The sequence below is a fragment of the Marinobacter sp. genome, from assembly GCF_041984545.1.
Classification (GTDB): Bacteria; Pseudomonadota; Gammaproteobacteria; order Pseudomonadales; family Oleiphilaceae; genus Marinobacter.
On the sequence record NZ_JBHIXV010000008.1, the window covers coordinates 1 to 113,864 of the forward strand.

Annotated in this window: 101 protein-coding genes (1 of these 101 running past the window's edge); 56 read left to right on the forward strand and 45 right to left on the reverse strand. The window is 60.3% G+C overall.

Going from position 1 to position 113,864, the window contains the following annotated elements; translation table 11 throughout:
• The first annotated feature begins 181 nt into the window (after window positions 1-181).
• Together ACFC20_RS05455 and ACFC20_RS05460 are read left to right on the forward strand one after the other, a co-directional pair.
• Entirely contained in the window at window positions 182-877 is a 696-nt protein-coding gene (locus ACFC20_RS05455) for a DUF2059 domain-containing protein (RefSeq protein ID WP_375192115.1), read from the forward strand.
• A gap of 106 nt (window positions 878-983) precedes the next feature.
• Complete coding sequence (locus ACFC20_RS05460; RefSeq protein WP_375192116.1) at window positions 984-2,177, forward strand: M24 family metallopeptidase; 1,194 nt, start codon at window positions 984-986, stop codon at window positions 2,175-2,177.
• Here the strand turns inward: ACFC20_RS05460 and ACFC20_RS05465 are convergent.
• Both ACFC20_RS05465 and ACFC20_RS05470 read right to left on the reverse strand, forming a co-directional pair.
• Complete coding sequence (locus ACFC20_RS05465; RefSeq protein WP_375192117.1) at window positions 2,137-3,120, reverse strand: succinyl-CoA synthetase subunit beta; 984 nt, start codon at window positions 3,118-3,120, stop codon at window positions 2,137-2,139. The genes ACFC20_RS05460 and ACFC20_RS05465 overlap by 41 nt on opposite strands.
• Window positions 3,120-3,398, reverse strand: a complete 279-nt coding sequence (locus tag ACFC20_RS05470; protein WP_008939100.1) for a peptidylprolyl isomerase — start codon at window positions 3,396-3,398, stop codon at window positions 3,120-3,122. The genes ACFC20_RS05465 and ACFC20_RS05470 overlap by 1 nt, the downstream gene beginning before the upstream one ends.
• A gap of 203 nt (window positions 3,399-3,601) precedes the next feature.
• On the opposite strand from ACFC20_RS05470, the gene ACFC20_RS05475 reads away from it, so the two are divergent.
• The 4 genes from ACFC20_RS05475 (at window position 3,602) to ACFC20_RS05490 (ending at window position 7,668) form a co-directional block, all read left to right on the forward strand.
• A complete protein-coding gene (locus ACFC20_RS05475; protein WP_375192118.1) occupies window positions 3,602-5,188 on the forward strand; it encodes an ABC-F family ATPase in 1,587 nt (528 codons plus the stop codon).
• Window positions 5,189-5,454: 266 nt separating this feature from the next.
• Window positions 5,455-6,015, forward strand: coding sequence for a DUF1415 domain-containing protein (locus ACFC20_RS05480; RefSeq protein WP_375183160.1), 561 nt, complete (start codon window positions 5,455-5,457; stop codon window positions 6,013-6,015).
• Window positions 6,016-6,019: 4 nt separating this feature from the next.
• The gene (locus ACFC20_RS05485; RefSeq protein WP_375183159.1) at window positions 6,020-6,751 is read left to right on the forward strand and encodes a spermidine synthase; all 732 of its coding nucleotides are present in this window, start codon (window positions 6,020-6,022) and stop codon (window positions 6,749-6,751) included.
• Window positions 6,752-6,765: 14 nt separating this feature from the next.
• Complete coding sequence (locus ACFC20_RS05490) at window positions 6,766-7,668, forward strand: NAD-dependent protein deacetylase (RefSeq protein WP_375183158.1); 903 nt, start codon at window positions 6,766-6,768, stop codon at window positions 7,666-7,668.
• A 111-nt stretch (window positions 7,669-7,779) separates the two neighbouring features.
• On the opposite strand, the gene ACFC20_RS05495 is transcribed toward ACFC20_RS05490, so the two are convergent.
• Together ACFC20_RS05495 and ACFC20_RS05500 are read right to left on the reverse strand one after the other, a co-directional pair.
• Window positions 7,780-9,192, reverse strand: a complete 1,413-nt coding sequence (locus tag ACFC20_RS05495) for a sodium-dependent transporter (RefSeq protein ID WP_375183157.1) — start codon at window positions 9,190-9,192, stop codon at window positions 7,780-7,782.
• A 91-nt stretch (window positions 9,193-9,283) separates the two neighbouring features.
• On the reverse strand, window positions 9,284-10,381 hold the full coding sequence (locus ACFC20_RS05500; RefSeq protein ID WP_375183156.1) for a Glu/Leu/Phe/Val dehydrogenase: 1,098 nt from the start codon (window positions 10,379-10,381) through the stop codon (window positions 9,284-9,286).
• A gap of 327 nt (window positions 10,382-10,708) precedes the next feature.
• On the opposite strand from ACFC20_RS05500, the gene ACFC20_RS05505 reads away from it, so the two are divergent.
• From ACFC20_RS05505 to ACFC20_RS05515, 3 genes are all read left to right on the forward strand, one after another.
• Window positions 10,709-11,251: a hypothetical protein gene (locus tag ACFC20_RS05505; RefSeq protein WP_375183155.1), complete on the forward strand. Its 543-nt coding sequence runs from the start codon at window positions 10,709-10,711 to the stop codon at window positions 11,249-11,251.
• Between the two features lie 68 nt (window positions 11,252-11,319).
• Window positions 11,320-12,045, forward strand: coding sequence for an AzlC family ABC transporter permease (locus ACFC20_RS05510; RefSeq protein ID WP_375183154.1), 726 nt, complete (start codon window positions 11,320-11,322; stop codon window positions 12,043-12,045).
• On the forward strand, window positions 12,035-12,358 hold the full coding sequence (locus ACFC20_RS05515; RefSeq protein WP_375183153.1) for an AzlD family protein: 324 nt from the start codon (window positions 12,035-12,037) through the stop codon (window positions 12,356-12,358). Before ACFC20_RS05510 ends, ACFC20_RS05515 begins: the two co-directional genes overlap by 11 nt.
• A 134-nt stretch (window positions 12,359-12,492) precedes the next feature.
• On the opposite strand, the gene ACFC20_RS05520 is transcribed toward ACFC20_RS05515, so the two are convergent.
• On the reverse strand, window positions 12,493-13,272 hold the full coding sequence (locus ACFC20_RS05520; protein WP_375192119.1) for a DUF3750 domain-containing protein: 780 nt from the start codon (window positions 13,270-13,272) through the stop codon (window positions 12,493-12,495).
• Between the two features lie 192 nt (window positions 13,273-13,464).
• Between ACFC20_RS05520 and ACFC20_RS05525 the strand changes: the two genes are divergently transcribed.
• The 3 genes from ACFC20_RS05525 to ACFC20_RS05535 all read left to right on the forward strand — a co-directional run bounded on the left by ACFC20_RS05525 (window position 13,465) and on the right by ACFC20_RS05535 (window position 15,669).
• Window positions 13,465-13,680 carry a dodecin gene (locus ACFC20_RS05525; RefSeq protein ID WP_091987039.1) on the forward strand — a complete coding sequence of 72 codons (216 nt, stop codon included), beginning with the start codon at window positions 13,465-13,467 and terminating at the stop codon, window positions 13,678-13,680.
• A gap of 67 nt (window positions 13,681-13,747) precedes the next feature.
• Window positions 13,748-14,311 (forward strand): isochorismatase family protein, encoded by a 564-nt coding sequence (locus ACFC20_RS05530; RefSeq protein WP_375192120.1) that lies wholly within the window; start codon window positions 13,748-13,750, stop codon window positions 14,309-14,311.
• 20 nt (window positions 14,312-14,331) lie between these two features.
• The gene (locus tag ACFC20_RS05535; RefSeq protein WP_375192121.1) at window positions 14,332-15,669 is read left to right on the forward strand and encodes a nicotinate phosphoribosyltransferase; all 1,338 of its coding nucleotides are present in this window, start codon (window positions 14,332-14,334) and stop codon (window positions 15,667-15,669) included.
• Between the two features lie 27 nt (window positions 15,670-15,696).
• Here ACFC20_RS05535 and ACFC20_RS05540 read toward each other — a convergent pair whose 3' ends face one another.
• On the reverse strand, window positions 15,697-16,362 hold the full coding sequence (locus tag ACFC20_RS05540) for a hypothetical protein (RefSeq protein WP_375192122.1): 666 nt from the start codon (window positions 16,360-16,362) through the stop codon (window positions 15,697-15,699).
• 48 nt (window positions 16,363-16,410) lie between these two features.
• Complete coding sequence (locus ACFC20_RS05545; RefSeq protein WP_375192123.1) at window positions 16,411-17,574, reverse strand: GNAT family N-acetyltransferase; 1,164 nt, start codon at window positions 17,572-17,574, stop codon at window positions 16,411-16,413.
• Between the two features lie 230 nt (window positions 17,575-17,804).
• On the opposite strand from ACFC20_RS05545, the gene ACFC20_RS05550 reads away from it, so the two are divergent.
• Together ACFC20_RS05550 and ACFC20_RS05555 are read left to right on the forward strand one after the other, a co-directional pair.
• Window positions 17,805-18,491 (forward strand): response regulator transcription factor, encoded by a 687-nt coding sequence (locus ACFC20_RS05550; protein ID WP_091987025.1) that lies wholly within the window; start codon window positions 17,805-17,807, stop codon window positions 18,489-18,491.
• Complete coding sequence (locus tag ACFC20_RS05555; RefSeq protein WP_375192124.1) at window positions 18,488-19,810, forward strand: sensor histidine kinase; 1,323 nt, start codon at window positions 18,488-18,490, stop codon at window positions 19,808-19,810. The genes ACFC20_RS05550 and ACFC20_RS05555 overlap by 4 nt, the downstream gene beginning before the upstream one ends.
• On the opposite strand, the gene ACFC20_RS05560 is transcribed toward ACFC20_RS05555, so the two are convergent.
• Window positions 19,766-19,966, reverse strand: coding sequence for a hypothetical protein (locus ACFC20_RS05560; RefSeq protein ID WP_375192125.1), 201 nt, complete (start codon window positions 19,964-19,966; stop codon window positions 19,766-19,768). The two genes, ACFC20_RS05555 and ACFC20_RS05560, sit on opposite strands and share 45 nt — an antisense overlap.
• 12 nt (window positions 19,967-19,978) lie before the next feature.
• Here ACFC20_RS05560 and ACFC20_RS05565 point away from each other — a divergent pair, with 12 nt between their 5' ends.
• From ACFC20_RS05565 to ACFC20_RS05580, 4 genes are all read left to right on the forward strand, one after another.
• Complete coding sequence (locus tag ACFC20_RS05565) at window positions 19,979-20,584, forward strand: YigZ family protein (protein WP_375192126.1); 606 nt, start codon at window positions 19,979-19,981, stop codon at window positions 20,582-20,584.
• 78 nt (window positions 20,585-20,662) lie between these two features.
• The gene (locus ACFC20_RS05570; protein ID WP_375192127.1) at window positions 20,663-21,193 is read left to right on the forward strand and encodes a DUF4136 domain-containing protein; all 531 of its coding nucleotides are present in this window, start codon (window positions 20,663-20,665) and stop codon (window positions 21,191-21,193) included.
• 34 nt (window positions 21,194-21,227) lie between these two features.
• On the forward strand, window positions 21,228-21,584 hold the full coding sequence (locus ACFC20_RS05575) for a translation initiation factor Sui1 (protein ID WP_375192128.1): 357 nt from the start codon (window positions 21,228-21,230) through the stop codon (window positions 21,582-21,584).
• Between the two features lie 86 nt (window positions 21,585-21,670).
• On the forward strand, window positions 21,671-22,924 hold the full coding sequence (locus ACFC20_RS05580; protein ID WP_375192129.1) for a D-amino acid dehydrogenase: 1,254 nt from the start codon (window positions 21,671-21,673) through the stop codon (window positions 22,922-22,924).
• Between the two features lie 59 nt (window positions 22,925-22,983).
• On the opposite strand, the gene ACFC20_RS05585 is transcribed toward ACFC20_RS05580, so the two are convergent.
• The 8 genes from ACFC20_RS05585 to ACFC20_RS05620 all read right to left on the reverse strand — a co-directional run bounded on the left by ACFC20_RS05585 (window position 22,984) and on the right by ACFC20_RS05620 (window position 31,002).
• Window positions 22,984-24,627: a fatty acid--CoA ligase gene (locus tag ACFC20_RS05585; protein ID WP_375192130.1), complete on the reverse strand. Its 1,644-nt coding sequence runs from the start codon at window positions 24,625-24,627 to the stop codon at window positions 22,984-22,986.
• A gap of 187 nt (window positions 24,628-24,814) precedes the next feature.
• Window positions 24,815-25,096, reverse strand: a complete 282-nt coding sequence (locus tag ACFC20_RS05590; protein ID WP_064228261.1) for a pyrimidine/purine nucleoside phosphorylase — start codon at window positions 25,094-25,096, stop codon at window positions 24,815-24,817.
• Between the two features lie 96 nt (window positions 25,097-25,192).
• A complete protein-coding gene (locus tag ACFC20_RS05595) occupies window positions 25,193-25,525 on the reverse strand; it encodes a Na+/H+ antiporter subunit G (protein ID WP_375192131.1) in 333 nt (110 codons plus the stop codon).
• Between the two features lie 39 nt (window positions 25,526-25,564).
• Window positions 25,565-25,834, reverse strand: coding sequence for a K+/H+ antiporter subunit F (locus tag ACFC20_RS05600; protein WP_375192132.1), 270 nt, complete (start codon window positions 25,832-25,834; stop codon window positions 25,565-25,567).
• Window positions 25,831-26,319, reverse strand: a complete 489-nt coding sequence (locus ACFC20_RS05605; RefSeq protein WP_375192133.1) for a Na+/H+ antiporter subunit E — start codon at window positions 26,317-26,319, stop codon at window positions 25,831-25,833. Before ACFC20_RS05605 ends, ACFC20_RS05600 begins: the two co-directional genes overlap by 4 nt.
• Window positions 26,319-27,836 carry a monovalent cation/H+ antiporter subunit D gene (locus ACFC20_RS05610; RefSeq protein ID WP_375192134.1) on the reverse strand — a complete coding sequence of 506 codons (1,518 nt, stop codon included), beginning with the start codon at window positions 27,834-27,836 and terminating at the stop codon, window positions 26,319-26,321. Before ACFC20_RS05610 ends, ACFC20_RS05605 begins: the two co-directional genes overlap by 1 nt.
• Window positions 27,833-28,201, reverse strand: a complete 369-nt coding sequence (locus ACFC20_RS05615; protein WP_375192135.1) for a Na+/H+ antiporter subunit C — start codon at window positions 28,199-28,201, stop codon at window positions 27,833-27,835. Before ACFC20_RS05615 ends, ACFC20_RS05610 begins: the two co-directional genes overlap by 4 nt.
• On the reverse strand, window positions 28,201-31,002 hold the full coding sequence (locus ACFC20_RS05620; RefSeq protein ID WP_375192136.1) for a monovalent cation/H+ antiporter subunit A: 2,802 nt from the start codon (window positions 31,000-31,002) through the stop codon (window positions 28,201-28,203). The genes ACFC20_RS05615 and ACFC20_RS05620 overlap by 1 nt, the downstream gene beginning before the upstream one ends.
• 351 nt (window positions 31,003-31,353) lie before the next feature.
• Here ACFC20_RS05620 and ACFC20_RS05625 point away from each other — a divergent pair, with 351 nt between their 5' ends.
• Entirely contained in the window at window positions 31,354-33,423 is a 2,070-nt protein-coding gene (locus tag ACFC20_RS05625; RefSeq protein ID WP_375192137.1) for an FAD-dependent oxidoreductase, read from the forward strand.
• The gene (locus ACFC20_RS05630) at window positions 33,420-34,448 is read left to right on the forward strand and encodes a CNNM domain-containing protein (RefSeq protein WP_375192138.1); all 1,029 of its coding nucleotides are present in this window, start codon (window positions 33,420-33,422) and stop codon (window positions 34,446-34,448) included. Before ACFC20_RS05625 ends, ACFC20_RS05630 begins: the two co-directional genes overlap by 4 nt.
• Window positions 34,449-34,721: 273 nt before the next feature.
• Here the strand turns inward: ACFC20_RS05630 and ACFC20_RS05635 are convergent, their stop codons facing one another.
• Window positions 34,722-35,717 (reverse strand): GlxA family transcriptional regulator, encoded by a 996-nt coding sequence (locus ACFC20_RS05635; protein ID WP_375192139.1) that lies wholly within the window; start codon window positions 35,715-35,717, stop codon window positions 34,722-34,724.
• 257 nt (window positions 35,718-35,974) lie between these two features.
• Between ACFC20_RS05635 and ACFC20_RS05640 the strand changes: the two genes are divergently transcribed.
• Both ACFC20_RS05640 and ACFC20_RS05645 read left to right on the forward strand, forming a co-directional pair.
• Complete coding sequence (locus ACFC20_RS05640; RefSeq protein ID WP_375192140.1) at window positions 35,975-37,777, forward strand: acyl-CoA dehydrogenase; 1,803 nt, start codon at window positions 35,975-35,977, stop codon at window positions 37,775-37,777.
• Between the two features lie 403 nt (window positions 37,778-38,180).
• A complete protein-coding gene (locus ACFC20_RS05645; RefSeq protein ID WP_375192141.1) occupies window positions 38,181-38,960 on the forward strand; it encodes a crotonase/enoyl-CoA hydratase family protein in 780 nt (259 codons plus the stop codon).
• 241 nt (window positions 38,961-39,201) lie between these two features.
• Here the strand turns inward: ACFC20_RS05645 and ACFC20_RS05650 are convergent, their stop codons facing one another.
• Entirely contained in the window at window positions 39,202-40,473 is a 1,272-nt protein-coding gene (locus ACFC20_RS05650; protein WP_375192142.1) for an alkane 1-monooxygenase, read from the reverse strand.
• A 198-nt stretch (window positions 40,474-40,671) separates the two neighbouring features.
• On the opposite strand from ACFC20_RS05650, the gene ACFC20_RS05655 reads away from it, so the two are divergent.
• The 7 genes from ACFC20_RS05655 to ACFC20_RS05685 all read left to right on the forward strand — a co-directional run bounded on the left by ACFC20_RS05655 (window position 40,672) and on the right by ACFC20_RS05685 (window position 48,774).
• Entirely contained in the window at window positions 40,672-40,923 is a 252-nt protein-coding gene (locus ACFC20_RS05655) for a hypothetical protein (protein WP_091986970.1), read from the forward strand.
• 109 nt (window positions 40,924-41,032) lie between these two features.
• The gene (locus tag ACFC20_RS05660; protein ID WP_375192143.1) at window positions 41,033-41,329 is read left to right on the forward strand and encodes a hypothetical protein; all 297 of its coding nucleotides are present in this window, start codon (window positions 41,033-41,035) and stop codon (window positions 41,327-41,329) included.
• A 167-nt stretch (window positions 41,330-41,496) separates the two neighbouring features.
• Window positions 41,497-43,509, forward strand: coding sequence for a PhoX family phosphatase (locus ACFC20_RS05665; RefSeq protein ID WP_375192144.1), 2,013 nt, complete (start codon window positions 41,497-41,499; stop codon window positions 43,507-43,509).
• A 220-nt stretch (window positions 43,510-43,729) separates the two neighbouring features.
• Window positions 43,730-45,370 carry a methyl-accepting chemotaxis protein gene (locus ACFC20_RS05670; protein WP_375192145.1) on the forward strand — a complete coding sequence of 547 codons (1,641 nt, stop codon included), beginning with the start codon at window positions 43,730-43,732 and terminating at the stop codon, window positions 45,368-45,370.
• A 68-nt stretch (window positions 45,371-45,438) separates the two neighbouring features.
• Window positions 45,439-45,804, forward strand: coding sequence for a DUF4870 family protein (locus tag ACFC20_RS05675; RefSeq protein WP_375192146.1), 366 nt, complete (start codon window positions 45,439-45,441; stop codon window positions 45,802-45,804).
• Between the two features lie 448 nt (window positions 45,805-46,252).
• On the forward strand, window positions 46,253-47,290 hold the full coding sequence (locus tag ACFC20_RS05680) for an OmpA family protein (RefSeq protein ID WP_375192147.1): 1,038 nt from the start codon (window positions 46,253-46,255) through the stop codon (window positions 47,288-47,290).
• A 5-nt stretch (window positions 47,291-47,295) separates the two neighbouring features.
• Window positions 47,296-48,774: a thrombospondin type 3 repeat-containing protein gene (locus ACFC20_RS05685; RefSeq protein WP_375192148.1), complete on the forward strand. Its 1,479-nt coding sequence runs from the start codon at window positions 47,296-47,298 to the stop codon at window positions 48,772-48,774.
• A 73-nt stretch (window positions 48,775-48,847) separates the two neighbouring features.
• Here ACFC20_RS05685 and ACFC20_RS05690 read toward each other — a convergent pair whose 3' ends face one another.
• From ACFC20_RS05690 to ACFC20_RS05700, 3 genes are all read right to left on the reverse strand, one after another.
• The gene (locus ACFC20_RS05690) at window positions 48,848-48,985 is read right to left on the reverse strand and encodes a hypothetical protein (protein ID WP_375192149.1); all 138 of its coding nucleotides are present in this window, start codon (window positions 48,983-48,985) and stop codon (window positions 48,848-48,850) included.
• The gene (locus ACFC20_RS05695; protein WP_139229627.1) at window positions 48,982-49,275 is read right to left on the reverse strand and encodes a DUF6316 family protein; all 294 of its coding nucleotides are present in this window, start codon (window positions 49,273-49,275) and stop codon (window positions 48,982-48,984) included. Before ACFC20_RS05695 ends, ACFC20_RS05690 begins: the two co-directional genes overlap by 4 nt.
• A 170-nt stretch (window positions 49,276-49,445) precedes the next feature.
• On the reverse strand, window positions 49,446-50,768 hold the full coding sequence (locus ACFC20_RS05700; RefSeq protein WP_375192150.1) for an MFS transporter: 1,323 nt from the start codon (window positions 50,766-50,768) through the stop codon (window positions 49,446-49,448).
• Window positions 50,769-50,961: 193 nt separating this feature from the next.
• Here ACFC20_RS05700 and ACFC20_RS05705 point away from each other — a divergent pair, with 193 nt between their 5' ends.
• Genes ACFC20_RS05705 through ACFC20_RS05715 form a run of 3 tightly spaced genes read left to right on the forward strand, consistent with a single transcriptional unit; the run spans window position 50,962 to window position 52,987 of the window.
• Complete coding sequence (locus tag ACFC20_RS05705; RefSeq protein WP_375192151.1) at window positions 50,962-51,801, forward strand: 23S rRNA (adenine(2030)-N(6))-methyltransferase RlmJ; 840 nt, start codon at window positions 50,962-50,964, stop codon at window positions 51,799-51,801.
• A gap of 9 nt (window positions 51,802-51,810) precedes the next feature.
• Window positions 51,811-52,719, forward strand: coding sequence for a DMT family transporter (locus ACFC20_RS05710; protein ID WP_091986943.1), 909 nt, complete (start codon window positions 51,811-51,813; stop codon window positions 52,717-52,719).
• 13 nt (window positions 52,720-52,732) lie between these two features.
• On the forward strand, window positions 52,733-52,987 hold the full coding sequence (locus tag ACFC20_RS05715) for a GIY-YIG nuclease family protein (RefSeq protein WP_375192152.1): 255 nt from the start codon (window positions 52,733-52,735) through the stop codon (window positions 52,985-52,987).
• On the opposite strand, the gene ACFC20_RS05720 is transcribed toward ACFC20_RS05715, so the two are convergent.
• On the reverse strand, window positions 52,965-53,858 hold the full coding sequence (locus tag ACFC20_RS05720) for an alpha/beta hydrolase (protein WP_375192153.1): 894 nt from the start codon (window positions 53,856-53,858) through the stop codon (window positions 52,965-52,967). The two genes, ACFC20_RS05715 and ACFC20_RS05720, sit on opposite strands and share 23 nt — an antisense overlap.
• A 77-nt stretch (window positions 53,859-53,935) precedes the next feature.
• Here ACFC20_RS05720 and ACFC20_RS05725 point away from each other — a divergent pair, with 77 nt between their 5' ends.
• Window positions 53,936-54,991 (forward strand): alpha/beta hydrolase, encoded by a 1,056-nt coding sequence (locus tag ACFC20_RS05725; protein ID WP_375192154.1) that lies wholly within the window; start codon window positions 53,936-53,938, stop codon window positions 54,989-54,991.
• Window positions 54,988-55,644: an OmpA family protein gene (locus tag ACFC20_RS05730; RefSeq protein ID WP_375192155.1), complete on the forward strand. Its 657-nt coding sequence runs from the start codon at window positions 54,988-54,990 to the stop codon at window positions 55,642-55,644. Before ACFC20_RS05725 ends, ACFC20_RS05730 begins: the two co-directional genes overlap by 4 nt.
• A 69-nt stretch (window positions 55,645-55,713) precedes the next feature.
• Here ACFC20_RS05730 and serA read toward each other — a convergent pair whose 3' ends face one another.
• Window positions 55,714-56,943 (reverse strand): phosphoglycerate dehydrogenase, encoded by a 1,230-nt coding sequence (gene serA, locus ACFC20_RS05735; protein WP_091986930.1) that lies wholly within the window; start codon window positions 56,941-56,943, stop codon window positions 55,714-55,716.
• A 190-nt stretch (window positions 56,944-57,133) separates the two neighbouring features.
• Here serA and ACFC20_RS05740 point away from each other — a divergent pair, with 190 nt between their 5' ends.
• Together ACFC20_RS05740 and ACFC20_RS05745 are read left to right on the forward strand one after the other, a co-directional pair.
• Window positions 57,134-58,537: an FAD-binding oxidoreductase gene (locus ACFC20_RS05740; RefSeq protein WP_375192156.1), complete on the forward strand. Its 1,404-nt coding sequence runs from the start codon at window positions 57,134-57,136 to the stop codon at window positions 58,535-58,537.
• Complete coding sequence (locus ACFC20_RS05745; protein WP_375192157.1) at window positions 58,537-59,214, forward strand: NAD-dependent deacetylase; 678 nt, start codon at window positions 58,537-58,539, stop codon at window positions 59,212-59,214. The genes ACFC20_RS05740 and ACFC20_RS05745 overlap by 1 nt, the downstream gene beginning before the upstream one ends.
• A gap of 1 nt (window position 59,215) precedes the next feature.
• Here ACFC20_RS05745 and ACFC20_RS05750 read toward each other — a convergent pair whose 3' ends face one another.
• From ACFC20_RS05750 to ACFC20_RS05770, 5 genes are all read right to left on the reverse strand, one after another.
• Window positions 59,216-60,529, reverse strand: coding sequence for an ABC1 kinase family protein (locus ACFC20_RS05750; protein WP_375183523.1), 1,314 nt, complete (start codon window positions 60,527-60,529; stop codon window positions 59,216-59,218).
• Window positions 60,530-60,577: 48 nt separating this feature from the next.
• Window positions 60,578-61,240, reverse strand: a complete 663-nt coding sequence (locus ACFC20_RS05755; RefSeq protein WP_375183524.1) for a fumarylacetoacetate hydrolase family protein — start codon at window positions 61,238-61,240, stop codon at window positions 60,578-60,580.
• A gap of 24 nt (window positions 61,241-61,264) precedes the next feature.
• Window positions 61,265-61,807 (reverse strand): adenine phosphoribosyltransferase, encoded by a 543-nt coding sequence (locus tag ACFC20_RS05760; protein WP_091986916.1) that lies wholly within the window; start codon window positions 61,805-61,807, stop codon window positions 61,265-61,267.
• Between the two features lie 30 nt (window positions 61,808-61,837).
• The gene (locus ACFC20_RS05765; RefSeq protein ID WP_375192158.1) at window positions 61,838-63,136 is read right to left on the reverse strand and encodes an NCS2 family permease; all 1,299 of its coding nucleotides are present in this window, start codon (window positions 63,134-63,136) and stop codon (window positions 61,838-61,840) included.
• Window positions 63,137-63,286: 150 nt separating this feature from the next.
• A complete protein-coding gene (locus ACFC20_RS05770; RefSeq protein WP_375192159.1) occupies window positions 63,287-63,904 on the reverse strand; it encodes a trimeric intracellular cation channel family protein in 618 nt (205 codons plus the stop codon).
• 201 nt (window positions 63,905-64,105) lie between these two features.
• On the opposite strand from ACFC20_RS05770, the gene ACFC20_RS05775 reads away from it, so the two are divergent.
• Both ACFC20_RS05775 and ACFC20_RS05780 read left to right on the forward strand, forming a co-directional pair.
• Entirely contained in the window at window positions 64,106-64,672 is a 567-nt protein-coding gene (locus ACFC20_RS05775) for a BLUF domain-containing protein (RefSeq protein WP_375192160.1), read from the forward strand.
• A gap of 145 nt (window positions 64,673-64,817) precedes the next feature.
• On the forward strand, window positions 64,818-65,798 hold the full coding sequence (locus ACFC20_RS05780) for an NADPH:quinone oxidoreductase family protein (RefSeq protein WP_375192161.1): 981 nt from the start codon (window positions 64,818-64,820) through the stop codon (window positions 65,796-65,798).
• A 517-nt stretch (window positions 65,799-66,315) separates the two neighbouring features.
• Here the strand turns inward: ACFC20_RS05780 and ACFC20_RS05785 are convergent.
• The 8 genes from ACFC20_RS05785 to ACFC20_RS05820 all read right to left on the reverse strand — a co-directional run bounded on the left by ACFC20_RS05785 (window position 66,316) and on the right by ACFC20_RS05820 (window position 78,409).
• Window positions 66,316-68,142 (reverse strand): long-chain-acyl-CoA synthetase, encoded by a 1,827-nt coding sequence (locus ACFC20_RS05785; RefSeq protein ID WP_375192162.1) that lies wholly within the window; start codon window positions 68,140-68,142, stop codon window positions 66,316-66,318.
• Between the two features lie 60 nt (window positions 68,143-68,202).
• Window positions 68,203-69,030 carry an SDR family oxidoreductase gene (locus tag ACFC20_RS05790; protein WP_375192163.1) on the reverse strand — a complete coding sequence of 276 codons (828 nt, stop codon included), beginning with the start codon at window positions 69,028-69,030 and terminating at the stop codon, window positions 68,203-68,205.
• Entirely contained in the window at window positions 69,027-71,009 is a 1,983-nt protein-coding gene (locus tag ACFC20_RS05795) for an acetyl/propionyl/methylcrotonyl-CoA carboxylase subunit alpha (RefSeq protein ID WP_375192164.1), read from the reverse strand. Before ACFC20_RS05795 ends, ACFC20_RS05790 begins: the two co-directional genes overlap by 4 nt.
• Before the next feature lie 155 nt (window positions 71,010-71,164).
• A complete protein-coding gene (locus tag ACFC20_RS05800; RefSeq protein ID WP_375192165.1) occupies window positions 71,165-71,986 on the reverse strand; it encodes an enoyl-CoA hydratase/isomerase family protein in 822 nt (273 codons plus the stop codon).
• A 228-nt stretch (window positions 71,987-72,214) separates the two neighbouring features.
• The gene (gene atuD / locus ACFC20_RS05805; protein WP_375192166.1) at window positions 72,215-73,375 is read right to left on the reverse strand and encodes a citronellyl-CoA dehydrogenase; all 1,161 of its coding nucleotides are present in this window, start codon (window positions 73,373-73,375) and stop codon (window positions 72,215-72,217) included.
• A 592-nt stretch (window positions 73,376-73,967) separates the two neighbouring features.
• Window positions 73,968-75,584: an acyl-CoA carboxylase subunit beta gene (locus ACFC20_RS05810; RefSeq protein ID WP_375192167.1), complete on the reverse strand. Its 1,617-nt coding sequence runs from the start codon at window positions 75,582-75,584 to the stop codon at window positions 73,968-73,970.
• 10 nt (window positions 75,585-75,594) lie between these two features.
• Window positions 75,595-76,461, reverse strand: a complete 867-nt coding sequence (locus ACFC20_RS05815; protein WP_375192168.1) for an SDR family oxidoreductase — start codon at window positions 76,459-76,461, stop codon at window positions 75,595-75,597.
• A 154-nt stretch (window positions 76,462-76,615) separates the two neighbouring features.
• Complete coding sequence (locus ACFC20_RS05820) at window positions 76,616-78,409, reverse strand: acyclic terpene utilization AtuA family protein (protein ID WP_375192169.1); 1,794 nt, start codon at window positions 78,407-78,409, stop codon at window positions 76,616-76,618.
• A gap of 122 nt (window positions 78,410-78,531) precedes the next feature.
• Between ACFC20_RS05820 and ACFC20_RS05825 the strand changes: the two genes are divergently transcribed.
• The 8 genes from ACFC20_RS05825 to ACFC20_RS05860 all read left to right on the forward strand — a co-directional run bounded on the left by ACFC20_RS05825 (window position 78,532) and on the right by ACFC20_RS05860 (window position 90,746).
• On the forward strand, window positions 78,532-79,143 hold the full coding sequence (locus tag ACFC20_RS05825; protein WP_375192170.1) for a TetR/AcrR family transcriptional regulator: 612 nt from the start codon (window positions 78,532-78,534) through the stop codon (window positions 79,141-79,143).
• A gap of 203 nt (window positions 79,144-79,346) precedes the next feature.
• Window positions 79,347-80,396: a hypothetical protein gene (locus ACFC20_RS05830; RefSeq protein ID WP_375192171.1), complete on the forward strand. Its 1,050-nt coding sequence runs from the start codon at window positions 79,347-79,349 to the stop codon at window positions 80,394-80,396.
• Between the two features lie 59 nt (window positions 80,397-80,455).
• Entirely contained in the window at window positions 80,456-81,481 is a 1,026-nt protein-coding gene (locus ACFC20_RS05835; RefSeq protein ID WP_375192172.1) for a putative solute-binding protein, read from the forward strand.
• Window positions 81,482-81,496: 15 nt separating this feature from the next.
• On the forward strand, window positions 81,497-83,548 hold the full coding sequence (locus ACFC20_RS05840; protein ID WP_375192173.1) for a TRAP transporter large permease subunit: 2,052 nt from the start codon (window positions 81,497-81,499) through the stop codon (window positions 83,546-83,548).
• A gap of 293 nt (window positions 83,549-83,841) precedes the next feature.
• Window positions 83,842-86,376, forward strand: a complete 2,535-nt coding sequence (locus ACFC20_RS05845) for a S8 family peptidase (protein WP_375192174.1) — start codon at window positions 83,842-83,844, stop codon at window positions 86,374-86,376.
• On the forward strand, window positions 86,373-86,864 hold the full coding sequence (locus ACFC20_RS05850; protein WP_375192175.1) for a protease complex subunit PrcB family protein: 492 nt from the start codon (window positions 86,373-86,375) through the stop codon (window positions 86,862-86,864). The genes ACFC20_RS05845 and ACFC20_RS05850 overlap by 4 nt, the downstream gene beginning before the upstream one ends.
• A gap of 99 nt (window positions 86,865-86,963) precedes the next feature.
• Window positions 86,964-88,859 carry a DNA topoisomerase IV subunit B gene (parE, locus tag ACFC20_RS05855; RefSeq protein WP_375192176.1) on the forward strand — a complete coding sequence of 632 codons (1,896 nt, stop codon included), beginning with the start codon at window positions 86,964-86,966 and terminating at the stop codon, window positions 88,857-88,859.
• A gap of 108 nt (window positions 88,860-88,967) precedes the next feature.
• Window positions 88,968-90,746, forward strand: coding sequence for an SLC13 family permease (locus tag ACFC20_RS05860; RefSeq protein ID WP_375192177.1), 1,779 nt, complete (start codon window positions 88,968-88,970; stop codon window positions 90,744-90,746).
• Here ACFC20_RS05860 and ACFC20_RS05865 read toward each other — a convergent pair.
• Window positions 90,741-92,027 carry an EAL domain-containing protein gene (locus tag ACFC20_RS05865; protein WP_375192178.1) on the reverse strand — a complete coding sequence of 429 codons (1,287 nt, stop codon included), beginning with the start codon at window positions 92,025-92,027 and terminating at the stop codon, window positions 90,741-90,743. The two genes, ACFC20_RS05860 and ACFC20_RS05865, sit on opposite strands and share 6 nt — an antisense overlap.
• A 555-nt stretch (window positions 92,028-92,582) precedes the next feature.
• Between ACFC20_RS05865 and ACFC20_RS05870 the strand changes: the two genes are divergently transcribed.
• Together ACFC20_RS05870 and ACFC20_RS05875 are read left to right on the forward strand one after the other, a co-directional pair.
• Window positions 92,583-93,128, forward strand: coding sequence for a cytochrome b (locus ACFC20_RS05870; protein ID WP_375192179.1), 546 nt, complete (start codon window positions 92,583-92,585; stop codon window positions 93,126-93,128).
• A 64-nt stretch (window positions 93,129-93,192) separates the two neighbouring features.
• Window positions 93,193-93,774 (forward strand): YceI family protein, encoded by a 582-nt coding sequence (locus ACFC20_RS05875; RefSeq protein ID WP_091986854.1) that lies wholly within the window; start codon window positions 93,193-93,195, stop codon window positions 93,772-93,774.
• 34 nt (window positions 93,775-93,808) lie between these two features.
• Here ACFC20_RS05875 and ACFC20_RS05880 read toward each other — a convergent pair whose 3' ends face one another.
• Together ACFC20_RS05880 and ACFC20_RS05885 are read right to left on the reverse strand one after the other, a co-directional pair.
• A complete protein-coding gene (locus ACFC20_RS05880) occupies window positions 93,809-95,446 on the reverse strand; it encodes a methyl-accepting chemotaxis protein (protein WP_375192180.1) in 1,638 nt (545 codons plus the stop codon).
• Between the two features lie 125 nt (window positions 95,447-95,571).
• Complete coding sequence (locus tag ACFC20_RS05885) at window positions 95,572-95,814, reverse strand: hypothetical protein (RefSeq protein WP_375192181.1); 243 nt, start codon at window positions 95,812-95,814, stop codon at window positions 95,572-95,574.
• Between the two features lie 266 nt (window positions 95,815-96,080).
• Here ACFC20_RS05885 and parC point away from each other — a divergent pair, with 266 nt between their 5' ends.
• Both parC and serB read left to right on the forward strand, forming a co-directional pair.
• Window positions 96,081-98,390 carry a DNA topoisomerase IV subunit A gene (gene parC / locus ACFC20_RS05890; protein ID WP_375183434.1) on the forward strand — a complete coding sequence of 770 codons (2,310 nt, stop codon included), beginning with the start codon at window positions 96,081-96,083 and terminating at the stop codon, window positions 98,388-98,390.
• Window positions 98,383-99,615, forward strand: a complete 1,233-nt coding sequence (serB, locus tag ACFC20_RS05895; protein ID WP_375183435.1) for a phosphoserine phosphatase SerB — start codon at window positions 98,383-98,385, stop codon at window positions 99,613-99,615. The genes parC and serB overlap by 8 nt, the downstream gene beginning before the upstream one ends.
• 11 nt (window positions 99,616-99,626) lie before the next feature.
• Here serB and ACFC20_RS05900 read toward each other — a convergent pair whose 3' ends face one another.
• The 3 genes from ACFC20_RS05900 to epmB form a co-directional block, all read right to left on the reverse strand.
• On the reverse strand, window positions 99,627-101,711 hold the full coding sequence (locus ACFC20_RS05900) for an EAL domain-containing protein (protein ID WP_375192182.1): 2,085 nt from the start codon (window positions 101,709-101,711) through the stop codon (window positions 99,627-99,629).
• A gap of 107 nt (window positions 101,712-101,818) precedes the next feature.
• Complete coding sequence (locus ACFC20_RS05905; RefSeq protein WP_375192183.1) at window positions 101,819-103,624, reverse strand: GTPase; 1,806 nt, start codon at window positions 103,622-103,624, stop codon at window positions 101,819-101,821.
• 219 nt (window positions 103,625-103,843) lie between these two features.
• Window positions 103,844-104,884, reverse strand: a complete 1,041-nt coding sequence (gene epmB, locus ACFC20_RS05910) for an EF-P beta-lysylation protein EpmB (RefSeq protein ID WP_375192184.1) — start codon at window positions 104,882-104,884, stop codon at window positions 103,844-103,846.
• 45 nt (window positions 104,885-104,929) lie between these two features.
• Between epmB and efp the strand changes: the two genes are divergently transcribed.
• Window positions 104,930-105,505 (forward strand): elongation factor P, encoded by a 576-nt coding sequence (gene efp / locus ACFC20_RS05915; RefSeq protein WP_375192185.1) that lies wholly within the window; start codon window positions 104,930-104,932, stop codon window positions 105,503-105,505.
• A 7-nt stretch (window positions 105,506-105,512) separates the two neighbouring features.
• Complete coding sequence (epmA, locus tag ACFC20_RS05920; RefSeq protein ID WP_375192186.1) at window positions 105,513-106,484, forward strand: EF-P lysine aminoacylase EpmA; 972 nt, start codon at window positions 105,513-105,515, stop codon at window positions 106,482-106,484.
• A gap of 32 nt (window positions 106,485-106,516) precedes the next feature.
• Here epmA and asd read toward each other — a convergent pair whose 3' ends face one another.
• Window positions 106,517-107,371, reverse strand: coding sequence for an archaetidylserine decarboxylase (asd, locus tag ACFC20_RS05925; RefSeq protein WP_375192187.1), 855 nt, complete (start codon window positions 107,369-107,371; stop codon window positions 106,517-106,519).
• Between the two features lie 174 nt (window positions 107,372-107,545).
• On the opposite strand from asd, the gene motA reads away from it, so the two are divergent.
• Together motA and motB are read left to right on the forward strand one after the other, a co-directional pair.
• Window positions 107,546-108,397 (forward strand): flagellar motor stator protein MotA, encoded by an 852-nt coding sequence (gene motA / locus ACFC20_RS05930; RefSeq protein ID WP_375192188.1) that lies wholly within the window; start codon window positions 107,546-107,548, stop codon window positions 108,395-108,397.
• A gap of 31 nt (window positions 108,398-108,428) precedes the next feature.
• Window positions 108,429-109,388: a flagellar motor protein MotB gene (motB, locus tag ACFC20_RS05935; RefSeq protein WP_375192189.1), complete on the forward strand. Its 960-nt coding sequence runs from the start codon at window positions 108,429-108,431 to the stop codon at window positions 109,386-109,388.
• Between the two features lie 38 nt (window positions 109,389-109,426).
• On the opposite strand, the gene rsgA is transcribed toward motB, so the two are convergent.
• A complete protein-coding gene (gene rsgA / locus ACFC20_RS05940; RefSeq protein ID WP_375192190.1) occupies window positions 109,427-110,482 on the reverse strand; it encodes a small ribosomal subunit biogenesis GTPase RsgA in 1,056 nt (351 codons plus the stop codon).
• 284 nt (window positions 110,483-110,766) lie between these two features.
• Between rsgA and orn the strand changes: the two genes are divergently transcribed.
• On the forward strand, window positions 110,767-111,309 hold the full coding sequence (orn, locus tag ACFC20_RS05945) for an oligoribonuclease (protein WP_375192191.1): 543 nt from the start codon (window positions 110,767-110,769) through the stop codon (window positions 111,307-111,309).
• Here the strand turns inward: orn and queG are convergent.
• Entirely contained in the window at window positions 111,304-112,383 is a 1,080-nt protein-coding gene (gene queG / locus ACFC20_RS05950; protein ID WP_375192192.1) for a tRNA epoxyqueuosine(34) reductase QueG, read from the reverse strand. The two genes, orn and queG, sit on opposite strands and share 6 nt — an antisense overlap.
• 160 nt (window positions 112,384-112,543) lie before the next feature.
• Between queG and ACFC20_RS05955 the strand changes: the two genes are divergently transcribed.
• Window positions 112,544-113,864 carry the 5' portion of an NAD(P)H-hydrate dehydratase gene (locus ACFC20_RS05955; protein WP_375192193.1) on the forward strand. It continues 233 nt past the right edge of the window, so the window shows 1,321 of its 1,554 coding nt (coding positions 1-1,321); the start codon lies at window positions 112,544-112,546; its stop codon lies off the right edge, out of view.

Here is a 113,864-nt window from a genome sequence, read left to right on the forward strand (position 1 = left end):
GGCATTCTGATTGCGGGATTGGAGGGCTATTTGGAGTGTTTATGAAAGATCCGGGCTAGTTAAACCTCTTTTATTCGCCGCTCTGCTCACTGCAGGCGCAGGCACCGTTCACGCGGCACCGGACGCCCGCCAGGTACTGGCGGTTTCACCGATTGACGATATTGTCGCGCAGTACCCGGCCATGATGAGCCAGGGTATCCGCCAGGGACTGAAACAGAGCGGCCAGCTGCCACCGGTGGTGGCGGGCACTATCGGTACTCTCGTCAGTAACAGCTTCAGCGCCGCCGATATTGAGCAGCAGATTGTTGCCGACCTTGGTGAAAAGCTGACCCCGGCCCAGCTGCAGGCCGTACACGACTGGTACCAGACACCGGTGGCCCGTAAGATCTCGGCCGCAGAAATTGCCGCCTCGTCCCCTGAAGCCTGGCAGACCATCCAGGCTCGCGCCCCGGAGCTCAACGAGAGGTTCAAGGGCACCCGGAAAGCGGAGATGTTTGACCGCTTTGATCGCGCCGCCCGGGCAACCGAGAGCGCCGTGGACACCACTATTGCCGTGCAACTCGGGTTGGCCTCGGCGTTGGCCGCCTTCAGCAACGATTCGGCCAACCACGAGCAGCTTCGCCAGCGCATCGAAAGCCAGCGTAGTATGCTCAGCGGCGTGGTTGGGCAACAGGTTTACGACAGTTATCTGTACACCTACGAAAATATCGGCGCCCAGGAACTGGAGCTGTATCTGAAGTTTCTGGAAAGTCCTGCCGGTGCGGCGTTTTCACGGGTAGTGACGAACAGCATCCAGCAGGCCATCACCGAACCGGTCGTCAGTATTGGTCAGCAGATGTCCCGCTTGCTACGGCCGGAGACCTCAACCGGCCAGTGATGGCAGACAATTGGCGTTGCTGGAGGATTTGAACAAACCTCCAATCCGGTCCACGCTCTAGAGAGATCTTCACGGAACTCGCCAGAGCCCAGGCCGGGGGAACGCCATGGACTTCAACGCCTATCAGAACGCCTTGTCCTCGCAGCTTCGGGGATACGAATGCCCGTTCCCGGAGCAGGAGTTTGCCAACCGCCTGGCCCGGGTCCGCGACCGGATGGTGCGGGAGGATTTCGGGGCGCTGCTGCTGACCGACCCCTCCGATATCTTCTATCTTACCGGCTACAGTACCTTCGAGGTCTCCGTGCACGTAGCGCTGGTGGTGACCCATGAGGAGCTGCTCCTGCAGGTGCCGTCCATCGAGATGGGTCCGGCCATGGTGACCACCCGGGTGGCCCGGGTGGTCGGCTACCGTTGGGAGGGGATCGGCGAAGTCCTCGAGCCGCTGGTGCAGGCGCTCAACAACGGTATCGAAACGGTGGGTATTGATGCCTGGCACGGCTCACTGCGCCAGGGCGTTCTGGAAGGTCTCAGGGCGAGAATGCCTTCGACCCGGTTCCAGAACAATGGTGGCCTGCTGAAAAAGGTGCGGATGGTTAAATCCGATGCCGAACTCGACTTTCTCCGGGAGAGTGCCCGTATTACGGCCGAGGGACTGGCTGCAGCGGTGGCCGCCGTTCGCCCCGGCATGACGGACAACGCCATCGCTGCGGTGGGCGCCACCGCCCTGCTGGAAGCGGGTAGCGAATTCATGAGTATGCAGCCGATTGTCACCACCGGCAGGCGCAGCAGCGTGATTCATTGCAATCACCGGCGCACCGTCATCGAGGAGGGCGACCCGGTGTTCCTGGAGTTCGGCGCGGCCTGGCACCGGTACACCGCGCCCATGATGCAGACCGTGGTCGCCGGCGGCCGGCCGTCGGCGGAGATGCAACGGGTCCACGACGGCTGTCGTCGCATCGTGGATAGCCTGCTGGCTACCGTACGCCCGGGCGTCAGCTTCGATCACGCCGCCCAGGAAGCCGAGCGGGCTCTGGCGCCGCTAGCGGATTCGGTGTTCTTCTCCGGGGTATTCGGCTACACCGTGGGCGCGCAGTTTCCGCCATCCTGGGTGGAGGGCTCGGGGTTCATTGCCCGTGGGGGTAACGTCGAGTTCCGGCCCGGCATGGTGTTCCACCTGCCGATATGCCTCCGGATTCCCGGCCAGTGGGGGATTGGCTGCAGCGAAACCATTGTGGTGACCGAGCAGGGGGCCGAAACCCTTACCGAGAATCCGTGGCAGCTTGGCCAGGCGTCCGTATAAGCCGAAGGTCCAACAGGAAGACCGACCGCGGCGCTGGCAGTTGCACCGCAAACAGTCCCAGCCGGCGAATCCGGTCCATGTCCATGCGCCGCTGCCGCGGGGCACTGGCCACCTCTTGCAGGGTCAGTTCGAAAGTATTCAGTCCCGGCGCCAGCGTCAGTTGGGTGTTAAACCGGTCGCCGTAGGCGTTCGTTCCCCGATCATGGGCCACATCATTGATGCGCAGGGTCATTGTCAGTGATTCCGGGTCGGGGTTGAACAGGGTAATGGCCAGCCGGTCGTAGCCTCGCCAGTCCGATGGCAGGTTGTGGAGTGTGACTCCGGAGTAAAGCGCTGTGCCCAGGTCCAGTCGCAGACTGTAGGGGTGCTCGACGGTGTGTTGCCGGGAGAGCACGGGGTTGCCGCCCCAGAAGGGGGCGGGGTTGTCCCGGCCAAAATCATACAGTAGCGGCAGTTGTTGATGGACCTGCCATTGGCGGGCTGCAACCACGCCGGTGGCGCCCAGCTCGAGGCACAGCAACAGCGCGACAATGCCGGCCATCAGACGCTCACCCGGGGTAGCAGGCGCTTCCCGGTACAGCAGCGGTCGCCCGGCCAGGACCAGCCAGCTGCCAATCAGGTTGCGTAGCAGGTCGTGGCCGTCGAGGTCGCGACCATGGCTGGATTGGATCAGTTCAATGACCAACCCGAGCCCAAGCAACACTGCGGTGACCGAAACCCAGAGTCGCCAGCCCCTGAGCCAGCGCCATGGGCCGATGGCCAGAGTCAGCAGTGCGAAAAGAACAAGGTGGCCAAGATTCCAGGCCGATCTGAGGAGGGGCCCCGAAGCCCAGTCCGGGCCGCCGATAAACAGAAAGGGGGCAATCAGCAGAGAGGCGAACCCGGCCAGCAGCGACAGCCGCCGGCCGGGTTCCGGCGCGTGCGCCGGAGGGTCAGAGACCATCAGCTGCGGCTGGTGACTTCCAACAGATGGTAGCCGAACTGGGTCTTGATCGGGCCGATTACGGTGTTGAGCTCACTGTTGAACACGGCCTTGTCGAATTCGGGCACCATCTGTCCCGGGCCGAAGGAGCCCAGGTCGCCGCCGTTGCGGCCGGACGGGCAGGAGGAGTGCTGCTTTGCCACTTCCGCAAAATCCTGACCGCCTTCGATGGCCTTCTTGAGTTCTTCACATTTCGCTTCGCTGTCCACCAGAATGTGGCGTGCTGTTGCCTGAGCCATGTTGATTCTCCTTGGTTCGGCTGAATGGGCCTGTGTTCGGGTTAATGGGATGATCAGAACCGGAATGCTGCCCGCACAGCTCGCCGGAGGCAAGCGCTTTTTATCCGTGTTTCTGCGGCCTCACGGTGAGCCCGGCAAACCTGTACAATGCCGGCTTTCGTTTCGCCGGCGCCTCGCTGGCCCCACATCGACAGGTTTGCTTCTTGATCTCCACCGCCAACATCACCATGCAGTTCGGGGCCAAGCCCCTGTTTGAGAACGTCTCCGCCAAATTCGGCAACGGCAACCGCTACGGTTTGATCGGGGCTAACGGCTGCGGCAAGTCCACACTGATGAAAATCCTCGGTGGCGATCTTGAGCCCTCGGCCGGCCAGGTCATGCTCGAGCCCAACACCCGCCTGGGTAAACTGCGCCAGGATCAGTTCGCCTACGAGGACTGCTCGGTGATTGATACCGTGATCATGGGCCATGAAGAGCTGTGGAATGTCAAGAAAGAACGGGACCGCATCTACTCCCTGCCGGAGATGAGCGAGGAAGACGGCATGGCCGTGGCCGACCTGGAAGTGCAGTTCGCCGAGATGGACGGTTACACCGCTGAATCCCGGGCCGGCGAGTTGCTGCTGGGCCTGGATATCCCGCTAGAGCAGCACAACGGTCCCATGAGTGCCCTGGCGCCGGGCTGGAAACTGCGGGTGCTGCTCGCCCAGGCCCTGTTCTCCGATCCGGACGTGCTGCTGTTGGACGAGCCCACCAACCACCTGGACATCAACACCATCCGCTGGCTGGAAAACATCCTGGTGGCCCGCAACAGCACCATGATTATCATCTCCCACGACCGTCATTTCCTGAACAGCGTGTGTACCCACATGGCGGACCTGGATTACGGCGAGCTGCGCCTGTTTCCGGGTAATTACGACGAATACATGACAGCTGCGACCCAGGCCCGTGAACGCATGCTGGCGGACAACGCCAAGAAGAAGGCACAGATTGCCGAGTTGCAGCAGTTCGTCAGCCGCTTCTCGGCCAACGCCTCCAAGGCCAAGCAGGCTACTTCCCGGGCCCGCCAGATCGACAAGATCCAGCTGGAGGAGGTGAAACCCTCTAGCCGGGTGAGTCCGTTCATCCGGTTCGAGCAGGGCAAGAAGCTGCACCGCCAGGCCGTGACCGTGAAAGATCTCTACAAGGGCTTCGGCGAGGAGTGTGTGCTGTCGAAGCTGAACTTCCAGATCGAAGCCGGCGAGCGTGTCGCCATCATTGGCCCCAACGGCATCGGCAAGACCACACTGCTGCAATGCCTTGCCGGCGCCTATGCGCCGGACAGCGGCGAGGTGAAATGGACCGACAGCGCGGAAGTGGGCTATTTCGCGCAGGACCACACCGCGGACTTCGCCGACGACGAAACCCTGACCGACTGGATGGCCCAGTGGACCAAGGGTGGCGAGCAGCTGGTGCGCGGCACCCTGGGGCGGATGCTGTTCTCGGGCGACGACATCGGAAAGTCCGTGCGGGTGATCTCGGGTGGTGAGCAGGGCCGGATGCTGTTCGGCAAGCTGATCCTGCAGAAGCCCAATGTGATGCTGCTGGATGAGCCGACCAACCACCTGGACATGGAATCCATTGAGGCGCTGAACCTGGCGCTGGAGAACTATCCGGGGACACTGATTTTCGTGAGCCACGATCGGGAGTTTGTTTCTTCGCTGGCGACGCGGATCATTGAGCTTGGTGCTGATGGGGTTACGGACTTCAGCGGTACTTATGATGATTACCTTCGGAGCCAGGGGTACGTCTGAGACCCAGGCTTGGGCGCCGGCGGTCATGTGGGACTGGCTTTCCAAAACACGCTCCTTGCGGCACATCCATGTGACGCTTGGGCTCCGCCCCTCTGCGCTAAATGCTCCTGCGTCGCGCAGAGGGTCCTGGGCAGGCCGTCCATGGCCTGCCCGTGAAGAGCTTTTCGCTCTTCACCCATGGCTCCGCACAGTTTTGGAAAGCCAGTCCCACACGCCCGCTCCAGCCTGAGAGTAAGCCACCAACAGAACAACGGGCACAGAAGAATATGGTCGAGACCGAGATTATTGCCGCTACCCGCAAATGGGTCGAAGACGTTGTTGTCGGCTACAACCTTTGCCCGTTTGCCAAGCGGGAGCTGATGCGGAACCGTGTGCGGTTTGTTGTGTCGGATGCGGAAACCGAGGACGGACTGCTGCAGGCGTTGCACTCGGAACTTCAGCGGCTGCAAGACGAACCGGAGATCGAGACCACCCTTTTGATTCATCCAGGTGTATTGCAGGCGTTCGGTCCCTACAATGAGTTCCTGGATGCTGCCGATGGCTTGTTGGCGTACCTGGAGATGGAAGGCGTTTACCAGATCGCCAGTTTTCATCCGGAGTACCGGTTTGAGGGTACCGATCCGGATGCGGCGGAGAATTACACCAATCGGTCACCGTTTCCCATGCTGCATCTGTTGAGGGAAGCCAGTCTGGAGGCGGCGATTGATCGTTACCCGGATGTGGATGGAATACCCCGAAGAAACATCGAGTTGATGGATGAATTGGGCGCGGAGAAGATGCGGAGTATTCTGCGTTCGTGTCTTGGCGAATCAGCGCCTGAGGTCTGAACAGATGGGATTGCTTTTCGAACAAATTGACAGTCAGCCTTCTGTGATCGGTGAGATCACGCTGCGCCGGCGCCGGATTCCGGCGATTGGGGACAGGGACATCTATGAGGTGAAACTGGGCGAGGAATTTCTCATGTCCAGCATGTTCGTGGATGCCGAAGTGGCCCTTGCCGACATCGGGCTGGCGGAAACCGAGGGCGAGGACCTGCGGGTAGTCGTGGGTGGTCTTGGCCTGGGTTACACCGCGGTGGCGGCCTTGCGGGAACCTCGCCTGGAGGAGCTGCTGGTGGTTGAATACCTTGAACCCGTTATTGGCTGGCACCAGGCGGAGCAGGTGCCCCTGGGCAAGGACCTGAACGCTGATCCGCGCAGCCGCTATGTGCATGGCAGCTTCTTCGACCTGGCCGTGGCTGATCCGGAGACCGGCGGCTTTGATCCGGAGAATCCCGGCAAGCAATTCGACGCCATTCTGCTGGACATCGACCACTCGCCCCGGGCCTTGCTGCACGATTCCAGTGCCAGCTTCTACACCGAGCCCAATCTCCGCCTGATGGCCCGGCAAATCAAGCCCCGGGGCGTGTTTGCGATGTGGTCCAACGAGGGCGAGGATGCGGAGTTCATGGCCGTGCTGCGGGCGGTGTTTACCGATGTCGCCTGCCATGTCGTATCCTTTTTCAATCCGTTCCAGAACAGGGAATCGTTCAACACCGTGTATGTGGCCCGCAAACCGGGCTGAAAACCGGAGTCTGTATGCCTGTCACCACACACCGTAGCCGACCCTTCAGTACAGATCAGCGCTTGCCGGAGACGGATACGCCGCCGGTGGTCCACGAGCCGGAGGTCGCTGGTGCCATGCTGGCGGAATTCATTCACCGACACCCGCGGCTGATGATTCTGACCGGTGCTGGCGTCAGCACCGACTCTGGCATTCCCGATTACCGGGATGGCGATGGCGCCTGGAAGCGCAAACAGCCGGTTCAGCACCGGGCGTTCATGGAGGATACGCAGACCCGCCAGCGCTACTGGGGCAGGAGCCTGATCGGCTGGCCGGTGATGCGCAATGCCACGCCCAACCCTTCGCATTTTCACATCGCTGACCTGGAGCTGCTGAATCACAGCAGCCTGGTGGTGACCCAGAACGTCGACCGGCTGCACCAGAAAGCCGGCACCCGGGCGGTGCTGGACCTGCATGGCCGTGCCGATGAGGTACTGTGCATGAGCTGCGGCTACCGATGCCCGCGTGACGAGGTTCATGATCGATGCGCAGACCTCAACCCTGGATTCCGGCATTACACCGCCACCACCGCGCCGGATGGCGACGCCGATCTGGACGTGGATTTCTCCGATTTTCGGGTGGCCGGTTGCCCGAAATGCCGGGGAATTCTCAAACCGGACGTGGTTTTCTTCGGTGATTTCGTGCCCAGACAACGCGTTAACGCGGCTCTGGATGCCCTGAAAGCCAGTGACGGGCTGCTGGTGATCGGCTCGTCACTGATGGTCTATTCCGGATTTCGCTTCTGCCGTTACGGCAAGGAGTGGGGCAAACCCATGGCCACCCTGAACCTCGGCCGCACACGGGCTGAGAAACTGGTGGACCTGAAACTCAACAGCCACATTGGCGAGACGCTTCAGGCCGCACTCGATCAGCTCTGAGGGTTCAGGCAAAACCCAGGGTCTTGCGCCACTTACGCAGCAGGAAATTGGTGTCAGTCTGCCCAGGAAGGGAGCCGATGAGGCGGCAGGGCCACCCCATCGGCAAACGGCTCAAACCAGGTTGTAAATGAACACCACGGCTACGGCGACCGGAGTGATGAACCGAAGGGTTACGAACCACAGGTTGAACATGCCGGGCGACAGCGAAAGTTCCTGTTCCATGGCCTCCCGCGACATGATCCAGCCGGCAAAGAGCGCGACCAGCAATCCACCCAGCGGCAACATGATGTTGGCGGTGAAGAAGTCCAGCAAGTCGAAAATGGTCTTGCCTTCGAGCATGGGGATAAAGCCCAGGGGCGCGAAATCGCTCCACAGGTTCAGAGACAGGATCGAGGCAATCCCCAGTGCCCAGCACACGAAGCCTGCGCCCAGTGTACTGACCGTGCGGTTCAGGCCCTGGCGCTCCTCGAGCCATTCCACGATCGGTTCCAGCAGGGAGATACCCGAGGTCCAGGCAGCAAAAATCAGCAACACGAAGAACAGGGTGCCGAACAGCGAGCCCATGGGCATCTGGCCGAAGGCCAGTGGCAGGGTCTGGAAGATCAGGCCGGGGCCTGCGCCGGGTTCAAGGCCATTGGCAAACACAATCGGAAAGATCGCCAGGCCGGCCAGCAGCGCCACGCCAGTGTCAATGATCGATACGGTGATGGATGTGCGGGCAATGGAAATCTTCTTGGGCAGATAGGAGCCGTAAGCCATCATGACCGCCATACCCAGACTCAGGGTGAAGAAGGCGTGGCCCAGGGCCACCAGAATGCCGGAGGTCGTGAGCTTGGAGAAGTCCGGCTGGAACAGGAACGCTGCGGCCTGTCCGAAATGGCCGGTGGTCATGGCATAGCCGACCACAATCAGTAGCAGCACAAACAGGGCCGGCATCAGGATGCTGACGGCCCGTTCAAGGCCTGACCGGACGCCGCGCATCACCACGACCATCACCAGGGCCATGAACAGGGTGTGCCAGGCGAGCAGAGTGGCCGGGTCGCCAAGCAGGCCGGAGAAAATGGCACCGACGGCGTCCGCGGACTGGCCCGCAAGCTGGCCGCTGGCGGTTGTGCCCACGTAGGAAATGGCCCAGCCACCGATCACGGAATAGAACGAGAGAATCAGGAAGCCCGCCAGAATGCCGAGGGCGCCCACCAGCTTCCAGGCCGGCTTCAGTCCGTCCCGCTCGGCAATCAGGCTCAGACTCTTGACCGGGCTGCGGCCGCCCCGGCGCCCGATCATGACCTCCGCCATCATGATGGGAATACCGATGACGGCAATACACAGCAGGTACACCAGAACGAAGGCGCCGCCGCCATTCTCACCGGTCACATACGGAAATTTCCAGATATTGCCAAGGCCGACGGCGGAGCCGGTGGCGGCAAGGATAAAAGCAAGACGTGACGACCAGAGCCCGCGCTTGGCATTGGCGCCTTCGAGGGCCCCGGAATAGCTCGCGGAATCTGAGGAAGTAACAGACATACAGATCTCCTGGAATACTTGTTGTTGTGTCAGGGGTTGGTGAGGGGGCAGAAGAGGGTGTCTGCCCCCGCAGTGGTGCGCCGGTCTGTAATCAGCCGGCGCGGGCCAGCGGATCGGGCGCCAGCCCGGCTCCGGCGGTGTGCTTCTGGAACCGTTCTTCGGCCAGTTCGTTGGCGATTTCCCCGGTCGGGCGCGCCAGGCGGTCGGAACGGTTGAAGATTTCGGTCAGGGTGTCGCCGATGGTATCCACGTGGGCGCGAACCGTCTCTGGAGTGGCTCCGGTGCGCTCGTAGAACACATCGATGATGCCACCGGCGTTGATGGCAAAGTCCGGCGCATAGAGAATGCCCCGATCCCGCAGCATGGCGTCATGCTCCGGGTGCTCCAGCAGGTTGTTGGCAGCGCCGGCGATGATGCCCGCCTGCAGTTGGGGAATACTGTTGTCGTTCAGGACCGCACCCATGGCACAGGGCGCCACCACGTCCACCGGCAGGAACAGGATGTCCTCGGCGCTGGCCGGTCGGGCGCCAAGCTGGTCCACGGCCCGGCGCATGTTGTCCTCGTGGATGTCATAAACCCACAGCTCTGCGCCGGCCTCGGCCAGGTGTTTTGCCAGCCGGAAACCGACGTTGCCAATGCCCTGGACGGCCACCTTCAGGCCTTTCAGATCATTGCGTCCCAGTTTGTGCTTCACGGCGGCCTTCAGGCCAATGAACGTGCCATAGGCGGTTGCCGGCGACGGATCGCCGTTGCTGGGGTTGCCATCAAAACCGGTGCGTGAGGCGATGCCTGCAACGTGCCGGGTGTGCCGGCCCATCACCTTGAGGTCAGGTACGCTGGTGCCTGAATCTTCGGCGGCGATGTACTGGCCGCCCAAGCGTTCCAGATGGCGCCCCATGGCTTCCATCATGGCCTCGGTCTTGTGCTTGCGCGGGTCGCCAACGATCACGGACTTGCCGCCGCCCAGGTCGAGGTTGGCGAGGGCCGATTTGTAGGTCATACCACGGGACAGGCGCAGCACGTCGCGCAGGGCTTCCTCATCGGAAGCGTAGGGAAACATCCGGCAGCCGCCGAGGGCAGGCCCCCGCGAGGTGTTATGAATGGCGACGATGGCCTTGAGCCCGGTTTCGGGATCGCAGAAAAAGGACAGATGTTCGTGGTTATCGAACTCGGGATGGCTGAAGAGCATGGTGAAATCCTCCCCCACTTGACCGGATCTCGGCATGAGCGGGTGTCTTGTTCTTGTCGACCGGCTTGTGGCCGGCGTTCCGATTTCAGGTGTCCGCTATTCCGATGGGGATCGCCCTTGGAATGATGCCCTTGTGGGACCGGACAGCGTCAAACTAGCTGCATTTAACGTTAACGTCAACATGCAAAAGCGAACGATTAGACATCAGTGTCATATCAGGTGCTGGCTTATCGTGAAACGTTTCCACCAATCATGGGGTTACCCTGGTTGAGTGATTTATAATCAAGGTGTGTCAGTGACACTCAGTTTCCTGAGAGGAGGCACATCATGAAACGCCTTTTCTATCTGGTAGACTCCATCGACAGTCTGGAGGACATCTCCAACGACCTGCACCAACGTGGAATCACCGATTGGCGGTTCCATATTGTCAGCAAGGACGAGGCCGGCCTTTACACGCATCGGCTGCACTCGGCCAGCGTACTCGACCGTACCGATCTGCCCCGCTTCGTTGAGCGCGGCATGATCATAGGCGCGCTCTTCGCTCTGTTCTTTGTGGCGCCGCTCGCGCTTTGGGGCGATCTGGGCTGGCCGGTGTCGGCATTTGTCGCGATCGGCGCCTTTGCCATTATCGCCGGCGGCTGGCTTGGTGGATTCGGCGGTATCAGTACCGTGAACTATCGCATCCGCAAGTTCCATGGCGATATCGAGGCGGGTCGCCACCTGGTGATGGTGGACGTGCCCAAAGCGGACATGGACGAGATGAAGGAGTTGATGGCCAGGAACCATCCGGAAGCCAGACTCCAGGGTGCGGGCAGCAGCTTCAACAACCCCTTCGCTGCTGGCGACGGACGCGTTCACGTCGTCCATTAGTCGCATGCCGGTGGTTTCTTCGGGAACTACCTATACGCGTACCGGGGAAACTGGCCTAGTTTCCCCGGATGTCTGTCGCTTCCTATCCTTATCAGCTTCAGCCGGCCCGGGTACGGGTAGAATTTTTCCGGCTGCTTCCCATCTCGTTGTTCGTGGTGGCGTTTGGTGCTGCGTTCGGATTGGCGGCGACCCAGAAGGGCCTCGAGCCTCTGCAGGCGATGCTGATGAGCGCCACGGTCTTTGCCGGCGCCTCCCAGTTTGCTGCCGTGGATATGTGGGGCGCCGAGGTAGCCCTGCTGCCGATGATGGCCGTCGTGTTTGCCATCAATTCCCGCCATCTGCTCATGGGCGCTTCGCTGTACCCGATGCTCCGGGAGGTCTCCCCGGGTAAACGCTACGGGCTGCTGCTATTGCTTACGGACGCCAACTGGGCGGTCTCGGCCCAGGAATACCAGAGCGGTCGTCGCAACCTGGAAGTGATTCTCGGAGGAGGCCTGGCCCTCTGGCTGGCGTGGATTCTGGGCACCGGCCTGGGCGTCTACTTTGGCGGCCTGCTACAGAACCCGAAAGCCCTGGGCCTGGATATGGTGTTGGGCTGCTTCCTGCTTGCCATGGCCCTTGGCGGCAAGAAATCTCCCAGGGTGCTGGTGGCCTGGTCCGTTGCCGCTCTGGCGTCGCTGGCGGCCTGGAAGTGGCTGCCGGCGAACACTCACGTGGTGGTGGGCGCCCTGGCCGGCGGTGTGATCGGATTCTTCTGGCTGGACAAACCGCCGGGGGGGCGCCATGACCATTGAAACCACGACCGGCGGCATTCTCCTGCTGATCGCCATCATGACGCTGGTTACGCTGGCCACCCGTTTCGGCGGCGTGTTCATCATGTCCTTCGTGAAGATCAATCCCCGGATCGAGAGCTTTATCAACACCATGGCCAGCTCGGTGCTCATCGCCATCATCGTGCCGCTGGCGTTCAGCGGCGATGCCGGCGCGGTGGCTGCTCTGGTGGTGACCGCGGTGATCATGCTGGCCCTGCGCAAACCCCTGCCGGCCATCGCCGCCGGCATAGCTGCTGCCGGGGCGGTTCGCTACCTGGGGGTTGCCAGTTTTTAGCGGTTAACTCCGAGGCAGGTCCGGGCGGGGGCAAGGCTCCCAAAAATGTGCGGAGCCATGGATGGCGGAGCCAAGCGTACACGGATGTATTCACAGCGTTTTTTGGGAGCCTTGCCCCTGCCCGGGCCGTCTGGTTACTGCGCAGCGGGCGTAGGCTCAGGCATTGGATTGGTGTTTCTCAGGGCGAGTTCGCCGATGCCAGGAAGCTTGACGCCAAGGGCCAGGGGATTGATACCGAACGAGAGCCCTAGAAGATTCACTTCAATGCCTTCCCGGAGGCCGGCGAGAAGGCCGAAATAGCCACCGAGCGAGACCTGGTAGCCGGTACCGCCGGGCACTTCCGCAACAATCTGGTCGCCCAGGTAATCCTTGCCAATGGCATGGTTCGGCAGGGCCACATCCAGACCCTCCACTTCCCGAATGACCCAGGCCACGAAGGTGTTGCTGTTGGGGCCGGGCCAGGCTTCGTATTCGGTCGGGTAGGGGTAGGATTCGACCGCCTGATAGATCTGCGGAATCAGTTTCTCGGCCTCTTCGCCCCGGATATCCGCGTACAGCTCCGGCCGGGCGCCATACCAGTGCCGGTCGGGCTCACCCGGGCGAGAATTCACCACGTAGTTCCGCCAGCCGGTGACTTCATGTACCCGGTAGTGGCTGGCACCCTTTTCCTTGGTGGCGATCCAGGTATGGACGGCAAAGTACCCTCGCCAGCTCCACGCCCGGGCCCCGTAGATCTGGATGATCGCTTCCTCGGCTTCCGAGGGCAGAGGCGCGATGCCGGCGCTTTCCCGGGTTGCGGTATGCCAGCTTTCTGCACCGTGGAGCGTGCCGCTGGCGGCGAGAAGCAGCGGCCCGGAAAGTAGCAGCAGGATGGCGCCCAGCATCCAGCCGGTGTATTTCAGCAGTGGCTTCATTAATCCTGTCCAAAAAAGGCAAACCCATGGGACCCGGTGAACACTGGGGAGTTCCCCCGGCCTGAATGAATCGATCTGAGATACGTGAGCCTGCCCCGTGCGGATGAGCGTGAGCCCCGGGGCCCTGGTTTGCTGCCTGCTGGCTTGTCTTCTAGGCTCAAGGGTACAGGCAACCGTTTTTTGGAGGCTTCTATGTCAGACCATCACGTCTACAAGAAAGTGGAAATTGTCGGCTCATCGAAAACCGGGATCGAAGACGCCATTGAAAACGCTCTGGCCGAATGTGGCAAGAGCGTGAAGAACATGGAGTGGTTTGAAGTCACCGAGACCCGGGGCCACATTGTGAACGGCAAGGTGGGCCACTACCAGGTAGTGCTCAAGATCGGTTTCCGTATTGCCGACAGCTAGTAACCAGACTGGACACCAGTAGGCCACAACCGATGTTCTGAACCGTGGAGCCCCAAGGAGGTGTGACATGGCTAAAGAACAGCACAGGATTGAACATTCCGCCCTGTTGCTGGTGGACATACAGAACGACTTCTGTGAAGGGGGCAGCCTGGCTGTTCCCGATGCCAGCGACATCCTGCCCCCGGTCAACAAGCTGATTTCCAAAGCGCAGGCGGCCGGGCAGACCATAATCGCCAGCCGGGACTGGCATACGGTGGATCACGCCAGTTTCGAGGCCCGTGGTGGGCCCTGGCCGCCCCACTGCATTCAGGACACCCCGGGCGCGAAGTTTCATCCGGAGCTTTTACTGCCCGACGACGCGATCCGGGTGAGCAAGGGCACCGGCTTTGATACCGACGCCTACTCTGCTTTTGATGGCACGCAACTCGGTAATTTCCTCAGCCGGCGCGGTATCCGGCACCTGACCATTGTGGGCCTGGCGCTGGATGTCTGTGTCCGCGCCACGGTGCTGGACGCCCTCGACAAGGGCTTCTCGGTCGAACTGTTCGAGGCAGGCACCCGGGCTGCAAAGCCCGAAGAGGCGCAGGATATTCTCGAAGAGCTCCAGCTGGCGGGCGCATCGGTTCACTGACTGGCCAAAGGAGGATTCAGGTGATTCGGCAGCAAGATCTTGCCCTGATGGTGGATCTTTACGAGTTGGCTATGGCCCAGGCCTATTGGTCGGAGGGCATGGCGGACGAGGCTGTTTTCAGTCTGTTTTTCCGGGAGCTGCCGGAGCATCGCAATTTCATACTCGCCTGCGGCCAGCAGCGGGTCGCGGAGGTAATCCGGGACCTGCGGTTCACCCGGGACCACATCGACAGGTTGCGGGAACTTGACCGGTTTGAACCAGAGTTTCTCGAGTGGCTCGCCGGTTTTCGTTTCAGCGGGACTATTCGGGCGGTCGATGAAGGCACGCCGCTCTTTCCCCAGGAGCCGTTTCTTGAGGTGAGGGCACCTGTGGCGGAAGCGCAGCTGCTCGAGAGCCTGGTGATGAACTACGTGCATCTGGAGTCGGTTCTGGCATCAAAGGCGGTGCGCGTGAGGTTTGCCGCCGGGGATTGCCCGGTGGTGGATTTCGGCATGCGCCGAATGCATGGTCTGGATTCGGCGCACCGGGGCGTGCGCGCCTACCGACTGGCCGGGTTGTCCGGAACCAGTAATGTCCTGGCGGGCCTGGACTTCGGAATGCCTGTCAGCGGCACCATGGCCCATAGTTTTGTCCAGTCCCACGACGAGGAGATGGCGGCCTTCCGGGTTTACGCGAAGCTATACCCCGGCACCACACTGCTCGTGGATACCTACGATTCCCGCCGGGCGGTGGGGCGAATTGTAGAGTGGCTCCAGCAGGAACCTGACGTGGACATCGCGGCCATCCGCCTGGACTCAGGAGATCTGGGCGAGGAAGCCGTGGATTGCCGGAAAATTCTCGACGACGCCGGATTCCACCGGATCAAGATTCTGGTGAGCGGCGGTCTCGACGAATACCGTATTGCCGCCCTGAGGGAAAAGGGCGCTCCCATTGATGGCTTTGGCGTTGGTACGGCTATTGGTGCCGCCAGCGACGTTCCCGCCCTGGAGCTGGCCTACAAACTCACCGAGTACGCGGGCAGGCCCAGAATGAAGAATTCCTCCGGCAAGACCTCCTGGCCCGGTGAGAAGCAGGTGTTCCGTCAATACGATGCCGATGGAACGGCAACCGGTGACATCATTGCCGGCGCCCATGAAATCTTTGACGGTGAACCGCTGCTCAAGCCGGTTCTGGAAGCGGGAGAACTGACCCCCGGTGCCATTGCGTCCCTGGATAACCAGGTGCAATCCGCTTCCCGGGCCATCAACGCCCTTGCGCCGGAGCTCCGTGGCCTTGAGCCGGCCAGGCCCCATCCGGTGTCGTTCAGTGATTACCTGCGTCGGTTGCAGGCCGACACCCTCAAAAAAGTGAGTCTCTGATCCGCCTGGCCACAGGCAGCGGCTGGCTCAGGACTGGCGGATGGCCCGTTGCCGGATGGCGGACACCAGTTGATTCATGTGATCCCGGGCTTCGCCCTCGTGCAATGTGTGGCATTTGTCCTGCAGGACGCGTCGGTCGTGGCTTGAAGAGGCGCTGTTGACGTCCTTGAGCAGGTCGAGGTACTGACAGGCGGCAAGATGGGCCTTGATCTCGGTATCGATCAACCGGGTTACCAGTTCGTCCACCGCCTCGTGACAAAAGGGACGATTGCGGTTGAGCAGATTCCTGGCCTCAAGGGCCGCATTGCGTGCCTCCAGTCTCAGCTCTCCGGCGGCTTCGCCAGACTCCACGGCCCGCAGGAACAGTCCCAATCGTTCGTGCAGGTGCCACACCTGGGGCCAGATCTTGCCGTAGGCATCCATTTCGGTGCGGTAGTGCGCCTGATGCAGCGGATTGGCTCCGCCGTTGCTGGCTGCCTCCGGGCCGTGGTTGAACTGGGCCACTCGCAGGTCGTCCACCTCCCGCCAGAGCGTGTCGGATCGTTCCCGCAGGGCATCCAGTCGTTGCTCATGGCGTCGGCGCGCGCCCGAGATCATCGCCAGGGTAATCAGTGCAATCACCAGGGCCGCTCCTGCCATCAGAAGCGGGAGCTGACCCGCTGCGAGCAGGCCGACCAGGGGCTCGGTTTCCATATTGTCGGACCCTCTTTCCGTTCCGGTTCCGGTCTTTCAGTATAGAAGCTACGGCGCTGGCTGCCGAAAAGGCAGGACCGATCGGGCGTCCTCGAAGTAGGCCCGCACATGGTCGGCTTCCTCCCGCGTGAAGTTCCCGATGGCGTCCCGGAAAGCGGGGTGAAGAATGCCGTGCCAGGAATGGGTAATAACCGGCTCGAATCCCCGCACCAGTTTGTGTTCGCCCTGGGCGCCGGCGTCTATGTGGTCCAGGCCTAGCGAGAGCGCCAGCTCGATGCCCTGGTAATAACAGGTTTCGAAGTGCAGGTGGTTGTATTCGTCCAGGCAGCCCCAGTAGCGGCCGTAAAGGGTGGTTTCGCCCGCGAGGAACAGGGCACCGGCGATCATCTCGCCGTCCCGAACCGCCATGATCAGGTGCAGGTGCTCTGGCAACTGCTCACGCAACTGTTCGAAAAACGACCTGTTCAGGTACGCCCGCTGCCCCCGCTTCAGGTAGGTGGCCTGGTAGAACACATGAAAGGCCGCCAGTACGTTATCCGGGATATCCCGGCCGGAGAACCGGGCGAAGGTGATGCCCTGTTCGGCCACCTGCCGGCGCTCCTTGCGGATGGACTTGCGTTTGCGGGAGGTGAGGGCGGCCAGGAAGTCGTCGAACTCGCGGTAGCCGTGGTTGTGCCAGTGGAACTGACAGCCGATCCGGTGCAGGGCGGGGTCGTATGCCAGTAACCGCTGGTCGGCGTCATTCGGGAACAGCAAGTGCCAGGAATGGGCTCCCAGCCGTTCGGTCAGGGTGCCCAGCAGGTCGTGCAGCTGTTCCGGCGTGAGCTGACCGCGCACCTCCGGCTCCAGCAACAGTCGGGGGCCGGTGGAGGGCGTGAAGGGTATGGCTATCAGCAGCTTCGGATAGTAATCCAGACCGTGGCGCTGGTAGGCATCGGCCCAGGCCCAGTCGAACACGTACTCGCCCATGGAGTGGCTTTTCAGGTAGGCGGGAGCCACTCCCACTATCCGTCCGGCCCTGCGGAACACCAGGTGGCTGGGCGCCCAGCCGGTGGCTGCCGTGGTACAGCCGGAGTCCTCGAGTGCCCGGAGAAACTCGTAGCGCAGGAAAGGGTTGCCCTGGCCCGACAGGCGTTGCCAGTCCTGAGGCGGTATGTCGTGGATGCTGCTGCAGGTTTCCAGGGTAAGGGCATGGTCTGTGTGTGCGGGCATGGCAGGGCAAGACTCCTTGATCGTCCTGATACCTTACGTAAAAACCGCGCTCTGATCATCCCGGCCGATAGCAAAGTTGGTTTGGGGGTTGTTGGCGGGGTGATGAACGGCAGTGTAAAGGTTCTGCAAATGAGTCGGGCTGCCGCGCCGGAGACCGCCGCCGGCGTGTTAGACTTCAGGCAGCGAGGCGTGGGGCCGGGTCTGGTGCCCCGCAGTGTGGGAGAGAGAGGATGCAGAGCAGGGTATTGCTGGTTGAGGATGACGCCGAGCTCCGGGAGCTGCTGGCCCGCTACCTCACCAACCAGGGGTTTACCGTCCGCGAAGCCGCCAACGGGCGAGACGGCCTGGCACTGGCTTTGGGCCAGGATTGCGACATTGTGGTTCTGGACATCATGCTGCCGGATATCAGTGGACTGGACGTGCTGCGTGATCTCCGGGCCCGGACACACCTGCCGGTGGTCCTGCTGACAGCGCGGGGTGACGAAACCGATCGGATTGTCGGCTTTGAAGTGGGGGCCGACGATTACATTCCCAAGCCCTGTAATCCCCGGGAGCTGGTGGCAAGACTCCAGGCGCTGTTGCGCCGGATTGCCTGGGACCAGAAGGCAGAAGTTGATGCCACCCGCACCTACGGCGACCTGCGCGTGGAACCGGCCCATCGACGCATCTACCAGAACAACGAGCCGATGGACCTGACCGCAACCGAGTATGAGGTGTTGCAGGTGCTGTTGGCGCACGCCGGAAGCGTGGTGCGCAAGACCGACCTTATGCAGTGGGCTCTTGGCCGGCGGCTGGAGGCCTATGATCGCACTCTGGATATGCACATCAGCAACCTGCGCCGCAAGCTCGGGAGCGACGAACCGCCCCGGATTGAAACGGTGCGCGGGCTCGGCTACAGCTATCGGGTGCCGGAATGAGAGGACGCGTTATTTTTCCCCTGTTCTGGCGCATCTTCCTGTCCATCTGGCTGGCCATGGCGGTAACGGTGGTCGCCAGCAATCTCGCCACCCGCATGCTGCTGGACCAGGAACGCCAGGCCATTGAGCGCCAGGCGGGTCTGCGCGGGCTGGCCGAGCAGGCCATTGCCATCCGGGAAGCGGGAGACCGCGGCGAGGCCTGGCGTTTCCTGAAGGCCGAGGGCGAGCGCCTGGAGCTGCATCTGGTTCTGATTGACCAGGACGAACATGATGGCAAGCTGCCCTCGTTCATTCGTGACCGCATGGAGTCTGGCTGGTATCCCCAGAAGCCGGCTGTCCTTGAGGTCGGGCAAGGGTACCGCCTGGTCGCCTGGCCACGGGTGCAGGGGCCGGGCTGGTTGAATCCACGATTCTTCCGGGCCATCGAGTTCGGGCTGGCCTTCGTCATGATTTCCCTGGCGTGCTGGTGGATTGCCCGCATGGTGTCGCGCCCTCTGCGGCACATGGAAACCACAGCCAGGGCGATTGCCCGCGGGGACAATAAACTCAGAGTCAGCGAAGACATCGCCCGGCGCCGGGACGAGGTCGGGCAACTGGCGGCGGCCTTCAACGCCATGACAGAGCAGCTCTGCAGTCTGCTGGAGCGGCAGAAACACCTGCTCAGGGACATCTCCCACGATCTCCGTACCCCCCTGGCGCGGCAGCGAGTGGCCATTGAACTGGCCAGTGACTCAGGCCCTGACGAGGAGTTGTTGGCCAGCATTCTGCGCCAGAACGAGCGTCTGGAAACCATGACCGGGCAAATCCTGACTCTGTACCGGGTAACCGAGGCCGGCGGCGATATCGAGCGGCAACCGCTGCGACCGGTCCAGGTGGTCAACCAGGTACTGCGGGATGCGGCGGACTATGCCGAGCAGCAGGGCGTGGATTGTCAGCTGGTGGTCTCGCCGGAATCGTCGGGCACCTCTGTGCTGGGCGATGAAGGGCTGCTGCGGCGGGCCATAGACAACATCCTGCAGAACGCGCTGGACCATACGCCACCGGGCAAGGTGGTCCATCTGGATGTGTCGGTGGCAGACGGCTGGCTGGCGCTGGCGTTCGATGACGAGGGTCCGGGCGTACCGCGGGAGCTGCTGGGCCATCTGTTTGAACCCTTCTATCGGGCCGACAAGTCTCGGGGCGGCAAGGGCTGGGGGCTTGGGCTGGCGATCGCCCGGGATATTGTGTCTGCCCATGACGGGCAGATTGAGGCGGAGGCCGGGCAGTGGGGTGGCCTAAGAGTGACGCTTCGGCTTCCGGTGTTCTTCGCAGGTGGTTGATGCGGGTGGCTGATCGCAGGGCTTTAATTCTACGGCGCCGGAAAAGTCGATGCCCTCCTGCAGCTCGTCCTCGTCAAAACGGATGCCGCAGGCCGCCTTGCGAAGCTTTGCCGGCTGTGCGGTTCCCGGTGCGTTGTATTCGTCTTCGGAGGCCATAGGTCGTTGTCCATGAAAAAAGATTACCCCGTGCCCGCAGGATACCTTGAGCGGGAAACGGAAGTGAAGAAAAGCCGTTTCATCGCCCGGGTCGTGCCCGTGGGTTCGCGGGACGAGGTGAAAGACTGGCTGGAGCAGGCGCACCGGGACCATCCCGATGCACGTCATATCTGCTGGGCCTATCAGATTGGCCGGCCTGGCTCCGCGGCCGAGGCAGCCATGAACGACGACGGCGAACCCAGCGGTACAGCCGGCAAACCCATCCTTGGGGTCATCCAGCATAAAGACATGGGGGATGTCCTGGTAATGGTGATCCGCTATTTCGGAGGCATCAAACTGGGTGCCGGCGGCTTGGTGAGAGCCTATGCCGGCGCTGCGGAGGCAGTACTGTCAGCCGTTGACCGGGTGGTTCAGACGCCCATGCTGGAGCTTGGGGTGACTCTGACGTTTGCCGATGAACAACCCCTGAGGCATTGGTGCGACATGCACGGAGCGACTGTGGAGTCGGTTGAGTATGGCGAGCCGGTGCACGCCAGGGTTCGGGTGCCGGAACACCTGCAGGACGCTTTCGCCGACTTCTGTCATGGGCAAAAGCTTGATTACAGTTTGGCAAGGTGACGGATCCCGGGGGCATCGCCCTGCGTTGTCAGGGCGTATAGTGGGAAAAAGCAACAGGCACGAACGAGGACAGACAACATGATGCGTTTTCTGATACTGACAATGTGCGCGATCGCGATGACCGGTTGTGCCAGCAACGTGGTGACCGATTACAACTCCTCTGTGGTGTTCGGGAATTATTCTTCCTGGGCTTTCGCGGATAACCAGAGTTCCTCTTCTTTCACGTCACTGGATGGCAGCCGGATACAACAGGCCATCGAACGGGAATTGAACCGTAAGGCCCTCCGCAAGGTGCCGGCTGCCGAAGCGGACCTGCTGGTAAACTGGCAGATCGTCACCGAAGAACGACTGGAGCAGACCGGGCTTGGCCTTGGTTTCGGTTTCGGCCGTGGTAATTTCGGTTGGGCCCTGTCGGCACCGCCACCCGTGCGTGAGGTTGAGGAAGGCAAGCTGGTGGTGGAGCTGGCAGACAGCGAAACCAAGAACGTGGTCTGGCGCGCGGCCAGTCGTCGTTACCTGAACGAGGATCAGTCCCCCGAGACCCGGCGGAAGTTGATCGATGAGGTGGTCGCCGAGATGTTCAGCAAGTATCCTCCCGGCCTGGACTGAACCACCAGGCAAACGGTGATTAGCGGGGGAGTACATGAAGAAACGATCGGAAGGCGGACTCGTCTTTTCAACGGAGCAGGGGCGCATGTGCCCCGGGTGCCGTCAGCCGGTGGCTGAATGCACCTGCGCCAATGAGTCCCGGCCCGCAGGTGACGGCATTGTGCGGGTTAGCCGGGAGACCAAGGGCCGCAAAGGCAAGGGTGTGACGCTGATAACCGGCATACCCCTTGATGACAAAGCCCTCAAGGCTTACGCCAAGACGCTCAAGGCCAAGTGTGGTACCGGCGGCACCGTAAAGGACGGCGTGGTCGAGATCCAGGGAGACCAGCGGGATCTTCTGGTGCCCTTGCTTGAGCAGAAAGGCTGGACGGTCAAACGCGCAGGTGGCTGATAGTCGGGGCGCAATTGCTCCTCCGCCCCGTTACAATAGCGCCTTCGAGTAGCAAATCTCACGTGTAATACTGACCGGAGGCAAGAATGCACATACTGGTTTTGGGTGCGGGTGTTGTCGGGATAACGACAGCCTGGTTTCTGCAGAAGCAGGGGCATCAGGTAACGGTGGTTGACCGACAGAACCAGTCCGGGCTGGAAACCAGTTATGCCAATGGCGGCCAGATCTCGGTATCCCATGCCGAGCCCTGGGCCAACCCTTCAGCCCCGCTGAAAGTCCTGAAATGGCTGGCCCGTGCCGATGCCCCGCTGTTGTTCCGGCCGAAGCTGGACCCTGCCCAGTGGCGATGGGCACTGTCGTTTCTCGGGGAGTGCACGTCTGCCCGGGCGGCACACAACATTCGGCAGATAGTGAACCTGGGCACCTACAGTCGCGGCAAGCTTCAGGCTCTCAGGAAGGATGCCGGTATAGAATACGAGCACCTGGAAAAGGGCATTCTTCACTTCTACACCAATCCTGCCGAGTTCGAAGCTGCCAGGGAGCCGACTCGGATAATGCAGTCGCTCGGCTGCGATCGCCAGATCATCGATGCCGACCGGGCCATTGAGCTGGAGCCTGCCCTGAAACCCATCCGGAATCGGATTGCCGGCGCCACCTACACCTCCGAGGATGAATCCGGTGATGCCCGGATGTTTACCCAGAACCTGGCCCGGTGCTGCGCAGAAGCAGGCGTGGAATTCCGGTATGGCACACAGATACTGGCTTTTGAACGAGCTGGCGAACGGGTGCTGGGAATACAGACCCTGACCGATGGCCGTTACGAGACGCTGCGGGCAGACGCCTATGTTTTAAGCCTGGGCAGCTATAGCGCTGCACTGGCTCGTCAGCTGGGTATCTTCCTGAACATCTACCCCGCCAAAGGCTACTCCATCACCGTGCCGGTGAAAAATGAAGAGGCGGCGTTCAACGTCAGTCTCACCGATGACGAATACAAACTGGTGTATTCACGGCTTGGCGACCGGATTCGAGTCGCGGGTACGGCCGAACTCAGTGGCTACAGCCGAAACCTGAACTTCACCCGTTGCCGGGCGATTGTCCGCCGTACTGCAGAGGTTATGCCCGAAGCAGGCTACTGGGACCAGGCGGAATTCTGGGCCGGATTGCGGCCAGCGACCCCTTCCAACGTTCCATATATCGGCAAAAGCCACTTCGCCAACCTGTACCTGAACACCGGGCACGGTACCCTGGGCTGGACACATTCGTGCGGCTCGGCGGCGGCACTGGCGGATATTATCGGCGGGCGCAAGCCGGACGTGGATTTTGCGTTTTCGGGGCTCTGAACGTGAAAAGGGGTGAATGATCGCTCATTCACCCCTGCGGATAGCTCGTCCAGGAATCCCTACTTGAGCTGATCCCGGATCAGCTTCTTGTTGATCTTGCCAACACTGGTCTTCGGAATATCCTCCACGAAATCAATCTGCTCGGGGATCGCCCATTTATTGATCTCGCCGCTTTCCACGAATTGCTTCAGGTGGTTCTGGATATCCTCGGCACTGGCTTGCTCACCTGGCTTAAGGGTGACCAGTGCGTGCGGCCGTTCGCCCCACTTTTCGTCGGGCACACCCACCACGGCAGCGCCGGCCACGGCCGGGTGCTGGCTGATCAGGTTTTCCAGGTCCAGTGACGACAGCCACTCACCGCCGGTCTTGATCACGTCCTTGATACGATCCTTGATGGTGATGGTGTTGTCCGGCTCCATGGAGGCAACGTCACCGGTATGAAGCCAGCCACCTTCCCAGAGCTGTTCGCCTTTTTCGGGCTCCTTGAAGTAACCCTGGGTCAGCCAGGGAGCGCGGGCCACGATTTCGCCTTTGGCCTCGCCATCATGGGGCACCGGGCTGCCTTCGGGGTCCACGATTTCCAGCTCAACCATGGGCGTTGCAATGCCGGTCTTTACCCGTTTGGCGGTCTGCTGCTCAAGAGGCAACTCCAGGTCTTCGGGCTTGAGGTGCGACGCGCAGAGCAGCGGACAGGTCTCAGACATGCCGTACGCGGTGTACATCTTGATGCCGAGCCTGGCCCCCGCATCGCACAGGCCTTTGGTCAGTGCGCTGCCGCCAATCAGCACATGCCAGTTGCTCAGGTCCGCGGTCTTGATGGATTCGGTGGCCATCATCATCTGCATAATGGTGGGCACGCAGTGGGAGAAGGTTACTTTATGCTCCTTGATAAGGTCGACCAGCAGCTCCGGCTCATAACGACCGGGGTACACCTGTTTGATGCCCATCATGGTGGCAGCATAGGGCACGCCCCAGGCATGCACGTGGAACATGGGCGTCACCGGCATGTAAACCGACGAGGAGCGCATGAGTGGCATCTCATCGAATGACGCCACTGTGCCTGTCATGGCCAAGGTGTGCAGCACCAGCTGGCGATGGCTGAAGAACACGCCCTTGGGGTTGCCGGTGGTGCCGGTGGTGTAGAAGGTGGTGGCCACGCTGTTTTCATCAAAATCCGGAAAGTCGAATTCTGTGGCCGCCGCGGCCAGCAGCGATTCGTACTCACCGGCGGTATCCAGGCTGGTGGACTTGGGGCTGCTCTCGTCGGTGAGCTGAATGTAGGTTTTCACCGTCTGGATGTCGTCCTTCACGGCCTCCAGAATCGGGAGGAAGTCGTCGTGGACCAGCACCACATCATCCTCGGCGTGATTCATGGTGTAAACAATCTGCTCCGGGGAAAGCCGGATATTGACCGTGTGCAGAATGGCGCCAATCATCGGAATGGCAAAGAAGCACTCCAGGTACCGGGGCGTATCCCAGTCCATCACGGCAACCGTATCACCCGGTTTCACTCCGGCATCTGTCAGCGCGTTTGCCAGGCGGTGAATGCGCTCAACCAGGTCGGTGTAGGTGTATTTGCTGCGGTTTGAGTAAACAATTTCCTGGTCAGGGTTGTACCTGGGGCCTGAGAGCAGGAGTTGCTTGATCAGCAGCGGGTATTCATAGGCGTTTTCAGCCGGGGGGAGAATGCGGGTTTGTGCCATTGCGTGTTTCCTCTTTCCCGTTTGTTGGTCTTGTCTTGAGAAACAGGGGTTAATCTGACACAGATACAGGGAAACAGGAACCGGTGAAGATTAAAAAAACGCAGAGCGAACGATGGCTTGGGGCAGTCTTCGGATTCGCTCTGCGGATGCGCCTTTCAGGGCTTCGGTATTGCTCGTCGGTGCGGAATTACTCGTAGGTGCAAAGGTAAGCGGTATCGATGTCGGTCTTCGCCTTGAAGCTGGCCTGACCCGCTACGTCAAAGCTCTCGCCCGCCCCATAGGTCATCCACTCTTCCATGCCCGGCAGCAGAACGGTCAGTGCGCCGCTGATTACCGTCATGGTTTCCTTCTTGCTGGTGCCGAATTCATACTCGCCCGGGCTGATGACACCAACGGTGGCCGGCAGGGTGGAGGTCTGGAAGGCAATCGACTTGGCTTTGCCGTCAAAATATTCGTTTACTTTCAGCATGGGCTGAGCTCCTTGAATGAGTTTGGGTGGCTACTATACGGCAAAATTCTTCAAGTCCAATGACAAAATTGCCGGTGCCACGCCGGGTGCCCGGATTCACTGCTCCCAGGGCTTGCCCTGGGTACCTTCCATGGTTTTTACCCCGATATGCATGGCCGCTTTGGCAAGAATGTTGGCACTGACCGGCGCTGTCATGAACAGAAACACGGTAATGAGGATTTCTGACACTTCCACCCCCTTGCCGCTGATGCTGAAGAAAATCATCGAACCGATCACGATGGCACCAGCGCCGAGAGTCGTAGCCTTGGTGGGCCCGTGAAGACGGGTAAAGAAATCCGGCAGCCGGGCCAGACCAATGGCTCCGACCAGGGTGAACGCCCCGCCCAAAAGCAGCATGGCCGAGATGATGGTTTCCGCGATCAGGCTCATGGTCAATGTCCTCCACGAGTTGGGTGGTTGAGACCGGTACTATTCAATGACACTACCCCGCTTCAGATATTTGGCCATGGCTACGGTGCCGACAAAACCCATGACTGCAATGAGCAATGCCGCCTCCAGGTACATGCGGGTTCCCAGGGTGATGCCAAGCAGGATGATCAGGGCGATGGCATTGATATAGAGCGTGTCCAGCGCCAGCACCCGATCGGGCGCATCCGGGCCTTTGATCAGCCGGTAAACGTTGAGCAGGGCCGCCAGAACGACCATCGCTATGGTGATGTAAAGGGTGATCGTGATCATTGAAACATCTCCATCAAGCGCTTCTCGTAGCGGTTGTGTATTGCATCAATAACCTCCTGGTCGCTGCCCGCATCCAGGGCATGAATCAGCAGGGTTTTACTGTCATCGCTGATATCCGCACTGACGGTGCCGGGGGTAAGCGAAATGGTGCTGGCGAGCATGGAAATGGCCAGGGGGTGCTGAAGCTGCAGCGGATAGCAGACAAACACCGGTCTCGGCTGGCGCGGGCTCAGGATCAGGCGCGCCACCGAGAAACTGGCAACGATGATGTCCTTGATTACCAGCACCAGGTAAGCCGGCATACGCCAGGCTTTGACGAAGGCCGGCCGTTCGGGCCAGAAACCCTGGGTCAGTTGGGGAATCAGCCAGGCCAGAATCAGCCCCATGACCACGCTGGCCCCGGAAACGCCATCACTGAGCAGCTGCCAGGTGGTGAACAGGAGCAGGCTCAGCCAGGGTTGTGGAAAACTCAGTCGATCAAGCATCAGTGATCCTCCTCGACCATGGGGATCTGCAGGATTTCGATGTAGGCAGCAGAGTTGTGCAGTTGTGCCGCCGTTGCGTCAGTGTAGCGGGTGATTGGCCCCGCCAGAACTACCATGGCAATCGCCAAGGCCGCCAGGGCACCTGCGGCGACTGAAACCCGGCCATTCAGCGGATCGGGAGTTTCCAGGTGGCCATCAATCGTGCGCCAGAAAACGATGCTGCCGGCGCGGCTGTAGGCGATGACCGTGAGGAAACTGCCAACCAGAAGCACGGACCAGAGCCAAGCCATTTCAGGTCCTGATTCAACAGCCTTGAGAATCAGTACCTTGCCAAAGAATCCGCTCAGTGGCGGCAGACCGGCGGCAGCGACGGCTCCTATCAGGAACAGAACGCTCAGAAAGGTCCGGTTCCGCATGGCTGGGGCAGTAACGATCCGATCGCGGGCGCTTCCGCGCTGATTGGCAATCAGCTCCGAAACGAGGAACAGCCCCCCCACGGTCCAGGTTGTGCTCAGAAGATAGAACAGCGCTGCGGACAGTCCTGCTTCAGAGCCGAGTGAAACCGGGGCAAGTAGGGTGCCCACGGAAATGATGACCTGCCAGGCCACCAGTGTTTTCAGGGTGCCCGAACCGAGAGCGCCAATCACGCCCATGGCCAGCGTGACCAGGGCCACCGGGAACAGCCAGTCCATGCCGAGATTGGCCAGGGCACCGGCGTCGCCGCCAAAGATCAGCAGGTAGACCCTCAGAATGGCGTAGATGCCGACTTTGGTCATGACGGCGAACAGCGCGGCGACTGGAGCAGTGGCGCTGGCGTAGGCCCGGGGCAACCAGAAACACAGCGGTAGTATCGCGGCCTTCAGGCCAAACACCACCAGCAACATCATGCCACCGGCTTTCACCAGGTTGAGGTCCGCGCCGGAAAGACGGCGAACCTCCAGTGCGAGATCGGCCATGTTCAGGGTTCCGGTCACGCTGTAGATCATGCCGACACTGATCAGGAACACGGCGGAACCCACCAGGTTCAGCACCACATAATGCAGCCCGGGAACGGTCCTTGCGGTTCCTCCCCCGTGCATCAGCAGGCCATAGGAGGCAATGAGCAGCACCTCGAAGGCAACAAACAGGTTAAACAGGTCCCCGGTAAGGAAGGCAATGTTCAGACCCATCAGCTGGAACAGGAAGAGCGCGTGGAACTGGCGGTTGTCCTCGTCGGCGCCTCCGATGGCATAAAGGTGGCAGAACAGTGCGAGTCCGGCCGTCAGGATCAGCATCAGGGCCGCCAGGCGGTCCAGAACCAGAACGATGCCGAAAGGTGGCTGCCAGTTACCAAATGCATAGATCCGGTAACTGCCATCATCTGCCAGGGCCAGCAGGACAATGGCTGACACCAGCATCAGCACGGTGGTTGCCAGTGCCAGTGTCCGGCGCAGGCTGATTGGCGCGTAACCAATGAGGGCCTGCAGAATACCGCCAAGCAGGGGAATCAGGATAGGAGCGGAAAGCCAGTGATTCATTTACTGTTTTCCTCCTCTTCTTCCTCGGGTGCCGGCGATCTGTAGGGTTTCCGTCCATCCACGTGATCGTCATCGTTATCCGCCAGGCTTCTCAGGGACAGCACCACGACGAATGCAGTCATGGCAAATCCGATGACAATGGCCGTCAGAACCAGTGCCTGGGGCAAGGGATCGGTGTAGTTTTCAGCCGTGCCGAGGATCGGCTGCTGCCCGGTAGCCAGCCGACCGCTGGAGAACAGGAACAGGTTCACCCCATAGGAAAGCAGGGTCAGGCCTACCACTACAGGAAAGGTTCTGCCCCGTAACAGGAGGTAAACCCCGGAAGCTGTCAGGGCGCCAATAGCCAGTGCGAAAACGAGCTCCATTACCCGCCCCCCTTTTTGCTTTTGATGGCGGAGTGAGGTGACAGCCGGCCTATGCTTACCAGGGCAAGCATGGTGGCGCCGATGACGGTGAGGTAAACACCCAGATCAAACATCATGGCCGAAGCCACCTCAAACTTGCCGACCACGGGCCAGGTAATGTAGCCGAAGGTGGAGGTTAGGAACGGGTAACCAAAGGCGAGGCTGCCGGCACCGGTGATGACCGCAAACAGCAGCCCCAGTCCGATGATGTTGTGATAGCGGAACGGTAACCGGTCCTGGGTCCAGATTATGCCACTGGCAATGTACTGGAGAATCAGTGCGACCGACGTGATCAGGCCGGCAATGAAGCCGCCACCCGGCAGATTGTGGCCCCGGAGGAAAATGAACACCGAAACCATCAGCGCCAAAGGCAGCATCGGACGGGCTATCTGGCGCAACATCAGCGGATGGGAATCCCGTGTCCAGGCATGGCCCTGACCATCGCCCGGTGGGGGTGTCAGGGCGGTGTGCTTGAGCATGGCGTAAATCCCCAGGGCCGCAATTGCCAGAACGGTGATCTCGCCGAGGGTATCAAAACCACGGAAGTCCACGAGTATTACGTTCACTACGTTGGTGCCGCCCGCGCCCGGTTTGCTGTTCTGCAGGAAGAAATCCGAAATGGAACTGAAGGGCTGGGTCAGCATGGCGAGAGTCGCGAATGTCATACCAGTACCAGCCAAACCCGCTATGACCATATCCCTGACACGTCGCTTCATCGGTGTTTCAAAGGGCGTCCAGGACGGCATGTAGTACAATGCGAGCATCAGCAGAACAATGGTTACCACTTCCACAGATAATTGGGTCATAGCGAGATCAGGGGCCGAGAAGCGGGCGAATGCCAGCGCCACAATCAGGCCGACCACACTCAGTAGCACCAGCGCGTAAAAGCGTTCCCGGTGCATTACGGCAGTGGCAAAGGCGCAGAGGATAAGAACCCCCGCCGTGATACCGGTGGGCCAGTCCACCGGACTGAGGCCGAGCTCGCCCACGAAAATTCCGAGGCTGATCAGAGGCATGGCAGTCACGGCGATCACAGTTACCAAAAGCAGCATGTTATAGCGCTGGAGTGAGCCGGTTTCCAGCAGTGCCGTGAACCGGTTGGCGGCATCCACCAACCGGGAAACGACTGTCTCGAACACGGCCTTCTCGTCGATTTCGCGAAAGCGGGCATGGAAGTCGAAAAAGCGCTGGCGCTGACTGTACATCAGCAACCCGCCGGCGAAAGCTATGAAGCTCATCATCAGCGGCAGGTTAATGCCGTGGAATGGCGTGAGATGATACTCAGGCACATCACCGCCAAAAGTGGCTGATGCCGCCATGTAGAGTAACGGGCCGACTGAAATGGCCGGAAATATGCCAATCATAATCAATGCAAACACGAGAATTTCGGCCGGGATTTTCATGTAACGGGGTGGCTCGTGCGGAGGATAGACGGGAAGATCAATAGGCTTGCCATTGAAGAAAACGTCGTGAATAAAGCGCGCGGAGTAAGCCACTGTGATGATTCCCGCCAGTGTTGCCACAACCGGAGGGAGCCAGGCCCAGAGCCCGGGCAGATTCAGCTCCAGCGATTCTGCAAAGAACATCTCCTTGCTCAGGAAACCGTTCAGCAGTGGAACGCCTGCCATGGATGAAGCGGCCACGATGGCGAGGGTGGCGGTATGTGGCATGTAGCGCCACAAGCCATTGATCCGGCGCATGTCCCGGGTGCCGGTTTCATGGTCGATGATACCTGCAGCCATGAACAGGGACGCCTTGAAAGTGGCGTGGTTAATCACGTGAAAAATGCCTGCAACAGCCGCAAGCTGGGTGCCCATGCCCAACAGCAGGGTGATAAGGCCCAGTTGGCTTACTGTTGAGTAGGCCAGCAGTCCTTTCAGATCGTGCTTGAACATGGCGCTGTAGGCGCCCAGAAGCATGGTGAACATGCCGGTAAAGCTGACCATGTAGAACCACTGTTCCGTGCCTGCCAGGGCGGGATAAAGCCGGGCCATAAGAAATATTCCGGCTTTCACCATTGTCGCTGAGTGCAGGTAAGCTGAAACGGGTGTTGGAGCCTGCATGGCATGGGGCAGCCAGAAATGGAACGGGAACTGCGCCGATTTGGTGAAAGCGCCCAGCAGAACAAGAGTCAGGACAACGGGATACATCGCATGTGCCTTGATCTGATCACCGGCTGCCAGGACATCATCCAGCTCAAAGCTGCCAACAATGTTACCGAGGATGAGCACGCCAGCCAGCAGGGCCAGGCCTCCGCCGCCGGTCACTGCCAGCGCCATACGGGCTCCACGCCGCGCATCCTGTTTGTGGGTCCAGAAGCTGATCAGCAGGAATGACGTCAGGCTGGTCAGTTCCCAGAAAATCATCATCAGCAGCAGGTTGCTGGACAGCACGATGCCGAGCATCGAGCCCTTGAAGCACAGCAGCAACGCATAGAATTTGCCGACGTTCTCATGGGCCTTCAGGTAATAGCGGGAGTACAGAATGATCAGCAGCCCGATGATCAGGATCAACAGGGCAAACAGCAGCGACAGCCCGTCCAGCCGGAAGCTGAACGACAGGCCCACGGCGGGCAGCCACTGGTAGGTATGCAACACCACGCCACCATCGGCGAGCGTCTGCCAATGTGGAAACAGGGCAGCAAGAGCAATGAGGGCGGGTACTGAAGATGCCACGGCAATCGCCGTTCGCCCTCCCTGGGCAAACAGTGGTGCAGCAATGGCACCCAGGAATGGCAGTAAAACAACCAGCGGTAGCGACATCGCAACCTCGTTATTGGTCTTTTTTACGTGAGTATTGAAGGCATGTGTGCCTGAGTCTAGTCTCCGGCCGGCTACTGTGCACTGGCTAACCGGTGCAGTACGGCGAGATCGACAGAGTGGATCAGCGGGAAGCGGGTGGGTCCGGGAAGTACGGAAGACGGCCCCGGTGCCGCGCGATGTCAGCGGTAACAGGAGGGCGTATTGTGCCTGTGCAGCCGAAGGACCTTGCGGTCATGGTTGCTCCGTCAGTCAAACTTGAAAACCGATGATACGCGCCCCGTCCCCAAGGTCAAGTCAACTTGCGATTGATCAAGTGTATACTCGAACCAAAATTCCCAAGGACGAATCCCCATGAGTCACAGCTATCCGACGCTTCTCAAACCACTGGACCTGGGCTTTACCGAGCTCAAAAACCGGATACTGATGGGGTCCATGCACACCGGCCTGGAGGACCGCTTCTGGAATATCCACAAGCTGGCCCGATATTTCGCCGAACGGGCTGAAGGCGGCGTGGGATTGATGGTGACCGGGGGGTTTTCGCCGAATCTGGTTGGCCAGCTGGCGCCCCTGTCCTCGACCATGAACAATCGGGCAACCGCGCTACTGCACCGCCATGTAACCGGAGCCGTCCACGAAGCTGGCGGCAAGATCTGCCTGCAGTTGCTGCACGCTGGGCGTTACGGGTACCAGCCGCTGATTGTCTCCGCCTCGGCCACCAAGGCACCGATCAGTCCGTTCAAAGCCCGCGCCCTTTCCGCGCGGGGTGTTGAAAGGCAGATCAATGATTTCGTCAACGCTGCCCGACTGGCCAAATTCGCAGGCTACGACGGCGTGGAAGTGATGGGCTCGGAAGGGTATTTCATCAATCAGTTCCTGTGTGAGCGGACCAACAAGCGCACCGACGAATGGGGCGGCTCCTACAGCAACCGCATGCGCCTGCCGGTTGCAATCGTCCGGCGGATTCGCGAAGCGGTGGGGCCTGAATTCATTCTGATCTACCGGCTCTCGATGCTGGACCTGGTAGAGGGGGGCCAGACCTGGGACCAGATCGTCACCCTGGGCAAGGCAATCGAGCAGGCCGGAGCCACCATCATTAACACCGGCATCGGCTGGCACGAAGCGAGGGTGCCCACTATCGTCACCTCGGTACCCAGGGGCAGCTTTGCAGACGTAACCGCCAAGTTTTACGGCGAGGTGGCCATTCCGGTCTGCACCACCAACCGTATCAACACGCCGGAGAAAGCCGAGGAGATCCTGGCAGGCGGCAAGGCCGACATGGTGTCCATGGCCCGGCCGTTATTGGCCGACAGCGAATTCGTGCGCAAGGCGCAGCAGGGCCGCAGTGACGAAATCAATACCTGCATTGCCTGCAACCAGGCCTGCCTGGACCACGTATTTCAGGCCAAACGGGCTTCGTGCCTGGTCAATCCCAGGGCCTGCCACGAAACCGAACTGGTGTTGACGGTTGCACCTGTGGTGAAACGGATTGCGGTGGTCGGCGCCGGGCCAGCCGGTCTGGCCGCGGCGACAACCGCCGCACGTCGAGGGCACCGGGTGACCCTTTACGAGGCAGACGATCAGATAGGCGGTCAGTTCAACTACGCCAAGCGCATTCCGGGCAAGGAAGAGTTCTACGAAACCCTGCGCTATTACCGCCGCCAGATAGAATTGCTGGACATCGACCTGCGGCTCGGCGTGCGGGTGGATGCCGGCGCACTGGCCGATGGCGTATTCGATGACGTGGTGATTGCCACCGGCGTGAAACCCCGAATCCCGTCAATCGACGGCATCGACCACCCCAAGGTGCTGGGTTATCTGGATGTGCTTCGCCATAACAAGGCCGTAGGCAACACCGTGGCGGTGATTGGCGCTGGCGGCATCGGCTTTGATGTGAGCGAGTTCCTGACCCATGACGCCGCCCATCATCCAGAAGGCAAGCAGACAGAAGGCGAGCAGGCCAGTATTGGCGATTGGCAGGCAGAGTGGGGTATTCATCCGCAGTTCGAAGGACCGGGCGGATTAGCCGAGCGCCGGCCCACACACTCTCCCCGCAAGCTGTATCTGCTGCAGCGCAAAACCGGTAAGGTTGGCGGTGGCCTTGGCAAAACCTCTGGCTGGGTTCATCGGGCCAGCCTCAAACACCGGGAGGTCGAGATGCTCCGCGGCTGCCGCTATGAGCGTATTGACGACCAGGGCCTGCACATTGCCATTCTCGACAAAGACGGCCAAATGATCGGAAACCGCGTACTGGATGTGGACAACGTCATTATCTGTGCCGGACAGGAACCCCTTCGGGAACTTTTTGACCAGTTATCGGCCTCTGGCGTCAAAGCGCACCTGATTGGTGGCGCAGACGTCGCCGAAGAACTGGACGCAAAGCGAGCCATTCGGCAAGGAACGGAAATCGCAGCCCAACTATGATTTTACTGATTGCCTTCGCGCTTCTCTCAATTGGATTCTCCTTTCTGTGTTCGATTCTCGAGGCGGCATTGCTGTCGGTTACCCCCAGCTACATCGCCTCGGTAAAGAAAGAGAAGCCCGAGCTTTTCGCCCGCCTGCGCAAGCTCAAGGACGACGTGGATGACCCTTTGTCGGCCATCCTTACCCTCAATACAGTGGCCCACACCGTTGGCGCCACCGGTGTCGGTGCCCAGGTCACTGTCGTGTTTGGTGAGGCCTGGCTGGGCTTCGCCTCGGCACTGATGACCCTGGCCATCCTCATCTTCTCGGAAATCATTCCCAAGACCATCGGTGCCAAATACTGGCGGGGCATCGCCCCCTACCTGCCCGCCATCCTCGGATTCATGATCAAAGCGCTGCTGCCGCTGATCTGGCTGTCGAAGCAGGTAACCCGTCGCATAGCCCCGGGTGATGATGACACCGATATCCGTGCCGAGATCAGCGCCTTGGCGGAAATCGGCCGCGACCAGCAGGCCCTCGATGACGACGAGCGCCGCATCATCCATAACGTGCTGAGATTTCATGAGATCAAGGTCAGCTCGGTGATGACACCGAGAACCGTGTGCAAATACCTGGAGCCGGGCATTACCGTGGAGCAGTTCCGGGAGCAGGTCCGGAAATCCCCGTTTTCGCGGTACCCGGTGATCGACGAAGAGGGGGAGGCCCTTGGCTATCTGCACCGGGCGGATCTGATCAGTCTGGAGCCAGACGTGAACCTGCTCGACCACATGCGCAAAATTATGCGTGTGAAAGGCAACACCAACATCGAATTACTGTTTTCCGACATGCTCCGGGAGCGGCAACACTTGGCCGTGGTCTATGACGAGCTTGGCACCTGGCTGGGAATAGTGACGCTGGAGGACATATTGGAGACACTTTTGGGCACTGAAATCATGGACGAAACCGATAACGTCTCCAATCTCCGGCGGTATGCGAAGCAGCGCTGGAGTCGCCGCCTCAAGAAATATGGCTCAGGTCAACGATAGCCGGTAGGGTTAGCGCACCGCTTTCAGTGCATTGGAAATGGCCTCTGCTTCGGCCTCAAGTACTTGACATCGAAGACTATTTCCCTGTCGGATTGCCTGCTCGATCTGCTTTCTTTTCATGTCATATAGCCGGCTAAGAATGTCTGCCTGGCTTTGTCTTATCGGTGCGTTCATGACGGACCTCCCCATGGTTACACCTGTCGGTATTCTTTACGTTTCCGGCCGCAATATGGCCTACACCCGACTTGATGCATAACCCGCGCCATCCCGCCATTACCTCCCAAAGCGGGCCCGGTACGCCCCAGGAGACAGGCCGGTGTGCCGGCGAAACAAACGGGTAAACGAACTCACATCCTCGTAACCCACCCGCCGGGTAATTTCATCAATAGGTAAACGGGAGCCCTCGAGTTGCTGACGGGCTATCTCAATTCGGAGAACCTGAAGGTAAGCGTTGGGCGTGTCCCCTGTAGCTGCCTTGAAGCGCCGGATCAGCGAACGTTCCGTGAGACCAGCCACGGTGGCCAGAACCTCCAGGTTGAGGGGGATGTCAAAATGGGCATCCAGCCAGTCCTGAAGCTTCAGAATGGCCGCATCGGAATGATATCGACGAGCCTGAAGCGCGCTGTAGGGCGCCTGACTGGTTCGGCCGACATCCAGCACAAACGCCTTGGCCAGCTCGCGCGCGACCTGCGCGCCAGCGTAGCGCTCAACCAGATGCACCCCCAGATCCCACCAGGCCATGCCCCCGCCAGCGCAGGCAATGTGCCCGTCTACCGTCACCAGCCGGTCCGGTTGCAGATCCACCTGGGGGAACCGCTGCCGAAACTGCTGACTGAAGCCCCAGTGTGTCGTGGCAACCCGCCCCTCGAGCAACCCTGCTTCGGCCAACATGAAGGCCCCGGTACAGTTACTGGCCACCCGCACCTGACCGGAACCGACAGCCCGGAACCGGCCCAGCCACTCAATCAGCTCGCCATTGCTCGCCAACACCGCCTCAATCGGGCCGCCAATGGTCGGAATGACCACCAGATCGTCCGGTTCCGCGCCGGTGGCCAACTCATTCCAGGCGCCATCCGCCTGAATAGTCAGCCCGTTGATACACCGGCACGGCACACCATCCCTGGTCAGCAGCCGGGTGGCAAATTGTGGCGATGGCGTCTCATTGTTGATCCGAGCCCAGGTCACCCCGGCCAGCCGGAAAAGATCAATGATGCCGGTAATGGCACTGGCCAAAGCGCCATCGAAACCTATTACAGCAACCGTTCGCATGCGTTCTCCAAAGCAGGCTGCCAGCGGGGTCTTCCCTCCCGGGACTGTCTGCAGCATGGATGCTGCAGCCAAGCGTACATGGATGTATTCACAGCGTGTCCCGGGAGGGAAGACCCCGCTGGTGGCCGTCTGGCAGGCACCGTCTTTCGTGCTGGTGCATGGACTGATGGCAATAATGGCCATAATTGTGTCATAAACGCCGGTTTCCTGGAAAAACCAGTTGTGAGAGGCTGTTGATAACAAACAGGAGACCCAGCATGACCGATACCCTGATCGACCGCCGCGACCTGGCGTTCCAGCTCTACGAAGTGCTCGATACCGAGACCCTCACCACCCGCGAACGCTTCAGCGAACACAACCGCGACACCTTCGATGCCGTCATCGAAACCGCCGACAAGATGGCCCGGGAAAAGTTTGCCACCCACAACAGCGCCGCTGACAAAGATGAGCCAAAGTTCGTCAACGGCCAGGTGGACATGCTGCCCCAGGTAAAGGAAGCCTTCGACGCCTACGCCCAGGCCGGCTTTATTGCCGGACGCTACGACTACGAGCTGGGCGGCATGCAACTGCCGGAATCCGTCATGGCCGCCTGCAACGGCTTTTTTACGGCCGCCAACCCCGGCACCGCGGGTTACCCGTTCCTGACCACCGCCGCTGCCAACCTGATCCGCGTCTTCGGCAACGACCAGCAGAAACGCACGTACCTGCCGAACATGCTCAGCGGCCGCTTCAGCGGCACCATGGCGCTCACAGAGCCCCACGCCGGCTCCAGCCTGGCCGAAATCCGCACCTCCGCCACCCCCACTGACGACGGTCACTACCTGATCAAAGGCGCCAAAATCTACATCTCCGGTGGCGAACAGAGCATCACCGACAACATCGTTCACATGGTACTGGCCAAGATCAAAGGCGCACCGGCCGGCGTGAAGGGCATCTCCCTGTTCATCGTGCCCAAGTTCCTGGTGGACGAAAACGGCAACCCCACCGAACGCAACGGCGTCAGCCTGGCCGGCCTGATCCACAAACTGGGCTACCGGGGCACCACCTCCACCGCCCTCAGCTTCGGCGACGACGCGCCCTGCCACGGCTACCTGGTGGGCGAGCCGCATCAGGGCCTGAAATACATGTTCCAGATGATGAACGAAGCCCGCCTGGGTGTGGGCTTCGGCGCCGCCGTGATCGGCTACCGCGGCTACATGCACAGCTTGGAATACGCCAAGGACCGCCTCCAGGGCCGCAAAGCCAGCGAAAAGAACCCGGAAAGCCCGCAGGTCCCGATCATTGAGCATGCCGACGTACGTCGCATGCTGCTGGCCCAGAAAGCCTACAGCGAGGGCGGCCTGGCCCTGTGCCTCTACGGCGCCCGACTGATGGACGACCAGCACACCCACCCGGACGAACAGAAGCGCCTGGAAGCCGGCAAGCTGCTGGACCTGCTCACCCCGGTGATCAAGGCCTGGCCGTCCGAATACGGCCCCAAGGCCAACGACCTGGCGATCCAGGTCTACGGCGGTGCCGGCTACACCCGCGAATACCCGGTTGAACAATGCTGGCGCGACAACCGCCTGAATCCCATCCACGAAGGCACCAACGGCATCCAGGCCCTGGACCTGCTCGGCCGCAAGATCTGGCAGGACCAGAGCCACGGCCTGCAACTGCTGATGCAGGAAATGCAGGTGGATCTGCAAGCGGCCACCGCCGACCGCTGCCAGCAATGGGCCCTGTCCCTGAGCGAGACCCTGCAGCAGGCGGTGAAAGTCACCCAGAGCCTGGGCAAATCACTGATGGAAGGCGACCCGGACCGCACCCTGGCCAACGCCTCCTGCTACCTGCATCTGTTTGGCCACATCATGGTGGCGTGGATGTGGCTGCGCCAGGCTAATGCGGCCGCCAAGGCCCTGGCTTCGGCCAATACCGACGACGAGCGCAACTTCTACCAGGGCAAGCTGCAGGCTGCCCAGTACTTCTTCCACTGGGAACTGCCCACCGTAGCCCAGGACCTGGTACTGCTGCGCAACCAGGACGACACCTGCCTGAATATGAAGGCAGAGTGGTTCTGACTCCGGGTTTCCCTTTGTCGTAGCCTGACAGCTTGGGGGAAGCACAATTGGCCGGGTGGCCTTTCAGGGACACGCTACAAGCACGTCCCTGTGCGCTCGGCTGTGGCCATCCATGGCCACAGACGGTCCCTGAAAGGCCACCCGTCCAATCGCGCCCGAACCTAGTGCTGCACTTACAGGCGGGATGATCCGGCAAGGCAGGAGAACGCATTTTCAGTTTTGGATATTTCACTGAATGCCCGGGCGTGGGCGACGGGGAGGTTGTTCCAGGACCGTTGAGGGCCAGGGATGGCCCGATCGAGCCTACAGGGACGTACTTGCGGCGTGTCCTGGAACAACCTCCCCGTTGACCATGCCTACGCCAGCACGAACAGGCTAGGGCCGAACCAAGAGGAAAGCACCAATGCCACTGGTCAAAGTAGAAAAAAAGGACCATATACTGCTGATCGGCCTGAACCGGCCGGAAAAAATGAACGCCATGAACCGCGAGATGTACCACCAGATCGCGGCGGCCTATTACCAGCTGGAGAACGATCCGGAACTGCGAGTTGGATTGATGTACGCCGAGGGCGACCACTTTACCAGCGGCCTGCAGCTGGACGACTGGGCTGGCGTATTCGCCAACGGCAAGGGCATCGAGCCGGGCGAGGGCGAGCTGGACCCGTTCCATATCACCGGCCCCGGCCTCAGCAAACCCGTGGTGTTCGCCGCCCAGGGCATCTGTTTCACCTGCGGCGTGGAAATGATGCTCAATACCGACGTTCGAGTGGCCGCCAAAGGTACCCGCTTCGCGCAGCTTGAAGTCAAACGCGGAATCTTCGCCTGCGGCGGCGCCACCATTCGTCTGCAGCGGGAAATCGGCTGGGGCAATGCCCAGCGCTACCTCCTGACCGGCGACGAATGGACCGCCGACCAGGCCTACCAGTGGGGCCTGATTCAGGAACTGGTGGAACCTGGCGAGCAGTTCAACGTGGCCATGGAAATTGCCCGGAAAATCGCGAAGGCCGCGCCTCTGGGCGTTCAGGGCAGCCTGAACTCCTCGAAAATTGCAGTCAGCGAAGGTCAGGAAGCCGCCAAACGACGCCTGTTCCCGGACCTGCAGCCGGTGATGGCCAGCGAGGATGTCAAAGAAGGAATCCAGTCGTTTCTGGAAAGAAGAGCCGCGGAGTTTAAGGGGAGGTGAACGACCTGCCAGCTTCTCGGAAAATCTTTCTGATTCTCTTTGGTGGCTAGGTGCAATACCGACTATTGCTGCATAACTTCGGGCAGCCGACCGGGATCGCCTTCCGGGAGTGTGAGCAGCAGGGATGCTGCGATCAAGCCCCCACGGATGGGTTCACGGCGTCTCCCGGAAGGCGATCCCGGTTGGCTGCTGGCCCCGAGCTCGAAGGCTGGGGCCAGAACTGGCAAGCGAGTGCTGGTCATCAGGCCGCCGCGGACTTCCCGGATTCGCGCCGAGCCTTCGCCTCGGCGGCCACCTCCGCCGCATAATCCGCATACTTGGCCATCAACTCCTCCCTGCGATCCGGATCCCAGTTGATCTTGCTCAGATCGCCCTCGTAGTGGTCAATCACCCGCTTGTCCATGGTCTCGTACCACCACTGCGGCAGATAGGCCGGCAACAGCATCGACGCGTAGCCGCCGGGCAGCTGCGGCGCCTTCTCGAAGTGGCGCAGAGCCTGGTAGCTGCGTTGTGGATGAGCGTGGTGGTCTGAATGCCGCTGCAGCTGATACAGGAACAGGTTGGTCACCACGTGATTGCTGTTCCAGCTGTGCTCCGGTTTTGTTCGCTCGTATTTGCCGTTCTCGTCCTTCTGGCGCAGCAGCCCGTAATGCTCGATGTAGTTCACGCTCTCCAGCAGACTGGCTCCGTACACCGCCTGGGCCGCCAGGAAGGGTACTGCCCGCGGGCCGCATACCAGAGTGGTGGCGCCGAAGAACCCGGCGCTCATGGCCCAGCCCTGCAACAGCTCATTGTCCAGGCTCCAGAAGCCCTTGCCCTTCCGGGCCAGCCGAGCTTTTTCGATCTTTATGGAGGATTTGATGCCGCCCAGCACCGTGCGCGGCAGGAACTTCCAGAAACTCTCGCCCATACGGCTGCTGGCCGGGTCCTCGGGGGTGGCGACGCGTTTGTGGTGGCCGAAGTTGTGCTCCACCACAAAATGGGTGTAGCCGGTGGGTGCCAGGGCTGCCATGGCCAGCAGCTTGTTCAGCTTGTTGGACTTGTGGCCCAGTTCGTGAGCGGTGTTGATGCCTACGCCATTGATCGCGCCCACTGTCAGGGTCAGGCCAATCTTGTCCTCCAGGGGCGTGCTCTTGCGGCTGGCCAGCCAGGCGCCCATGAACGTCATCACGTACTGGGTGGGGATGAAGGCTTTCACAATCCGGTCGTAGTATTTGTCCTGCTCCAACGTCTTTACCGCCGACTCGGGCGGGTTGCTTTTGTCCTCGCCTATGGCGCGGTCCAGGGCCGGAATGATGCCGTGCACAAGGGCAGGGCCGGTCCAGGCGAGGGCCTTCAGTTTTTTGGGGGCCAGCGCGTAACCGGTCAGGGCGGCTAGGCCGATACCGGGCAGGGCCGGGCCGAGCAGCCACATATACCGCTTGGGGTCTTTCCAGGCGGGTGATTCCGTTGTCTGTTCCGGGGTTGGCATCACCTTGTGCGATTCCAGATTGTCACGGGTTTTGGCGTTCATGGTTCTCTCCCATCAGGTAGGCGTTCTTGAAATTTATGTCGGACAATCTGGCAATGCAACAACCGGCGATAGCGAGTCGGCAGCTTGGCACAAAATGACAATGGTGGCCGAGGAGGGTGGTTTGCGGTTTGGTTTTTGGCGAAAACGGGTTTTCTGGACCAGACTCAAAACAAAACAAGAACCAGGGAAGAACCCGCAATGTCTCGAGTTTCCTCCGCTACAGCCTCATGTTCCGCCAGGGCCATGCTGGTCGAGTACCTGACCTCGGGACGGCTCGCCGAAGTGGTTTACCGCGATGGTGCCGGGCAGGTCTGCCAGGTGCACGACGTGATCCGTGACTTTTGCAGCCGTGCCGGCAAGGATTTTCTGTTGCTGGGGCGGGGGGTGATGTTGCCCTTCGACCACGTGATTACCATCGACGGCCAACTGCTGGCCGATGGCGTGCCTTAGTCTTAGGCAGCCGGCTAACCAAAGGGTAATCGCCCCGTAATTGCTTTCCTTTGTAGCCCGGCCGTACCCTGACCCGCGTTGTAAACACTGACCAACAGAGGGAAATGGTATGAACAGGCTCGCATTGAGTACGCTTTTGATGGTTCTGACGCTGGGGCTTGCCGCATGCAGCTCGGAGGACAACGAAGGTGTGGACGTTGAACAGGCGGCGGACAACGCTGGCGACATGATGGACGACGCGGCGGATTCCGCGGAAGAAACCATGGAGGAAGCAACCGGCCAGGATGAAAGCGCCATGGGCGAACTCCAGGAGGGTGCGAAAGAAGCCGGTGAGGCCATGGGCGAGGCGGCTGAAGAAACCGGCGATGCCATGGAAGAAGGCTACGAGGAAGCCACCCAGCAGTAAGGGCTGTCCGCCCCGCCCGGGCAGTTCGGGCGGGGCGACCCGGGCGCCGATCATTCTGTAAAGGAATGTTAACGGTTTTGTCTTTTTAACGTCTGCTATCTGTCACATTGCTCGCCGACACTGGCCTCTCAACAACACAGACCCGCTGTTTTGAGAGAGGCGAATCCATGGCCAAGCATCACCTTGATTCCAACTATCTGGACCCGAACTACGAGCCGGTAGTCAACCATTCCGGCAACCTTCCGTTCCGTGAAATTCTGGCAGCCCGCATGCAACGTCGCACCGTGATGAAGGGCAGCGTGGGTGCCGCCCTGGCAAGCGTCATGGGTCTTGGCCTGGCTGGCTGCGGCAGTGACAGCAACGGCGGAGGCACCACCACCGGCAACGTCTCCAGCACCCAGCTTGGCTTCAAGGCGGTGCCTACGTCCACCGCCAATGAAGTGGTGGTTCCCGAGGGTTACTCCGCGCAGGCCTTCCTGCCCTGGGGCACACCGATTACCGGCTCCTACCCGGCCTACAAGCCTGACGGCACTAACACCGGCGCCGAGCAGGAACAGCAGATGGGCATGCACCACGATGGCGTGCACTTTTTCCCGATTGACCTGAAGGCCGGCGGCAACAGCTCCAGCGAAGGCCTGCTGGTGATGAACCATGAGTACATCAATCAGGATGCTCTGCATGACACAGTCGCAGAAGCGGCCACCAACGGAGGCGTTCGCCCTGAGGATCAGGTTCGTAAAGAGATTGCCGCCCACGGTGTCTCGGTGGTGCACATCAAACGCGATACCGAAGGTACCTGGGACATCGTCTTCGGCAGCCCGTTCAACCGTCGCATCACCGGTAACACCGAAATGGACATTCGCGGTCCGGCCCGCGGGTACAGCAAGCTGGTGACCAAATACAGCCCGGACGCCACCGAAACCCGGGGCACCCTGAACAACTGCGCCATGGGCCCGACGCCCTGGGGCACCTACCTGGCGGCGGAAGAAAACTGGCACGGTTACTTCGCGAACAGCGATGCCAACCAGCCCCGGGAGCAGCTCCGCCACGGTGTGGGTAGTTCAAGCCGATACGATTGGGAACTGGCCGACAGCGGCGCCGATCAGTACATCCGCTTCAACGTAACACCGGGCACGGGTACGGCAACAGACGACTACCGCAATGAAGCCAACACATACGGCTACATGGTGGAAATCGACCCCTTCACACCGGAGAGCAAGCCCCAGAAGCGCACCGCCCTGGGCCGCTTTGGCCACGAGGGCGTGATCTTTGCACCGGTGACCGAGGGTGAGCCGGTAGTCTGCTACTCAGGCGATGATTCCCGCTTTGAATACATCTACAAGTTTGTGTCCTCCAAGCCCTACTACGCGGCCACCGCCGGCGGTTACCTGTTGGACGAAGGCACCCTGTACGTCGCTCGGTTCAACGACGACGGCACCGGCGACTGGCTGCCTCTGGACCTGAATGATGCCGACTTCAAGGCCAAGGTAGACGCCGCTGTTGGCACGACCGTCAGCGACATTGTATTCACTGGCTTTGAGAACCAGGCCGACGTTCTGGTAAACACCCGTCTGGCGGCCGACATTGCCGGCGCCACGCCCATGGATCGCCCCGAGTGGGGCGCCGTGGATCCCAACTCCGGCCAGGTCTATTTCACCCTGACCAACAACAGTCAGCGTACTGAGGCCCAGGTCAACGCCGCCAACCCGAACGCTGAGAACCGGACCGGCCACATCATTCGCTGGAGCGAAAACGGCGATGATTTCACGGCCACCGGCTTCGATTGGGACATCTTCGTGTTTGCCGGTGAGCAGGGCACGGAAACCGTGGTGGATGACGAGGTGATCGTGTCGCTGACCGACGACAACATCTTCAACAGCCCGGATGGCCTCTGGTTTGACTACAACGGCCGTCTCTGGATCCAGACCGACGGCTCCGATGCCGCGCCTTATCAGAACAACATGATGTTGGCGGCAAACCCCGAAACCCGCGAGATCAAGCGTTTCTTCGTTGGGCCCGTGGGCTGCGAGGTCACCGGTGTAACGTCCACCCCGGATGTGAAAACCATGTTCGTCAACATCCAGCACCCGGATGGTAACTGGCCGGACGCCAGCCAATCCCGTCCCCGCGATGCCACCGTGATCGTTACCCGCGACGACGGCGACGTTGTCGGCGCCTGATTCCGGGCAGTCCCGCGGCAACTGACAGACCGCAAACCTGGCGCTTCTGGTTACAGAGTGCGTCGGGTTTGCGGTTTTTTGTTTCAGGAATACCTTTCCCTGCCGATACCTGTGTTAAATACACTAAAGTATGAGTTATTAACTCACATCAATTCTTTAGTCTCCGCAATGGCCTTAAATAAAAGATGCTTATAAAAGCAATTATAAATAAGAGGTTACTATGGGGTTGTTGGATCGTAGGTCGATTCTTTGGGGGGTGGCGATTGCGATTGTCGTGGCGGTCGCCTGTACAGTGGGGGCGCCCATGGTAGGTCTGGAACCGGTATCGGTGTTGATCGGCCTGCTGGTGGGACTGGCCGTGGCAGCAGGATTCCTGATTGTCCGGGTTCTGGAACCGACGGAGCGGGGCCTTCAGGCCCTTAACGACGGCTCACTGGCGGAAAATCATCCGCTGCACGATCGGTGCGCCCAATTGCTGGCAGATGCCAGGGCCGGTCGGGCGCTGGTGGAAACCCTGGCCGGCAGCGCCGATCGGAACGCTATTTCCGCGGCCCAGGTGTCGTTTGCAGCGGATCAGCTCAAGCTGCGGCTGGATCGGCAGGTGGAGGAAACCGCCCAGATGGCCGATTACGCCGGCCAGATCACTGAAACGGTACGGGAGTCCTCGGAGCAGGCCGCCGATGCAGCCACCATGGCCCTGCAGAACAAACAGGTGAGTACCGAAGGTCACGATGCGCTGATGTCGGCCATCAGCAGTGTGCGCGCCGTGCACGAGCAGTCTGGTGAGAATCTGCGACTGATCCAGGAACTGAATGAAAAATCCAACCGGATTCAGGGTGTAACCACCACCATCCAGGGCATCGCCGAACAGACCAATCTGCTGGCGTTGAACGCCGCCATTGAGGCCGCTCGTGCCGGTGACCAGGGGCGGGGCTTTGCAGTGGTGGCGGACGAGGTTCGGCAACTGGCGGGGCGCACCGCCCAGGCCACCGGCGAGGTGGCCGAAACCCTCGAGGAAATCCGCTCCGATACCACGTTGATTGTTTCCCGGATCGAGGAACTGGCCCAGAGCATCGAGCAGGGACTGGCCTCGGTGGAGAGCGTGGGTGGTCGCCTAGAGCAGATCAGCGAGCAGTCTGACCGGGTGCAGCAACAGGTCGCCCGCATTGCCGAAATCGACCAGAACAACGAGCAGAGTCTGGCCCAGGTGTTTTCAGCCATCGAGACCGTGCGTGACCAGATTTCGGAAAGCGACACCAGCGTGTCGGCGCTGGCAGAGCAGGCGGCAACGCTGATGGAACTGGCGGAAAAAGCCAACGCCTCGTTTGCGCTGAACAGTGACGCCAGCTATCACCGGATTTTCTATGATCACGCCCGCACGGGCGCTGAACAGATCGGCCAGCTCTTTGAGCAGGCGATCCGGGACGGCAAGCTCTCCGAAAGTGCGCTGTTCGACAGGGAGCGCAAGCCGATTGCCAACACCCAGCCGCAGAAATACGCGAGCAGTTTCGATCAGTTTACCGATCAGTACCTGCCGGCGGTGCAGGAGCAGGTCAAGAATGCCCACGAGGCAATCGTGTTTGCCATTGCCTGCGCGCCCGACGGCTATGTTCCCACGCACAACCGGGATTTTGCCCACCCGCCCACCGGAAACCCGGAGGTGGATCTGGTGAAGAGCCGCAGCAAGCGCCTGTTCAACGACCGCACCGGTATTCGCTGTGGTACCCACAAGGAAACCATGTTGCTGCAGACCTACCGCAGAGACACCGGTGAGATCATGCACGATCTGTCAGTGCCCATCTTTGTGAACGGCAAGCACTGGGGCGGGTTCCGTCTGGGGTATCGTCCGGACAATCACTGACGCGCCCGTAACTCCGGTTCGCCAGGGCTATGGTAGACTTTCTGTGACCGTTACAGAGGAGCTATGCCTTGACTGAACCGGAGTACATTCCCGCCGATTCGGACCCGACGTCCCGCCGTGCAGACCCGGCCCGGAACCTGGCCGTTGTCGTCTACATCCTCCAGGCCCTGTCATTCTTCCTGGGCGGCGTGACCGGCCTGGTTGGGGTGATCATCAACTACGTCAAGCTCGACGACGTTCGCAACACCTGGGTCGAGCGGCATTTCCGCTGGCAAATCCGGACCTTCTGGATCGGTCTGTTGTGGACCGTCATCGGCATTGTAACCACGCCGCTGATTATTGGCTGGTTTATTCTGCTCGGCATCTCGATCTGGATTATCTACCGCATCGTCAAAGGGGCGCTGGCCCTGAATGATGGCAAGGCGCCTTCCTGATTTGGGGCCATCCCGTCCTGCGCTAACCTCTCTCGCCTCTCGGGTGCCCATGGCACCTCGGGGTGGTGTTAACGGTGCACAGTGAGGCTGAGTGGAACAGTTCAAGGTAGAAAGAGGCCGTCGGCCTTGTAAAACCCTGTCAAAAGTCATCTTGGTCTCTTATGACAGCTGCCCACGCCTGCTCTCCTGTCTTTTTTCTGTCGGTTTGTAACTCTCTGTAAACCCGAAAATTTTCCAAGGCGACCCTGAGGGTGGCCCGCTTCTCTGATCAATCTGACATTACTACCATGTAATTCAGGCCATCGTGCCCCTCCGGACTCTTCCCTGACTATCGCGAACACGTCCTGTCGAGACGTGGAAAAAGAATAGAAAGGGGCAAAAGGGAATGAACTACAAAACAAGATGGCCAAAGACCTTATTACTTTCCTGCCTGGTCGGAGGGTACGGTTTGACAGGCTTGGCGGGTAGCGCCGCAGCCGAGACCCGGCAGGCACGCAGCGACCTCTCGCTCATGGGCGTTTACATCGAGCCCGATAGCCAGCGCACCGACAAGTACGGCACGGCCTTCCGCGCCACCTACGGCAAGCGGCTGAGCGAGTCCTGGTGGCTGGAGCCGACATTGTTTTCCGGTGTGATCGAGGCAGGCCGCACCGGTCTGACCGACTACTACCAGCAGGGCGCCGGCGTCGACTTCAGTTATCGCTTACCCGGCGAGCGAACCTTCACACCCTTCGGCCTGATCGGGGCGGGTGTTTCCCGTAACGATGTGGCCAACCATTCTGACAGTGAATTCGGAGGCTACGGCAACCTGGGCCTTGGTGTGCTGACATCGGCCGTAACAGATTCCGGTCTGAGGCTGCGCGCGGAAGTGCGCTACGTGTACGACACCTTCGACGACGGTCTCTCAGACGTTCACCTCGCTGCCGGCATCACGCTGCCCATCGGCACCACTCGTCCGCAAGTAGTGGAAAAGATCCGGTACATCGAGAAACCGGTGGTGGTTGAAAAAGAGAAGCTGGTGGGAATGGCGGATTCCGATGCCGACGGCGTTGTCGATGGCGTCGACCAGTGTCCGAACACCCTGGAGGGGCTCCAGGTCAACGCCGTTGGCTGTGTCGAAACCGATCGGGAGCAAAGCGTGGTGCTGTCGGGAGTTTCCTTCGAATTCAATTCCGACCGTCTGACTGCCAATGCCAAGGACATTCTCGCCAAAACCGCGGATGCCCTGCGTGGCCAACCGGACCTTCGTGTTGAGCTCGCCGGCCACACCGACAGTGTCGGCTCTGCCACCTACAACCAGCAGCTTTCGCAGAAGCGCGCCGATGCCGTCCGGAACCACCTGATTGATTCCGGGATAGCACCAGAGCGGCTGGTTGCGAACGGGTATGGCGAGTCCAGGCCTGTCAGGAGCAACAGCTCGGAAGAGGGAAGGGAACGCAATCGTCGCGTTGAATTCAACGTGATCCAGGATTCAGAAGCGGAGTAATCGCCATGGAAACCAAAACAATGAAAACAATGATGTTAGTGGTCTTTATTGCATTGCTGGGTCTGGCCGGGTGTCGCTCTGACAGCGCCCTCGTCACAGAAGCCTTCGGGCCCGCAAACCCGTTGTTTGACCAGGACGGGGACGGTATCCCGGATAATGAGGATTCCTGCCCGACGGTCACCAATTCGGGTAACGACGCTGATGCCGATGGCATAGACGACGCCTGCGACAAGTCGGTTGGCGGCTCCTCCGATATCGATGGTGATGGGGTGCTGAACAGTACCGATAACTGTCCGACCATCGTCAACCCGACCCAGCGAAACAGGGATGCCGATCTGACCGGCGACGCCTGTGACACCGACGCCGACGGCGACGGAGTCGCTGACAAGGTGGCCAACAGTGATGGCTCGTTCTCGGTGAAGAGCGTTGCCAGCGGTGGCGACAACTGCCCGCTCGTGCCCAATGACGGCCAGGCCGATTTTGACGGTGATCAGGTGGGCAATGCCTGCGACACCGACACCGACGGCGATGGCGTTAATGACAAGACGGACAAAGGCGATGGCTCCTTTGAGTCGCTTGCGGCCTCGGACGGTGGCGATAATTGCCCGCTGTTTGCCAACCACGACCAGGCCGACGCCGATGGCAACGGCGTGGGCGATGCCTGCGAAACCGATTCAGACGGTGACGGACTGCCCGATGGCGCCGATAATTGCCCGACCATCGCCAACCCGGGTCAGGAAGATCTGGACAATGACGGCGAGGGCAACGCCTGTGATGCCGACACCGACGGCGACGGTATTGCCGATGACAATGCCCTGGGCCAGCCCCTGGATAACTGCCCGCTGGTGGAGAATCCGGACCAGGCGGATACCGATGGCGACGGCATTGGCGACGCCTGCGATCTGGTGAACGACAATGAATACGCCTGCGGTGTGGAGGGCCAGCCATTTACGCCCATGCTGGCCAGCGATACCGATATCAAGGCTGAAGCCTCGAAAGACCTGTCTGGTTGCCTCCTGGGGTTGGGTTTGATTTGCGACGTGCAGGATCCGGCGAATGTGGTTGACGGTGATCTCACAAACACCGCCACTCTGCAGAACACTGACCTGCTTGGATTATCGACCAGCCGGCTTAAAGTGGCCGCCACAACCGGCTTTGCCTACCCTGGCGCCAATGCTCTGGGCATTGCCTTCAATGAGAGTCCGCAGGTGTTGCAGGCAGATCTGCTCGGTGGCGACCTGATCGTGAGAACCAGCCTGAACGGTGTTGTCCAGGAGGAAAGTACCGGTGAAGGGCTGCTGGATCTGGATTTGCTGGGGGCGTCCGGCGTGCTGGGTGGTACCTCAACCAGCTTCCTGGTGTTTCAGACGGAGAAGCGCTTCGACTCGGTGGTTATCGAGTTTGCGCCCTCGCTCCTGTCGCTCCTCAACGAGGTAAACGTTCAGGCAGTGTGTGCCAGCAAGACAGACCTGGCGGTTGACTGACGCAAAACCGTCTGTCAGTTCAACCGCAAACGACACAGGGCCGCTTCTGCGGCCCTGTGTCGTTCAAGACGAATCAAAGGTAGCTTACATAGGTGAGCGCGGAGACGCCCAGAAGACAGAACAGGGAGGCGAGCATCAGCTTCATGCCGGGCGGCAGCAGTGCGACGTCTTCGGCATTACCCCTCTGACTGGTGGGCCGCAGGCCGTTCATGAGGCCACCGCCATCGACAGGCCCAGTTCTTTTGCTTCCAGGCAGTCGCAACAGTTGGATCGCTGGCAGGTCTCGGCATCGTGTATGTGCATCCGGGCAGTTGCCGGACCTGTTCGTGGGTTCAGCCCGCGATAGAGCCTGATGTGTCTCTGCAGGGCGTGGGCCGCCTCCTGCCTGGAGGCGAAAGGTCCCAGATCCATCTGTTCCCGGGTTTTGACGTACCATCCAAGTACCGTTCGTACCAGACGACCTTCCTGCTGTTTCGCGACTGCTCTGGTTTCTGCACGCATGGATCTGCCCTTGATAAAGAAACGACCGTTCAGTGGACACGTCCCTGTGAACTGCTGCAAAGCATCCTTACCGGTAGCAACGGAAAAGCTGGCTAAAAGGTTCCTTCTTTTTCGAAGAAAACCGTTTTTTGCAGGTGTTGCCTGTTTTACCGATAGTTCGGCGTATCAGATCAGTCGCCAGTCACCTCTTTAAGGCAGATGGCGCTGAACACTCCGGCAAGCCCCATGAGCCCCAGAACCAGTATGACAGCCACCTCGGAAACCAATGAGACAAGCGCGGTGAGGCCGCCGGTGGCCAGCAGGAGAAACCCGATCACCGTGTTGCTCACCGCCGTGTAGTCGGTGCGCTTGTTGCCGCCGGCCATGTCCACCAGATAGGTTTTTCGACCGAGTCGCACACCGGCATGGGCAACGCTGAGTACAAAGAAGGCGATCGGGTAGAACCACACGCTGCCAATGTCTGGGCCGGTGATCAGGGCGACTGTGGCCACCAGCAGGCACACCCCGCTGGACATGGCCGCACCGCGTATCATCACCCGTCGGGAAGAGGTGTCGGCCGCCCAGCCCCAGAAACTGGCGCTGAGCGAACTGGCAAGGCTGCTGGCCAACAGAAACACGCCGAGCATCCAGCCGATGTCCGTTTCCTGCTGGGCAAGTACCACAAAGTAGGGAGCGGCCAGCGCCGAGCACAGCAGCAACGCCCGGGTAACCACAAAGTTGCGGAACGGCACGTCATCCCGCAGCAGTGACAGGCTGCGAAACGCTTCGGTAATGGCATTGCCACCGCCGCCGGTCTCGCCGTTGTACTCCTCCACATTGGCGAACAGAATACCGGCGATTACCCACAGTGCGGCCGCCAGAAGCAGGAGCAGGGTGTAGAAGGCAACGCTCGGATCGCCCCGCTCCCAGAAGAGAAGGGCCGTGAGCACCACCGTGGCGCTGCCGCCGATGGTTGAGGCCAGGCCCGAAAGCCGGCCGCGCCGGGTCTTTGGAATGCACTTGCCCTGCACGTCTTTCATGGACACCGAACAGAAGCCCCGTGCCAGGGAAAACAGCACCAGCGAGGCGATAATGCCGTAGCCGGCCGGGTAGCCTTCCAGAAACCAGACGCTTGCAGCCATGCCCACAACGCTGATGGCCTGGCCGAAGCTGCCCAGTGTCCAGAACCACTTGCGCACGGCCTTCCGGCGTACCCATGCTGCAATCACCATCTGCGGCACCAGCGATCCGGATTCCCGGATCGGAACCAGCCAGGCCACCAGGGCTGGCGCTCCGATGGCGCTCATCAACCAGGCCAGCACGGTTTTCGGGCTGATCAGCAGATCGCCGAGCTTGGTCAGCACGTTGCTCGCGAGGATCAGGAAAAAATTGCGCGGCACCTCCCGGCAGGCCTCCTCCGGGATGTCCTTGCACACGCGAGCGTCCTCCTCGTTGGCGATGAGGCTGTATAAGCGGTTGATGGTTTCCTTTTTTGCTTCGTTTGCTGCCGGCAAGCCCTGATCCTCCAGTGAAAAATGCGCAAGAATACCAATACGAAAGGGTAACCTTAAATGCAGCTTACGTGGCGCCGTCCGGATTGGACCAGAGCAGCACGGTCGTCAGGTGCCGAGTGGCGGCGATCGAACGAGCCCCTTGCCCCGCGCAGGGTAGATCGGGCCTAATACCCGGGCAATCAGGGAGTACGCCATGCTGAGTTACCTTCACGGCTTCCATGCCGGAAACTTTGCCGATGTCCAGAAACACGGGGCCCTGAGTCTGGTCCTTTCGATGATGCAGTCAAAAGCCTCCGGGATTGCCTGCTTTGATACCCACGCTGGCAGTGCCCTGTACGACCTGCACAGTGAGCGGGCACGGAAGACTGCCGAGGCAGACTCGGGTATCCAGAGAGTGTGGCAGGCCCGTGCGAGCCTGAAATCACCGGACTGGCAGCCGTTGCTGGACATCCTGGCCCAGTGTAACCCGGGCCAGGCCGGGCTGGTGAACTACCCTGGCTCGCCGGCCTGGTTCCGGCAATGTCTGCGTCCCCAGGACGACCTGACCGCATTCGAGTTGCATCCTGCCGAAGGCGAGCATCTCGCCCGCTGGGCGGACTCCGGGCGTCTCAGGGTGATCCGGCAGGATGGGCTTGCGGGTCTGCTGCGGCACCTGCCACCACGACAGCCGCGCTTGCTGGTGCTGATCGATCCTTCCTATGAGGTCAAGACCGAGTACCAGGAAGTGGCAAGGACCCTGGAGAAAGCCTGGCAGAAGTGTCGCCATGGCGTGTACCTGATCTGGTACCCAATCCTGGCCAATGGTGCCCACGAGGCACTGACATCGGCTGTGAAGACCGGCGGAGTACGCAAGGTCCTGACCTCCGAGGTCCGGCTGCGCAAGCCGCCGGAGCGGGGCATGACAGGTTCGGGCCTGCTGGTTGTCAATCCGCCCTGGGGCTTTGACACGCGCTTCACTGCCATGCTCAATGAAGTGGCCGGCGATCCGGTGCTGAATCTTTCCCATCACATGGACTGGCTGGTACCGGAATAGGAGGCCGAAATGAAAAATCAGAAACAGGCCATGCTCTATGGCCTTGGTACGGTGTTGCTGTGGTCCACGGTTGCCACCGCCTTCAAGCTGGCCCTGAGGGACCTGGCTCCGGTGCAGATGCTGTTGATTGCTGTGGCGGCCTCCGTCCTGGTCATGGCCATTATCCTGATGCTTCAGGGGCGTTGGCATCTGGTGTTCTCCCTGAGCCGGCAGCAATATGTCCAATCCATCGGCATGGGCCTGATCAATCCCTGCCTCTACTATTTTTTCCTGTTTGGCGCCTTTGACCGTTTGCCGGCCCAGGAGGCGCAGCCGCTCAATTATACCTGGGCCCTGGTGCTGGCCTATCTCTCTGTGCCCTTTCTGGGGCAGCGGTTGCGGCGGCTTGATATCATTGCGGGGCTTGTTTGTTATGCCGGTGTGGTGGTGATTGCCACCCGGGGCGCGGTTACCTCGCTGAGCTTCGAGGACCCCATCGGGGTTTCCCTGGCACTGGGCAGCACGGTCATCTGGGCTTCCTACTGGATCATTGCCACCCGCGACACCCGGGACCCTGTGGTGGGGCTGTTCCTGAATTTCCTGTTTGGCCTGCCAGTGATTGCGGTGATCTGCTGGTGGACTGAAGGCCTGGACTTTGCACTCGGGACCTCTCTGGCGGCAGCGCTGTACGTGGGGGTGTTCGAGATGGGCATTGCCTTTGTACTCTGGTCCTACGCCATGAAAAAGGCGGAAAACACCTCCAAAGTCAGCAACCTGATTTTTATCTCGCCTTTCCTGTCGCTGGTGTTTATCTATTTCATTCTGGGCGAGCACATCCTCTATTCCACTTATATCGGGCTGGTGTTGATCATGGCCGGGTTGTGGCTGCAGCAGCGCAGGGTCAAGGCCCGGGAAGAGGCGTTGGTTGATGGCGGGTGAGTGGTTTGTTTACATGGTGCGGACCGCGCAGGGCGCGCTCTACACCGGTATCACCACCGATGTCGAACGGCGGTTCGATGAGCACCAGGCCGGCGCCCCCAAGGGCGCCCGCAGTCTGCGGGGCAAAGGCCCGTTGGAGCTGGTGTTCAGGGCACAAGCCGGCGACCGGAGCCGGGCGTCCCGGCTGGAGTGGCAGATCAAACAGTGGCCGAGGGCGCGCAAGGAGGCCCTGGCCAGGGGCGAATTCAGTCTGCCAGATGACGTCTGATGTGCTCGCCGGCGCGGGACATGGCCGAGGTGGCCCGATCCAGTTGACCACTGTGCACCTGAAACACGTGCCACAGGCTGTTATACACCTCCAGCCGCACGTCCCCATCGGCCTCGGCAGCCATACGGGCGAGTCGCTCGGCGTCGTTCAGCAGGATTTCCTCGCTTCCGGCCTGGATCAGCATCGGTGGCAGGTCTCCCAGGTCCCCGAAGATTGGCGACACCAGTGGATGGCTCAGAGGTGTGTCACCGGCATAGAGTCTGGCGGCCTTTGAGGTCCACGCCGCCTGCAGTACCGGTTCCCGCTCCGGTGCATAGAGATGCTCCTGGGTCAGGTCGACCCACGGCGAGAACACCGTCAGGGACGAGGGCAGCGGCTGCCCACGGTCACGCAGTCGCATGGCCAGGGCCAGAGCCAGGCCGCCACCGGCGGAATCCCCCGCCACGGCGATCTGCTCTGGCCCGAAACCCGCTTCAATCAATGCCAACCAGCAGGCCTCGGCATCGTCCAGTGCGGCGGGAAAAGGGTGCTCAGGCGCCAGTCGATAGTCCGGTGTCAGCACCGTGCAGCCACTGGTTTTGGCGAGATGGCCGGTAATGCCACGATGGGTTGCGGAGGAGCCGATAATGTAGCCGCCGCCGTGCAGGTAGAGTACGGCGCCCCGGTGGGCGGAACCAAAGGTTGTACGGGTGGCGGGTACCGTCGCCAGCGTGGTTTCCTCGAACCTGGCGCCACGGGGCGGGAACGAGCTGCGATAGGCCTGGCGGATGATTCTTCTCTGAACCGGCACCGGAATGGCCGGGTGGAGTATCGGCCGGACCAGGCGATTCATGGTCTGGCGCAGGGCCGTCTCCAGAAGCTGCTGCAACATCTGTGTCTTTACTCCGCTATGGGTTAGGATTGAAGGCCGAATTCAGGAACTCATTCATAACAGGCGTTTAACTCTACGTGTACTGGAAAACGGATACCATAGAAATACCGGATTGGGACAGACACTCACTCCTGGCACGGCTGGAGCCGTTCGATCCGGACCGTCCACGGGAGCTCAGCGCCGAAATGGTGGAATACTGCCGTTTCTATGGCCTCGACCTCTGGGTTGAGCACCCTGGTGTGAATTACCATCAGGGCTATGCCAAGGCTGGTGGCCATGAAGTGATGGTTCACTATTTCCGTCTTCCCGATTCGCAACCGGAACGGGGCACAGTGTTCATTCTCCACGGTTATTTTGACCACGTGGGGCTGTACAGTCAGCTGATTGATCGTTGCCTGGTGGCGGGCTTTGATGTGCTCGCCTACGACCAGCCGGGCCACGGGCTGTCCAGTGGTACGCCAGCGGCCATTGGCAGCTTCCTGGAGTACCAGGCGGTGTTGGCGGATGTCATGGCCACCGTCCGGGGGCGCATTCGGGAGCCCTGGTTTGCGGTGGGCCAGAGCACCGGAGGCGCCATACTGATTGATTACCTGCTGTCGAACCAGCACAGCCAACAGACCTCGGACTTCCATAAAGTGGTTCTGCTGGCGCCGCTGATCCGCCCCATGGGCTGGGTGAGCGCCAAGGTGCTGCACAGCATGATGCGGCCGTTTATTTCCCGGTGGCGCCGTGTGTTCGCCGATAACAGCGGTAACACGCGGTTTCTTCGGTTTCTGCGGGAGCACGATCCGCTGCAGGCAAGGGCGGTTCATGTCGACTGGGTAACCGCTCTGCGCAAGTGGGTGCCGCACATCGAGTCGGCGCGGCCGGTCGATTTTCCGGTAACCGTTGTGCAGGGTGAAAAGGACCTGACGGTCGACTGGCAGCACAATCTGAGAATTATCCGGAATAAATTTTCCTCGGTGGAGGAACTGAGAATCCCCGACGGGCGTCATCATCTTGTAAATGAAGCCCAGGATTTGCAGGCAACCGTATTCAATACCATTATTGATACATTCACGAACCCCGCAAGCGACGCTGGCACCCAGGTTCAACGTCGTCCGGGAAGCACTAGGCACGGGAGAAAGCTGTGAAAAAGACAATACTTGCGTTTGCACTGGCAACGGTCGGTCTCGGCGGCTGTATGACCTACGACCCCTACACCGGCGAGGAGAAAACCTCGAACGCTACCAAAGGCAGCATCATCGGCGCTATCGGCGGTGCAGCCATCGGCGCCGCCACCTCCAGCAAGAGTGACCGGGGCAAGGGCGCACTGATCGGCGCGGCCAGCGGTGCCGCCATTGGTGGCGGTATTGGCTACTACATGGACAAGCAGGAAGCAGAACTGCGGCGCAAGCTCGAGGGCACCGGGGTACGCGTGGTGCGCAATGGTGATCAGATTGAACTGGTCATGCCGGGCAACATCACCTTCGACCTGAATCAGTCGTCCATTCAGCCATCATTCATGGACACCCTGGAGTCTGTGGCGCTGGTTCTGAAGGAGTACGACAAGACCATCATCCAGATCGAGGGTCACACCGACAGCTCCGGCTCTGACAGCTATAACCAGCTGCTGAGCGAGCAGCGCGCGAACTCGGTCCGTGATTTTCTGTTGAATCAGGGTATCGAGCCCAAGCGCACCCGGGCCGTGGGCTACGGTGAGCGCTATCCCATCGCGTCCAACGATACCGCAGCCGGCCGAGAGCAGAACCGTCGGGTAGAGCTGACCCTGGTGCCGATGCAGTAAAGCGGCGCTGTCAGGCACAAAAAAACCGGAGCCATGCTCCGGTTTTTTTGTGCCTGGCGACAGGCGGTATCAGAACAGAACGCGACAGCGAATCGTGCCTTTCACCTGACGCAGCTTTTCCAGTGCCAGCTCACCGTAGGCCTTGTCGACGTCCACCACCACATAGCCAATGTCTTCCTTGGTCTGCAGGTACTGGCCGCATACGTTGATGCCGTTTTCCGAGAACACCTGGTTGATCTCGGACATAACGCCCGGCACGTTCTCGTGGATGTGCAGCAAGCGGTGCTGGTTCGGGTGCGAGGGCAGGGCCACTTCCGGGAAGTTCACGGACGAGACCGAGGTGCCGTTGTCGCTGTACATGGCCAGCTTTTCCGCCACTTCGCGACCGATGTTTTCCTGGGCCTCAATGGTAGAACCGCCCACGTGCGGGGTGAGAATCACGTTGTCGAACTCGCGCAGCGGAGAGACGAACTCCTCGTCGTTGGACTTGGGCTCAACCGGGAACACGTCGATGGCAGCGCCCAGCAGCTTGCCGCTGCGCAGGGAGTCGGCCAGGGCGTCGATGTCCACCACGGTGCCCCGTGAGGCGTTCATCAGGATGCTGCCTGGCTTCATCTGAGCGAACTGCTCGGCCTTGAACATGTACTTGGTAGCCGGTGTTTCCGGCACATGCAGGCTCACCACATCGGCGATGTTCAGCAGTTCCTGCAGCGTGCCCACCTGGGTGGCGTTTCCAATAGGCAGCTTGGACACCACGTCGTAGAAGTACACGTCCATGCCCAGTCCTTCGGCCAGTACGCTGAACTGGGTGCCGATGTTGCCGTAGCCGATGATGCCCAGTTTCTTGCCGCGGATCTCGTAGCTGTCCTTGGCGGACTTCAGCCACTCGCCCCGATGGGCCTTGGCGTTCTTCTCGGGTACGCCACGCAGCAGCAGGATGGCCTGAGCCAGTACCAGTTCCGCCACCGAGCGGGTGTTGGAGAAAGGCGCGTTAAAGACGGCAATGCCACGGCGGGTGGCGGCCTGCAGGTCAACCTGGTTGGTGCCGATGCAGAAACAGCCCACGGCCACCAGCTTGTTGGCGGCTTCAAATACTTTCTCGGTCAGCTGGGTGCGGGAGCGGATACCGACGAAGTGCGCATCGGCAATCTTCTCGATCAGGTCTTCCTCGGCCAGCGAATGAGTCAGATACTCGATATTGGTGTAGCCCGCAGCGTTCAGGGTATCAATGGCAGATTGATGCACGCCTTCCAGCAGCAGGATCCGGATTTTGCTCTTTTCAAGAGACGTATTTGACATGGGCTTGCTTCCGAACCTTTCGTCACGTGAAATGACCCGTGGCCAGTGATCGTCAGGGCTGGCTCACAGAACAGGGGCGGTATGATACCATAAACGCAGATTTTCACAGCGCGCCGGTTTGCCTGAATCAACTGTCTGTGATGGCGGTTGCATGTTGCCCCGGCCCAAACCTGACGAGACCCACACATCCATGAATTCCGAACAGATCATTGCTTCTCTCAAAGACCTGATGGCCGCCGGCGATGCTCCCGGCAAAGTGCTGACCGATCCGGCCGATCTGGACACTTACGGCAAGGACTGGACGAAAATTTACCCCCCCAAACCGCTGGCCATCGCCCTGCCCAAGACCACCGAGCAGGTTCAGGCGCTGGTGAAGTTTGCCAACGAGAATCAGGTGGCCCTGGTACCCTCCGGCGGCCGGACCGGTCTGAGCGCCGGCGCTGTGGCCGCCAACGGCGAGGTGGTGGTGGCGTTCGATAACATGAACCAGATCCTGGATTTCAGCGCCAGCGATCGTACGGTGCGCTGCCAGGCGGGCGTGGTGACCGAACAGCTGCAGAACTTCGCCGAAGACAACGGCCTGTATTACCCGGTGGATTTCGCGTCCGCCGGCTCCAGCCAGCTGGGCGGCAACCTGTCCACCAATGCCGGTGGTATCAAGGTCATCCGCTATGGCATGAGCCGGGACTGGGTCGCGGGCCTCAAAGTGGTTACCGGCAAGGGCGACATCCTCGAGCTGAACAAGGATCTGGAAAAGAACAACACCGGCTACGACCTGCGCCATCTGTTCATTGGCGCCGAAGGCACCCTGGGTTTTATCACCGAAGCCACCATGAAGCTCTCGCGAAAGCCGGATAACCTCACTGTACTGGTGCTGGGTCTGAATGACCTGACCAATACCATGGATGTGTTGCAGACTTTCCAGAAGAAGATCGATCTGACGGCCTACGAATTCTTCTCCCATCAGGCCATGGGGCACGTTCTGGCCCACGGCCAGGTACAGGCGCCGTTCGAAACCGAGGCGCCGTATTACGCGCTGCTGGAGTTCGAGGCGGTGTCTGACCAGGTGATGGACGATGCCATGGTTCTCTTCGAGCAGTGCGTGGAGAACGGCTGGGTGCTTGATGGCGTGATCAGCCAGAGCGAAACCCAGGCCCAGAACCTGTGGCAGCTGCGAGAGCGCATTTCCGAGTCAATTGCCCCGCGCACCCCATACAAGAACGACATTTCCGTGGTGGTCTCCAAAGTGCCCGGTTTCCTGCAGGAAATCGACCAGGTGGTTACCGAGCATTATCCGGATTTCGAAATCATCTGGTTCGGCCACATCGGCGATGGCAATCTGCACCTGAACATCCTCAAGCCGGAGGACATGGCCAAGGAGGATTTCTTCGAGAAGTGCCAGCAGGTGAACAAGTGGGTGTTCGAGATTGTTGAGCGCTACCAGGGCAGCGTATCGGCCGAGCACGGCGTGGGCATGACCAAGAAACCCTACCTGCAGTACACCCGCAGTGAAGCCGAGATCGCCTACCTGCGTGGCATCAAGCAGGTGTTTGATCCGAACGGCGTAATGAACCCCGGCAAGATCTTCGACTGATGCAGGACCACATCGTTGTACTGACCGGCGCTGGCATCAGCGCCGAAAGCGGCCTCTCCACCTTCCGGGACAACGGCGGCCTGTGGGAGCAGCACAGTGTGTACGATGTGGCCACCCCCGAAGCCTTTGCCCGTAACCAGGAATTGGTGCTGCGGTTCTACAACGACCGCCGACGGCAACTGGCCTCAGCAAAACCCAACGAAGCCCACCAACGGCTGGCGGAACTGGAAAAGCGCTACCGGGTGACCGTGATCACCCAGAACGTGGATGACCTCCACGAACGTGGCGGCTCCAGCAACGTCCTTCATCTCCACGGCGAATTGACCAAAGCGCGCAGTTCAGCGCACCCCGAACTGGTCTACGACATCGGCTACCGGGACATTCAGCCCGGCGACTGCTGCGACTGGGGCGCTCAGCTCCGGCCGCACATCGTCTGGTTCGGGGAGGAAGTGCCGCTACTGGAAAAGGCCGCGGAAGTGGTCCGCTCGGCCGACTATCTGCTGATTGTGGGCACCTCGCTGCAGGTCTATCCGGCAGCCGGGCTGGTTCATGAGGTAGACATGGACGTACCGATCACGGTGATCGATCCCGGCGAGCCGGCTTCCGTTTCCCGTGCGCGGGTCATCCGCAAGGGGGCCTGCGAGGGGGTCCGTGAGTGGGTGGCTCGCCTGACCTGACTCAGTTCGGGGAAGCCTCCAGATAGCGCTCCAGCTCACTCCGGAAGGCGGCCTGCACTCCCAGTCTCTTGAGCATCCAGTAATGACCGGCAATCATACGGTCGATAAAGATGCTTTCCACCGGCGGCTTGAAGTAGTCGAGATACTTGAACACGGTACTGGTTTTTTCCGCCACCCGCTTGTGGATGTCGGCCTCGGCGAAGTCGTAAGGCTCGTCATGCTCGAACGGCACCACCAGGATATCCCGCCACATGGCGTAGTAGGCTTCGTCCACCGCGGGCTGGCTGCCAACCCGAGCGCCCAGATCGATCAGATAACGGTCCAGGGCCTGGTAATCCTCATCCAGCGCGGCTATCAGGGCATTGCGATAGGCCTCGACAATTTCCGGCTTGAGTTTTTTGACGCACCCGAAATCGTACATGATGATCGAGCCATCGGGCCGGTAGGCGAAGTTGCCAGCATGGGGATCGCCGTGGATACACTGGAACCGGAACAGCTGATCGGCCATCAGTGTAAAGATGCGGTGGCCAATCAGGTTGATGGTGTTCTGGTCGTACTTCTCCCTGGTCACTTTGCTGACGTGGTCGCCCTCCACCAGCTTCATGGTCAGCACCCGGCGGGTGGAGTGCCCGGGTATCACTGAGGGAATCAGCACCCAGGGCTGGTGTTCGTGAAAGGTGCGGAACAGCTCGATGTTCCGGGCTTCGTTTTCGTAGTCGAGTTCTTCCTTCAGACGTTCGCGAATCTCGGCAAACAGGCGGTCCACTGACTCCTTGGGCATCTTCAGCAGGCCGCCAAGCTTCAGGGCCATTCTCAGTTGCTTGAGGTCCGAATCGCAGGATTCGTCGACGCCCGGATACTGGACCTTGACGATCACATCGGTGCCATCGTGCAGGCGGGCCCGGTGGACCTGGCCAATGGAGGCCGCCGCATAGGGCGCTTCCTGCAGGTATTCGAACAGTTCGCCCACCGGTTTGCCGAGCTCGGTCTCAATCTGCTCGACAATGACCTCGAAGGGCATCGGTGGCGCTTCTTTCTGAAGCTTTTCCAGGGCTTCGGAGAATTCCCGGGGCAGGAAATCCTGGGTCTGGGAGGCAATCTGGCCGACTTTCATCACGGCGCCTTTAAGCTCGCCCAGGGTGTCGGCAATCTGGCCCGCCATGCGGGTGTAGCTCTCGCTCTGGGCGCCTTCGTCGTTCTCCGAGCGGAACAATCGGCGCGCGCGCTGGCCGGCATACTGACCGGCCACGGAGGCGGTCATGCCTGCAAGTCTGAAAAAGCGACCACGACGGGAAATTACCGGTTTTTTTGCCATGGCAGATGTACGTCTCTGACCGGTTTTGGGTTTAGCCGGAACCTCAGGTTAAACCACGGTGGTTTCAACGAACAACTGATCTTCCAGCTCCAGCGACAGCGTCTGGCCGGACACCAGCGGGCCTACCCCCTTGGGCGTGCCTGTCAGCACCACGTCTCCCGGCAGAAGGCTGAACTGGCTGCTGATGTGGGCAATCAGCGGTACGATGGGATTCAGCATCTCGCGGGTGTCACCGGTTTGCTGGCGCTGGCGATCGATGTCCAGGGTAAAGTGGATGTTGTCGCCGGGGAATCGGTCTGCCGACACGAACGGTGACAGTGGGCAGGCGCCGTCGAATCCCTTGGCCCGCTCCCAGGGCTGGCCTTTTTCCTTGAGCCGGGATTGCAGATCCCGGAGTGTCAGATCCAGAGCCAGGCCATAGCCCAGGATGGCGGCTTCGGCCTCGCTGGCGGAGGCACGGGTCAGCGGGCGGCCAATCAGCACCGCCAGCTCTGTTTCAAAATGCACGTCGCCCTGGTCTCGCGGAAAGTCGAGAGGGCGGGTGATGTGTGCCGCAGCGGTTGACGGCTTGATGAACAGCAAGGGCTCGTCCGGTACCGGATTGTTCAGTTCCCGGGCGTGTTCCGCGTAATTACGGCCAATGCAGACAATCTTGCCCAGTGGCAGGTGAACGGGTGTACCGTCCTTCCAGTGGTGTTGGTAATCCGGCATGGCCACCCTCCGTCTCCTGGGGAGTCAGTCCCCTTCAAATGAACAGACAGTATAAACCTGAAGACCTTCGTCCAGAAGCTTGCGGGAGCCACCCAGGTCCGGCAGGTCGATCATTGCTGCCACCTCCACGATTTCGGCACCGATACGGCGGATCAGACGGCTGGCGGCGAGCATGGTGCCGCCTGTGGCAATCAGGTCATCTACCAGGACCACCTTGTCTCCGGGCTTGAATGCATCCTTGTGCAGCTCCACGGAGGCAGTGCCGTATTCCAGCTCGTAGTCTTCCACCAGCGTGTCGAAGGGCAGTTTGCCCTTTTTCCGAACCAGTACGAGGGAAGCGTTGAGCTCGTAGGCCAGCGCGGAGCCGATAATGAAGCCACGGGCGTCCACCGCGGCCACGGCATCAATCTTGTGGCCGTGGTAACGGTGCACGAAGGCGTCAATCAGCTTGCGGAAGGCAGTCTTGTCCTGCAGCACCGTGGTGATGTCGCGAAAGGCCACGCCGGGTTTGGGCCAGTCCGGCACGGTGCGGATGGCCTTTTTGATGCTCTCGGAGAAATAATCCATAGCAGATCCGATAAAGATTCCGGACGCGGATCAGGCCGCGTCCAGGAAAATGAATTTCAGTACAAACACAATGGCAATGATAACAACGCTGGGATTGAGATCAGACCAGCGACCGCTCAGCGCTTTCAGAGCAGCGTAAGTGATGAACCCGAGGGCAATGCCATTGGCGATGGAGAATGTGAGAGGCATCATCAGCGCAGTGACCACGGCCGGCGCGGCGTCGGTGACGTTGTCCCAGTCGATCAGCTTGAGGCCGCTGGCCATCAGCACAGCCACGTAGAGCAGTGCCGGTGCGGTAGCGTAGGCGGGAATGATACTGGCAATCGGCGAAAGCAGCAGGCACGCCAGGAACAGGGCGGCCACAACCACGGCGGTCAGGCCGGTACGGCCGCCGGCGGAAATGCCGGCGGTGGACTCGATGTAGCTGGTGGTGGTCGAAGTGCCCAGGGCAGCACCGGACATGGTGGCCACCGAATCGGACATCAGGGCCCGGCCCAGGCGCGGCAGCTTGCCGTCCTTGTCCAGAAGACCACCGCGCTGGGCGGCCCCAATCAGGGTGCCGGAGGTGTCGAACAGGTCAACGAACAGGAAAGCAAAGATTACGCTGATCATGCCCACGTTCAGGGCGCCGGCCAGGTCCAGCTGCAGGAATGTGGGTGCCAGGCTGGGCGGTGCGGAAACAAAGCCCTTGTATTCCACCATACCCAGCATCATGGCGATGCCGGTAACCGCGATGATGCCAATCATGACAGCCCCGGTGACCTGCCGGAAAGACAGGGCGCAGATCAGCAGGAAACCGCCGAAAAACAGCAGGCTCTCGGCCACTTTTACCTCGCCCAGGCCCACCAGCGTGGCCGGATGATCCACTACGATACCGGCGTTCTTGAGGGCAATCAGCGCCAGGAAGAAGCCGATACCGGCGGAAATGCCGAAGCGCAGCGACATGGGGATGCTGTTGATGATCCATTCCCTGACCCGGAAGATACTGAGCAGGAAGAACAGGAAGCCGGAGAGGAATACGGCGCCCAGGGCTACCTGCCAGCTGTAGCCCATGCTGCCGACCACGGTAAAGGAAAAGAAGGCGTTCAGGCCCATGCCCGGTGCCAGGGCAATCGGGTAATTCGCCCACAGGCCCATGATCAGGGTGCCGATGACGGCGGCCAGACAGGTGGCCACGAAGACGGCCCCGAAATCCATGCCGGTGGCGGACAGGATGCTGGGGTTGACCACGATGATATAGGCCATGGTCAGGAAGGTGGTGACGCCCGCTACCACTTCTTTACGAACAGTGGTGCCGTGGGCCTGGAGTTTGAACAGTCGCTCAAGCATGACGGATGTCTGCCTCACAGGATGCTGGAAGTTGGAGTTTCGGGTCCGGCCGGGCCGGCAATCGGGAATTGCGTGAAAAAACGGCAATATTACCGGCTCAGCTGCCTCAGGCCAAGGGCGGCTGACAGTTTGTCACTGTTCGGGCACTTTTCACTGGTTGCCGGGATCGCGTTGCAGGCGTATATCAAAGCGCACGGCGAGCAGGCGCACAATCACAATGAACAGCAGGCCGATGGTCAAAGGCAACGCCTCGTTGGCAAGTAGCCACTGGCAGAGGAAATAGACCCAGCAGCCGGCAAACGAGATCGAGGCGTAGATCTGGTCCTTCCGGAAAATGTAGGGCACCTCATTGCAGAGAGTATCCCGCAGGGCGCCGCCAAAGGTGCCGGTCATTACACCCAGCAGAGAAGCTACAAACAGCGAGTGCCCCAGATCCAGCGCGAGTTGGGCACCCAGAATGGAGAACACGCCCAGGCCAATGGCATCCGGAAGCAGGATGCGGGATTCCCGGAGCCGCTCGGCCCGCTTCCAGTAGCTGAACACTATGGCCATGGCCAGGATCAGCATGGGCAGTTCCTGATGCTTGATCCAGTACAGCGGGTGATTGTCCATGATCAGGTCCCGCAGAGTGCCCCCGCCAAGAGCGGTAATGAACCCGATGGTAAACACGCCCACGGGATCCATATTCTTTGACCGAGCCACAATCATGCCGGAAATGGCAAAGGCAACGATGCCAATCATTTCAAGCACATAGATGATATCGATCATGGCAGCTCCGGCGGGTCGGGCAACGGTTGCAAGGCGGCGGTTCCAGGGCGCGCAGGATAGCGGAATTCCCCGCCCAGTTCATCCCGTTCTGGACCCGTGATGCAAGGACTCTTGCTTACCTGTGATCCATGGCGACAGTTCAGTGCGTATCTTGCATTCAGGTTACCTTTATCCCTTTCACCCTTGCAGTACGGAGTTGCTATGTCTCTCATGCGTCTGGCCTATGCCAGTGAAGCCACGTTCCAGGCCAAGCCGGTCGAAAAAGGCGTTGAGCCCCACGTCGCCCGGATTCTCATGACTTCCCGCAAGAACAACGCCAGAGACCAGTTGGTCGGTGGCCTCTACTACGGAGACAACCGGTTTTTCCAGTATCTGGAGGGTGACGAGTCTGCTGTGCGCGAGACCTACGGTCGTATTCTCAAGGATGAACGCCATCGCAACGTGATCACTCTCATCGAGGAGCCGATCAGCGAGCGCACCTTCAGCAACTGGTCGATGAAGTATGTGCCGCTGTCGAAAGACGTCCGGCAATTCCTGGATGCGGAAGGCCTGCAGTCGTTTGACCCGGCCAACTTCACCGCCGACCAGTGCGAAAAAATGATCGCGCTTATCCGCAACTCCAGCCAGGACCAGAAACTGGTCAACTACGATGACGACCGCGCCACTGGCGCCAAACCCGAGGTGATGTCGGGCGGATTGAAGGCCGGCATTGTGGTTGCGGGTATCTGTGTGATTGGCGCACTGCTGTTCGCAGGTTCCATGCTCTGAGAAGCAAGGCTTGAGCATAAGCATGGCTTATGCGCGAGGATAAAGGATCTTTATTTGCTTCATGGGCTGACTCTGTTTAGCTTGACGGTTATCAATCGGCAGGCGTCCCCTGCCGGTAACCCGGATCAAACACTATGGAGCGTTCATGAAAGCCATTCTCTGCAAGGAATACGGCCCCGCCGATAAACTGGTGATCGAAGACGTCCCCAGCCCCGAAGCGAAAGGGCGCGGCGTGAAAGTGCGGGTGAAGGCCGCCGGCCTGAATTTCCCGGACACGCTGATCATCGAAGGCAAATACCAGCTCAAACCCAACATGCCTTTTTCTCCGGGCGGTGAGATGGCCGGCGAAGTTGTGGCCGTGGGCGACAAGGTCACCCGTTTCAAGGTGGGTGACCGGGTAGCCGGGCTCACCGGTTACGGCGCCTTCGCGGAGGAAGTGATCGTTCCGGAGCAGAACCTGCTGCCGGTTCCCGACGGCATGTCGGATGAGAAAGCCGCCGCGTTCACCATGGTGTATGGCACGTCCTATTACGCGCTCAAGCAGCGTGGCAACCTGCAACCGGGCGAGACCCTGTTGGTCCTGGGCGCCAGTGGCGGTGTTGGCCTGGCGACGGTTGAGCTGGGCAAGGCCATGGGCGCAAAGGTCATCGCCGCCGCCAGCTCCGCCGAAAAACTGGCCATCGCCAAAGAGGCAGGCGCCGACGAGCTGATCAATTACACCGAAGAACCCCTGAAAGATGCGGTCAAGAAGCTCACCCACAGCAAGGGCGTGGATGTGATCTACGACCCGGTGGGCGGCGATTTCACCGAACAGGCCCTGCGTGCCATGGGTTGGAACGGCCGTCACCTGATCATCGGCTTTGCCGCCGGCGACATCCCGAAAATCCCCGCCAACCTGACGCTGCTCAAGGGTTGTTCCGTAGTCGGCGTGTTCTGGGGCAGCTTCACCCAGCGCGAGCCGGATGCCAGCGCCCAGAACATGATGGAGCTGATGAAACTTTACGCCGAAGGCGAGATTGATCCCAAGGTCAGCGAGGTTTATGACTTCGAGGATTACGCCAAGGCCCTGGGTGCACTGACTGAACGTCGTGCTACCGGCAAGGTGGTGTTGAGAGTCGGCTCTTGATGTATTGACTTTGCTCTGGCCCTAGCCTGCCTGATTTGTCGGTGGCAAGGATGGGTGGCCCCTCCCAAAAACCGCTACGAGCACATCCATGTGCGCTTGGCGCCGGCCATCCTTGGCCGCCGACATTTTTGGGAGGGGCCACCCATCCTCGCCTTCCGGTATAGGAGGAATAGGCGAACGGTCCGTAGGTCGGATTAGACGCAGTCGTAATCCGACGACGAATCCAACAGGCCGGACGTTTATGTCGGATTACGGCTACGCCTAATCCGACCTACTTAGCTAATCCGGCCTACTGATTTAAGCTGTCACTCTTTCCCTTGCTCTGAACGAACGCTTACCTATCCCACCGAATTATGAATGCCGGCTTCGGGCCGTCTGCCCAAAAATGTCGCCGGCCAGGGACGGCCGGCGCCAAGCGCACATGGATGTGCTCGTAGCGGTTTTTGGGCAGACGGCCCGAAGCTGGCAACCCCCTAACCCGGCAGGCTAGGGCAGAAATAGAAATCACGACCTTCAGTCAGAACCGAACCGACCCCGATTCAATCTCCGAAACCAGCTCCGGCGTCAGCAAAGTATACCCGTCGGTACCGGGCAACCAGGCATAGACCGACTCGCCATCCCGCAGCGAATAGCCGAGCTTCTGGATATCCACCTTGCGGTACTTGAAGGTCCCCGTTTTCTCGATGGCGTTGGTGACACGCAGGAACACCGGCACTGCATAGGCAGGCAGGTTGTCCCGCAAGTAGCGGAACAGACCGTTAACGTCGAACGACTGGCCATTGCTCTGGGGCACCAGGGTCACCATACCGGCCTTGCCATTGGTACCGGGTATTTCGACGCCGTAGACAATTGCTTCCTCCACCAGGCCAGAGCCGTCGATGATGTTTTCCACCTCCGTGGTGGAGACGTTCTCGCCTTTCCAGCGGAAGGTGTCGCCCATCCGGTCCACGAACTGCAGGTGGCCAAAGCCGATTTCCCGCAGGACATCGCCGGTGTTGAACCAGGCGTCACCTTTCTTGAAGGCGTTGCGCAGGATCGACTTTTCGGTGGCGTCTTTCTGGGTGTAGCCCTCGAATGACCATTTCTTGGTAATTTCGCCGATCAGCAGGCCGGGTTCGCCCTTGGCCACTTCTTTCATGAAGCCCTTTTTGTCCCGTATCGGGTCGCGGGTGCCTTCGTGGAACTTCACCAGCTTGTAGGGAGCCGTGGAAAAGCCGACGGTGTTGTCCATGTTGAAGAAGTTACTGAACCCGATGTTGCCTTCACTGGAGGCATAAAGCTCGGCGACGGTCTTGATACCGAAGCGATCCTTGAATTCTTTCCAGATGGAGGGGCGCAGGCCATTGCCGATCATCTTGGTGAGGCTGTGGTTACGGTCCTGCGGGCCCGGAGGCTGATTCAGCAGGTAGCGGCAGAGTTCGCCCACGTAGCCGAAGGTGGTGGCGCGGTAGCGGCGAACGTCGTCCCAGAAGGCGCTGGCGGAGAACTTGCGGCGTAACGCAATAGCCGAACCGCCGGCCAGCACCGAGCCCCAGCACACCAGCAGCGCGGTGCCATGGTAGAGGGGCAGGGTGCAGTAGAGGACATCCTCGGGTTCCATGGCCAGGGACATCAGGCCGAAGCCGCCGTAGGCCTTGACGAATTTCCGGTGTGAGCCGGGTGCGGCCTTGGGCAGGCCGGTGGTGCCGGAGGTGAACAGGTAGATGGCGGTATCGCCCATTCGGGGCGGATTGGTCAGCACCAGGTTGTCGCTGTTGAAGGTGCTCACCTGCTCGGCCATGTTGGTGTAGCCCTCCGGGGCCTCGCCAAAGGCGTTCAGGGTATTGATATCCGCCAGGAACTGGAACGGTCTGGGATGGCGGGTATGGAGATTGGCCCGGATTCCTTCGAAGGTGTCCAGCAACTCCTCGCCGACAACCACCATCTTCGGTTCGTTCAGCCCGATGCTGTGCTCCAGAACCTTGCCTTTCTGAGAGGTGTTGAGCATGGCGCAGGCAACGCCGAGCTTGGCCGCGCCCGCGACCACCGCCAGAAGCTCTGGCCGGTTTTCCAGGAACACGGCAATGGCGTCGCCTTTGCTGAGCCCCTGCTCCTGCAGGTACCGGGCGATGCGGTTGGCCCAGCCATTGAGTTCGCTCCAGGTGATAACCCGGTCTTCAAACAGCACTGCAGGCCGATGGCTGACATTCCGGGCGTTGGTCTCAACGAGTGTTCCGAGGGTCAGCTCCCGGTTCTCGTTGTCCAGGGAATAGTAGTACAGCCCCCGGGTAATGGCAGGCAAACGCCGGAGAATCCCGGGCAGGCTGCGGGCTAGGTCCAGTGGGGATACGTTGTCTTGGCTCATGGTTTTCCGTTAGTGCCTTCTTGTGCGGGCCCGGAGCCTGAAACAACGCAGGCACCGGGCTCAGTCCAGAAACAGGTCCGGCATCAGGGGCGTGTCGCCCGGTTCGTACCGGTAGTGTTCAAAATCGGTGATCCCGTCCTGCCGGAGCAGGTCTTCGTCAATCAGGTTCTGCCCGGTCATTGCGTCGGCCGACCGGGTCAGAATGCTGACGGCGGCATCGGCCATGATCTCGGGCTTACGGCCCTGGGCCATCATTTTCGGGCCGCCCACTTCAAACTCGATGGCGGCAGTGGCAATCAGGGTTTTCGGCCAGAGCGTGTTCACGGCAATGCCGTAGCGCCGGAATTCCTCCGCCATGCCCAGGCTCAGCATGGTCATGGCGTACTTGGTGGTGGTGTAGGGGCCGTACTGGGCGAACCACCGAGTGTCCAGGTTCAGAGGCGGTGACAGGCTCAGTATGTGGGCCTGATCCGACTCTTTCAGCCAGGGCAATGCGGCCTGGCTGCAGGCCATCACCGCTCGGGCGTTGACCTGGTGCATCAGGTCGTACCGGCTGACCTTCAGGTTCTCCACGCCGGTCAGCCGTATGGCACCGGCGTTGTTCACCAAGGCATCGATGCCGCCAAAATACTCACCGGCCTCGTCGATGCACTGGCGAATCTGTTTTTCGTCCCGCACATCCAGAACCAGCGGCAGTGCCTGGCCTCCGGCCTCGCGCACTTCCTCGGCCACGGTGTGAATCGTGCCCGGCAGCTTCGGATGCGGTGTGTCCGATTTGGCGGCAATCACCACGTTGGCGCCCTGGCGGGCACATGCCAGGGCGATGGCCCGGCCAATACCCCGGCTGGCGCCGGTAATGAAAACGGTGCGTTGGCGTAAACTGCTCATGCGTCGTTCTCCTGTTCGGCGGTCTCGTCGGCGGTGATTTCCACCAGCAGTTGACTGCGCTTTACCTGATCGCCCTGGCTGGCGTGAACCGCGCCGACAACGCCGTCTCGGTCGGCTTTTACCGGATGCTCCATCTTCATGGCCTCCAGTACCACCAGCGTAGCGCCCTGGCGAACCCTCTGGCCAGCGGCCACCAACACATCAATAATGGCACCGTCCATGGTGGCCTGGATGCGGCCACTGCCGACGCCACCCGCGGTTTGCGCCGGTTGGTGGGTTATGTCCCGCACCGACCAGGCCTGCCCGAACGCCTGCAAATATAGGGAATCGCCATCCCGGTGGTATTGGCAAGTCTGACGAACCCCGTTGTCGATCATGCACAACCGGCCCTCGCTTCTGTGAATCAGCTCCAGAGAGTGTTGGGCGTCGCCCTGGCTGAAAGACACGCGGTTGCCGCGGCGGGTCACCAGTAACTCTACAACAGCATCACCGCTGGCCAGCTTGATCGGTGTCATGGTGGCGGGAGCATTGCTCCAGGCGGTCTGGCCCGAAATGCCATGGTCGAACACGCAGGCGGCCAGGGCCAGTTGGCGGAGGTCCGGTGCCTGGGGCTTCAGCGACGGGTCGTCCACGAACGCCTGCTGCAGGAAAGCCGTTGTGGCCTCACCGGCGCCGAAGGTGTCGTTGGCAATGATCCGGCTCAGGAAGTAACGATTGGTGGTCACCCCGAATACGGTGGTGTCTTCCAGCGCCCGGATCAGCCGGCGGCGCGCCTCGTCCCGGTTCTGGCCCCAGGCAATCACTTTGGCCAGCATGGGGTCGTAGTGGGGTGTGATGGTGTCTCCGGAGCGAACCCCGGTATCAAACCGCAGGCCTTCGCCTTCGGCGGGCTTGAAGGTCAACAGTGGGCCGGTTTGGGGCGTGAACCCGTGGGCCGGGTCTTCTGCGTAAAGCCGCACTTCGATGGCGTGGCCGTTCAGGCGGATGTCATTCTGTGCCAGCGGCAGAGGCCGCCCTTCTGCCACGGTCAATTGCCAGGCCACCAGGTCCTGGCCGGTGATCAGCTCGGTCACCGGGTGCTCCACCTGCAGGCGGGTGTTCATTTCGAGGAAGTAGAAATTGCGGTGCCTGTCTACCAGGAACTCGACGGTGCCGGCGCCTTCGTAGTGGCAGGCCAGGGCGGCTTTTACCGCTGCCTCGCCCATGGCCTGGCGCAATTCAGGTGTTACAAAGGGGGAGGGCGCCTCTTCGACCACCTTCTGGTGCCGGCGCTGCACGGAGCAGTCCCGTTCGCCCAGGTAGACGGCGTTGCCGTGGCTGTCGGCAAACACCTGGATTTCCACATGGCGGGGCTCGATCACTGCTTTTTCCAGGATCAGTTCGTCATCGCCGAAGGCCTGCTTCGATTCAGAGCGGGCCCGTTTGATGCTGTCGGCCAGTTCCGATTCGTTCTCCACCAGGCGCATGCCCCGGCCACCGCCGCCGGCGGAGGCCTTGATCATCAGCGGGTAGCCAATGTCGTTGGCGGCGGCAATGAGTTCGTCGTCGGTGGCACTCTTACCTTTGACAGGGCCCTCGTATCCGGGCACCACGGGCACACCGGCTTCCTGCATGGCGATCTTGGAGCGGCGCTTGCTGCCCATCAATTCAATGGCGGATGCGGGCGGGCCCACGAACACCAGGCCGGCGTCTTTGCAGGCGGTGGCGAAGGCGGCATTTTCCGATAGGAAGCCGTAACCCGGGTGGACGCAGTCAGCGCCGGTTTTTCGGGCGGCATCGAGGATGGCGTCGCTGTTCAGGTAGGAGGCGGACACCTGCGCCGGGCCGATGCAGACGGCTTCGTCGGCCAGTTCCACGTGGAGGGCTTTGGCGTCGGCCTCGGAGTAGACGGCTACGGTGCGGTAACCGAGGGCTTTGGCGGTGCGGATGACCCGGACGGCGATTTCGCCTCGGTTGGCTATTAACAGTTTTCTTAACATGGTGCTGGTCTCATTGTTTGGTGCCAGTCCGCGAGCGGCTGTGGGGAGGCTTTCAGGAAACCGCTACGAGCACATCCATGTGCGCTTGGCGTCGGCCATCCATGGCCGACGACATTTCCTGAAAGCCTCCCCACACCCACTCGCTCCCCCATAGCTCAGTCAGTGGATTCCGCCCATGCCGGCGGGCGTTTTTGCATGAACGCCATCGTCCCTTCTGCTCCTTCGCTGCCCCGAATGGCTGCCGCGAATTTTTCAGCCGCACTGTCCAGCAAGCCGCTCATCGGTTCGTGGCCAACCCGATGCAGCAACGCTTTCGTTTCCGCGGTCGCCACGGGCGCGCATTGGCGGATACGATCCAGCGCGCTGGCAATCATTTCGTCCAGTTCCTCGCCAGAAGTGGCCGCCTGGTGAACGATGCCAAGACGGCAGGCCTCGGCGGCGTCAATTCTCAAACCCAGCAGGGCCAGCCGGCGGGCCTGGGTTAGGCCAATGCGTTCAACTACGAACGGGGCGATCTGGGCCGGAATCACGCCCAGGGAGGTTTCCGGCATGCCGAACTTGGCCGTGGGGCCGGCAATGGCGACGTCGGAGACGCAGGCCAGGCCGAAACCACCGCCCATCACTGCACCCTCGGTGACTGCGACGACCATCTTGGAAGACTCGTTCACCTGCTGAATCATCTGGCCGAAGGCCCGGTTCAGGCGGTAGAACGGATCCGCCTCGCCTTCGGCCGGTTTCTGGCCCCGGGCGCCGGCCATGTCCTTGATGTCTCCGCCGGCACAGAAATGCCCGTCGGCGCCGCGGATGACAACGGCACGGATGTGCAGGTCGTTTTCGATCTGGGTAAACACCGCCGACAGTTCCGCCACCATTTCCAGGCTCATGGCGTTGCGAACGTCCGGGCGGTTCAGGGTGATGAACAGGGCGGGGCCCTGTTTCTCAAGTAAAAGCGTTTCGCAATGCGGTAGATGATCCATAACTGACTCCACGTTAAACGTTTGGCGCTGCAGGTTTGTCCGGGGGCTCAGAATTCGTAGGTCGGATTAGCCAAAGGCGTAATCCGACAACCCAGGTCCGATGCCGTCAGGTCGGTAGTTCTGTCCAGGACCGTTGAGGGCCATGGATGGCCCGATCGAGCCCTACAGGGACGTACTCGCGGGCGTGTCCTGGACAGAACTACCGGCCTGACGGCCATGCACCGTATGTCAGTCGCGCTTCTTGCCCGGAAGCGTCCCCATCATCTTGCAGATAATCCCGAGCATGATTTCGTCAGCACCCCCACCAATGGACACCAACCGAACATCCCGATAAGCCCGGGAAATCGGGTTGTCCCACATATAGCCATTACCGCCCCAGTACTGCAGGCAGCTGTCGGTAACCTCCCGCCCCAGGCGCCCCGCCTTGAGCTTGGCCATGGACGCCAGGCGGGTGACATCCTTGCCTTCCACGTGCAGCTCGCAAGCCTGGTAGGTGAGGGCACGCAGGGCCTCGACCTCGGTCTGCAGCTCGGCCAGGCGGAAGTGGATGACCTGGTTGTCGATCAACGGCTGGCCAAAGGTCTTGCGCTCGCGGCAGTATTCGATGGTCTTGTTGATGCAGTTCTCCAGCGCCTTGATCACGTTGGCCGCGCCCCACAGGCGCTCCTCCTGGAACTGCAGCATCTGCATCATGAACCCCGTGCCTTCGGCGCCAATCCGGTAGCGCTGGGGTACGCGCACGTCGTCGAAGAAAATCTGCGCGGTTTCCGAGGAGCGCATGCCCAGTTTGTTCAGGTGCGGGCTGAAGGAAATGCCTGGAGTCTTGGTGGGCACCACGATCAGGGATTTGTTCTTGTGGGGCTTCTCGTCCGAGGTGTTGGCCAGCAGGCAGATGAAATCGGACTGCGGGCTGTTGGTGATCCACATCTTGGAGCCGTTGATGATGTAGTCGTCGCCGTCTTTGCGGGCGGTGGTTTTCATCCCCGCTACATCGGAACCGGCGCCCACTTCACTAACGCCGATACAGCCGACCATGTCACCGGCAATGGCCGGGGCGAGGAAGGTGCGCTTGAGTTCATCGGAGCCAAAGCGGGCAATGGCGGGCGTACACATGTCAGTCTGAACCCCCACAGCCAGCGGCACGCCGCCGCAATAGGCCATGCCCAGCTCTTCGGCCGCCACCAGGTTGTAGCTGTAGTCCAGGCCCATGCCGCCGTACTCTTCCGGCTTCTGGATACCGAGCAGGCCGAGGTTGCCGAGTTTCTTGAACAGTTCATGGATCGGGAATTCGCCGGCGGCTTCCCATTCGTCGCAGTGGGGGTTGATTTCCTTCTCGACGAAATCCCGGACGGTTTTTCTCAGGGCTTCGTGTTCGGCTGTGAATTTCACGTTCTTGTTCTCCTGCTAGTAGAGAGTTCGTGCCTTCTAGTGTTGGTGCACGTTCGTTAACTTGGGCGGTGGCTGTGTGGGACCGGTTTCAGAAAACCGCTACGAGCACCCCTTGCGGGGTCCGGCCAGCAATCACAGATTGCTGTCGTTCGGCTGCGCATGAAGCTTCGCTTCATAAACGCTTGCCTCACCCATGTGCGCTTGGCGTCGGCCATCCATGGCCGCCGACATTTTCTGGAAGCGGCCCCACACACCTGCCCATGTCTGCAAATGTGTTGCTGCCTGCTGGCAGTTTTGTTGTTTTTGTAGGTCGGGTTAGCCGAAGGCGTAACCCGAAAGATTGGCGGGGTGGCCTGGCTTTTTTTGTCGGATTACGCCTCCGGCTAATCCGACCTACCGTTGTTTTTTCGCATGCTGCGGCTGAAAAGCATGCTGGCTTTATGCGTTAACTCCGAATTCCGAAGAACCGGTTGGCCCCCTCTGTCCAAAAATGTCGACGGCCAAGGATGGCCGGGGCCAAGCGCACATGGATGTGCTCGTAGCGTTTTTTGGACAGAGGGGGCCAATCGGTTCCTCCGCCGTATAAGCAGACCTACAGGCGGGCGACTCCAAAGGTATTGGGCCGCAACTGCCGGGTCTCGGCTTCCCGGCACACGTCGAACACCAGGGCCAGAATCCGCCGGGTATCCCGTGGGTCGATTAACCCGTCATCCCACAGCCGGGCCGTTCCAAACAGCGCCGTTGAGCCTTCCTCCAGTTTCTTTGCCGTCGCCTGCTCCAGAAAATCCAGCGTCTTCGGATCCGGCTCCAGGCCACCGCGCCGCTGTTTGTCTTCGGCCACGATGCGCATCACCTTGCCCGCCTGGGCCGGGCCCATGACCGCCGTGCGGCTGTTGGGCCAGGCGAAGATGAAGCGTGGGTCCAGGCCGCGGCCGCACATGGCGTAGTTACCCGCACCATAGGAACCGCCGATCACAATTGCGACCTTGGGCACCCTGCAATTCGCCACCGCCTGGATCATCTTCGAGCCGTGTTTGATGATGCCGTTCTGTTCTGAATGGGTGCCCACCATGAACCCGGTGGTGTTATGCAGGAACAGCAGCGGCGTGCCGGCCTGGTCGCACAGCTGGATGAACTGGGCGGCCTTGGCGGAGCCGGCGGGTGTGATCGGACCGTTGTTGCCGATGATGCCCACCGAGTGGCCTTCGATGCGGATCGTGCCGCACACGGTCTGGTCATCGAACTCGTTCTTGAAGTCCATGAACTTTGAACCGTCGGCAATACGGGCGAGGATCTCGCGCACGTCGTAGGGCTTCTTGGGATCGGCCGGTATAACGCCCAGCAACTCCTCCGCCGGGTAGCGCGGCTCCTCCCATTGCAGTTCGCGCCGCGGCGGCAGTTGCTCGTTCCAGGGCAGGGCCTCGAGGATGTTGCGAGCCTGACGGATGCCGTCGGCGTCGTCTTCGGCCAGGTATTCGGCGGTGCCAGCCACGGTGGCGTGCATTTCGGCGCCGCCCAGCTCCTCATCGGTGGCCAGCTCGCCAGTGGCGGCTTTCAGAAGCGGTGGGCCGGCCAGGAACATCTTGGCCTGTTCGCGCACGGCAATCACGTAATCGGACAAACCTGGCTGGTAGGCGCCGCCGGCGGTGGCGTTGCCGTGGACCACGGTAACCTGCGGAATGCCAGCGGCGGACATGCGTGCCTGGTTGGCAAAGCCCCGGGCGCCGAGCACGAAGATGTCAGTGGCGTAGTTCAGGTTGGCGCCGCCGCTCTCGGAGAGTGAGACCACGGGCAGTTTATTCTCCATGGCTATCTGCTGCAGGCGCAGGGTCTTGTCGAGGCCGGCCGGAGTGATGGTGCCGCCCTTGATGGCGCTGTTGCTGGCCACCACCAGGCAGCGAATACCGCTCACGTAGCCAATACCGGCAATGATGCCGCCACCGGCCAGGCTGCCGTCCTTGTCGTCGTGCATCTTGTAGCCGGCCAGGGAACACAGCTCCAGGAACGGCGTGCCGCGGTCCAGCAGCCGGTTGATCCGGTCCCGGGGCAGCAGCTTGCCGCGCTTGGTGAACTTGTCCCGGGCCGCTTCGGCCAGGTCCAGGACCTTCTGCTCCACCTCCCGGAAGGTGGTGATGTGGGCTTCCATGGCCTCCGCATTGGCGCGGAAATCGTCGGACTGGGGGCTTACTGTGGATTCCAGTACCTGCATGCTCCGCTCCTCAGTCGTCGCTCAGGACTTTCGGGGTGATGGCCCGATGAAAGCCGTTGTAGGGCTGATTGTTCTTGGCCTTGGGCAGAGGCCACACCCGGCCACCCTGGGAAGCGGCGCCGTCGATCCGCAGGCAGTCGCCACTGATAAACGCGGCGCCCGGGCTGAGCAGGAAACAGATGGCAGAACTCACTTCCGATTCGGTACCCATCCGCTTGATGGGCACGTTGTCGCCCAGGCTGCGGATCCACTGGCGCATGTGTTCCGGGTAGTTGTCCATGCCGCTGGAAGCAATCCAGCCGGGCGCCACCGCGTTCACCCGCACCCCGGACGCGCCCCATTCCACGGCGGCGGTCTGGGTGAAATTCACCATCCCGGCCCGGGCTGCACCCGAATGCCCCATGCCGGGCATACCACCCCACATGTCCGCCACGATATTCACGATCGCACCGCCGGTTTTGGAGAGCGCCTGGGTATAGGCCTCCCGGGCCATCAGGAAGCCGCCGGTCAGGTTGGTGCGCACCACTGTTTCCCAGCCCTTCTGGTTGATCCCCGTCAGCGGCGCCTGGAACTGCCCACCGGCGTTGTTCACCAGCCCGTTCAGCCCGCCGTGCTCGGCAATGATGGCCTTCACCGTGGCTTTCACCGATTCCTCTTCCCGGATATCACAGACATGGGCGGAGGCGATGCCGCCGTCCTCGATGATCTCCGCCTTTACCGATTCCACCTTCTCGGCCTTCCGGCCAACCAGGGCAACCCGGGCTCCGAGCGAGGCCAGCTCATGGGCCGTGCAACGGCCAATGCCAGAACCACCGCCGGTAACGATAAACACCTGGCCTTTGAACAGGTCCGGATGAAAAACTGATTGATAGCTCATATCTCGAAAACCCTTACCAATGTTCGGGCATTCGGGCCGTTGGCCCTTCCCGGGACTGTGAGCAGCAGGGATGCTGCGATCAAGCTTACAGGGACGTATTCACAGCGTGTCCCGGGAAGGGCCAACGGCCCGAATGCTTGCTCCATGGCTAAAATTAGTTGATGACCTTTGAAGAAACAGGCACTGGAAATTCCAAAAGCTGCTGAGCAAACGCCTTCCCCTGGGGATCAATCCGCAGACTGGCCACGCCACCACCACCCAGGCTGTGCTCCAGCAGGAAATTGATCGCCTGCAATCCCGGTAGCGCCCACCGGGTAACGCGGCCAGTGTCCGGATTCAGGGTATGGCCCATCCACTCCGCCACGGCGGCTTCCGTCAGTGCCGCCTCAATGAACGGCAGATACTCCGGCTTGCGGGCAATTACCCCGATATTGCTGTGGTCGCCCTTGTCACCGCTTCGGCCCCAGGCCAGCTCAATCAGGGGCACCGTGGTATCCGTGGCCGGGATTTCGTGGGTGAACGACTGCGGCTGAAGCAGGCTGGCATCGAAGCCACCCCCGGTGGCTACCTCCACCGCCCGCTGCTCGCCACCCAGATCCACCGAGACTTCGACTTCGTTCTTGGGCACCAGGCAGGAATAAAGCCGAATCTTCGGCCACACCGTGGGTCGGCCGCCAACAATCCCGGTAATACCCGGCGCCATGCCCGTGGCCGCCTGGGCGATTTCCCGGGAGAAAAGCACCAGTGCTTCTTTTTTGGGGTGGGCCGTGCTGATCTTTACCACCACTTCCCGGCAGTCCTGGCCCCGGCCATGGGCGCCGTATGTCGTCTCCGTGCCCAGAAGCTCGATGCTGGTTTCGCTGTAGTCGGGCAGCCCACGCTCGCTGAACATACGCGATGTCTTCGCCAGTATGGCCTGGGCAACAGTCTCCGCTTTGGCCGGGGCATCCATGCCGGCCAACAGGAAGGTGACCGTGCATTTGAAGCCGTCCGGCCAGGTGCCCGACACCTTGTAGCTGTCGGTCGGAGGGAGCCCCCGAGCGCCGGAGACCTCAACCCGGTCCTGACCGGTTTCATCAAGCTCTACCGCAGTAAAATCACAGGTCACATCCGGCAACAGGTAGGCCCGGGGATCGCCGATCTCATAGACCAATTGCTCGGCGACCGTGCCCCGGCTGACCAGCCCGCCCGTTTTCTCGGGTTTGGTAATAAAGAAGCGGCCGTCTGCGCTGACCTCGGCAATCGGAAAGCCCATGTTGGCGTAGCCACCGGCCACGGCTTCCCAGTCGGTAAAATTGCCGCCGGTGGCCTGCGCGCCGCATTCCAGCAGGTGCCCTGCGAGGCTGCCCTGGGCCAGCTTGTCGAAATCGTCCCAGCGCCACCCGAATTCGTGAACCAGCGGCGCCAGTACCAGTGCGCTGTCGGCCACTCGACCGGTGATCACGATGTCCGCACCCTGTTCCAGAGCAGCCACCAGGCCCGGTGCGCCCAGGTAGGCGTTCAGGCTCACCATCATGGGCGGCATGGGCTGGCCGGACGTCATTTCGGTGATGCCTGCGTCGGCGAGTTTTTTCTTTTTCATCAGCAGGTCGTCGCCGAGAACCAGGGCGATCTTCAGGTCCACACCCGCTTTCGCACACAGTTCCTGGAGGGCATTCCGACAGGCCACCGGATTCACGCCCCCGGCGTTGGCCAGTACCCGAATACCTTTCTGCTTGATGTCGCCCAGCAGCGGTCCCATCACGGTCTGCACGAAATCCCGGGCATAGCCCTGGGTCGGGTCCTTCATTTTCTGGCCAGCCATGATCGACATCGTGATCTCGGCCAGATAATCGGCCACCAGATAATCAATATTGCCCGTGCGGACCAGCTGCGCCGCGGCGGTTTCGGTGTCGCCCCAAAAGGCGGCCGAACAGCCGATGCGAACGGAGCGCGGTGAGTCAGTCATAGTCAGTGTCCATGTCGGAAATCGCCAACGATGGAATTGACGATACCAAGCAAGCGCTTGGTTTGTAAAGTGGCGAGTTTAGGGTAGAATCATTGGCCTAATCTGCCAGCCGGAACGATTCAGTGAACCAGAACCCGATCCTACAGTCCCTGATTGCCGAAAACCTCGTCTCGGACCCCAACGGGGCCCGTGGGCGCTTGCTCACCGAGGCCGCCCGCCTGTTCCGGGAAAAAGGCTATGAGCGCACCACGGTGCGGGACCTGGCCGCCGCAGTCGGCATCCAGTCAGGCAGTCTGTTCCACCATTTCCGCAGCAAGGAGGAAATCCTGAAAGCGGTCATGGTTGAGACTATCCGGCTGAACACGGCCCTCATGCAGGCAGCCATGGAAGCGGCGGATACTCCGAGGCAAAAACTGAGGGCTCTGATACGGGCTGAGCTCGAATCCATCAACGGGCAAACCGGCGAAGCCATGGCCGTGCTTGTGTTCGAGTGGCGAAGCCTTTCGGTGGAGGCTCAGGCTGACGTCCTCGAGCTGCGTGACATTTACGAGAAGCTCTGGCTCGACGTGCTGGAGCGGCTCGGGCATGAAGGTGCCATGGCCGCAGACCCCTTTGTGGTGAGGCGCATGCTGACTGGCGCGCTGAGCTGGACCGTAACCTGGTATAAGCCAGAGCGGGGTGGACTCACCCTGGATGGACTGACTGACCAGGTTATGGCAATGCTGGCCCTTTAATACGTTCTGGCGTTAAGGTCCTTGATTTTCATCAGGAAAACCTAAAGAACCGACCTTTCTAACAGGGCCATTGGCCTCATCGGCATAATGCGTTCGGCATTCCAGCCATTTTTGTAGGACAGTTTTCGAAGCATTCTTGCAGCCGTTAACAAAAACCGACCAAGCGATCGGGCATACAACAACAACGTAAAGCAGGGTGATTTATGATTTCCTCTCTGGCTCGGCTGAAACCACGGCTTAAGACCCTCACACTGGCGGCGGTTGCCGCTCTTGCAGGTTGTTCGGCGAACCCCATCTACACCACCACCGGTGTCGTCCTCTCCAACTACTCCGAGGGCGAGGCCACACCCTATGTTCTGCAGATGTCCGACCCGAAAATGGCCTGTGCCCTCGGCGAGGGCATCGACCCGCTGCTCTATTCGTTTTCACGGGTAACGGAAGCGCCGGACACCACCGGTTCCCTGCTCATGCTTCTGGCAGGCAACTGTGCCGAATACAAGGCCTGGGAGGCGGAGCTGGCGTACCTGCGAGCTGATTATCAGGGCGATGTTGCAACCGCCAAGGATGCCCGGGAAGAGGCCAAGCGCCTGAACGCCCTGACGGCAAAGCGTCGGTACCGCTCCTTCCAGCGTGCGATGGCCGCCTATGAGTTTGACCCGGCCGCCGAGCCCCTGGAGTGTCCGTTCCTGTTTAGCGAACAGGACGAACTGACGTTCCTCCTCGGTCTTTTGACTGGCATGCAGGCCATCGTTAACGACGCCAATTCCGGTGCCATGGCCGGCGTTCCCCGCAACATTGCGCCGCAGGCGGAGCGTGCCGCGACCTGTCTGGACAACGAGAAGTGGGGTGGCACACCGAACGCCATCCGTGCCCTGGTGTGGCTGTTGCTGCCGGATACCCGTCCGGAACTCTCGCCCGACCCCTGGCAGGTGCTTGAACACAGCCGGCAGCTGGGTGTCGAGAAAGGCATCCGCGTGCCGCACGCACTCCAGGCGGTGGCCGCCGAAACCTTTGGCCGGCCAGACAAGCTCGAGGAGGCGATTGCCACATTCGCTGAGTCCAACGCCAGGGTAACCGTGTGGGACGACTATCGCCTGGTGGACGAAGTGGCGGCCGATGCGGTGCAATTCTCCTCGGACAAGTACTGGACCGCCAACTACGGCTACCGCACCCCTCAGACGTTCTTTGGCAAGATGAGCCCTGAACGCGAAACCGAGAATGTCGAAACCATGAATCTGGATGACCTGCTCTGAGGCAGGTCTCCGACACCCTCTGAATATCTGACAAACACAAGAATGACCCGGAGGTCGTAATGATCCGCAAATCCAGCCCAACCGTGACCCTGGCCGCCCTGACCCTGGCTGCTGCCGCGCCCCTCGCATCCGCAAAGACCGTCTCCATGTGCGTGTTCGATGTGATCGGGGCCAATGGTGATTTCTATAACTTTGTGAAGGACTACTCCCTGGAAATGAAAAGCCACGGGGTTGATTTCGAGCTCAAGCCCTACACCGACGAAGGCGTTGCCATCGGTGATTTCAACGCCGGCCAGTGTGATGCCGTGGCGGCCACCGACATCCGGATTCGTCCGTTCAACAAGTTCACGGGCAGCATCAGTGCCGTGGGAGCCATCCCGACCTACGACAACCTGAAAACGCTGCTGGCTACTCTGGCCCAGCCGAAAGCCGCGCCGCTGATGAAGTCCAACGGCTATGAGGTGCTGGGCATCATCCCGGTGGGTGCAGGCTACCTGTTCGTGAACGACCGCAGCATCGACACCGCCGGTGAGCTTGCCGGCAAGCGTATGGCAACGCTGGACTACCAGAAAGACGCGATCCACATGGTGAACTATGTAAAGGCCACCGTGGTTCCCTCCGATATCACCAACTTCGCCGGCAAGTTCAATAACGGTTCGGTGGATACCGCCTACGCACCGGCCTTTGCCTATGAAGCGCTGGAGCTTTATAAGGGCATTGGCGATAAAGGTGGCGTGGTTGATTACCCGCTGGCGCAGCTGACCCTGCAGATCGTAGCCCGCGATGAGGTCCTCGACGATGACCTCGCCCAGAAGGCGCGCGAAGAAGCCTGGAACATGTTCCCGCAGGCGATGACCCTGATCGAAGGCCAGGAAGCGGCCATTCCCGATGAAAAGTGGGTGCGCATCCCGGAGCAGGACATTCGTGGCTACCAGGAAATGTTCCGGGAGAACCGCATCGAAATGCGTGACGGCCTGAACGGCGCACCGGATGTTTACCATCCCAAGATGATGGGTCTGCTCAGCAAGATCCGCTGTGCCAGCAACCCGGCTGCCGCCGAGTGCACTGCGGCCAACCGGGAATAACAGGGCGGAATCCTCATGAACTGGCGAGCCCTGACCGCTCCGGCCGCGAGAACCCTCTACCCCGTGCACCGATTGCACGGGGCCGTTCTCCTGCTTCTGTTGTTGTTCACCCTGCTGCTGGGCATGGGAAACTCCCTGCACTCGCGGTTGCTGTGGGTGGGCGAACAGACCTGGCCGAACTACTACCTGCTGAACCCTGACGCCAAGGAACCCACCTGCCAGCTGGAAATGGACGTGGACGCAGAGGTGGCGAGACGGGTGCAGGCCTACAAACCAGACCCGGACGATCTGTTCAGCTCGCCCCCCAATCCGGAAGCCATCCGCAAGTCCCTGCAGAGCAACCTGGAGCTCTGTCAGCAGCAATACGCCCTGTACCAGCAGAACCTCGAACATGCGACGCCAGCGCTGGGTATGTTCAAGGCGGTGGAACAGGGGCTGGCCGAGTTCCTGCTCGACAACATAGAGCTGACCAAATACCTGTTCATTGCCATGTTCGCCATGGCGGCCGCCATTGCCGCCCTGGACACCGACCACATTGCCCTGCGGCTGCCCCGCAACCGGGCGGAGTGGCGCCTGAGCCAGGGTGTGCAGTTTGTGGTGAACGGCCTGATGGTGCTGTCTCTCAACGCCTATCTTGGCAAGCTGGCCAGCTCGCCGGGCTCGGAGGACACCATGGACCTCCAGTATGCCTGGGCAGGTGTGTTCGGCCTGTTCATGGTGATCAACGCTATTCGATTTGTGAACGTCCCCGAGCGCATCCGGGCCGGCAAGCTCGCGGCTTCCTCTGGGCTTGTGGTTCCGCTTTACTGCGGCATGGGGCTGATCGCCATGGCGTACTTCTTCCTGGTGGACGGCTACGCCTCGGGCCTGGCCATCTACTTCGGGATGATGTCCAACCTTTCGTCCATGTTCATCAACATCGGCCTGTACGTGCTGGTGGGCATGATGCTCAAGCAGACCCGGATTCCGGAGCTGCTGCTGAACCTGATCAAGCCGTTCAATCTGCCTGCGCCACTGCTGGCTTCGGTGATTATCTTTGCGACGGCGTTCCCGACCGCGTTCACCGGCGCCTCGGGTATCTTTATCCTGGCCGTGGGCGGTGTGGTCTACGATGAACTGCGCCGTGCCGGCGCCGGGCGCCAGTTGTCGCTGGCGACCACGGCAATGTCCGGCAGCCTGGGCGTGGTTCTCAATCCGTGCCTGCTCATCGTGGTGGTGGCGGCCCTCAACAAGGAAGTGACTACGACCGAACTCTATGGCTGGGGCTTCTGGGTGTTCATTATGTCCGCCACCCTGTTCTCCCTGGTGGTCTGCAAGACCCAGGGTAACTGGAAGCCGAGACCGGCGCCCGGCGCTTTTCGTGCCGCGCTGAGGGAAAGCCGGGCGTTGGTACCCTACGTGCTGGTGGGCGCCCTCGTAATTCTCGCCATCTGGGCCATTCTCGGGCTCAAATTCAACGAATACAGCGCGCCTCTGATCCTGCCGCTGGTGATGCTGGCCCTGGTGCTACTGGATTCAACGCAGGCCAACCGCGCCGACGCCGAGACCCGTACCCAGGCGTTCTGGAACCGCAGTTCCGCCGCCGCCAGTGATTCTGCCGTGCACATTGGCGCCTTGCTGGCACTGATCGGGTTCTCGATCTGTCTTGGCGGTATTCTCGAGCGCTCTGATATTGTTCACGCGCTCTTCCCTGAGGACCTCACCAGCCCGTGGATTGCCATGCTGGTAATCGTGGTGATGCTGACAGTGATCGGAATGGTCATGGATCCGTTTGGTGCGGTGATCCTGGTGTCTGCCACCATCGCCCAACCGGCGATTCAGCTCGGAATCGACCCGCTGCATTTCTGGATAGTGTGCCTCGTGGCCTTCGAGCTGGGATACCTGAGCCCACCGGTGGCCCTGAACCATCTGCTCACCCGGCAGGTGGTGGGCGAAACCGAAGTGCTGGCCGCCGAGCGTACCGGCTCCTTCTGGCATCGCTACGAGCGGCTGCTCCTGCCCCTGGTAGTGATGGGGCCAACCCTGCTGTTTGTGGCATTCGTGCCCATGCTGTTCTACGCGTTGTAATCTTGTTATGGCAGGATGAAGGCCGCCTGGGGGGAACTCCAGGCGGCTTTTTTGCATCTGAAGTACATAAAGCTACGTAGGACAACAGAACCAAACAGCGGTGTATCTCGTCTATGGGCTATGCTCGTTGCCACGACCTCCGATAATGGTGTTTTTTCTTCATGTCTATTTCTGCCGCCTTGAGACTGCTCCTGACCATTTCCGGCCTGCTGGCTCTCGCAGGCTGTGGGGGTGGTGGGGGGTCTGCTAGCACTGGATGCTTGGGTGAATTTAGTAGCTTCTCTCAGAGTGCAGTGACCACCCAATCGGTGTCGGTTAGTGGAGTAATTGAGATCGAGAGTCAGACTCGGATTGACTCTGATACTGCCGATGATCTGCGCATAAACCAGTCAACAAGCAACAATTGTGATGATGAGGCTCAACGTCTGCCCGTTACGGGCGTGGTGGGCGGTTATTTGAGCCCTTTGGCAGGAACATATCCGGCCCGCTCAGGGGAAAGCACACGTTTCGACTTTGAGCAGGATTCTCAGGATTATTTCAACGCTGACCTTAATCCGGGAGATCGGGTCTCCCTTCAGGTCTTCAGCGACGAGCGTTTAGAAGCACCTAGGCCCCGGTTGCAGATCTTTGACGGCGATAATCGTGAGGTCTTCGTTGGCGCGCTTGGCGACTCTCAGTCGATTCTGCACGTCATAGAGTCTGGAAGTGGCGATTACACCATTCGAGTGAGTGCACAGTCAGGGGGACCGTTTCGTTACGTGCTGATCGTCGCAGAGCGCAATGCTGAAAGTATGATGAATACGGCCTACCAGAACCCCGATTTCGTTCCGGGTGAGGCAATTGTCACGTTTGCGGGAGTCAATTCGAATTCAGACGCCCCTTCGTCCCTAACGAGTTCTATGTCAGCGGAGTCAGTTCGAGAGCTTCGGCCAGGTGTCTGGCACCTACGACAGAACGAATTTAAGTCCTTGGCAGCGGCGAATAGGACGCTTGCAAAATTCAAAACTGCCGCTTGGGTGCAGCAGTTGCGCAATCAGGCGGGCGTAAGTGCTGCCTCTCCAAACTACATTTACCATGCCCAGACGACCAGTCCGCAGACTAATTCCCTTTACGGGCGCCAATGGAATTCCACCTTGATCAGTCTGCCCAGCGCCTGGCAGGCGGCCCCTAACGCAGGTGTTGGTGTGGGCGTTGCTGTGCTCGATACGGGCCTTTTCAGTTCGACTCCCGATACCGCAGGAAACTGGCATCCCGATCTTGAACAGAACGTGCGATTAGTCTCTACGTCATCATCTTCGCCGGATTTTGTGGGCCTTCAGAATGACCTGGATAACCAACCGGGGCGTGATTCCAATCCAGCAGATCCAGGTGATGGGCAGCCCAGGAGCAGCAATTTCCATGGTACCCATGTAGCTGGAATTGTCTCGTCTGTCGACAATTCAATTGGAGTGGTAGGTGTCGCTCATCGATCTGATCTGATCCCCGTACGGGTGCTTGGCGAAGCAGGCACAGGGAATTTGGCGGACCTGATTGCTGCGATAGAGTGGGCGGGTAATCAGGCTGAGATTGATGTTATAAATCTCAGTCTCGGAGGCGTCGCACCTAATTCTCAGCTCGAAAACGCGATCAATGCAGCCCACAATGCTGGAAAGCTGGTGGTCGCAGCCGCGGGCAATCAGGGGACCGACGAACCGACATACCCTGCAGCGTATCCGAATGTTGTGGGTGTTGGTGCAGTTGACGCAGGAGGTGAGCGGGCATCTTATTCGAATGTTGGGGCGTCAGTGAGTTTGGTGGCACCCGGGGGTGATGCCAGTCGTGACGCAAATCTGGATACACGGGCAGATATTATCGTTAGTGCCTGGGGTACCGATGACGAGGGGGTTTTCGAGCCCGGATACGCAGGACTTCAGGGAACTTCAATGGCGGCGCCCCACGTTTCAGGCTTGTTTGCTCTGATGAAGGGAGAAAAGCCATCACTCTCTTCCGATGAGTTTTTTGCCCTGATGGTTGGTGGCCAACTTACGGATGCAAAGGAAAACAGCACCGAATATGGAGCGGGTCTCATCAACGCAGTCAAAGCCGTGGATGCGGCCTTGGATGGAAACATTCCAGATGTGCTTGCTGCGTCCCCTTCCGTGGTGACTTTTGTTAATAATGACAGCCAGATCCAACTTGCGTTAAACCAATATCCGACGCAGGCCAACATTAGTATCGTTGGTGTTTCAGCCGATGCGGAATGGCTCCGGGTCGGGCCTGAGCTAGTTGCAGGGGAACCCGCTCCCTCAATGGTAACTCTGAGCATAAATGCGGCATTGCTGGGACAAAGTCAAAGTGGAACGACGGAACTGCAAATCGACTACAGGGGATCGGGAACTGTTCGAAGTCTTACGGTCCCGGTCAACGTGCGCCTTTCCGATCCCAATGACACAAGAGACGCTGGTCGCCACTACGTTTTGCTACTGTCTGCAGATGAAGCACGGAATACAGTGTATCAACAGGTGGTTTCTGCGATCGGGGGACAGTATCGTTTTGAATTCGGCAACGTTGAGCCGGGTAATTATCTTTTGGTCGCCGGCACTGATATGGACAACAATGGTTTTATTTGCGAAAACGGCGAGGCCTGCGCCGAGTATCCGGTGAATGGGCTGCCGCAGATCATTGAAGTTCAAGAAACAGAGCTTGCTGGTCTCCGCATGAGTACAAGCTTTCGGAGACCAACAATCAATTCACTTGGCGGACCTCGTGTTGGCTTCGAGGGATATAGTCTAAACTCCGCTAATTCGGAAATGAGCGAGCCGACCAGGCGAATGGAGGACAGTCCTTGAGAGCGCGTTATTCTGTTGTCCCTGGCGTAGTTCTGGCCGTTTCACTGGCCGCCTGCTCGTCCGTGGCCATGGACCGTGGAGCGGTGACTGAAGTGCGCCAGATCACCCAGTCGGACCACTGCGGGCTGACCGGTCCCGGCGTGGTCTACGTGGACTCGGCCGATGACCTGGAACCCTTACTGGGCGTTCCCGGGCAGAATCTCAGTATCCGGCTCATCCGTGAGGTGGATCTGGCCAGCGAGCATCTGGTGTTTGTAACCCTGGGCCAGAAGTCGACCGCAGGCTACGGCATTGCCCTGGAGAAGGCGCGATTTTCCGGCAGCACGTTGTCCCTCGATATGGTTACGAGAAAGCCCGGGCAGGGCATGATCGTGGCCCAGGTGATTACCTCTCCCTGCGCGGTGGTGGCCGTGCCTGGCGTGGAGTGGCAGCGGCTGGAAGTATCCGGGGTTACCAGCAAGCCCCTGGTTCGGGATCTTGCGCGCTGAGCGTGCGCTGGCGGCCACAAAACAACCGTTGATCTTTGCTCACGAATCCCTAAGCTATGGCTCAGCTTTCTACACCAATCGCGGAGCCCGTTCCTGCCCATGAGCCAGCAACAATACAACGCCGATGCCATTGAAGTCCTGAGCGGTCTGGATCCGGTGCGCAAGCGCCCCGGCATGTACACCGACACCAGCCGGCCGAATCATCTGGCACAGGAAGTGATCGACAACAGTGTCGACGAGGCGTTGGCGGGCCATGCCAGGCGCATTGATGTGGTCCTCTACAGCGACGGCTCCCTCAGCGTGGAAGACGATGGCCGGGGCATGCCGGTGGATCTGCACAAGGAAGAAGGCCTGCCGGGTGTCGAGCTGATTCTTACCCGCCTCCACGCCGGCGGCAAATTCTCCCAGGGCAACTATAACTTCTCCGGCGGTCTGCACGGCGTGGGTGTCTCGGTGGTGAATGCGCTGTCCACGCATCTGGAAGTGTCTATCAAGCGAGACGGCCAGCTGCACCGGATGACCTTCGCCAACGGCGACAAGGCCACCGAGCTTGAGGTTGTGGACACGGTTGGCAAGCGAAACACCGGTACGCGACTGAAATTCACGCCGGATGCGAAGTATTTCGACAGTCCCAATTTCTCGGTCAGCCGCCTTCGGCATAACCTGCGTGCCAAAGCGGTACTGTGCCCGGGGCTGACCGTTACCTTCCTGCAGGAAAAGACCGGCGAGAAGGACGAGTGGTTCTACGAAGACGGTCTCAGAGACTACTTGCGTACTGCCCTGGCAGACATTGAGGCGGTGCCGCTGGAGCCGTTTACCGGCAGTTTCTCCGGCAACAAGGAGGCCGTGGACTGGGCCATCCAGTGGCTGCCCGAGGGCGGCGAAGCGATCATGGAGAGCTACGTCAACCTGATTCCCACGGCCCAGGGTGGCACCCATGTGAACGGCCTGCGCACGGGCCTGCTGGAGGCCATGCGCGAGTTCTGCGAGTTCCGCAACCTGCTGCCCCGTGGCGTGAAACTCTCGCCCGAGGATATCTGGGAGCGGGCCGCCTACGTGCTTTCCTTCAAGATGCAGGAACCCCAGTTTTCAGGGCAGACCAAGGAGCGCCTGTCCTCACGTGAGGCTGCCGCGTTCATCTCCGGCGTTGTGAAAGACGCCTTCAGTCTGTGGCTGAATCAGCACACCGATGTGGCGGAGGCCCTGGCCGAGCTGTTCATCAGCAACGCCCAGCGGCGGCTGCGGGCCAGCAAGAAGGTGGCTCGCAAGAAGGTCACGTCAGGCCCGGCGCTGCCCGGCAAGCTGGCGGACTGCTCGGGTGCAGACACCGCCCGTTCCGAGCTGTTCCTGGTAGAGGGGGACTCTGCCGGCGGCTCCGCCAAGCAGGCCCGAGACCGGGAATTTCAGGCCGTCATGCCTCTGCGCGGCAAGATCCTCAACACCTGGGAGGTGGATTCAGGAGAAATCCTGGCGTCCCAGGAGGTCCACGACATCGCCGTGGCCATCGGCGTAGACCCGGGCTCGGACAAGCTTGAGGGCCTTCGCTACAACAAGATCTGTATCCTCGCGGATGCGGATTCCGACGGTCTGCACATTGCCACCTTGCTCTGTGCCCTGTTCGTGAAGCACTTCCGTCCTGTGGTGGCGGCGGGTCACGTGTTCGTGGCCATGCCTCCGCTGTACCGGGTGGATCTGGGTAAAGAAACCTTCTACGCCCTGGATGAGCACGAGAAGCAGGGCATCATCGACCGGATTGCAGCGGAAAAGCGCAAGGGCAAGATCTCGGTCACCCGGTTCAAGGGCCTGGGCGAGATGAACCCGCTGCAGCTTCGGGAAACCACCATGGCACCGGATACCCGTCGCCTGGTGATGCTCACGATCGAGGACGGCGACGACACCGATAGCCGCATGGACATGCTGCTGGGCAAAAAACGGGCGTCGGACCGCCGGGCCTGGCTGGAGACCTACGGCAACATGGCCGATATCGAAGTGTGAGTCCCGGGCCTCATATGTGCTAGGGTGCTATAAAAAGCATCCTTTATTCTTTCTCTGTATTCTGCAAACTCGTTATCCTGCCAGTTTTCAAACCGGGAAGTACCATTAATGGACTGGCAGGGTTGGTTTGCGCTGGGGCTTGCGGGCACCGCGCTGTTGCTTATGAGTGCAGGGCGTTTTGCGCCCCATCTGGTAATGATGGGTGTGCTGGTTGTCCTGAGTGCCAGTGGCATCGTGTCCGCCGACCAGGCGCTCTCCGGTTTCAGCAACAGTGGCCTGATCACCGTTGTCGCCATGTTTGTGGTGGCGGCCGGCATCCATCACTCCGGTGGTGTCGATCTGCTGGTCAACCATCTGCTTCGCAGTCCCCGTACGGTGCGTTCAGCACAGGCGCGTATTGCGCTGCCGGTTTCCCTCCTGAGTGGTTTTCTCAACAACACACCGGTGGTAGCCACCATGATCCCGGCGGTCCATGCCTGGTCGCGCAAGATCGGCATTGCCCCTTCCAAGCTGATGATTCCGCTGAGCTACTCGGCCATCCTCGGTGGCACCCTGACGCTGATTGGTACCAGCACCAACCTGGTGATCAACGGTCAGTACCAGCAGCTGACGGGGGAGCAGGGCTTTTCCATCTTCTCCATTACCGCCATCGGCCTGCCGGTCGCCGTCATCGGTGTGACCGCCATGCTTCTGGTGATGCCCCGGCTCTTGCCCGACCGTAAGGACCAGCAGAAGTTCGGCTCCATGCGAGAGTTCACGCTCGAGGTGGCCGTCTCCTTCGATGGTCCTCTGGTAGGCAAGACGGTTGGCGAGGCCGGGTTGCGGGAACTGGAGCGCTTGTATCTCGTGGAGATTGAGAGGGATGGCAGCGTGGTAACCGCGGTGCCCTCCGAGGAACGCCTGCGCGGTGGCGATCGACTGGTGTTTGCCGGCGATACCCAGGCCATTTCCGACCTGCTGCGCATCAACGGTATCGTGCCCTCGGTGCATGACGATGAGCCCAGTCTGAGCAAGGACCGGGCTGAGCGTCGTCTGGTGGAAGCGGCACTTTCCCCACAGTCGGACGTGTTGGGGCTGACCATCCGCGACGCCCGGTTCCGTGACCGTTACGGCGCGGTGGTGCTGGCAGTGGCGCGCGGTGGCGAACGGGTATCGGGCAATCTTGGCAATATCCGCCTGAAGCCCGGCGATGTTCTGCTGCTGGAAGCAAGACCCGCGTTCGTAAGCCGGCAGCGTTACAACAAGGATTTCCTGTTGATCAACGATCTGGAAACCGAAACCCCGAGGCACGATCGCGCATGGTTGTCCTGGGGTATTCTGCTGGTGCTGGTGGGGCTGGCGGCCTGCGGCATTCTCAGCATGCTGAATGCCGCTTTGCTGGGCGCGGCGCTGATGATTCTGTCGGGCTGCTGCTCGGTAGGGCAGGCCCAGAAATCGGTGGACGTTCCTGTGATTCTCACCATTGCCGCCTCGTTTGCTTTGGGCGCTGCGCTTGAACAGACCGGGGCTGCCGGCTATGTTGCCGAGGGTATCCTGCAACTGAGCCAGGGCAGCGTTCTGCTGACCATTCTGCTGGTTTACATCGTGGTGTCGGTGCTTACCGAGGTGATCACCAACAATGCGGCCGCGGTGCTGGTAATCCCCATCGTGCTGTCCATGACCAACAGCATGGGCGTAGCGGCAGAGCCGTTTGTCATTGCCGTAATGATGGCGGCGTCAGCCAGCTTTGCCACACCCCTGGGCTATCAGACCAACATGATGGTCTTCGGTCCAGGAGGCTATCGGTTCAGCGATTTTGTGCGCGTGGGAGTGCCTATGAACCTGTTTATCGGTGCGGTCACGGTGGCGGTGATAGCGATGGTGTACGGTATTCAGCCAGGCTTATAAAGTGGCTGGCGTGGGGCTTGCCAGAATGTCGCAGCAAAGCACCTGGAGCTTACCCTGATGATAGAACCCGAGGGAGAGGGTCACGCACATATAGGCGCCGGTGACGCACAGATAGGGCGCGGTTACGTGCAGGCTTTCCGGCTGGGCCAGTGCCTGGCGCAGGTATTGCTGGCGATACCAGTCGGCGCTGGTGGTGCTTTCAAGCGGCTTGAAACGAGGGTCAAGGCCCCGGGTCGCGGTATCTGACACCACGGTGTCATCCATCTGAACGCCCCGGTCATCCACCAGATAGCAGCGGGATACCGCCGGGTGATTGAGTAGCTCCACGCAGGCCTGGTGCATGCTCAGCCCGTCACGCAGTTTGCCAATGGCCTGCTCGAAATAGCCACTGAAAAAATCCACCAGCTGTCGGGTCGGATCCAGGGTTACCTGGTTCCGGGTCTTGTATTCCTGCAGCAACTGGTCGAAGTCGGCCGGGCCCCGGCCAAGCTGGCCGAGATCGGTGCTCGGTTTCTCGAAGTAGAATCCCTGGACAAAATCGACGCCGGCATCAATGGCAATCATCGCCTGATCCCGGGTTTCGACGCCTTCAAGAAGTACCAGGCAGCCGGACTGATGCAGCAAAGACACAATCCCGTTGAGAATCTGCCGGGCCTTGTGATCGTCGGTCGCGCGGGTAAGCAGCTTGCGATCAAGCTTCACGATATCTGGTGAGAGGTTCCAGATTCGCTCAAAGTTGGAGTGTCCGGCGCCGAAGTCATCAATTGCGGTGAGGCAGCCGAGCTTCTTGTAATAGGCCACGGTCTCTCTCAGCCGCTCCGCATCGTCGGTGGGCTGTTCCACAATCTCCATCACGATCCGGTGCGGCGGCAAGCCTGTTTTTTCCAGCAACTGCCCGAAGAAGGAGTCGGCCTGGCTACCGGCGGTGACCACACGGGGGGAAACGTTCAGGAACAGCCAGTTCAACTGGTCTTGAATGCCGCTGTAGTTGCGTATGTGCAGGTATCGGCACAGTCGGTCAAGTAGCAGGTTTTCTGCATCTGAAGCAGGCAACTGGAACAGATGCAGGGGCAACACGGCGGCGTTGTCGGGATCAAAGGCCCGTATCAGGGCTTCATAACCCACAATCCGCTTGTGTGAAATGCTGTAGATGGGTTGCAGTGCCGTCCTGAGTTTTAGCCCCCGGAAGTCTGCGGTCCATGTGTCGCCTTCCCGGTTCAGCATTGGGGAGAGCAGATCCACTTCCGGAGCCTTCAGCTTGTCAGGGAGGCGCTGCGACATAGACGATTCTGATAGATTGAACGAACGCATCAGTCGGGCGAGCGACTGAACTGTCTCGTATCAGTACGTGTTAAGCCTGGGAAAGCAGGAAGTTACTGATAGTTGGGAGGAAGGTTGCCAAAAAAACGGATTTATTACCACTGTTTCATGTAGAAACTGGAAACCGTTTGTATCTTTAGCTGTCACTACGACCGGATGGCCGCTCTCTCAGCAGGCGGGTCTTAGAAAGGTAAAAGTCGCGCCCAGCGGCCACCTGGCAAAGGCAAGGCACCGCCAGAACATCAGTTGTTGCTGGGTACAACCACGCTTTCGTCAAATTCGAGTTCCATGTCTCGTCCTCTCGGTCACTGAGGCCCCGGACGGGGCGTTAAATAATGTGATAAGAGTATCTCGTTGATCGGTTGAGACAATCCGTAAAACCCCTATGCGACTAAAGGCAAACGCGGTTGGGTCGGTCAGAAATTCTGATGATCGGCAGCAAAAGATTTTGATTTCCACGGGCACGTGGTCTTTCTAGACTGAGGCAAATTCCAGGGATCAGGGTGATTGAACATTATGGCTATCAGGAACACATCAAGCCGATTCGGGCTTTTAGCCGTTGGGCTCCACTGGCTTGTTGCGCTGGCCGTTTTCGGACTGTTCGGGCTCGGGTACTGGATGGTGGACCTGTCCTATTACCACGACTGGTACCGGAGGGCGCCGGATATCCACCGCAGCATCGGCTTGCTGCTACTGGCAGTGATGGTGTTTCGGTTGATCTGGCGGTTAGCGGACAAAGTACCCGCGCCGCTGCCTGGCCACACGCGCTGGGAGGTCAGGAGTGCGCACCTGGTGCACGGGCTCCTCTACGTTCTGGTGTTTGTCGCGATGGTCAGCGGTTACCTGATATCCACCGCGGATGGCTCGGCGATCAGCGTGTTCGGCTGGTTCAATGTGCCTTCGGTTACCGGGCGGATCAAGGGTATGGAAGAGGTGGCTGGTACCGTGCATTACTGGTCAACCTGGGCCCTGGTAGTGCTGGCGCTGTTACACGCGGCCGGCGCGTTGAAGCATCACCTCGTTGATCGTGACCGCACCCTGATTCGTATGTTTGGAAAGTAGTGTCGGGAGTATTTGAATCCTGTCCAACGCCCCAGAAGGGCATTCATCAGATAAGGAGATATCCATGAAGAAGGTTCTGCTTGCGTCCGCCGTATCCATGGCAATGGTGGGCTTTGCCCAGGCCAGTGAACACAGCGGCACTTACGCGTTTGACAAGAAAGGCGCGCACCAGTTCGTCACCTTCAAGATCTCGCATCTGGGTTATAGCTGGCTCTACGGACGATTCAACGACTTTGATGGTCAGTTCACCTACGATGCGGACAACCCCGAGAACAGCTCCGTCAATGTCACCATCGACACCAGCAGCGTCGATTCCAACCACGCCGAGCGCGACAAGCACCTTCGCAGCGAAGATTTCCTGTACGTGGACGAGTACCCACAGGCAACCTTCAAGAGCAAGCGGGTTGTGGTGGATGATGACGGAGAGGCCGATATCATCGGTGATCTGACCCTCCGTGGCGTCACCAAAGAAATCACTCTGGAGGCAGAAATGCTGGGTCACGGCGCCGATCCCTGGGGTGGTTATCGCATGGGCTTTGAAGCCGAAACCGAGCTTCGACTCAAGGACTTCGGCATCCCCATGGACCTCGGAAAGGCCTCCGAGACTGTGGAGATCATCATTTCTGTCGAGGGTATCCGGCAGTAAACCGGGCTGACCCCGCCCAGACCAGATTCCGGGGTTACACCCGGAATCTGCCCGTTTGACGCTCGAGCTCCCGGGCGTAGCCCTCCAGAGATTCGCTGATCCCGTCGATATCCCTCGACCGGTTGGCGCTTTCGGCCGCCAGATCGTTGATGTCTGTTATGCTTCGGTTGATCTCGTCGATCACCTGGGTCTGTTCTTCGGTGGCGGAAGCCACGCTGGTATTCATATCCGCAATGTTTGTCATGGCCCCCAGAATGGCCGTCAGCTCCTGCTCGGCCTCGGTGGCCAGTTTCTCAGTTTCCGTAGCCTCCCGGCTGCCGGTTTCCATCACTGACACAATATCGGCCACGCCGGTTTGAAGCGTGGTAATCATGGTCTGAATGTCTTCGGTGGATTGCTGGGTGCGCTGGGCCAGGGTGCGTACCTCATCGGCCACAACCGCAAAGCCCCGGCCCTGTTCACCGGCCCTGGCAGCCTCAATGGCGGCATTCAGCGCCAGCAGATTGGTTTGCTCGGCAATGCCCCGGATGACATCCAGCACCGAGGTAATGTTGTCGGAATCCGAGGAGAGTTTCCGGATAACCTCGACGGCCTTGGAAATCTGGGCCGCCATCCGGTGCACCTGTTCGGAGGAGCTGCGGATAATGCGGGCACCGTTGTTGCCATTCTCTTCGGCCTCCTTGGTTAGCTCGGCCGCCCTGGAAGCATTACCGGCCACTTCTTCAATAGCACTCTGCATCTCATTAATAGCAGTCGCCACCATGGCAATGGAATCGGTCTGGCTGGACACGCCCTCGCGGTTATCTTTGGCCGCCTGGGCCAGGTCCGTGGCACCAGTACCCAGTTCCCGGGTCAACTGCTGGATGGAGGCAATCATTGATTGCAGGTTCTCAAGAACCAGATTGAAGCTTCGGGCCAGTTTGCCAAGGTCGTCGTCCAGTTCTACCGGAATGCGTTTGGTCAGATCGCCTTCACCCTGGGCAATATTGTCCAGCTGCTCCCGAAGGGCGCGAATGGATTTGATGATGAGTTTGAGAAACACGACGAACAGCAACACACTGATCACGATGGCGCCGACAGTGATCAGTAAAACTGCGATAGAGCTGCTTCGCCCTTCTGCAGACGCGCCGGAGGCGCGGGATTGCGCCCGCTCGTCGGCGTGAGCACCCACCTCGTCGTAGTAGGATCGAAGGTTGTCAAAGAGCGGCGCGGTTTCGCTGGATGCCAATTCCCGGGCGCGTTCCGCCTCGCCAGTTCGTGCGAGATTGATGACTTGATTGGCGGAAGCAAGCCATTGTTCATAAGCCGAGTCGAAACCGCGAGCCACATCGGCTACTCCGGTTCCATCCAGCCGTTCTACGGCTTTTTTAAACCGATTCAGGGCCTGTTCGGAGTTTTCTGAAAAGCTCTCGAGCTGGCTTGCTCCATCCTCGTCGTTGAGTTTGGCGTCAACATACGCCATCTGGGCGACCAGCGCCTGGTAGAGGTCACGATCGCCGTTCAGGATTTCGCTGACGGAGGGGAGAAAGGTCTCGGCAATGACGTCTGTGTCCTCGACCAGGTTGCGTACTGTATTAACCGCAAACAGCCCGATGATCACAAGGGCGACCGACGTAATGGCAAAGGGCAGGGCAATTTTTAACCGGACACCAAGACGATTACCGAAGTCCATGACAGCCTCCTGATTTCCCGTGCTGGCTTTAACGGAAGCATAGCAGCGGGCCCGGAATTGTCATGGTGGATGCAGTAAAGATTGCGCCGGATCAAGTTAATCGATTTTTTGGCGCCTTTCTCGAATTATCGGGAAAGATCAGGAGAGTTTCCCGGCGCCTCCGAGGATCGACAAAGGTGTCGCTGGCGCCAGAACTGGCCTGCAAAGATCACCAGCCAGATCAGCAAGCCTGCCCAAAGATAGGGCTCGGGGATCTGAAAGCTGCCGCTAATGGCAAACTCCACCAGCAGCATTAGCGCAAGCGCCAGAACCGCGTTGACCAGGGCTGTAACCATGGCTTGCCCGCAGGCTTTGATATTGGGCTTCATAGTGTTCCGCTTGTGAGGAAAATAAAACGGTCTTCTATTCACTGAGTGGGAGAATAAGCGCCGTCTTACAGTCTCTCCATGCGGGAATTCCGCTATTGGAATCAGTGAGCTGTGGCACCGGCACCGGAATTCCTCCAATAAATCTGCGGGTTGTTGGTGTATCGGCGCCGTGCTCCATATAATGTGCGTTTCCGTGCGCGGGTACGTGTGTCGGGTGTGGTCCAGCAGGCCACGGACGTTTTCAAATCAGGCGACAAGAGGCATCCATGCCAGAGTTCCAGACAACGGATGAAGGCTTCGAGCGGGTTTCGCTCCGGGATTACACGGAAAAAGCCTATCTCGATTATTCCATGTACGTCATTCTCGACCGGGCGCTGCCGAACGTCGGCGACGGTCTGAAGCCAGTGCAGCGGCGGATTGTGTACGCCATGTCCGAGCTTGGGCTGAAGTCCACGTCCAAGTACAAGAAGTCTGCCCGAACCGTGGGTGACGTGCTGGGTAAGTTCCATCCGCACGGCGACAGTGCCTGCTACGAAGCCATGGTGCTGATGGCGCAGCCGTTTTCCTACCGCTACCCGCTGGTGGACGGCCAGGGTAACTGGGGCTCCCCGGACGATCCCAAATCGTTTGCCGCCATGCGTTATACCGAATCGCGCCTGGCGCCCTTTGCGGAGGTGCTCCTGGGTGAGCTGGGCCAGGGGACCGTCGACTGGGTACCCAATTTCGACGGCACCATGGAAGAACCTTCCGTGTTGCCGGCCCGCCTGCCTCATGTTCTGCTTAATGGAACCACGGGTATTGCCGTGGGCATGGCAACGGACATTCCGCCTCACAACGTGCGGGAAGTAGCCGCGGCCTGTATTCGCCTGCTCGACCAGCCGGAAGCCGGCGTCGACGAACTCTGCGAGCATATCAAGGGGCCGGATTTCCCCACCCACGCGGAGGTCATCACGCCGCGCAAGGATATCCGCCAGATGTACGAGACAGGGCGGGGTTCCCTGCGCATGCGCGCGCGCTGGATTCGTGAGAGCGGCGAGATTGTGGTTACCGATCTGCCTCACCAGGTATCCGGGGCCCGGGTGCTGGAGCAGATCGCCCAGCAGATGCAGACCAAGAAGCTGCCCATGGTGGCGGATCTGCGCGATGAATCCGACCACGAGAACCCGACACGTCTGGTGATTGTGCCTCGCTCCAATCGCGTCGATCTCGACGGGTTGATGGCGCACCTTTTTGCCAGCACCGACCTGGAGAAAACCTACCGGGTCAATATCAATGTGATTGGCAATGACGGCCGTCCCGGTGTCAAGGGGCTGCGGCAGATCCTTACCGAGTGGCTGGCCTTCCGGCGCACCACGGTAATCCGGCGTCTGCAGCATCGTCTCGACAAGGTGCTGGCGCGCCTGCACATTCTTGAAGGCCTGCTGATTGCCTACCTCAATATCGACGAGGTTATCGAGATCATCCGCAATGAAGACAAACCCAAGGCCGAGCTGATGTCGCGCTTCGGGCTGTCTGCCGATCAGGCGGAAGCAATTCTCGAACTGAAGTTGCGACACCTGGCCAAGCTCGAGGAAATGAAGATCCGCGGCGAACAGGATGAGTTGTCCGCCGAGCGCGACGAACTGCAGGCCATTCTGGGGTCCGAGGACCGTCTCCGGGAACTGATCAAGAACGAGCTCCAGGCCGATGCCGACGCTTTCGGCGACGACCGTCGTTCTCCGATTGTCGAGCGGGAGGAAGCCCGGGCGTTCAGCGAAGTGGACCTGGTTTCCAACGATCCGGTCACCGTGGTGCTCTCTGAAAAGGGCTGGGTGCGCGCCGCCAAGGGTCACGATATCGAGCCCGAAGGACTCAGCTACAAGGCCGGCGACCGGTTTGCCCTGGCGGCCCGCGGTCGCAATAACCAGCAGGCGATTTTCCTGGACTCCACCGGACGTGCCTATTCGCTGATGGCGCACAGCCTGCCGTCAGCCCGGGGGCAGGGGGAGCCGCTCACCGGCCGTATCAACCCGCCCTCCGGTGCCCACTTCTCAGGTCTGCTGATGGGCGATCCTGCCCGCAAGGCGCTGCTGGTGACTGACGGCGGCTACGGCTTTGTGACTTCACTGAACTACATGATCAGCAAGAACCGCAACGGCAAGGCCGTCGTGAGCGTGCCCAAGGGAGCGAAGATCATGCCGCCGGTGGTGATTCCGGCCACGGATAAGACGCTGTATCTGGTGGCCGTGTCCAACGAAGGCCGGATGCTGGTGTTCCCCCTCAGCGAGTTGCCGGAACTGGCCAAGGGCAAGGGCAACAAGATCATCAGCATTCCCTCGGCCCGGGTTCAGAACCGCGAGGAATACGTGGTGGCCATCGCAGTGTTTGCCGAGGACGACCAGTTGGAAGTCCGTGCAGGCAAGCGCAAGCTGGGGCTGCAGTTCAGTGATCTGGAACACTACCTGGGTGAGCGCGGTCGGCGGGGTCACAAGCTGCCCCGGGGGCTTCAGCGAGTGGATACCATTGATGTGATTCCTTCGGCCGCCAGGGCTCAGGAGGAGGCCAACGCCGGCACAGAGGGCAGCGACGGTGAGTGAACTGGTACTTGTGAATGTGTCCGGGCGCGACAAGCCCGGGCTGACGTCTGAAATCACCGGCATCATGGGGCGCTACGATGTACGCATCCTCGATATCGGTCAGGCGGTAATACACGATCACCTGACCTGGGGCATCCTGATCGAGATTCCCGACGAGTCCAAATCCTCGCCGGTGATCCGGGACCTGCTGTTCCGGCTTCACGCCCTGGATCTTCAGGTACGATTTGCGCCCATTACCGTTGATGAGTACCAGGCCTGGGCGGCAGGGCGCAACCGGGCCTGCTATATCGTTACGCTCCTCTCCCGGGACATCAAGGCCGAGCAGATCGCCCGGGTGTCTGCCATTACGGCCCGCCACGGCCTGAACATTGACAACATCTCCAGGTTGTCGGCCCGGCCCTCCCTGAACGCATCTGAAAACCGCATCGCCTGTGTGGAATTCTCGGTGCGCGGGACTCCGTCGGATCTCGAGACCCTGCGGTCGGACTTCCTGCACATCGCCGCCGAAATGAATGTGGACATCGCCTTCCAGGAGGACTCCATTTTCCGACGCAACCGCCGACTGGTGGTGTTCGACATGGATTCCACGCTGATCGAGGCGGAAGTGATCGACGAGCTGGCCCTGGAGGCTGGCGTGGGTGAGCAGGTGGCAGAGATCACGGAGCGAGCGATGCAGGGCGAGCTGGACTTCAGCCAGAGCTTCGCCGAACGGTTGGCTCTGCTCAAGGGGCTTGATGAGTCCGTGCTGGAGCGAATTGCAGAGCGTCTTCGCATGACGGAGGGGGCCGAGCACCTGATTCGCAGCCTCAAGGCCCTCGGGTACCGTACCGCCATCCTGTCCGGTGGCTTTACCTACTTTGCGCGCCACCTGCAGCGCAAGCTGGGCATAGATTACATCTATGCCAACGAACTTGAGATCGAGAATGGCAAGGTAACGGGGCGGGTGTCAGGCCAGATTGTCGATGGCCAGCGCAAGGCGGAGCTGCTGCTGGAAATTGCGGAAAAGGAGCATATTTCCAGGGAACAGGTGATCGCCGTGGGTGATGGCGCCAACGACCTGCCAATGCTGAGCCAGGCCGGGTTGGGTGTGGCATTCCGGGCCAAGCCGCTGGTGAAGGAATCGGCTCGTCACGCCATTTCCACCCTGGGGCTGGACGCCATCCTGTACCTGATCGGGTTCAGGGAAAGTGATACCAGCCAGACCCTCGATAACACTGACCACTGAGCCTTTTCGGCTCAGTGGTCGCCGAAATCGTAGTTCATCTCCGGTACCGGAGCCTGCAGGTAGTAGCCCTGGATGTAGTTGACGCCGGCCTGCCAGAGTGTCGCCAGAACGCCGGCATTCTCCACCAGGGGAATGATGGTGAGCTTGCCGTTTGACTGCAGGCTCTTGACCATTTCCTTGACCTCGTTCTTCGCTTCCTCGCTCTTCTGGATCTCCTCGGTGAAAGAGCCATCAATTTTCACATAGTCTGTGTCGATGTGTTTGAGCGTGTTGAACGGGTTCAGGGCGCAGCCAAACTGGGAAATGGACACCTTGCAGTGCAGTTCATGCACGGTTTTGGTGAATTCCTTGGCCTGCTTCATGTAGTTGTTGGCGTCGCCTTCACGAATCTGGAAGATCAGGGAGTCACCGGGCAGGCGCGCGGCCTTCAGGGCGACGCTCAGCCAGGGCGTGAAGGTCTTGTCCTGGAGGGTTTCCGCGGTGATGTTCAGGAACAGGCGGGTATCGTGTCCGCGGGACCGGTGGCTGGCCAGTTGCTTGATGGTCTGGAGGATGACCCAGCGATCAATCTTGATGGCGGTGTCGCTCGGCCCCATGGGCGGCAGGAAGTCGTAAGGTGAAACCTCTTCGTCGTCCTTGTCGAGCATGCGAACGAACGCCTCGTAGTGTTCCTCACCCTCGCCACGCAGGTTGATGATCGGCTGGAACAGCAAGCGGAAGCGGTTTTCCTCAAGCGCTTTCTGGATCGCTTCAACCGAGTTGTTCTCGTCGAGATCCTCGAAGTCTGCCGGGTTGTATACCACCACGCCGTTGCCCTCGCTGTGGCCTTCCAGCTTGCGCACTTCCGCCGAAGCTACGTGGGCCCGGGCCATCAGATCTTCCGCCTTGGGAGAATTCTCGGTTATGGCGGCCACACCGATACTCAGTGTCAGTTGCACGGTACGGCCGTTGATGTCGAACAGATGGTCTTCAACCGCCTTGCGCACCCGCTCGGCGATATCGGCCATGGTTTTTTCGTCACAGGGCTGGCAGAGCAGGCTGAAGGCATCGTCACTCAGGCGCGCCAGCACGAAGCCATCGCCCGCCTGCTCCTTGAGCAGGTTGGCCAGATCGCCGAGCAGCAAATCAGCGCCGGCGATACCTACCTGGCTCTTCATGCCCATGAAATTGTCCAGGGCAATGTAGGCAAGGGCGCCAGTCTCATTGTTCTTGCCGGCCCGACCAATGGCTTCGGCCAGGGCGTCCATCAGATACTGCCGGTTGTAGAGCCCGGTCAGCAGATCCTGGCTACTGATCTGGCGCAGCTTTTCCTCCAGCTCTGCATCGCTGTGTTCAGGCTGCAGGACGATCTGGGTACAGGCTTCGCCGTCATAGGTGGCGGCCGAGACCGACATGGTGACACTCAGTTCGTGGTCATCACTGCGACGGGCGGTGCAGTTGAGGGTCATGCCGTCCTCGCCTTTCTCTGCGAAGGCCTTCATGAATTCCTTGTACTTTTCCTGGCTCTCCGGCGTGAGTGTGTCGAGCACCGGAATACAGATCAGCTCATCGATATCGTCGTAGCCGAGGAACTCCATATAGGACTGGTTGGCATAGATGTGCATGCCGTCGTTGATGTAGGCAATGGCGTCCTTCGAGCTTTCCAGCAGCAGTTGACAGCGTTGCTCGGCCTCCCGCAGATGGGACTCGAGAACCCGGCGACGCCGGCGTTCCTCCAGGGCGGCCAGTTCACGATTGACCACCAGTACCAGCATGTCGGTGTATTCGAAGGGGACGGTGTCCTGGGCGCCCGCCTTGATCATGGCAACCGTACGCTCCCGGCTTTCCTGCTCGGTGAGCAGGATGAAGGGGATATCCTTGTCCATGCGGCGGATCATGGCCAGAGCATCGTCTGCAGAGAACTCCTGCTCCAGGTCCCGGGCCAGAAGCAGGTCCCAGTTGCCCGCCTTGAGAGTTTCTTCCAGATCTTCCTCGGAGGTAATGCGGTGGGCCCTGGTGGCTTTTCCGGAGTTCCGGAGCAGGCTGACCAGCGATTCGGCGTCGTTCTGGGACGGATCAAGAATCAGCAGGTGTACGGTCGCGTTCTTTTTCTGCATTCGTCAGGTGTCTCGTGATGCACTGTTCATTCACCAACGCTGAATGATGCAGGGGTTGCGGATCAATAACAACCCCACAGCAGACACGGCCTCTCAGTTTGGCAAGTTCAGAGCGATGGCCAGAGCGAATCGAACTCATCCTCGCTGGCTCCGGAGGGCGTGGCCGGAGCGCCCGGGGTGAACGCTGCGTTGTTCTGCAGCTTCAGCTCAAACTGGCTGATGCTGCCGGTTGAGGACACCCGGCGCGACAGCTGGCCCTGGTCCTCGCGCCCATCATGCAGAAGCGAGATCCGGCTGCCTGACTGGAATGGCAGCCTGGGCGTGATCAGGGTGGCGGACTGGTTGACCACGCTGATTTCCGGCAACAGCAGTCCGCGGAGATACTCGCTGCTGTTGCCGACTTTCTGGATCAGTCGCACACCGCAGGGCGCGGCACTCGGGGCGAGTAGCTCGATGCCTACCTGAGTGCCCTGGTTCTTGATCTGACGGATCCAGCGCACAACCGCCACGCTCCAGGGATGGGAGCGATGCTCGCGAACACCCAGTACCTCGCCAGCCTGCAGAGAGGGCGGCACGTTGCTTTCCCAGGCCACACAGTAGCCACCGGGGCTGGTGTTCACCAGCAGCGCCTGGTAAGCCCGTGGCCGGTTGCGATCCGTCGACGGCGACTGGGAGTTGCCGTAATTGCCCTTGAAGTTGATGGGCGTGTCGGCCGATACCAGCCGATCATCGGCGGGCGCCGCGTCATGGGCGCCTGACCAGGCATCCTGTTTCTGACGGGCAGTGCGCACGAACAGGTTTTCTTCGTCGTGGTGGCCGGTGTCGTTGCCGTTGACGAATTCGGTAAAGGTTTTCTCGCCGGAAATGAAGTAGTGGGCCGAAGTCAGGCCAACACAGATTTCCAGGGAGCCCTGGCTGCTGATCCGGTTGAAGTTACGTTTGGCAAGAATGCCCAGGGCCTGGCTCAGGTGAGTCAGAAGGGTGTCGCTGACCTTTGCCGGCACGGCCAGATCATTCTCTGCCTCTTTCTGCTGGCGGCGGGCATGGAGCGTTTCCGACAGCATGGTGGAGAGATCGCGGGTGTCAAAGCCAAAGCTCTCATCGCCGGGCTTCTGGTCCAGCAGGCTCCGGTAACAGGGCGGAGTATCACGCTCCATGTTCACGACAAACAGGCTGTCATCACCGATATCCGGGCCGCAGCGGGTGTGCTCGGTCCATACCTCGAACAGCTCGTACACCTGCAGCAGTTCAGCCTGGCGAAGCTGGTTTGGACGGGCGCAACCCAACAGGAGAATGCGTTTGTAGCTGTCCGCCACCGAGCTGGACCGGCGATGCTGAAGGGTGTCGTCATCCACCTGTACCACTGACAGCTTGTTGCGATGGGCGAACCGATACAAGCGGTGGCACTCCAGCCAGCTCTGGGCCGGGCTGGGACAGTAGAGCTGGTGTGACCTGAGAATGGTGGCGGACAGTTCGGAAATGGCCCGATGCGCGGCCGTGGCAATCTGCCGCCGGTTTTTCTCCAGCCCACCGTTATCGATGAACTCCAGCAGGCACAGTTTATAACCCCCGGCCAGGTGCAGCTGCAGGGCCTGGGACAGGTTGGCGATTTTCCGCTGCTTTTCCGGCAGTGCAACCGCGAGTCCCAGGTAGTGTCGGGAGAGCTCGCTGCAGACAAAATGAATTTTTTCCCGGATCAGTTCCAGAAACTGGAGTCTCTGTTGTGGCGCCAGAAACAGGTGATTCAGCTCGATAATCGCATGGTAAAGCTGGCGGGATACCTCACCGATATTGGCCATCGGCAATTGATCGATCCAGGTCCGGAAGGCCTTGGGCGTGGTGTCGCAGAACGACAGGCTGGCCGTTTTCTGCTCGGGAACGCGGAGATCTGGTTTCAGGGTCATACCTTCCATTCGGTCACGCCACTATCGACATCGGGGGTATTCCAGGCCTGGCCCTGCCCGGCCAGTGTCCGCTCGGGAGACGGGTTGCCGGTAGGAAAACGCCATAAATACATGTTTTTATCTTTAACGTTACTGGACTTTAAGGTAGCAAACCAGTCTCAAAAAGCGAGAAGATCACGAGTTCACAATCTTTGACAAGTGAAATTCCGTTGCTTTTTGCGATGCCAGTCACGGGAACAGGTTGATCGGGGTCTTGCTGGCTTCGCCAGGAAGCTCCCGAACCAGTCGCGGCACCAGGAATCCAGGCAGGCGGGTCAGAAGCTCCCGCACCAATGCCCGGGCTTCGTCGTCGGGCACTTCGTAGTGGTGCGCGCCGGCCACCGGATCGAAGGTGTGCAGATAATAGGGCAGAACGCCCGCATCGAACAGGCTCTCGCTCAGTGACTCCAGTACCGGGACCTGGTCGTTGACGCCCCGCAGGATGACGGCCTGGTTAAGCAGGGTCGCACCGGTAGCCCTGAGGTAGCCGAGCGCGCGTCGGGTCGGACCGTCTATTTCCGCCGGGTGATTGATGTGCAGTACGATCACTATCTGCAGCGGAGTTGTGGACAGCCACTTCAACAATTCATCGCAAACCCTCTGGGGAATCACCACCGGCAGGCGGGTGTGCAGCCGGAGTCTGCGGATATGGGAAATGCCACTGATGGCGGCAGCCCATTGGGCCAGGAGGCGATCGTTGACAGCCAGCGGGTCGCCGCCACTGAAGATGACTTCGTTGATTTCCGGGCTGCCGGCGAGGGTGTTGATCACCCGCTGCCGATCTTCCGGTGATAACCGTTGCTCCTCATACGGAAAATGTCGCCGGAAGCAGTAGCGGCAGTTAACAGCGCACTGGCCGGTTACCATCAGTAGCGCCCGGCTGCGGTATTTCCGGATCAGCCCGGTGCTGGCGATGGCGTCGGCTTCCTGCAGTGGGTCGCTGACGAATCCCGGCGCTTCCAGGGTTTCCTCCTGCAGTGGCAGCACCTGGCGTAGCAGCGGATCGGCCGGGTTGCCTTTTTCCATGCGCGCCAGGAACGGTTCCGGTACCCGCAGTGGAAACAGCCGATGGCCCGCTCTTGCACCGGACAGCCAGGGAGTCTCGGGAAGTTCGAGTCGCCTGAGGAGCTCTTCCGGTGTGGTCACCGACTGCGACAACAGCTGTTGCCAGCTGCGCTGCTCATGGTCGGAAAGGTGGGCTTCTATACGGGCGGGGGTTCGCTGTATCATATCGCCCTTCGAATTTTAAACAGCATTTTGTCAGGTGGACATTTCATGGCTTCATATTCTACCAACGAATTTCGCGGCGGTCTTAAGGTTTTGCTCGATGGCGACCCCTGCATCATTCTCGAGAACGAGTTTGTAAAACCCGGAAAGGGGCAGGCGTTCAACCGCGTCAAGCTGCGTAACCTGATGACCAACCGGGTCTGGGAGCGCACCTTCAAGTCCGGCGAAAGCCTGGAAGCCGCGGATGTCCTCGATCAGGACATGGAATACCTGTACACCGATGGCGAGTTCTGGCATTTCATGAAGACCGACGGTTCCTTCGAGCAGTATCCGGCCGACGCCAAAGCGGTGGGCGACACCGTCAAGTGGCTGAAAGAGCAGGACGTGTACACCGTGACCCTCTACAACGGCGCACCCCTGTCGGTAACGCCGCCCAACTTTGTCGAGCTGGAAGTGGTGGATACCGACCCGGGCATGAAAGGCGATACCGCCCAGGGTGGCTCCAAGCCGGCAACCCTTTCCACTGGTGCCGTGGTGAACGTTCCCCTCTTCATCACCATTGGCGAAGTGCTGAAGGTAGATACCCGCTCCGGCGAATACGTCAGCCGGGTCAAGAGCAGCTGAGCCTGAGATGACTGACCAACCTGTCTGGCAGCCCGCTGCCTCGCAGGCCGCCCTGAAAAGCCGCGCACAATTACTGGCCTTTGTGCGCGGCTTTTTTGCGCAACGGGGGGTGCTGGAGGTGGAGACCCCGGTGCTCGGCCAGTTCGGCGTCACTGATCCGAATCTCGACGGTGTTGCCGCTCTGGCAAGCGCCGGCGCCCGCAGCGGCGGGTGGCTGCAGACATCGCCCGAATATCACATGAAGCGTCTGCTGGCCGCCGGTTCCGGTCCGATTTATCAGGTGTCCCGGGTGTTTCGCAACGGCGAGCAGGGGCGTCGGCACAACCCCGAGTTTTCCATGCTGGAATGGTACCGGCCAGGGTTTGACGACCGGTCGTTGATGGCCGAAGTGGCAGACCTGGTGTGTGGTTGGCTGGGCTGTGAGCGGCCTGGGCTGATCACCTACCGGGAAGCCATGCGCCGCTGGGCCGGTATCGACCCCTACAGCGCCACCGACCGTGATCTTCGCAGGCGTGGCGAGCAGTGGCTGGAGGTGGAGCAGTTGGCAGATCTGGACCGGGACGGCGTACTGGACCTGTTGATGAGCTTTGCGGTGGAGCCGAATCTGGGGCAGGGCGGTCAGCCGGTGTTCATCACGGGTTATCCGGCATCGCAGGCGTCCCTGGCAAGGATCTCACAGGCAGACGGGCAAGCCACCGCACACCGGTTCGAGCTTTACATTGACGGCCTCGAGTTGTGCAACGGTTACTGGGAATTGACCGAGCCTGCGGAGCAGCGGCAACGGTTTGCGGCCGACAACGCTCAGCGCCGCCGTCTGGGCAAACCCGAAATGGCGGTGGACGAAGCGTTTTTGGCAGCCCTTGATCATGGGCTGCCGGACTGCTCGGGGGTTGCTCTGGGGCTGGACCGGCTGTTGATGCTAAAGCTCGGAACGACGGATATCCGCGAGGTGCTGGCGTTTCCCTTCGACCGGGCCTGACGGCTTTCCGGCGCTCGGAAAGGCGAAACCGGTCAGGACAGCGTGCCGAAGGCCTCGCCCATGCGCACGGTTTTGCCGGCCACCTGGTCACTGTTCCAGGATACGGCGCCCTCAGGCATCACAAGAATGACGGTAGAGCCCAGGCGGAAACGTCCCATTTCCTCGCCCTTGGCAAACTCCCGTGCATCGTCGCCTTCGTAGCGGGTCGCTGTAACACCCTGGCTTGTGGGTACCACAACGCCGGCCCAACGGGTTTCCACGCTGCCGACAATCATCGCGCCGACCAGAACCATGGCCAGCGGGCCCGCCTCGGTGTCGAACAGGCACACAACCCGTTCGTTGCGGGCGAACAGGTTGGGCACGTTCTCCGCCGTTACCGGGTTGACCGAGAACAGCTTGCCGGGAATATGGATCATCTCCCTGAGCTTGCCAGCCATCGGCATGTGAATGCGGTGGTAGTCTTTGGGTGCCAGGTAAATGGTGGAGAATTCGCCCCCCGCAAACGGTGCCGTGGTGGCCTCGTCGCCGCCAAGCAGTTCGCTGAGGCTGAAGGTCTGGCCCTTGGCCTGGAAGACGCGATCCCCGGTAACCTGCCCCAGCTGGCTGATGGCGCCGTCGACAGGGCTGACCAGGGTTTTTTCGCCTTCGGCGAGCGGGCGCAGGCCCGGTTTCAGCGCTCTGGTGAAAAACGCGTTGAAGGTTGGGTAGGCTTCAGGATCCGGTTCGGCCGCTTCGCTCATGTCTACGCCATAGCGGCCGATAAACCATTTGATCACCCGGTTCTTGAGCGCGGGGTTGCGGTCGTTGTCGGCCAGACGACCGGCCAGGCGGGAAATACCCAGTTGCGGCGTGAGGTACTGGCTCAGAACAAAAAGCTTGTCGAACATTAAAAGTGATCCTTTGCGCTCAAAGGCGCGAAGTTTACCAAAGACTGCCACCTGTATAGAAATTGTTTCACGGCTTCGCGGTTGGCCCATGGCCTTGCTATTATCAGGTCACCTTTGGCGTGTTTGCTTCCGGCTCCGGCCTATAACCAAGACTATAAGGCGCTCCTTCTTACCATGTTACTGATCATCGGCGGACTTATTGTTGTTGCCAGTGTCTTTACTGGCTATGTTCTCCACGGCGGCAATCTGATGGTGCTCTGGCAACCAACAGAAGTGCTGATCATTTTCGGTGCTGCCCTGGGTTCCTTTATCATTGCCAACCCGGTGCATACCCTCAAGGAAACGTTCAGTCGTGGCCTGCAGTTGCTCACCGGGTCTCCCTTCAACAAGTCCTTTTACATGGATCTGCTCAGCCTGCTGTACGAGATTTTCGACAAGTCCCGAAAGCAGGGTGTCATGGCCATCGAGGAAGACATTGATAACCCGGAGTCGAGCCAGATCTTTACCCGCTACCCTGCGATCATGAAATCGAAAGAGCTGCTGGCGTTTATCACGGATTACCTGCGTATCATCAGCTCTGGCAACATGGCTGCCCACGAGCTGGAAGGCATGATGGAGAACGAAATCGACAGTCGCCATCATGAAATCGAAGAGCCCGCCCATGCCGTCAACAAGATTGCTGATGCCCTGCCGGGCCTGGGTATTGTCGCCGCGGTGCTGGGTATCGTGATTACCATGAATTTCATGAGCGAGGGCCCGGAGAAAATCGGCCTGAGCGTGGCCGCTGCCCTTGTGGGCACCTTTCTGGGTATCTTCATGGGCTATGGCTTTGTCGGGCCCACCTCCATTGCCATGGAGCACGCCGCGAAGTACGAGCTCAAGGCCTACGAGTGTGTCAAAGCCTCGGTGGTTGCAACGGTTTCCGGTCAGGCGCCGCAGATGGCCATCGAATTCGGTCGCAAGGCGCTGCCCACTGACAAACGACCCGGTTTCCAGGAACTGAACGATCACGTTCGCTCCAAATAAACCCGATCCCCGCTGATTCCGGAGCCGATTCGTGGAAGAACAGCCAATCATCATCAAACGCAAGAAGAAAGTGGTCGGTGGCCATCACGGTGGCTCCTGGAAAGTTGCGTTTGCGGATTTCGCGACCGCCATGATGGCGTTCTTCCTGGTGCTCTGGTTAACGGCAACCGCCTCGCCGGAGCAGAAGCGCGCCGTGGAAGGCTACTTCCGTGATCCCGTCGGCTTTACTGAAGGTGGTTCGCCCAACCCGGTGGACCTTGAGGGCAGTGCCTCGGTGGTTAAAGAAACCAGCACCGACATGGATCCTAATCAGATCCAGATTGAAGACCAGGTGGTGGACGACCTTGCGGAGACGCTTGAACAACGGCGAATGGAGGAGCTGTTCCAGGAGCTGAAAGAGCGTATCGAGCAGAACGAAACCCTGCAGGAGTTCAAGGACCAGTTGCTGATCGACATTACCGATGAGGGGTTGCGCATCCAGATTGTCGACCGCTCGGGGCGGCCCATGTTCGACAGCGGCCGCGCCCAGCTGAAGTATTACTCCCAGGACATCCTGTTCGAGCTGGCTAAAACCCTCGGTTCGGTCAACAACAAGCTCAGCATCACCGGCCATACCGACGCCACGCCTTTTGGCGGCCGCCCGGGCTATACCAACTGGGAGCTCTCCGCCGATCGCGCCAACACCGCGAGGCGCGCCCTGGTTGCCGGTGGCGTTCGCCAGGAACAGATTGCCCGGGTGGTGGGGCTGAGTGATTCAGTACTGTTCGACAAGGAAGATCCCACAGCACCGGTTAACCGCCGTATCTCCATCATTGTGCTGAACAAAAAGACCGTAGATGACATCCAGAGCAGCGCCGGCCAGGCGGACGAACCCCTGATTGACCTGACCCAACCCACGGAAGCAGAGCAGGAAGCCGCGCGAGAGCGTCTGGAAAGCGGGGAGTGGCTTCAGGAAAAACCGGAGCCGGCGCCGGGTGAGCTGAACTGGTAGTGTGAGCAGCTGGCCTGAGCGGGTGTTCTGATAAAAGATCAGTCCGCTTTCAGCCCCCGGGCCTGTTGCTCGGCCATATCCTGCAGGATACGGTGAAAACTCTTCAGACGCGCCTCGCTGATCTTGCCGGCCTGCGCCGCCGCATCGATCGCGCAACCGGGATCGCCCATGTGGCGGCAGTTGCGGAACCGGCAGTGACCAATCAGATCCCGGATCTCCCGGAACCCGTATTCGATCTCCTGCGGTGTCATGTGCCACAGGCCAAACTCCCGGATGCCCGGTGAATCAATCAACTCCCCACCAATCGGAAGATGGAACAGTTTGGCGGTCGTGGTGGTATGGACACCCTTGCCGGTGCTTTCCGACACGGCGCCCACCCGAATGCTCTCATCCGGCATCAGCGTCTGGATAATGGACGACTTGCCCACCCCGGACTGGCCAACGAACACGCTGGTCTGCTCCCGCACCAGGCGTTCCACCTCCGGTGAAGGCCGATCACCGGATTCGGCCGCGGACGTGCGCACCACCTCATAGCCCAGCGCCTCGTAACGCTCGAGCAGAGCGTCAATCGCCTGCCGATTGCTATCGGTAATCAGATCGGTTTTGTTCAACAGGATAACGGCAGGAATGTCGGTGATCTCAGAGGCCACCAGGTACCGGTCGATCAGGTTGTCATGGGGCTCCGGTTCGGGTGCGATCACCAGAATGATGTGGTCAATGTTCGCCGCTACCGGCTTCAGGGCACCGAAATTATCCGGCCGCTGCAGCAGGTTCCGGCGCTCTCCCCGGGCCACGATGACGCCGGACTCGTTTTTTCCCGGACGCCAGACCACGGTGTCGCCGGTAACCAGGCTGTCAATATTGGCCCGCACGAAACACCGAACCACCTCGCCGGTGTGCTCGCCCTCCAGGGCCTCCACATCCAGTTGTTGCCCGTAGTGGGCAATCACCAACCCCTCCTGCTCCGGCCCCAGTTCACCGGCCTCGGCCTGTTCCTGAACCTTCTTCTCCCGCCGCGCCGCCCGGGCGGCCCGCTCCTCCTGAACTTTCCGGATGCGGAATTGCTGCTGTTTGTTCAGTCGCCGTTTTGCCATGTATCGAGCGCGTACCGTGTTTGGGTTCGTGAGGTGTTACATCATACGTTAATCAGTCACAATACACAGACAAATCAGGGTGTCTGACAGACGTGAAGTCTGCGAGCACCCTACCTTCTCATATACCTCCAAGTGTATGGGCAGGGGTGGGGAGCGTCTTTCCGGGAATGTCGCCGGCCAGGGATGGCCGGCGCCAAGCGCACATGGATGTGCTCGTAGCGTTTCCCGGAAAGACGCTCCCCGCCCCTGCCTACTCCGAAACGTAAAGGCTGGGATGTAAAGAAATGGCAGAAAACCACCACCTGGTATGGATCGATCTTGAAATGACCGGCCTGGATCCGGAAAAAGAGCGGATCATCGAAATGGCCACCATCATCACCGATTCAGAGCTGAACATCGTGGCCGAAGGCCCGGTGATCGCCGTGCACCAGCCCGATAGCCTGCTGGATGCCATGGACGAATGGTGCACCCGTACCCACGGCGAAAGCGGGCTGACCAGGCGAGTCCGGGAAAGTGACATCTCCGAGGCGCAGGCCGAACAGCAAACCCTCGAGTTCCTGAAAAAGCACGTCGGGAAAGGCCAGTCGCCCCTGTGCGGCAACAGCATCGGCCAGGATCGTCGCTTCCTCGTGAAATACATGCCCGAACTGGAAAACTACTTCCACTACCGGAACCTGGACGTTTCCACCATCAAGGAACTGGCCCGCCGCTGGCGCCCGGACGTACTCAAGGGCGTTCAGAAAAAAGGCAGTCACCTGGCGCTGGATGATATCCGCGACTCCATCAACGAACTGCGCCACTACCGGCAGGAATTCTTCAAGCTATAGACCATGCCGCCGCAAGGCCCAGCGAACGTGTTCGCGGACCAGCTCCGAGGGGTGGTCCGCCCGTTGCTTGAGTGCCTCGATCACCGGGATGGTTGAGGGCGCGTTACCCAGCCCCACGGCCAGATTCCTCAGCCAGCCCTCATAGCCGGTGCGCCGGATGGCCGAGCCCTCAGTGCGTTTCAGGAACTGCTCCTCCGTCCACAGAAACAGTTCGGCCAGGGTGCTGTTGTCCAGCCCGTGGCGAGGCTGGAAATCCTTTTCCTCCGTGGGCTTGCTGAACTTCTGCCAGGGACACACCAGCTGGCAGTCATCGCAGCCGAATACCCGGTTGCCCATCAGGGGCCGAAGCTCTTCAGGAATACTGCCCCGGAACTCGATGGTGAGGTAACTGATGCAGCGCCTGGCATCCAGCTTGTGAGGACCCACGAACGCATCGGTGGGGCACAGGTCCAGGCAGGCCGAACAGCTGCCGCAGTGGTCGGTTTCAAACGGCGGATCCGTTGGCAGCGGTGCGCTGGTGAAAATCTCTCCCAGAAAGAAAAACGAGCCAGCTTTCGGATGGATCAGCATATTGTTCTTGCCAATCCACCCCAGCCCGGCACGCTGCGCCAGTGCCCGCTCCAGCACCGGCGCACTGTCCACGAATGCCCGGTAGTCGTAGCCGCTTAGGGCGGCATCAATTTTCGCAGCCAGTTGCGCCAGCCGCTTACGAATCAGCTTGTGGTAGTCGCGTCCCAGCGCGTAGCGCGTCACATAAGCGGATTCCCGGTCAGTGAGTGCTTGTTTCGGGTTGTCCGGTGCCGGTAGATAGTCCATTCGCACCGAGATCACCCGGCGGGTGCCGGGCACCAGGGAGTCTGGCGTGTAGCGTTTGTCACCGTGGTGCCCCATGTAATCCATGTCGCCCTGGTAGCCTTCGGCCAGCCAATCCTGCAAATGCCGGGCGTGCTCTCCCGTGTCCGGCGTGGTGATGCCCACGTCGGCAAACCCAAGATCGCGCGCCCACTGCCGTATAAGTGCTGGCAAATCAGCGAGTTCGGGGTGTGTTGTGTTGCTGGAAGCTGTGGCACTCATGATTCTGCCGGTAGCAAGGGTGGTTGAGGAGCGGGCGCTCTGACGTTCGGGTACAGATATTTAATTTGATTAAGTTATGACCTTTTCTCCTGTTTTGCTATGCTTTACAGGTATCTGGCCATTTTTCTTAAACCGGTTTCTGTAACGGGAGCAGGGCTGTATGCCGCCGTCTGAGCTTCACAGTTTACCAGACGCACTGTTTTCCGCCGATGGGGTGCGGCAAATTGACCGCTACGTCATCGAGCAGCAGGGCGTAGACGGCTTTGACCTTATGCAGTCAGCAGCCCATGCGGCTTTTCGCAGGCTCGTTCGCCACTGGCGTGACTGCGGCCGGGTTCTCGTGCTGTGTGGTGCGGGCAACAACGGCGGTGACGGTTACCTGGTTGCCGCCAATGCCCGGCGCCATGGCCTGGACGTGTCATGTGTTGCCGTTGCGCCCACGGAAAAACTGTCTGGTGACGCCCGCAAGGCTTGGCAGAAAGCACTGGCCGACGGGGTTGATGTTGTCTCTCTCGGCGAGCTGGATGAATCTGCCCTGGAAACGCTGTTCGTGCAGGCCGGACTGATTGTTGACGCCATGCTGGGTACCGGCGTCTCCGGCGCGCCCCGGGCGCCCTTTGCCGACCTGATCGACCGCTGCAACAACTCGCCGGCGCCAGTGTTGGCGGTGGATCTTCCTTCCGGTTTGAACGCGACCACCGGCGCTGCGGAGGGTCAGGTAATCCGCGCTGCGATGACGGTGACTTTCATTGGTCTGAAAGCCGGGCTGTTTACCGGCGAAGGCGTTGCCGCCGCTGGTGAAGTGGTGTTCGAGGGCCTGGGCACGGAGTCGGCGATACCGGTCAGCGGCCAGACACCGGTTGCCATGCGCCGGGACTGGGTAAGAATTCGCAACTGGCTGCCGCAACGGCCCGTCAATGCCCACAAGGGGCGGTTCGGTCACGTGCTGGTGGTGGCGGGTGATCGGGGATTTGGCGGTGCCGGATTGCTGGCAGCCGAGGCGGCGCTTCGTTCAGGCGCTGGCCTGGTTTCGCTGGCTACCCGCCCCGAGCATGTCTCGGCGGCCTTGTCCCGGTGCCCGTCAGTGATGGTGCATGGACTGATTCACGGTTCTGAGTTGCCGCCGCTGCTGGCCAGCGCTTCGGTGGTGGTGTGCGGCCCGGGTATTGGGCGCAGCGCCTGGGGGCAGCAGATGCTGGAACAGGTAATTGCCAGTGGTAAGAACCGGGTACTGGATGCCGACGCCCTGAACCTGCTGGCGGCCAGAGTGGCCGTGCCGGCAGAGAACCAGATTCTGACGCCACATCCGGGTGAAGCGGCCCGGTTGTTGAACTGCTCGGTGCCTGAAGTGGAATCCGATCGTTTGCGGGCGTGCTCCAGGCTGCACTCACTCTACGGAGGCACGGTGTTGCTGAAGGGGGCTGGAACTGTGGTTGCCTCAGGAAGCGAACCGGTGGATATTGTCAGCGGCAGCAACCCCG

Bases quoted from the DNA above. Each gene is read 5' to 3' on its own strand.
- ACFC20_RS05540 (WP_375192122.1), bottom strand. From the start codon at position 16,362: ATGGAAACCGAGCCCCTGGTCGGCCTGCTCGCAGCGGGTCAGCTCCCG.
- ACFC20_RS05560 (WP_375192125.1), bottom strand. From the start codon at position 19,966: ATGGCCTCCGAAGACGAATACAACGCACCGGGAACCGCACAGCCGGCA.
- ACFC20_RS05515 (WP_375183153.1), top strand. From the start codon at position 12,035: ATGACCATTGAAACCACGACCGGCGGCATTCTCCTGCTGATCGCCATC.
- parC (WP_375183434.1), top strand. From the start codon at position 96,081: ATGCCAGAGTTCCAGACAACGGATGAAGGCTTCGAGCGGGTTTCGCTC.
- ACFC20_RS05830 (WP_375192171.1), top strand. From the start codon at position 79,347: ATGATTTCCTCTCTGGCTCGGCTGAAACCACGGCTTAAGACCCTCACA.
- ACFC20_RS05775 (WP_375192160.1), top strand. From the start codon at position 64,106: ATGTCTCTCATGCGTCTGGCCTATGCCAGTGAAGCCACGTTCCAGGCC.
- orn (WP_375192191.1), top strand. From the start codon at position 110,767: ATGGCAGAAAACCACCACCTGGTATGGATCGATCTTGAAATGACCGGC.
- ACFC20_RS05885 (WP_375192181.1), bottom strand. From the start codon at position 95,814: ATGAAGCCCAATATCAAAGCCTGCGGGCAAGCCATGGTTACAGCCCTG.
- queG (WP_375192192.1), bottom strand. From the start codon at position 112,383: ATGAGTGCCACAGCTTCCAGCAACACAACACACCCCGAACTCGCTGAT.
- ACFC20_RS05460 (WP_375192116.1), top strand. From the start codon at position 984: ATGGACTTCAACGCCTATCAGAACGCCTTGTCCTCGCAGCTTCGGGGA.
- ACFC20_RS05790 (WP_375192163.1), bottom strand. From the start codon at position 69,030: ATGAGCAGTTTACGCCAACGCACCGTTTTCATTACCGGCGCCAGCCGG.
- ACFC20_RS05770 (WP_375192159.1), bottom strand. From the start codon at position 63,904: ATGATCGATATCATCTATGTGCTTGAAATGATTGGCATCGTTGCCTTT.
- ACFC20_RS05480 (WP_375183160.1), top strand. From the start codon at position 5,455: ATGGTCGAGACCGAGATTATTGCCGCTACCCGCAAATGGGTCGAAGAC.
- ACFC20_RS05710 (WP_091986943.1), top strand. From the start codon at position 51,811: ATGAAAAATCAGAAACAGGCCATGCTCTATGGCCTTGGTACGGTGTTG.
- ACFC20_RS05455 (WP_375192115.1), top strand. From the start codon at position 182: ATGATGAGCCAGGGTATCCGCCAGGGACTGAAACAGAGCGGCCAGCTG.
- ACFC20_RS05720 (WP_375192153.1), bottom strand. From the start codon at position 53,858: ATGTTGCAGCAGCTTCTGGAGACGGCCCTGCGCCAGACCATGAATCGC.
- ACFC20_RS05810 (WP_375192167.1), bottom strand. From the start codon at position 75,584: ATGCAGGTACTGGAATCCACAGTAAGCCCCCAGTCCGACGATTTCCGC.
- ACFC20_RS05660 (WP_375192143.1), top strand. From the start codon at position 41,033: ATGAACAGGCTCGCATTGAGTACGCTTTTGATGGTTCTGACGCTGGGG.
- asd (WP_375192187.1), bottom strand. From the start codon at position 107,371: ATGTTCGACAAGCTTTTTGTTCTGAGCCAGTACCTCACGCCGCAACTG.
- ACFC20_RS05500 (WP_375183156.1), bottom strand. From the start codon at position 10,381: ATGCTCTTCAGCCATCCCGAGTTCGATAACCACGAACATCTGTCCTTT.
- ACFC20_RS05610 (WP_375192134.1), bottom strand. From the start codon at position 27,836: ATGAATCACTGGCTTTCCGCTCCTATCCTGATTCCCCTGCTTGGCGGT.
- ACFC20_RS05525 (WP_091987039.1), top strand. From the start codon at position 13,465: ATGTCAGACCATCACGTCTACAAGAAAGTGGAAATTGTCGGCTCATCG.
- ACFC20_RS05875 (WP_091986854.1), top strand. From the start codon at position 93,193: ATGAAGAAGGTTCTGCTTGCGTCCGCCGTATCCATGGCAATGGTGGGC.
- ACFC20_RS05795 (WP_375192164.1), bottom strand. From the start codon at position 71,009: ATGTTAAGAAAACTGTTAATAGCCAACCGAGGCGAAATCGCCGTCCGG.
- ACFC20_RS05590 (WP_064228261.1), bottom strand. From the start codon at position 25,096: ATGCTGAAAGTAAACGAATATTTTGACGGCAAAGCCAAGTCGATTGCC.
- ACFC20_RS05755 (WP_375183524.1), bottom strand. From the start codon at position 61,240: ATGCCGGATTACCAACACCACTGGAAGGACGGTACACCCGTTCACCTG.
- ACFC20_RS05715 (WP_375192152.1), top strand. From the start codon at position 52,733: ATGGTGCGGACCGCGCAGGGCGCGCTCTACACCGGTATCACCACCGAT.
- ACFC20_RS05550 (WP_091987025.1), top strand. From the start codon at position 17,805: ATGCAGAGCAGGGTATTGCTGGTTGAGGATGACGCCGAGCTCCGGGAG.
- ACFC20_RS05555 (WP_375192124.1), top strand. From the start codon at position 18,488: ATGAGAGGACGCGTTATTTTTCCCCTGTTCTGGCGCATCTTCCTGTCC.
- ACFC20_RS05470 (WP_008939100.1), bottom strand. From the start codon at position 3,398: ATGGCTCAGGCAACAGCACGCCACATTCTGGTGGACAGCGAAGCGAAA.
- ACFC20_RS05870 (WP_375192179.1), top strand. From the start codon at position 92,583: ATGGCTATCAGGAACACATCAAGCCGATTCGGGCTTTTAGCCGTTGGG.
- ACFC20_RS05565 (WP_375192126.1), top strand. From the start codon at position 19,979: ATGAAAAAAGATTACCCCGTGCCCGCAGGATACCTTGAGCGGGAAACG.
- ACFC20_RS05600 (WP_375192132.1), bottom strand. From the start codon at position 25,834: ATGATCACGATCACCCTTTACATCACCATAGCGATGGTCGTTCTGGCG.
- ACFC20_RS05750 (WP_375183523.1), bottom strand. From the start codon at position 60,529: ATGGCAAAAAAACCGGTAATTTCCCGTCGTGGTCGCTTTTTCAGACTT.
- ACFC20_RS05745 (WP_375192157.1), top strand. From the start codon at position 58,537: ATGCAGGACCACATCGTTGTACTGACCGGCGCTGGCATCAGCGCCGAA.
- ACFC20_RS05570 (WP_375192127.1), top strand. From the start codon at position 20,663: ATGATGCGTTTTCTGATACTGACAATGTGCGCGATCGCGATGACCGGT.
- ACFC20_RS05620 (WP_375192136.1), bottom strand. From the start codon at position 31,002: ATGTCGCTACCGCTGGTTGTTTTACTGCCATTCCTGGGTGCCATTGCT.
- ACFC20_RS05575 (WP_375192128.1), top strand. From the start codon at position 21,228: ATGAAGAAACGATCGGAAGGCGGACTCGTCTTTTCAACGGAGCAGGGG.
- ACFC20_RS05820 (WP_375192169.1), bottom strand. From the start codon at position 78,409: ATGACTGACTCACCGCGCTCCGTTCGCATCGGCTGTTCGGCCGCCTTT.
- ACFC20_RS05665 (WP_375192144.1), top strand. From the start codon at position 41,497: ATGGCCAAGCATCACCTTGATTCCAACTATCTGGACCCGAACTACGAG.
- ACFC20_RS05880 (WP_375192180.1), bottom strand. From the start codon at position 95,446: ATGGACTTCGGTAATCGTCTTGGTGTCCGGTTAAAAATTGCCCTGCCC.
- ACFC20_RS05635 (WP_375192139.1), bottom strand. From the start codon at position 35,717: ATGCGAACGGTTGCTGTAATAGGTTTCGATGGCGCTTTGGCCAGTGCC.
- ACFC20_RS05670 (WP_375192145.1), top strand. From the start codon at position 43,730: ATGGGGTTGTTGGATCGTAGGTCGATTCTTTGGGGGGTGGCGATTGCG.
- ACFC20_RS05640 (WP_375192140.1), top strand. From the start codon at position 35,975: ATGACCGATACCCTGATCGACCGCCGCGACCTGGCGTTCCAGCTCTAC.
- ACFC20_RS05630 (WP_375192138.1), top strand. From the start codon at position 33,420: ATGATTTTACTGATTGCCTTCGCGCTTCTCTCAATTGGATTCTCCTTT.
- serA (WP_091986930.1), bottom strand. From the start codon at position 56,943: ATGTCAAATACGTCTCTTGAAAAGAGCAAAATCCGGATCCTGCTGCTG.
- ACFC20_RS05645 (WP_375192141.1), top strand. From the start codon at position 38,181: ATGCCACTGGTCAAAGTAGAAAAAAAGGACCATATACTGCTGATCGGC.
- ACFC20_RS05595 (WP_375192131.1), bottom strand. From the start codon at position 25,525: ATGAGCCTGATCGCGGAAACCATCATCTCGGCCATGCTGCTTTTGGGC.
- ACFC20_RS05740 (WP_375192156.1), top strand. From the start codon at position 57,134: ATGAATTCCGAACAGATCATTGCTTCTCTCAAAGACCTGATGGCCGCC.
- ACFC20_RS05650 (WP_375192142.1), bottom strand. From the start codon at position 40,473: ATGAACGCCAAAACCCGTGACAATCTGGAATCGCACAAGGTGATGCCA.
- ACFC20_RS05800 (WP_375192165.1), bottom strand. From the start codon at position 71,986: ATGGATCATCTACCGCATTGCGAAACGCTTTTACTTGAGAAACAGGGC.
- ACFC20_RS05765 (WP_375192158.1), bottom strand. From the start codon at position 63,136: ATGCTTGAGCGACTGTTCAAACTCCAGGCCCACGGCACCACTGTTCGT.
- ACFC20_RS05905 (WP_375192183.1), bottom strand. From the start codon at position 103,624: ATGGAAGGTATGACCCTGAAACCAGATCTCCGCGTTCCCGAGCAGAAA.
- ACFC20_RS05625 (WP_375192137.1), top strand. From the start codon at position 31,354: ATGAGTCACAGCTATCCGACGCTTCTCAAACCACTGGACCTGGGCTTT.
- epmB (WP_375192184.1), bottom strand. From the start codon at position 104,884: ATGATACAGCGAACCCCCGCCCGTATAGAAGCCCACCTTTCCGACCAT.
- rsgA (WP_375192190.1), bottom strand. From the start codon at position 110,482: ATGGCAAAACGGCGACTGAACAAACAGCAGCAATTCCGCATCCGGAAA.
- ACFC20_RS05685 (WP_375192148.1), top strand. From the start codon at position 47,296: ATGGAAACCAAAACAATGAAAACAATGATGTTAGTGGTCTTTATTGCA.
- efp (WP_375192185.1), top strand. From the start codon at position 104,930: ATGGCTTCATATTCTACCAACGAATTTCGCGGCGGTCTTAAGGTTTTG.
- ACFC20_RS05815 (WP_375192168.1), bottom strand. From the start codon at position 76,461: ATGAGCTATCAATCAGTTTTTCATCCGGACCTGTTCAAAGGCCAGGTG.
- ACFC20_RS05655 (WP_091986970.1), top strand. From the start codon at position 40,672: ATGTCTCGAGTTTCCTCCGCTACAGCCTCATGTTCCGCCAGGGCCATG.
- ACFC20_RS05580 (WP_375192129.1), top strand. From the start codon at position 21,671: ATGCACATACTGGTTTTGGGTGCGGGTGTTGTCGGGATAACGACAGCC.
- ACFC20_RS05615 (WP_375192135.1), bottom strand. From the start codon at position 28,201: ATGGAGCTCGTTTTCGCACTGGCTATTGGCGCCCTGACAGCTTCCGGG.
- ACFC20_RS05835 (WP_375192172.1), top strand. From the start codon at position 80,456: ATGATCCGCAAATCCAGCCCAACCGTGACCCTGGCCGCCCTGACCCTG.
- ACFC20_RS05510 (WP_375183154.1), top strand. From the start codon at position 11,320: ATGTCTGTCGCTTCCTATCCTTATCAGCTTCAGCCGGCCCGGGTACGG.
- ACFC20_RS05900 (WP_375192182.1), bottom strand. From the start codon at position 101,711: ATGCAGAAAAAGAACGCGACCGTACACCTGCTGATTCTTGATCCGTCC.
- ACFC20_RS05690 (WP_375192149.1), bottom strand. From the start codon at position 48,985: ATGAACGGCCTGCGGCCCACCAGTCAGAGGGGTAATGCCGAAGACGTC.
- ACFC20_RS05520 (WP_375192119.1), bottom strand. From the start codon at position 13,272: ATGAAGCCACTGCTGAAATACACCGGCTGGATGCTGGGCGCCATCCTG.
- ACFC20_RS05760 (WP_091986916.1), bottom strand. From the start codon at position 61,807: ATGGATTATTTCTCCGAGAGCATCAAAAAGGCCATCCGCACCGTGCCG.
- ACFC20_RS05705 (WP_375192151.1), top strand. From the start codon at position 50,962: ATGCTGAGTTACCTTCACGGCTTCCATGCCGGAAACTTTGCCGATGTC.
- ACFC20_RS05465 (WP_375192117.1), bottom strand. From the start codon at position 3,120: ATGGTCTCTGACCCTCCGGCGCACGCGCCGGAACCCGGCCGGCGGCTG.
- ACFC20_RS05530 (WP_375192120.1), top strand. From the start codon at position 13,748: ATGGCTAAAGAACAGCACAGGATTGAACATTCCGCCCTGTTGCTGGTG.
- ACFC20_RS05585 (WP_375192130.1), bottom strand. From the start codon at position 24,627: ATGGCACAAACCCGCATTCTCCCCCCGGCTGAAAACGCCTATGAATAC.
- epmA (WP_375192186.1), top strand. From the start codon at position 105,513: ATGACTGACCAACCTGTCTGGCAGCCCGCTGCCTCGCAGGCCGCCCTG.
- ACFC20_RS05485 (WP_375183159.1), top strand. From the start codon at position 6,020: ATGGGATTGCTTTTCGAACAAATTGACAGTCAGCCTTCTGTGATCGGT.
- motA (WP_375192188.1), top strand. From the start codon at position 107,546: ATGTTACTGATCATCGGCGGACTTATTGTTGTTGCCAGTGTCTTTACT.
- ACFC20_RS05490 (WP_375183158.1), top strand. From the start codon at position 6,766: ATGCCTGTCACCACACACCGTAGCCGACCCTTCAGTACAGATCAGCGC.
- ACFC20_RS05695 (WP_139229627.1), bottom strand. From the start codon at position 49,275: ATGCGTGCAGAAACCAGAGCAGTCGCGAAACAGCAGGAAGGTCGTCTG.
- ACFC20_RS05785 (WP_375192162.1), bottom strand. From the start codon at position 68,142: ATGAGCCAAGACAACGTATCCCCACTGGACCTAGCCCGCAGCCTGCCC.
- ACFC20_RS05860 (WP_375192177.1), top strand. From the start codon at position 88,968: ATGGACTGGCAGGGTTGGTTTGCGCTGGGGCTTGCGGGCACCGCGCTG.
- parE (WP_375192176.1), top strand. From the start codon at position 86,964: ATGAGCCAGCAACAATACAACGCCGATGCCATTGAAGTCCTGAGCGGT.
- ACFC20_RS05505 (WP_375183155.1), top strand. From the start codon at position 10,709: ATGAAACGCCTTTTCTATCTGGTAGACTCCATCGACAGTCTGGAGGAC.
- ACFC20_RS05780 (WP_375192161.1), top strand. From the start codon at position 64,818: ATGAAAGCCATTCTCTGCAAGGAATACGGCCCCGCCGATAAACTGGTG.
- ACFC20_RS05495 (WP_375183157.1), bottom strand. From the start codon at position 9,192: ATGTCTGTTACTTCCTCAGATTCCGCGAGCTATTCCGGGGCCCTCGAA.
- ACFC20_RS05605 (WP_375192133.1), bottom strand. From the start codon at position 26,319: ATGCTTGATCGACTGAGTTTTCCACAACCCTGGCTGAGCCTGCTCCTG.
- ACFC20_RS05865 (WP_375192178.1), bottom strand. From the start codon at position 92,027: ATGTCGCAGCGCCTCCCTGACAAGCTGAAGGCTCCGGAAGTGGATCTG.
- ACFC20_RS05545 (WP_375192123.1), bottom strand. From the start codon at position 17,574: ATGCCCGCACACACAGACCATGCCCTTACCCTGGAAACCTGCAGCAGC.
- ACFC20_RS05840 (WP_375192173.1), top strand. From the start codon at position 81,497: ATGAACTGGCGAGCCCTGACCGCTCCGGCCGCGAGAACCCTCTACCCC.